The organism is Paraburkholderia sejongensis, from assembly GCF_020880815.1.
GTDB lineage: Bacteria > Pseudomonadota > Gammaproteobacteria > Burkholderiales > Burkholderiaceae > Paraburkholderia > Paraburkholderia sejongensis.
Genome location: NZ_JAJITD010000024.1, coordinates 1 through 90895 on the forward strand (window position 1 = coordinate 1; position 90895 = coordinate 90895).

General features: G+C 64.6%; 88 protein-coding genes and 1 tRNA gene. 36 read left to right on the top strand and 53 right to left on the bottom strand.

Annotated features, from left to right (window positions below; genetic code table 11):
* Positions 1-160: 160 nt before the first annotated feature.
* Positions 161-1276, bottom strand: a complete 1116-nt coding sequence (locus tag LJ656_RS31340; protein WP_230513347.1) for an AI-2E family transporter — start codon at positions 1274-1276, stop codon at positions 161-163.
* A gap of 271 nt (positions 1277-1547) precedes the next feature.
* Here LJ656_RS31340 and LJ656_RS31345 point away from each other — a divergent pair, with 271 nt between their 5' ends.
* The 4 genes from LJ656_RS31345 (at position 1548) to LJ656_RS31360 (ending at position 5442) form a co-directional block, all read left to right on the top strand.
* On the top strand, positions 1548-2762 hold the full coding sequence (locus LJ656_RS31345; RefSeq protein ID WP_230513348.1) for a DUF2863 family protein: 1215 nt from the start codon (positions 1548-1550) through the stop codon (positions 2760-2762).
* A 214-nt stretch (positions 2763-2976) separates the two neighbouring features.
* The gene (locus LJ656_RS31350; protein WP_230513349.1) at positions 2977-3858 is read left to right on the top strand and encodes a response regulator transcription factor; all 882 of its coding nucleotides are present in this window, start codon (positions 2977-2979) and stop codon (positions 3856-3858) included.
* A gap of 111 nt (positions 3859-3969) precedes the next feature.
* On the top strand, positions 3970-4644 hold the full coding sequence (locus LJ656_RS31355) for an energy-coupling factor ABC transporter permease (RefSeq protein ID WP_230513418.1): 675 nt from the start codon (positions 3970-3972) through the stop codon (positions 4642-4644).
* Between the two features lie 174 nt (positions 4645-4818).
* Entirely contained in the window at positions 4819-5442 is a 624-nt protein-coding gene (locus LJ656_RS31360) for a BspC domain-containing protein (RefSeq protein ID WP_230513350.1), read from the top strand.
* A 114-nt stretch (positions 5443-5556) separates the two neighbouring features.
* Here LJ656_RS31360 and LJ656_RS31365 read toward each other — a convergent pair whose 3' ends face one another.
* Complete coding sequence (locus LJ656_RS31365) at positions 5557-6723, bottom strand: M14 family metallopeptidase (RefSeq protein ID WP_230513351.1); 1167 nt, start codon at positions 6721-6723, stop codon at positions 5557-5559.
* A gap of 65 nt (positions 6724-6788) precedes the next feature.
* On the bottom strand, positions 6789-7571 hold the full coding sequence (gene yaaA / locus LJ656_RS31370; protein WP_230513352.1) for a peroxide stress protein YaaA: 783 nt from the start codon (positions 7569-7571) through the stop codon (positions 6789-6791).
* Between the two features lie 62 nt (positions 7572-7633).
* Between yaaA and LJ656_RS31375 the strand changes: the two genes are divergently transcribed.
* Positions 7634-8143: a putative toxin-antitoxin system toxin component, PIN family gene (locus LJ656_RS31375; RefSeq protein WP_230513353.1), complete on the top strand. Its 510-nt coding sequence runs from the start codon at positions 7634-7636 to the stop codon at positions 8141-8143.
* A 197-nt stretch (positions 8144-8340) separates the two neighbouring features.
* Positions 8341-9513: a pyridoxal phosphate-dependent aminotransferase gene (locus tag LJ656_RS31380; protein WP_230513354.1), complete on the top strand. Its 1173-nt coding sequence runs from the start codon at positions 8341-8343 to the stop codon at positions 9511-9513.
* Positions 9514-9622: 109 nt separating this feature from the next.
* On the opposite strand, the gene LJ656_RS31385 is transcribed toward LJ656_RS31380, so the two are convergent.
* The gene (locus LJ656_RS31385; protein WP_230513355.1) at positions 9623-10273 is read right to left on the bottom strand and encodes a glutathione S-transferase family protein; all 651 of its coding nucleotides are present in this window, start codon (positions 10271-10273) and stop codon (positions 9623-9625) included.
* 125 nt (positions 10274-10398) lie between these two features.
* Here LJ656_RS31385 and LJ656_RS31390 point away from each other — a divergent pair, with 125 nt between their 5' ends.
* The 6 genes from LJ656_RS31390 (at position 10399) to LJ656_RS31415 (ending at position 16724) form a co-directional block, all read left to right on the top strand.
* Positions 10399-11955 (top strand): 3-hydroxyacyl-CoA dehydrogenase, encoded by a 1557-nt coding sequence (locus tag LJ656_RS31390; RefSeq protein ID WP_230513356.1) that lies wholly within the window; start codon positions 10399-10401, stop codon positions 11953-11955.
* Complete coding sequence (locus tag LJ656_RS31395) at positions 11952-12740, top strand: oxepin-CoA hydrolase, alternative type (RefSeq protein ID WP_230513357.1); 789 nt, start codon at positions 11952-11954, stop codon at positions 12738-12740. Before LJ656_RS31390 ends, LJ656_RS31395 begins: the two co-directional genes overlap by 4 nt.
* A 21-nt stretch (positions 12741-12761) precedes the next feature.
* Positions 12762-13478: a histidine phosphatase family protein gene (locus LJ656_RS31400; protein ID WP_230513358.1), complete on the top strand. Its 717-nt coding sequence runs from the start codon at positions 12762-12764 to the stop codon at positions 13476-13478.
* 20 nt (positions 13479-13498) lie between these two features.
* Positions 13499-14605, top strand: a complete 1107-nt coding sequence (locus tag LJ656_RS31405; RefSeq protein ID WP_230513359.1) for a phosphotransferase — start codon at positions 13499-13501, stop codon at positions 14603-14605.
* Between the two features lie 25 nt (positions 14606-14630).
* Positions 14631-15890: an acyl-CoA dehydrogenase family protein gene (locus tag LJ656_RS31410; RefSeq protein WP_230513360.1), complete on the top strand. Its 1260-nt coding sequence runs from the start codon at positions 14631-14633 to the stop codon at positions 15888-15890.
* A 132-nt stretch (positions 15891-16022) separates the two neighbouring features.
* The gene (locus LJ656_RS31415) at positions 16023-16724 is read left to right on the top strand and encodes a glutathione binding-like protein (protein WP_230513361.1); all 702 of its coding nucleotides are present in this window, start codon (positions 16023-16025) and stop codon (positions 16722-16724) included.
* Between the two features lie 121 nt (positions 16725-16845).
* Here LJ656_RS31415 and LJ656_RS31420 read toward each other — a convergent pair whose 3' ends face one another.
* The 26 genes from LJ656_RS31420 to pnp all read right to left on the bottom strand — a co-directional run bounded on the left by LJ656_RS31420 (position 16846) and on the right by pnp (position 41995).
* On the bottom strand, positions 16846-17322 hold the full coding sequence (locus LJ656_RS31420; protein ID WP_230513362.1) for a MaoC family dehydratase: 477 nt from the start codon (positions 17320-17322) through the stop codon (positions 16846-16848).
* Positions 17319-17777 carry a MaoC family dehydratase gene (locus LJ656_RS31425; protein WP_230513363.1) on the bottom strand — a complete coding sequence of 153 codons (459 nt, stop codon included), beginning with the start codon at positions 17775-17777 and terminating at the stop codon, positions 17319-17321. The genes LJ656_RS31420 and LJ656_RS31425 overlap by 4 nt, the downstream gene beginning before the upstream one ends.
* Before the next feature lie 33 nt (positions 17778-17810).
* Positions 17811-18941 (bottom strand): acyl-CoA dehydrogenase family protein, encoded by a 1131-nt coding sequence (locus LJ656_RS31430; protein ID WP_230513364.1) that lies wholly within the window; start codon positions 18939-18941, stop codon positions 17811-17813.
* Between the two features lie 10 nt (positions 18942-18951).
* The gene (locus LJ656_RS31435; RefSeq protein ID WP_230513365.1) at positions 18952-20148 is read right to left on the bottom strand and encodes an acyl-CoA dehydrogenase family protein; all 1197 of its coding nucleotides are present in this window, start codon (positions 20146-20148) and stop codon (positions 18952-18954) included.
* A gap of 47 nt (positions 20149-20195) precedes the next feature.
* Positions 20196-20621, bottom strand: coding sequence for a DUF1178 family protein (locus LJ656_RS31440; protein ID WP_230513366.1), 426 nt, complete (start codon positions 20619-20621; stop codon positions 20196-20198).
* A gap of 294 nt (positions 20622-20915) precedes the next feature.
* The gene (locus tag LJ656_RS31445; RefSeq protein WP_230513367.1) at positions 20916-21506 is read right to left on the bottom strand and encodes an NUDIX domain-containing protein; all 591 of its coding nucleotides are present in this window, start codon (positions 21504-21506) and stop codon (positions 20916-20918) included.
* A 43-nt stretch (positions 21507-21549) separates the two neighbouring features.
* A complete protein-coding gene (locus tag LJ656_RS31450) occupies positions 21550-21846 on the bottom strand; it encodes a DUF2818 family protein (RefSeq protein WP_075296503.1) in 297 nt (98 codons plus the stop codon).
* A complete protein-coding gene (gene nuoN, locus LJ656_RS31455) occupies positions 21846-23318 on the bottom strand; it encodes an NADH-quinone oxidoreductase subunit NuoN (protein WP_230513368.1) in 1473 nt (490 codons plus the stop codon). The genes LJ656_RS31450 and nuoN overlap by 1 nt, the downstream gene beginning before the upstream one ends.
* 24 nt (positions 23319-23342) lie before the next feature.
* Entirely contained in the window at positions 23343-24833 is a 1491-nt protein-coding gene (locus tag LJ656_RS31460) for an NADH-quinone oxidoreductase subunit M (protein WP_230513369.1), read from the bottom strand.
* A gap of 14 nt (positions 24834-24847) precedes the next feature.
* Entirely contained in the window at positions 24848-26914 is a 2067-nt protein-coding gene (gene nuoL / locus LJ656_RS31465) for an NADH-quinone oxidoreductase subunit L (protein ID WP_230513370.1), read from the bottom strand.
* 17 nt (positions 26915-26931) lie between these two features.
* Entirely contained in the window at positions 26932-27237 is a 306-nt protein-coding gene (nuoK, locus tag LJ656_RS31470; RefSeq protein ID WP_007588140.1) for an NADH-quinone oxidoreductase subunit NuoK, read from the bottom strand.
* A gap of 20 nt (positions 27238-27257) precedes the next feature.
* Positions 27258-27950, bottom strand: coding sequence for an NADH-quinone oxidoreductase subunit J (locus LJ656_RS31475; RefSeq protein ID WP_230513371.1), 693 nt, complete (start codon positions 27948-27950; stop codon positions 27258-27260).
* Positions 27951-28143: 193 nt separating this feature from the next.
* Complete coding sequence (gene nuoI / locus LJ656_RS31480) at positions 28144-28632, bottom strand: NADH-quinone oxidoreductase subunit NuoI (protein WP_075296493.1); 489 nt, start codon at positions 28630-28632, stop codon at positions 28144-28146.
* 15 nt (positions 28633-28647) lie between these two features.
* On the bottom strand, positions 28648-29712 hold the full coding sequence (gene nuoH, locus LJ656_RS31485; protein WP_230513372.1) for an NADH-quinone oxidoreductase subunit NuoH: 1065 nt from the start codon (positions 29710-29712) through the stop codon (positions 28648-28650).
* Positions 29713-32046, bottom strand: coding sequence for an NADH-quinone oxidoreductase subunit NuoG (gene nuoG / locus LJ656_RS31490; protein WP_230513373.1), 2334 nt, complete (start codon positions 32044-32046; stop codon positions 29713-29715).
* Between the two features lie 129 nt (positions 32047-32175).
* Complete coding sequence (gene nuoF, locus LJ656_RS31495) at positions 32176-33504, bottom strand: NADH-quinone oxidoreductase subunit NuoF (RefSeq protein ID WP_230513374.1); 1329 nt, start codon at positions 33502-33504, stop codon at positions 32176-32178.
* Positions 33501-33986: an NADH-quinone oxidoreductase subunit NuoE gene (gene nuoE / locus LJ656_RS31500; RefSeq protein ID WP_075296483.1), complete on the bottom strand. Its 486-nt coding sequence runs from the start codon at positions 33984-33986 to the stop codon at positions 33501-33503. Before nuoE ends, nuoF begins: the two co-directional genes overlap by 4 nt.
* A 133-nt stretch (positions 33987-34119) precedes the next feature.
* On the bottom strand, positions 34120-35373 hold the full coding sequence (locus tag LJ656_RS31505; protein WP_230513375.1) for an NADH-quinone oxidoreductase subunit D: 1254 nt from the start codon (positions 35371-35373) through the stop codon (positions 34120-34122).
* A gap of 9 nt (positions 35374-35382) precedes the next feature.
* On the bottom strand, positions 35383-35985 hold the full coding sequence (locus tag LJ656_RS31510) for an NADH-quinone oxidoreductase subunit C (RefSeq protein WP_075296477.1): 603 nt from the start codon (positions 35983-35985) through the stop codon (positions 35383-35385).
* A 21-nt stretch (positions 35986-36006) separates the two neighbouring features.
* Positions 36007-36486 (bottom strand): NuoB/complex I 20 kDa subunit family protein, encoded by a 480-nt coding sequence (locus LJ656_RS31515; RefSeq protein ID WP_006052903.1) that lies wholly within the window; start codon positions 36484-36486, stop codon positions 36007-36009.
* Between the two features lie 62 nt (positions 36487-36548).
* Positions 36549-36908: an NADH-quinone oxidoreductase subunit A gene (locus tag LJ656_RS31520; RefSeq protein WP_230513376.1), complete on the bottom strand. Its 360-nt coding sequence runs from the start codon at positions 36906-36908 to the stop codon at positions 36549-36551.
* A 157-nt stretch (positions 36909-37065) separates the two neighbouring features.
* A tRNA-Leu gene (locus LJ656_RS31525) sits at positions 37066-37150 on the bottom strand.
* Between the two features lie 112 nt (positions 37151-37262).
* Positions 37263-37661 carry a preprotein translocase subunit SecG gene (secG, locus tag LJ656_RS31530; RefSeq protein ID WP_230513377.1) on the bottom strand — a complete coding sequence of 133 codons (399 nt, stop codon included), beginning with the start codon at positions 37659-37661 and terminating at the stop codon, positions 37263-37265.
* An 82-nt stretch (positions 37662-37743) separates the two neighbouring features.
* Complete coding sequence (gene tpiA, locus LJ656_RS31535) at positions 37744-38514, bottom strand: triose-phosphate isomerase (protein WP_230513378.1); 771 nt, start codon at positions 38512-38514, stop codon at positions 37744-37746.
* Between the two features lie 174 nt (positions 38515-38688).
* Positions 38689-39705 (bottom strand): NAD(P)H-quinone oxidoreductase, encoded by a 1017-nt coding sequence (locus tag LJ656_RS31540; RefSeq protein ID WP_230513379.1) that lies wholly within the window; start codon positions 39703-39705, stop codon positions 38689-38691.
* A 154-nt stretch (positions 39706-39859) separates the two neighbouring features.
* A complete protein-coding gene (gene pnp / locus LJ656_RS31545; protein ID WP_230513380.1) occupies positions 39860-41995 on the bottom strand; it encodes a polyribonucleotide nucleotidyltransferase in 2136 nt (711 codons plus the stop codon).
* Positions 41996-42128: 133 nt separating this feature from the next.
* Here pnp and LJ656_RS31550 point away from each other — a divergent pair, with 133 nt between their 5' ends.
* A complete protein-coding gene (locus LJ656_RS31550; RefSeq protein ID WP_230513381.1) occupies positions 42129-42314 on the top strand; it encodes a hypothetical protein in 186 nt (61 codons plus the stop codon).
* Positions 42315-42343: 29 nt separating this feature from the next.
* On the opposite strand, the gene rpsO is transcribed toward LJ656_RS31550, so the two are convergent.
* A complete protein-coding gene (rpsO, locus tag LJ656_RS31555) occupies positions 42344-42616 on the bottom strand; it encodes a 30S ribosomal protein S15 (RefSeq protein WP_075296464.1) in 273 nt (90 codons plus the stop codon).
* A gap of 200 nt (positions 42617-42816) precedes the next feature.
* A complete protein-coding gene (locus LJ656_RS31560) occupies positions 42817-44148 on the bottom strand; it encodes a branched-chain amino acid ABC transporter substrate-binding protein (protein WP_230513382.1) in 1332 nt (443 codons plus the stop codon).
* 223 nt (positions 44149-44371) lie between these two features.
* On the opposite strand from LJ656_RS31560, the gene LJ656_RS31565 reads away from it, so the two are divergent.
* The 3 genes from LJ656_RS31565 (at position 44372) to LJ656_RS31575 (ending at position 47457) form a co-directional block, all read left to right on the top strand.
* The gene (locus tag LJ656_RS31565; RefSeq protein ID WP_230513383.1) at positions 44372-44923 is read left to right on the top strand and encodes a hypothetical protein; all 552 of its coding nucleotides are present in this window, start codon (positions 44372-44374) and stop codon (positions 44921-44923) included.
* 232 nt (positions 44924-45155) lie between these two features.
* Positions 45156-45791 (top strand): carbonic anhydrase, encoded by a 636-nt coding sequence (locus tag LJ656_RS31570; protein WP_230513384.1) that lies wholly within the window; start codon positions 45156-45158, stop codon positions 45789-45791.
* A 103-nt stretch (positions 45792-45894) separates the two neighbouring features.
* A complete protein-coding gene (locus tag LJ656_RS31575) occupies positions 45895-47457 on the top strand; it encodes a SulP family inorganic anion transporter (protein WP_230513385.1) in 1563 nt (520 codons plus the stop codon).
* Between the two features lie 119 nt (positions 47458-47576).
* Here the strand turns inward: LJ656_RS31575 and LJ656_RS31580 are convergent, their stop codons facing one another.
* From LJ656_RS31580 to LJ656_RS31605, 6 genes are all read right to left on the bottom strand, one after another.
* Positions 47577-49124 (bottom strand): 2-isopropylmalate synthase, encoded by a 1548-nt coding sequence (locus LJ656_RS31580; RefSeq protein ID WP_230513386.1) that lies wholly within the window; start codon positions 49122-49124, stop codon positions 47577-47579.
* 409 nt (positions 49125-49533) lie between these two features.
* Positions 49534-50406, bottom strand: coding sequence for a CDP-diacylglycerol--serine O-phosphatidyltransferase (gene pssA / locus LJ656_RS31585; protein ID WP_230513387.1), 873 nt, complete (start codon positions 50404-50406; stop codon positions 49534-49536).
* A 24-nt stretch (positions 50407-50430) separates the two neighbouring features.
* Positions 50431-51069, bottom strand: a complete 639-nt coding sequence (locus tag LJ656_RS31590) for a phosphatidylserine decarboxylase (protein WP_169499343.1) — start codon at positions 51067-51069, stop codon at positions 50431-50433.
* A gap of 133 nt (positions 51070-51202) precedes the next feature.
* Complete coding sequence (gene ilvC, locus LJ656_RS31595; RefSeq protein WP_075296448.1) at positions 51203-52219, bottom strand: ketol-acid reductoisomerase; 1017 nt, start codon at positions 52217-52219, stop codon at positions 51203-51205.
* 108 nt (positions 52220-52327) lie between these two features.
* Positions 52328-52819 carry an acetolactate synthase small subunit gene (ilvN, locus tag LJ656_RS31600; protein WP_025602412.1) on the bottom strand — a complete coding sequence of 164 codons (492 nt, stop codon included), beginning with the start codon at positions 52817-52819 and terminating at the stop codon, positions 52328-52330.
* Between the two features lie 123 nt (positions 52820-52942).
* Positions 52943-54706 (bottom strand): acetolactate synthase 3 catalytic subunit, encoded by a 1764-nt coding sequence (locus tag LJ656_RS31605; protein ID WP_230513388.1) that lies wholly within the window; start codon positions 54704-54706, stop codon positions 52943-52945.
* Between the two features lie 359 nt (positions 54707-55065).
* On the opposite strand from LJ656_RS31605, the gene LJ656_RS31610 reads away from it, so the two are divergent.
* The 11 genes from LJ656_RS31610 (at position 55066) to LJ656_RS31660 (ending at position 65522) form a co-directional block, all read left to right on the top strand.
* Positions 55066-55629, top strand: a complete 564-nt coding sequence (locus LJ656_RS31610) for an RNA polymerase sigma factor (RefSeq protein WP_230513389.1) — start codon at positions 55066-55068, stop codon at positions 55627-55629.
* Positions 55626-56057 carry a DUF3619 family protein gene (locus tag LJ656_RS31615; RefSeq protein ID WP_230513390.1) on the top strand — a complete coding sequence of 144 codons (432 nt, stop codon included), beginning with the start codon at positions 55626-55628 and terminating at the stop codon, positions 56055-56057. The genes LJ656_RS31610 and LJ656_RS31615 overlap by 4 nt, the downstream gene beginning before the upstream one ends.
* 16 nt (positions 56058-56073) lie before the next feature.
* Positions 56074-56841 (top strand): DUF3106 domain-containing protein, encoded by a 768-nt coding sequence (locus LJ656_RS31620; RefSeq protein WP_230513391.1) that lies wholly within the window; start codon positions 56074-56076, stop codon positions 56839-56841.
* Between the two features lie 9 nt (positions 56842-56850).
* Positions 56851-57375, top strand: coding sequence for an RDD family protein (locus tag LJ656_RS31625; protein ID WP_230513392.1), 525 nt, complete (start codon positions 56851-56853; stop codon positions 57373-57375).
* A gap of 786 nt (positions 57376-58161) precedes the next feature.
* Positions 58162-59103 (top strand): UDP-2,3-diacylglucosamine diphosphatase, encoded by a 942-nt coding sequence (locus tag LJ656_RS31630; protein ID WP_230513393.1) that lies wholly within the window; start codon positions 58162-58164, stop codon positions 59101-59103.
* A 60-nt stretch (positions 59104-59163) separates the two neighbouring features.
* Complete coding sequence (locus LJ656_RS31635; protein ID WP_230513419.1) at positions 59164-60195, top strand: glycosyltransferase family 4 protein; 1032 nt, start codon at positions 59164-59166, stop codon at positions 60193-60195.
* Between the two features lie 24 nt (positions 60196-60219).
* Positions 60220-60801, top strand: a complete 582-nt coding sequence (locus LJ656_RS31640; RefSeq protein ID WP_230513394.1) for a diacylglycerol kinase — start codon at positions 60220-60222, stop codon at positions 60799-60801.
* Between the two features lie 309 nt (positions 60802-61110).
* Positions 61111-61836 carry a TetR/AcrR family transcriptional regulator gene (locus LJ656_RS31645; RefSeq protein WP_075296420.1) on the top strand — a complete coding sequence of 242 codons (726 nt, stop codon included), beginning with the start codon at positions 61111-61113 and terminating at the stop codon, positions 61834-61836.
* A gap of 3 nt (positions 61837-61839) precedes the next feature.
* The gene (locus LJ656_RS31650) at positions 61840-62427 is read left to right on the top strand and encodes an LOG family protein (RefSeq protein ID WP_230513395.1); all 588 of its coding nucleotides are present in this window, start codon (positions 61840-61842) and stop codon (positions 62425-62427) included.
* Positions 62428-62499: 72 nt separating this feature from the next.
* A complete protein-coding gene (locus LJ656_RS31655; protein WP_230513396.1) occupies positions 62500-63246 on the top strand; it encodes an SDR family oxidoreductase in 747 nt (248 codons plus the stop codon).
* A 293-nt stretch (positions 63247-63539) separates the two neighbouring features.
* Positions 63540-65522: an ArnT family glycosyltransferase gene (locus tag LJ656_RS31660; RefSeq protein WP_230513397.1), complete on the top strand. Its 1983-nt coding sequence runs from the start codon at positions 63540-63542 to the stop codon at positions 65520-65522.
* Between the two features lie 95 nt (positions 65523-65617).
* On the opposite strand, the gene LJ656_RS31665 is transcribed toward LJ656_RS31660, so the two are convergent.
* From LJ656_RS31665 to LJ656_RS31735, 15 genes are all read right to left on the bottom strand, one after another.
* Positions 65618-66262 (bottom strand): DUF924 family protein, encoded by a 645-nt coding sequence (locus LJ656_RS31665; RefSeq protein WP_230513398.1) that lies wholly within the window; start codon positions 66260-66262, stop codon positions 65618-65620.
* Positions 66255-66668, bottom strand: coding sequence for a group II truncated hemoglobin (locus tag LJ656_RS31670; protein ID WP_230513399.1), 414 nt, complete (start codon positions 66666-66668; stop codon positions 66255-66257). The genes LJ656_RS31665 and LJ656_RS31670 overlap by 8 nt, the downstream gene beginning before the upstream one ends.
* An 87-nt stretch (positions 66669-66755) precedes the next feature.
* Positions 66756-69245, bottom strand: a complete 2490-nt coding sequence (locus tag LJ656_RS31675; protein ID WP_230513420.1) for an ABC transporter permease — start codon at positions 69243-69245, stop codon at positions 66756-66758.
* 122 nt (positions 69246-69367) lie between these two features.
* On the bottom strand, positions 69368-69979 hold the full coding sequence (locus LJ656_RS31680) for a DUF4126 domain-containing protein (RefSeq protein ID WP_230513400.1): 612 nt from the start codon (positions 69977-69979) through the stop codon (positions 69368-69370).
* A 236-nt stretch (positions 69980-70215) separates the two neighbouring features.
* On the bottom strand, positions 70216-70536 hold the full coding sequence (gene sugE / locus LJ656_RS31685; RefSeq protein WP_230513401.1) for a quaternary ammonium compound efflux SMR transporter SugE: 321 nt from the start codon (positions 70534-70536) through the stop codon (positions 70216-70218).
* Between the two features lie 135 nt (positions 70537-70671).
* Positions 70672-71370: a two-component system response regulator KdpE gene (gene kdpE, locus LJ656_RS31690; protein ID WP_230513402.1), complete on the bottom strand. Its 699-nt coding sequence runs from the start codon at positions 71368-71370 to the stop codon at positions 70672-70674.
* The gene (locus tag LJ656_RS31695; RefSeq protein ID WP_230513403.1) at positions 71363-74236 is read right to left on the bottom strand and encodes a DUF4118 domain-containing protein; all 2874 of its coding nucleotides are present in this window, start codon (positions 74234-74236) and stop codon (positions 71363-71365) included. The genes kdpE and LJ656_RS31695 overlap by 8 nt, the downstream gene beginning before the upstream one ends.
* A gap of 136 nt (positions 74237-74372) precedes the next feature.
* Positions 74373-74951, bottom strand: coding sequence for a potassium-transporting ATPase subunit KdpC (kdpC, locus tag LJ656_RS31700; RefSeq protein ID WP_230513404.1), 579 nt, complete (start codon positions 74949-74951; stop codon positions 74373-74375).
* A 59-nt stretch (positions 74952-75010) separates the two neighbouring features.
* Positions 75011-77134 carry a potassium-transporting ATPase subunit KdpB gene (kdpB, locus tag LJ656_RS31705; RefSeq protein WP_230513405.1) on the bottom strand — a complete coding sequence of 708 codons (2124 nt, stop codon included), beginning with the start codon at positions 77132-77134 and terminating at the stop codon, positions 75011-75013.
* Between the two features lie 122 nt (positions 77135-77256).
* Positions 77257-79062, bottom strand: coding sequence for a potassium-transporting ATPase subunit KdpA (kdpA, locus tag LJ656_RS31710; RefSeq protein WP_230513406.1), 1806 nt, complete (start codon positions 79060-79062; stop codon positions 77257-77259).
* Complete coding sequence (kdpF, locus tag LJ656_RS31715; protein ID WP_027197179.1) at positions 79059-79151, bottom strand: K(+)-transporting ATPase subunit F; 93 nt, start codon at positions 79149-79151, stop codon at positions 79059-79061. Before kdpF ends, kdpA begins: the two co-directional genes overlap by 4 nt.
* Positions 79151-79261, bottom strand: a complete 111-nt coding sequence (locus LJ656_RS31720) for a potassium ABC transporter ATPase (RefSeq protein WP_230513407.1) — start codon at positions 79259-79261, stop codon at positions 79151-79153. The genes kdpF and LJ656_RS31720 overlap by 1 nt, the downstream gene beginning before the upstream one ends.
* A 215-nt stretch (positions 79262-79476) precedes the next feature.
* A complete protein-coding gene (locus LJ656_RS31725) occupies positions 79477-80451 on the bottom strand; it encodes a quinone oxidoreductase family protein (protein WP_230513421.1) in 975 nt (324 codons plus the stop codon).
* A 109-nt stretch (positions 80452-80560) separates the two neighbouring features.
* Positions 80561-80950 carry a methylglyoxal synthase gene (locus LJ656_RS31730; RefSeq protein ID WP_230513408.1) on the bottom strand — a complete coding sequence of 130 codons (390 nt, stop codon included), beginning with the start codon at positions 80948-80950 and terminating at the stop codon, positions 80561-80563.
* 70 nt (positions 80951-81020) lie between these two features.
* Positions 81021-81800: an SDR family oxidoreductase gene (locus LJ656_RS31735; protein ID WP_230513409.1), complete on the bottom strand. Its 780-nt coding sequence runs from the start codon at positions 81798-81800 to the stop codon at positions 81021-81023.
* A 325-nt stretch (positions 81801-82125) separates the two neighbouring features.
* Here LJ656_RS31735 and upp point away from each other — a divergent pair, with 325 nt between their 5' ends.
* The 9 genes from upp to rng all read left to right on the top strand — a co-directional run bounded on the left by upp (position 82126) and on the right by rng (position 90650).
* Positions 82126-82779 (top strand): uracil phosphoribosyltransferase, encoded by a 654-nt coding sequence (gene upp / locus LJ656_RS31740; protein WP_230513410.1) that lies wholly within the window; start codon positions 82126-82128, stop codon positions 82777-82779.
* Between the two features lie 555 nt (positions 82780-83334).
* Positions 83335-84063: a YebC/PmpR family DNA-binding transcriptional regulator gene (locus LJ656_RS31745; protein WP_230513411.1), complete on the top strand. Its 729-nt coding sequence runs from the start codon at positions 83335-83337 to the stop codon at positions 84061-84063.
* 139 nt (positions 84064-84202) lie between these two features.
* On the top strand, positions 84203-85480 hold the full coding sequence (gene purD / locus LJ656_RS31750; RefSeq protein WP_230513412.1) for a phosphoribosylamine--glycine ligase: 1278 nt from the start codon (positions 84203-84205) through the stop codon (positions 85478-85480).
* A 300-nt stretch (positions 85481-85780) separates the two neighbouring features.
* Positions 85781-86704, top strand: coding sequence for an oxygen-dependent coproporphyrinogen oxidase (gene hemF / locus LJ656_RS31755; RefSeq protein WP_230513413.1), 924 nt, complete (start codon positions 85781-85783; stop codon positions 86702-86704).
* 89 nt (positions 86705-86793) lie between these two features.
* Entirely contained in the window at positions 86794-87486 is a 693-nt protein-coding gene (locus LJ656_RS31760) for a nicotinate-nucleotide adenylyltransferase (protein ID WP_230513422.1), read from the top strand.
* Positions 87487-87490: 4 nt separating this feature from the next.
* Positions 87491-87946, top strand: a complete 456-nt coding sequence (rsfS, locus tag LJ656_RS31765) for a ribosome silencing factor (RefSeq protein WP_230513414.1) — start codon at positions 87491-87493, stop codon at positions 87944-87946.
* A gap of 19 nt (positions 87947-87965) precedes the next feature.
* Entirely contained in the window at positions 87966-88436 is a 471-nt protein-coding gene (gene rlmH / locus LJ656_RS31770; RefSeq protein ID WP_230513415.1) for a 23S rRNA (pseudouridine(1915)-N(3))-methyltransferase RlmH, read from the top strand.
* Positions 88437-88541: 105 nt separating this feature from the next.
* A complete protein-coding gene (locus LJ656_RS31775) occupies positions 88542-89171 on the top strand; it encodes a Maf family protein (RefSeq protein WP_230513416.1) in 630 nt (209 codons plus the stop codon).
* A 9-nt stretch (positions 89172-89180) separates the two neighbouring features.
* Positions 89181-90650 carry a ribonuclease G gene (gene rng / locus LJ656_RS31780; RefSeq protein ID WP_230513417.1) on the top strand — a complete coding sequence of 490 codons (1470 nt, stop codon included), beginning with the start codon at positions 89181-89183 and terminating at the stop codon, positions 90648-90650.
* Positions 90651-90895 lie beyond the last annotated feature (245 nt).

Sequence of the window (90895 nt, forward strand, 5' to 3'; positions counted from 1 at the left end):
TCGTCAACAGGTTTTTATCAACTTCCTGACCTGCCCACGTCGCTGAAGCCCGCACCACTTAAGGCTCTCCCGCTTCCCCGTGCCCCGGCGTCCGGAGCACGAAAGAGCGAGATTCTAGTCGCTCACACTCAAAGTTGCAAGTGCCGCCACGGGGTTTTCCTCAGGGTGCCTTCCGGACCCGACCCGCATCGTCCGCAGCCGGTTCTTTCGCCTGCGGTGGCAGTTTTTGAGTAGCCGACGCACCGATAGTCCAGTCGTGCAGCACGGTATAAGCGACCGCCAGCAGAGTCGGACCGATGAATACGCCAAGAAAGCCAAAGGCCAGCGCGCCGCCAAGAATGCCCAACATCACCAGGATCAGCGGCATATCGCTATTTTTGCCGATCAGGATCGGCTTGATAACGTTGTCAGCCATGCTGACGACCAGCACACCCCAGATGACCAGAAAGACTGCCCATCCCGTCTCGCCACCCTGGTACAGCCAGATGGCCGCAGGCAACCAGACGATGACAGGGCCACCTGGCACCACGGACAGAAAAAACGTTGCCAGCCCGAGCAACGCAGGTGCCGGCACGCCCGCAATCCAGCAGCCGAACCCGGCCAGAACCGCCTGAACCAGCGCGGTACCAAGAATTCCGTATACGACGCCCTTGACCGTGCTACCCGCGAGCGCGAGCAGGTAATCGGCGCGCTCTCCCGCGATACGCCGCATGCCCGCGTTGAGCCAGGTCGCCGCGCCCTCGCCGCCGCTATAAAAGAAAAACGCCAGCACGATACTCAACGCGAGCAGACCTAGCCCATGCGTGACTGCAAGCGCGGCAGCCAGAATCCACTTCCCGGCGGGCGCCGCCAGCGTGCGCAATTGCGCAATCAGTTCCGAATTGCTGCTGGTCACACGCTCCCAGAACGCCTCGATACTCGATCCGACCAGCGGAATCCGTTGCACCCACGACGGCAGATCGGGCAATCCCGATTCGAAGAGTCTCTGCACTAGCGCCACGATGTCATGAACATGCGTGCCGAATGCAAAACCCGCATAGACGAACGGCCCCAGCACGACGACCAGAATGATCAGCACGATCAAGGTCGCGGCCAGCTTGCGGCGCCCGCCGACCGCGGTGGTCAGCCGCCGGTACAGCCCCCAGGAGCTGTAACTGAGGATGGCGCCCCACAGCAGCGCGGTCGTAAACGGCGCCAGCACCAGTAACGAACCACCCACGAGCACAATCAGCGCGAATACCGCCGCAAGCCGTTCAATCAGTTGGTCCGATTTCACGATGAATCTCCTATTGCGCCAGACGGTGGCAATCAATTGACATACGCCTGTCAGGCGCCGTTGGACGCCGCCAGTATAGAAGCGAGTCGGGCGTCCGGGGATGTCTTATACCATCCGGCCAGGGCGCTGTGCGTCGTGAGACATTGGGCGAGCGGCACATCGATTTCTGAGATGAAAGCGCGGCCAGCGGGCCGAGATTGTCGATCAAACCGTATAGCGTCCCGGAAAAGACTAGAATATAAGGTTCCGTGCCCCCAATTTTTCCGGATTTATGCGCTCGCGAATCGCTAAACGACTCCCTCCCGACGCCGACAAGCTCGTCGGTCTCTCGCTCGCGCTTTTCGCGTCGGGCAGCCGCACCGAAGATCGCTTCTGGGAAGCGAAGCTCGATGCGCTGCTGGACAAAATCGTGCGCAACGCCAACCAGACCACGCTGGACGCCGCGCTCGACCATCTTCAGCAAAATCATCCCGATGCCTATGGCGCGCTTGCCGACATGGCGGAAACGCATAGCGAATCGTTCTTGATCGAACACGAAGGCGTAGCTTACGAGGCACTGCTGATCGCCGCGCCGGTGCTTGCCTGGACCCGCTACGTGATTCCGTCCGGTCCGCTCAAGGCCGATGCCGCAGACGCGTTGCGCGCCCATTTGCACGCGCACGTGCTCGCCGCCAACACCCGCGTTGCGATGGCGCCGTTTCTCTACAGCATCGACCAGTTGCCTCGACATCATGTCGAAACGTGGCGGATCACTCAGCAACTGGCGCAGGCGGCGGTCGCTGGCGGCAACGCGAAACTCAATTTCGGCGAACTGCCGGAGACCTCGCCGATTCTGGCCGATCCGCGCTTCCTGCTGGCGGTGGTTGCCGCGCCCATCGGCGCCGCGACCTTCCGCTGGCAAGAGGAAGAGCACGGCAGCCGGATAGAGCGCGGCCAGTGCCTCGAGCAGTGGGCCACGCAAGGCGGCGCGAATCTGTCGGTGGTGCTGCCGGGCTGCGAATTCGAATGCTTGCTACCAGACGCGTACTATTCCGCTTGTCGCGATGCCGACGAAAGTGTGCGCCCTCACACGGTGCGTACCGCCGTGCGTTATCTGTTCGACACAATTGGCGCCGCTCCGCAGGACCTGCGCGCGGTAGTCGCAGGCTTCGGCGAACGGCGCATCGACGAGTACCGTGTCGGCTTCACGCGCCGCGGCAGCAACGACGTGATTTACGGCGTCGTTTGGCCGCTCTACGGCCGTGAAAACGGCGAGCCCGGTATCGATGAAGAGCCGCAGGAAGTCACCGGTTCGGACGACCCGCTCGAGGAGATCGTGGCACTGCTCAAGGAGACCGGAATCACTGAAGTCCGGCGCCACGCGGGCCGCTTCGAGCCGGAATACTGCGACGACTGCGGCGTGCCGCTGTACGCCGATCCGCTCGGTGAAATCGTCCACGCGGAGATGCCGGAAGACGCCGAGCCCGCACAACCGCATTTCCATTGAGTTGCGCCTCCCGCATCTCGCCTTATCGCAAAAGAGCCCCGCCGATGCGGGGCTTTTTTATTGTTAAAACCACGCATCCTATGCCTTTTGGCCAGCCGTCAAATCGAAAGGAATTTGTCATCATAGGGACGGTGACGCATCGCCGTGGATGAATCAGTGTTCACGGTCACCCCGGTGCGTCGCGCAATTTCGCCGACCCCACTGGGAGACACGCATGCGCTTCTCGATTCTCAATTCAAACGCAGAACGACGTGATGGACTCAAGGCCTTGCTACGCCAAATCGACAGAGTGGCGCGCTTTTCTGAAGCCGACGATTGGCGCCAACTCGTCCGCCCCTTCAAGCGTTACTGGCCCGACCTCGTAGTGATCGACTGGGAGGACTGGATGACGGTGGCCGATGTCCGCAAGCTGCTCAGCTACCACCCCGGTTTGCGAGTCAGCGTGCTGACCGACGGAACCCTGCCCGAACTCGTCCGCTCGTTGATGGACGAAGGCGTGCTCGGCGTCGTCCCGCGCGATACCGATCCCTGTCTGATCGTGCGCGCGCTCGAAATGGTCGTGCTCGGGGGACACTATGTGCCGCCCGGCGCATTGGCGCTCGATCCTCCGTTACCACCCGATACCGCGATCCGTCCATTCGATGTCTACAATCTCCCGCCGCGTCGCAACAAGCTCACGAGCGTGCTGTCGCCGCGCCAGGAGCAGATCATGCGCTGCGTGCACATGGGCAGCACCAACAAGATGATCGCGCGCACGCTCGGAATTGCCGAAGGCACGGTCAAGATCCACCTGACGAGCATCTTCCAGCAACTCGGCGCGCCCAATCGCGCCGCCGCGGTCGCGCTCTACAACGGCTGGCTGACGAACCATCTGCAGGTGCTGCGCAACAGCAGTGACGACAGCGCGCGGCCGGTCAGACGCGGAGAGCCGGGCCCCGTTCCGCTGCGGCATCCCAAACGCATGCAGTTCGAATATCCGTTGCCCGCCAGCGACACCAGCACCACGCTGCCGATGGCCGCCGAGCCGCCTACGCCCTATGGCGACGCACCTGCGCCAACCCGCAAACGGAAGTCGGTGCCGCCCGGTTCCACCTGACGTCAGCCGTCATCAGCGTCTAGGTTCCAGGCGCTGATCCGCGCAGTGTGAGCGGCGCCTGGCATGGAATCCGCTCACACCTTTTGTCGTCCAACGAGTAATATGAGACTCATGGGTTTCCTCTACACACCGCTTCCGTTCTGGGCCGCTGTCGGTGGCTGGATTGTCACTGCGATGGTGGTCGCGCTCGCGCTGTGGAAAAACCCTTTCAAAAGACTTCAGGACAGCACGCTTCAGCATGTCTGGCTCGCGATCATCGTCGCGGTATCGGTGCTGTGGGCGAGCAACGCCTGGCTCGACGACGGCACCGTGATGCATCTGCTCGGCGCTACCCTTGTCGTCACGCTGTTCGACTGGGGACTTGCGCTGCTCGCCATGGCGATCGTCACCGGCCTTGCGGCCGTCGTGTTCGACGCGCCGTGGCAAGGCATCGCGATCACGTTCCTCGTGTACGGCGCGTTGCCAGTCGGCATCTCTACGCTGCTCCAGCGCATCTGCATCGCGTGGCTGCCGCGTAATCTGTTCATGTTTATATTCGGCCAAGGCTTCGTGTCACCGGCCATCGCCGTCACGCTGACCGCCGCAGCGGCGCTCGGCATCCATATCGCGCTATCCGACGGCTCCATGACCGTGGTGCCGGCCGGCTACGCGCTCAGCGTGCTGCTGCTCGCCACCGGCGAAGCATGGTTCACCGGCATGGCAACGGCGCTGATCGCCGTCTACCGTCCCGCGTGGGTCACCACATACGACGTGCGGCGCTATCGCCTGGGCGGCCCGCGCACCTGAAATGTCAGACTTCGGTGCGACCCGACGCGTAATGTGATAATCACCGCGTGTCCGTGCGGCGCTCACAAGGCCGCCCCCAGGACAGGACAAAAAAATTGCGGCAAGATTGAACTCAACCCCTGCGCGAGGCATCTTAATTGCCTCCTTCTCTCCCATTCGCATCTAAAGAACTAGATGGATCGCACCAACGTACCGCGCCGACTGCTGCGGATGGTCGGCCGGTTGGCAGCCTGCGCAGCGAGCCTCTCGCTGCTTTGCACTGCTCCCGCATTCGCCGATCAGCTCGAGCAGCACAACGACCTCGTCAACAGATTCATTAACGGAATGCACGCGGATCCGCTCGTCGCGGACTGCGCCGCGCACGGCAATTTCGTCGCGAGCACATCGACCGCGTTCGACCACGTCGAGTTTCCGCCCAGTTCGTTCGACAGCGCGCACTCGTCGGTCACGCCGTGGAACGATTCGTTCGACGAAGGCAAGCAGCGCGTCAAGGTGGATAGCATCGTTACCGTGGAGGGCGTCGGCGTGCGTCAGAACAACTCGGGAGAACCGGCCGATCTGAAATTTCGCTGCGGCTACGTCGGCTCACAGATGCTCGCCTTCAGCTGGAACGACCCGGTGCCGCCGAACCGCGCGCATAGCGAATCGCGCAGCGCCTCGAGCAAGCACAAGGGCAGCAAGGGCAAACATGCGGTGAGCGGCAAATCCGCGAAGAAGTCGACGACCAAATCGTCGAAGGCGAGCTCCGGCAAGTCGTCGAGCAAGTCCGGCAGCAGCGCGGCGAAGAAGAGTCATTGACGTCCGGGCGCCGCCCGGCTCCGCACGATTGGCCAGTCACTCAGCCCAATGAAAACGAAGCACCACAGTTTCCTGTGTGTGCCTCGTTCTTTTTTGTGCATCAATCCCGCCCGATCAGGCAAACGTCTCCACGTGTCGCAAAATGGCCTGCAGCATCGCGGCGCCCAGCGACGCACTGCGCTCGCCGTTCCAGCCTACCCGCTCGTCGGGCAGGTTCGCGTTGTCCTTGAACGGCATTTCCAGCGTCAGCGACAGACAGCCGAATTCGTTGCCGATGTACTTCGACGCGAGCTTCAACGCGTCTTCGCGATACTTGCTCGCCGCGTAGCCGTACTTGTCCTGAAAATCGGGGCTCGCCTGCTTGAACGCCTCGATGAACGCCTTCTGCTCGCGGCCCTGCTGCTCGGTAAAGCCCGGCAGCATTTCCGAACCCGCGACGAACACATAAGGCAACGCCTCGTCGCCGTGGATATCGAAGAACAGGTCGCAGCCGGTCGCGTGGATCGCGTCGCGCACCACCAGCACCTCGGGACTGCGCGCGGCGTCCGGCTCCATCCATTCACGATTCAGATTGGCGCCGGCCGCATTGGTGCGCAGATTGCCGTGCACGCTGCCGTCCGGATTCATGTTCGGCACGATGTAGAACACCGCGTGATCGTAGAGCTTGCGCGCGACCGGATCGCCCGCCCAATCGCCCCAGCCGACGAGCCGCTTCACCAGCCCTTCGATAAACCATTCGGCCATCGTCTCGCCGGGGTGCTGGCGCGCGATCAGCCAGATCTTCTTTTTCGGCGCCGCGTTGGCAGCGTCGTCCGCGAGCGGCGTGGCCAGCGTCAACAGCGAAACCGGCCGTCCTTCGACCGTCTTGCCGAGTTCGCTCAACGACGCATGCGGCATCTGCTGCACCGCGCCGAGAAACTGCGCGTGACGCTCTTCGCTGTAGGGCTCGAAATACGCGTAGTAGATGCTGTCGAACTCCGGCGTATGGTCGATCGTCAGCACGTTGCCGTCGTACGAGGTCGGCACGCGAAACCAGTTCACGCGGTCGTAACTCGCGACCGCCCGATAGTCGCGCCAGCCTTCGGCAAACGCGCAGGCCGCCGCATTCTCGAAGCTCATCACGCAACGCTCGCCGGCCGCGCCGGCCAGCCGGAAATAGAACCACTGCGCGAACTCGGCATGGCTGTCGGGCCGCACCCGCAAGCGGATATTGCCGGCGTCCTCGCAGGACAGCACGTCGATCGCGCCGGCATCGAAATTACTCGTAATCGATATGGTCATGAAATCCTTCCCTGTCCGGGTTGCCAGCGGCTGCCCGCTCGCCGCTCGAGAGCGTGGCGGCACGCTTATTCGGCGATGCGACGACGAAATACGTAAGTGGAATCGTTCGAGGCCTCGGCGCTGAATGCGTAGCCCTCCGTATCGAAGTCCTTCAGTTGCTCGGGACGATCGAGCCGGTTTGCCACCGCGAAGCGCGCCATCAGACCACGCGCGCGCTTGGCATGGAAGCTGATGATCTTGTAGCGGCCGCCCTTCCAGTCCTCGAACACCGGTGTGACGACCGGCGCGTCGAGCAGCTTCGGCTTGACCGACTTGAAGTACTCGCCCGACGCGCAATTGACGAGCACGCGCGAGCCCCGCGTATTCTTCTGCAGCTGCGCGTTCAACGCCTGGGTAATGCGCTCGCCCCAGAACGCGTACAGATCCTTGCCGCGCGGATTGGCGAAACGCGTCCCCATTTCGAGCCGGTACGGTTGCAGCAGATCGAGCGGACGCAGCAGACCATACAGACCCGACAGCACGCGCACATGGTTCTGCGCATAGTCGAGATCGGCCGACGACAACGTCTTCGCGTCGAAGCCCTCGTACACGTCGCCGTTGAACGCGAGCACCGCCTGCTTGGCGTTGTGCGTGCCGAATTGCGGCGACCAGTCCGCGTAGCGCTGGAAATTGAGGTGGGCGAGCTGATCGGAAATGCCCATCAGCGATGCAATCTGTCGCGGCGACAGACGGCGCAGATCGCCGATCAGTTCGGCGGCGTCATCGACGAAATCGGGGATGGTGTGTTTTTTGACGTGCGGCGGGGTTTCGTAGTCGAGCGATTTGGCCGGCGACAGAACGATTATCATAGAGGCTTGCATGCAGGCACGCCGTGCCTGGTGGTCAAAGACTGAAAGCCCGATTGTAACGAATGCCCGGTTCCCACGTCTCAAGCGGCGCGTTGCGCGTCGTGCTCGATTCCAATGTGTGGATCGATATTCTCGTATTCGACGACCCGCATACGCGGCCGATCGCGAGCGCGCTCGAAAGCGGCGCGCTGACCGCGCTGATCGACGCGCGCTGCCTCGCCGAACTGACCTACGTGCTCGACTATCCGCAATTCGCGCATCGCAACGTCGACAAGGCCGCCGCGCTCGCGATCGTCGCGCGGCTCGCGCAGATGGTCGAAACGCCCGCCCCCGCCGCGGACACCGGAAACGCGCGGCCGCTGCCCCAATGCAAGGATCGCGACGACCAGAAATTTCTCGAACTCGCGCATATGGCGCAAGCCGACTGGCTGGTGTCGAAAGATCGCGCGGTACTGAAGCTCGCGAAGCGGATCGCGCGCGATTTCGGCTTTCAGATCGCGCAGCCGGCGCCGTTCGTCGCCGCTGCGAGCCTCGCGCAGAACGCCGGCAGCGAGCCCGTCACGGTGTCATGAATGCGGCCCGCGGTATGCCGCTGTGAATCCGCTCGCCAAGGCCGGCCGATTCCGCACCGGCCGCCGCGCCACCCGGCGTAAAACCCGCGGCGCGCACAGTGCATCGCGATTCCCTACAATCAGGCTTCGCGCTCCGCCACGAACGAGCTTCGCTTTCGACAAACCGGTCAACCCATCGCCCTGCTAACAACCACGCCATGAACGCACCGCACGACACGCCCACGAGCCCCTCGTTTCCATCGCGCCTGCCGAACGTCGGCACGACGATTTTCACCGTGATGAGCGCGCTCGCCGCGGAAAAAGGCGCGGTCAACCTCGGCCAGGGCTTTCCCGACTTTGCGTGCGATCCGAAGATCGTCGACGCGGTCGCGCACGCGATGCGCGACGGCCACAACCAGTATCCGCCGATGGCCGGCGTGCTGCCGCTGCGCCAGGCGATCTCGGACAAGATCGCGAATCTGTACGGACGCCGTTACGACGCCAATAGCGAAATCACCGTGACCGCCGGCGCGACCCAGGCGCTGCTGACCGCGATTCTGTGCGCCGTGCATCCGGGCGACGAAGTGATCGTGATCGAACCGACTTACGACAGCTATCTGCCGTCGATCGAACTGGCCGGCGGCAAGCCCGTATTCGTCACGCTGGAGGCGCCCGATTACGCGATTCCGTTCGACCGCCTCGCCGCCGCGATCACGCCGAAAACGCGGCTGATCATGATCAACACGCCGCACAATCCGACCGGCACGGTCTGGCGCGCGCAAGACATGCGCAAGCTCGAAGAGATCGTGCGCGGCACCAACGTGCTGATCCTGTCCGACGAGGTGTACGAGCACATGGTCTACGACGGCGCGCCGCATGAAAGCGTCGCGCGCTATCCGGAGCTCGCGCAGCGCAGCTTCGTGGTGTCGAGCTTCGGCAAGACCTATCACGTGACGGGCTGGAAGGTCGGCTACGTCGCCGCGCCGGCCGCGCTCACCGCCGAGTTCCGCAAGGTCCATCAGTTCAACGTCTTCACCGTCAATACGCCGATGCAGATCGGTCTGGCCGACTATATGAAAGACCCGGCGCCCTATCTGGAGCTGCCGGCGTTCTATCAGAAGAAGCGCGATTTCTTCCGCGCCGGTCTCGCCGATTCGCGCTTCAAACTGCTGCCGTGCACCGGCACGTATTTCCAGTGCGTCGACTATTCGGCGATCAGCGATCTGCCCGAAGCCGAGTTCGCGCGGTGGCTGACCGGCGAGATCGGCGTCGCGGCGATTCCGGTCTCGGCGTTCTATCACGAGGCGCACGAATCCGGCGTGGTGCGCTTCTGTTTCGCGAAACAGGAAAGCACGCTGGCCACCGCGCTCGAACGACTCGGGCGACTCTAAGAGGCCCCGCGCGATGTCACGAACGAAACACCGTTCCTTGCCATCGCGCGTTGCGGCATCGGTGCGCGCCGCCTGCCGGGGCGCGCGGCACCGGGCCCGCATTAGCACATCACGACGCCCGTGCCGACGCCGCGATATAGGCCTTGCGCTCGTCGGTCACGCGCTGCGCGGCCGGCCGCGCATTGACCGTCTTCACATAGCTCTTCCAGTCGATCCCCGCCTCGAGCAGAAAATCGCGACCGTAAATGGTCCGCGTCGCCATTCCAACCAGCGGCAGGCTCACGAAACCCGCCGCGTCCGCCACGCCGAACTGCTCGCCGCACAAATACGGCGCAAACTTCGCGATCCGCTTGAAGCCGGCGATGTGATGCGTCAACAGCCTCTCCACTCGCCTCCTGGTCGCGTCGCTGACGGTGCCGCCGAAAAATGCTTCGTTGTACAGATTGCGCGCGGTCAGTTCGAGATGCACATCGACGAAGAAAATCATTTCGCGCTCTTTTGCGGCGAGCCACGGATCGGCCGAGAAAATCCGCTTGTCGGGAAAGCGCGCGGCCAGATATTCGACGATACATTGCGACTCGCACAGATCGCCGTGCTCGGTCTGCAGATAAGGCACCTTGCCGAGCGGCGAATGCTCGAGCAGTGCCGGCTCCTGACTCGGCATCACCAGCACTTCTTCGAACGGGATGTCATGCTCGAGCAGCACGAGCTTGACCTTGCTGTAGTAGTTCGAGAGCGCGAAACCGCACAGCTTGATCATCCGGTGTCTCCTTTTCACGTTGTTCGACACCGCGCGTCGAACTCGACGCGGCGGCATTCGAGCAAATCATCCAGTAAATTGCACGATCGTGCTATTCTAAAAAAACCATGGAGTCGAGCATCACAATGAACTCTCGCAATTTCAGCATCGAGACCATCGGCATTGTCGGCACCGGCGCAATGGGCCGCGGCATCGCGCAGATCGCGGCGCTCGCGGGCCTGCGTGTGCGGCTGTACGACACCAACCCGAGTGCCGTCGGCGCCGCGCGCGACTACCTCGCGGAGACTTTCGCCAAATTGACCGCCAAAGGCAAGCTCGAGCAGTCGCGCTCGCTTGCCGCGCTCGCGAATGTCAGCGGCGTGCAGAACGTCAGCGAGCTGGTCGGCTGCGACCTGATCATCGAAGCGATCGTCGAGCGGCTCGACGTCAAGCAGGCCCTCTTTCGCGAACTCGAAACCGTTGTCAGCGGTCGCTGCATCCTCGCGTCGAACACGTCGTCGCTGTCGATTACCGCCATTGCCGCGGGCTGCACCGATCCGTCGCGAGTAGTCGGTTATCACTTCTTCAATCCCGTACCGCTGATGAAGGTCGTCGAAGTGATCGACGGGCTGCGCAGCGACCCCGCGGCCGGCGACGCGCTGATGGATCTCGCGCGCCGCATGGGTCACACGCCGGTGCGGGCGAAGGACATGCCGGGCTTCATCGTCAATCACGCGGGCCGCGGGATGAATACCGAGGGCCTGCGGATCGCGGGCGAAGGCGTCGCGAGCTTCGCGGACATCGACCGCATCATGCGCGAGCAGGCCGGCTTCCGGCTCGGGCCGTTCGAGCTGCTGGACCTGACCGCGCTCGACGTGTCGCATCCGGTGATGGAGTCGATCTATCATCAGTTCTACGAAGAGCCGCGCTACACGCCGTCGCCGATCACCGGCACGCGGCTGATGGGCGGCCTGCTCGGCCGCAAGAGCGGCGAAGGTTTTTATCGCTATGTGGACGGCAAACAGCAGGTGCCCGCCGAAGCGCCGGCGCCGCGCGCTTTGCCGGGCAGCGTGTGGGTCAGCAGGCGCTATCCGCAGGCGTATGACGCGGTCGTGCAACTGGTCGGCAAAGCCGGCGTAAAACTCGACGACGGTGCAACGCCCGCAGTTGATTCGTTGATCGTCGTCACGCCGTTCGGCCACGATGCGACCACCGCCTCAATCGACGAAGCCCTCGATGCGAGCCGCGTGGTCGCCGTCGATGCGCTGTTCCCGCTCGTCGGCGCGCAGCGCCGCACGCTGATGACCACCCCCGCCACCACCCGCGCCGCGCGCGATCAAGCGCATGCGCTGTTCGCCGCCGACGGCGTTCCGGTCACCGTGATCCGCGACTCGACCGGCTTCGTCGCGCAACGCGTGGTCGCGACCATCGTCAACATCGGCTGCGATATCGCGCAAAAGCAGATCGCCACGCCGGACGACATCGACCTCGCGGTCACGCTCGGCCTCGGCTACCCGCGCGGGCCGCTCGCGCTCGGCGATGCGCTCGGCGCCGGCACGATCCTGACCATCCTGCGCAACATGTGCAGCGTGCTCGGCGAGCCGCGCTATCGGCCGTCGCCGTGGCTCGCGCGGCGCGCGCAACTCGGTTTGTCGCTGACGCAGCGCGACGCGGCGGACACGCAAGCGGAGATCCAGCAATGAGCGCCGAACTACTCGCCTCGCGGCCCGTCGGCAGCGAATCCACGCTGGTGCTGACACTCTCGAACCCCGGCGCGCGCAACGCGCTGCATCCGGACATGTACGCGGCGGGTATCGAGGCGTTCGACACCGTCGAGCGCGATCCGTCGATCCGCGCGGTCGTGATCACCGGCGCCGACAACTTCTTCTGTGCGGGCGGCAATCTGAACCGGCTGCTCGAAAACCGCGCGAAAGAACCGTCCGTGCAAGCGGACAGCATCGACATGCTCGGCGAGTGGATCTCGGCGCTGCGGCTGTCGTCGAAGCCGGTGATCGCCGCGGTCGAAGGCGCGGCGGCCGGCGCCGGTTTCTCGCTCGCGCTCGCCTGCGATCTGATCGTCGCCGCCGATACCGCGAAGTTCGCGATGTCGTACGCGCGTGTCGGTTTGACGCCCGACGGCGGCGGCTCGTGGTTCCTTGCTCAGGCGCTGCCGCGGCAGCTGGCCACCGAAGTGCTGATCGAAGGCAAACCGATCGGCGCCGCGCGTCTGCACGAACTCGGCGTGGTCAACCGGCTCGCGAAAGCCGGCGCCGCGCTCGACGGCGCGCTCGCGTGGGCCGACGAACTCGGCGCGATTTCGCCCAATTCGGTAGCCCGCATCAAAGGCCTGATCGCCGCGGCCGGCACGCAGCCGCTCGCCGATCATCTGGTCGCGGAACGCGATAACTTCGTCGCGTCGCTGCATCACCGCGACGGTCTCGAAGGCATCAGCGCGTTCCTCGAAAAACGCGCGCCGATCTACAAATAAACGAGGAGCGAGCCGCCCGACATGCCCGACTACCAACTGCCGAAACGTCGTCGCATCTTCCTGATGCGTCACGGCGACGTCACCTACTTCGACGACTCCGGCCGCGCGATCGATCCGGAAACCGTGCCGCTGAACGCGAACGGCCGCGACCAGGCCAGCGCCGCGGGCCGTGTGTTCGCCGAGCAGCAGGTGCGCTTCGATCGCGTGATCGTCAGCGGCTTGCCGCGCACGGTCGAGACCGCGCGCCGCGTGCTCGCCGAAACCGGCCAGCAGATCGAGCTCGAGATCGAACCCGCGTGGCAGGAAATTCGCGGCGGCCGGCTCGGCAGCATTCCACCGAGCGATATCGAGGCGGCGTTCCTCGGCGTGTTCGACGGCATCGTGCCGGAAAGCACCCGCTTTCTCGACGGTGAGACGATCGGCGAGCTGTTCGATCGCGTATTGCCGGCGGTCGCGGCGCTGCGCGAGGACACCTCGTGGGACACCGTGCTGCTGGTGCTGCACGGAGGGGTGAACCGCGCGATCCTGTCGCACGCGCTGACGGCGGGCGGCCGCACGTTCTTCGGCCACCTGTCGCAAGCGACCGGCTGCATCAATGCGCTCGACGTCGGCGCCGCGCCGCGCGACTGGGTGCTGCGCATGCTCAACCATTCACCGCCGTCGCCGCTGCATCGCGACGTTCGCAACACCACGATGGAAATGCTCTACGCACAATTTATTCGATACCAGCGTAGTTGACACCAAACTGGAGGAGACACATGGCGCAGGCCACGCAGACCGGCGAACCGAGCCGTCAACAAGACTATTCGGCGTTCGAGGGCACCCGCCCGGTCAACGAACGGCAACGCTTCGACCTCGACGCACTCGCCGCATGGCTGACCCGGCACGTCGACGGTTTCGCCGGGCCGCTCACGCTCGAGCAATTCGCGGGCGGACAATCGAATCCCACTTTCAAGCTGATCACGCCGTCGCGCTCCTACGTGATGCGCGCGAAGCCCGGCCCCGCCGCGAAGCTGCTGCCGTCCGCGCATGCGATCGAGCGCGAATACCGCGTGATGGACGCGCTCGCAGCCACGGACGTGCCGGTCGCGCGGATGCTCGCGCTGTGCGACGACGAAAGCGTGATCGGCCGCGCGTTCTACGTGATGGAATTCGTCGAGGGCCGCGTACTGTGGGATCAGTCGCTGCCCGGCATGAGCCCGCACGAACGCGCGGCGATCTACGACGAGATGAATCGCGTGATCGCGGCTCTGCACAGCGTCGACGTGCAAGCGGCCGCCCTCGCCGACTACGGCAAGCCGGGCAATTACTTCGCGCGCCAGATCGGCCGCTGGAGCAAGCAGTATCTGGCGTCCGAGACCGAACCGATCGACGCGATGCACCGCTTGATCGACTGGTTGCCGCAGCATATGCCGGCGGAAACCGGCGAGCGGGCCTCGATCGTGCACGGCGACTACCGGCTCGACAATCTGATCTTCGCGCGCGACGAACCGCGGGTGCTCGCGGTGCTCGACTGGGAACTGTCCACGCTCGGCGATCCGCGCGCCGATTTCGCGTATCACTGCATGGCATGGCACGTCGACCCGGCGCAGTTTCGCGGCATCGCCGGGCTCGACTGGGCAGCGCTTGGTATTCCTGATGAAGCGCAGTATGTCGAGCGCTATTGCAAGCGCACCGGCTTCGAGATTCACGGCGACTGGAATTTCTACCTGGCGTACAACATGTTCCGCATCGCCGCGATTTTGCAGGGGATCATGAAGCGCGTCGTCGACGGCACCGCGTCGAGCGCGCAGGCACTCGACGCCGGCCGGCGCGCGAAGCCGATGGCCGAACTGGCCTGGCGCTACGCGCAGAAAGTTCGCTAAACACCCGTTATCCGCGAGGACCCAGATGAATTTCGATTACACCCCGAAGGTTCAGGCGTTGCGCGAAAAACTGCTCGCCTTCTTCGACGCGCACATCTATCCGAACGAGCAGGCGTTCTATGCCGAAATCGCGCGCAACCGCCAGAACGGCAATGCGTGGCTGCCGACCGAACTGGTCGAGCAACTCAAACAGAAAGCACGCGACGCCGGCCTGTGGAATCTGTTCCTGCCGCAATCGGAACGCGGCGCCGGCCTGACGAACCTCGAATACGCGCCGCTGTGCGAGATCATGGGCCGCGTGCCCTGGGCGCCGGAGGTGTTCAACTGCAACGCGCCCGACACCGGCAACATGGAGACGATCGAACGTTACGGCAGCGAAGAGAACAAGCGCGAATGGCTCGAACCGCTGCTGCAAGGGCAGATTCGCTCTGCATTCCTGATGACGGAGCCGGAGGTGGCGTCCTCGGATGCGACCAATATCCAGACGCGCATCGTGCGCGATGGCGATCATTACGTGATCAACGGCCACAAGTGGTGGTCGTCGGGCGCCGGCGATCCGCGCTGCAAGGTCTATATCGTGATGGGCAAAACCGATCCCCAGGCGCCGCGCCATCAACAGCAGTCGATGATCCTCGTGCCCGCCGACGCGGCCGGCATCACCGTGCATCGTCCGCTCACGGTGTTCGGCTACGACGACGCGCCGCACGGCCATATGGAAATCACGCTCGAGAACGTGCGCGTGCCGGCCGGCAACATGCTGCTCGGCGAAGGCCGCGGCTTCGAGATCGCGCAGGGCCGTCTCGGGCCTGGCCGCATTCACCATTGCATGCGGCTGATCGGGCTCGCCGAGCGCGCGCTCGAACTGATGGCGAAGCGCTCGTTGCAACGCGTCGCGTTCGGCAAACCGGTCGCATCGCATGGCGTCACGCAGGAGCGTCTCGCGCAAGCGCGCTGCATGATCGAGCAGGCGCGGCTGCTGACGCTGAAGACCGCGTACATGATGGACACCGTCGGCAATAAGGGCGCGCGCGGCGAGATCGCGATGATCAAGGTGGTCGCGCCGAATATGGCCTGCCAGGTGATCGACTGGGCGATTCAGGCGCACGGCGGTGGCGGCGTCAGCGACGACTTCCCGCTCGCCTATGCGTACGCGTCGGCACGCTCGCTGCGTTTCGCCGACGGTCCGGATGAAGTGCATCGCAATGCGATCGCGAAGCTCGAACTCGCGCGTTACATGGATGCGGGCGCCGCGGCTCGGGTGGACATGCCGGTCACACGCGTTTGATTGGGGTTTCAGCGCGCGCGTTCTGCGCGCTGCGCCCCTCTGCCGCGCTCAGCAGCATCGCGCGATCTATGCTCTAATTTTCGACAACAGCGGCGCCCTCCTTGCGGCGCCGCTTTCACGAAAGGAGCCAGGATGATCGACGTCTATAGCTGGGCGACCCCGAACGGCCACAAGGTTCACATCATGCTCGAGGAAACGGGCCTGTCCTACACCGCGCACGGCGTGAATATCGGCGCCGGCGACCAGTTCAAGCCCGAATTTCTCGCCATCAGTCCGAACAACAAGATCCCCGCGATCGTCGACCCGGACGGGCCGAAAGGCGCCGACGGCCGGCCGTTCGCGTTGTTCGAATCGGGTGCCATCCTGATTTATCTCGCCGAAAAAACCGGCAAGTTCCTGCCGGCCGATCCGGCCGCCCGCTATGCGGTATTGCAGTGGCTGATGTTCCAGATGGGCGGCCTCGGTCCGATGCTCGGACAAACACATCACTTCCGCGTCTATGCGCCCGAGCAGATCGAATACGCGGTCAACCGCTATACGAACGAAGCGCGGCGCCTATATGGCGTGATGGATACGCAACTCGGCAAGACGCGCTATCTCGCCGGCGACGACTACACGATCGCGGACATTGCCGCGTTTCCGTGGACCCGTTCGTGGCAGAACCAGGGGATCGAGCTCGATGCGCTGCCGAACGTGAAGCGCTGGCATGAAGAAATCGCCGCGCGGCCGGCCGTGGTGCGCGGCGTCGATGTACTCGCGTCAGCGCGCGTACCGCTCATGGACGACAAAGCGAAAGAGATGCTGTTCGGCGCGACACAGTACGCGAAACACTGATTCCCCGCACTCGCGCTGGTATGGGCGAGAGCGAGACGTTTCAAAACAAAGCGCGAGCGGCATTTGCCCGCTCGCGCTTTTTGTTGGCCGCGCGTCCGCTGCAATCAGCGCAATCGGCGCGCTAGAAATAGTGCCGCGTAACAAACTCCGCCACGCACACCGGCCGCTCGCCGCCCTGCCGCTCGACGGTCACGTTCCATACGACCTGTACGCCGCCGTTGTCCACATCGGTCACGGATTCGACCGCGAATTTCGCGCGCAGCAGCGAGCCGACCAGAACCGGCGACATGAAGCGCACGCGATTGAGCCCGTAGTTGACGCCCATGCGCTGCTGGAGCGTCACCGTTTTGCCGAGCAACGCCGGAATCAACGACAGCGTCAGGAAACCATGCGCGACCGGACCGCCGAATGGCGACTCACGCCGCGCCCGCTCCGCGTCGATGTGAATCCATTGATGGTCGCCGGTGGCGTCGGCGAACCGGTTGACCTGGTCCTGGTCGACCGTCACCCATTCGCTGCTGAGCGGCCCCGCGCCGATCAATGCGCGCAGAGCGTCTGCATCGCCGAACCTCGCGGCCTGCGCCGCGCTCGCCGTCATACCGCGGCTCCCGGCTTGCGCAGCCCGAACATGCCTTTCGTGAGCACGGTGATCACCAGTTCGCCATGCTGATTAATGCCCTCCCAACGCGTCGACACGATCCCGCGATCGGGCTTGCTCTCCGACACGCGCTTGTCGAGCGTGACGGTCATCATCGTGATCGTGTCGCCGACGCGCACCGGCTTGAGCCAACGGATTTCGTCGATACCGGGCGAGCCCATCGACGTCGAGCCGGCGAACAGGTTGCGCACCAGCATCCCCATCATCACCGAACAGGTGTGCCAGCCGCTCGCCACCAGACCGCGGAACGGCGATTCGGCCGCCGCCGCTTCGTCCAGGTGAAACGGCTGCGGGTCGAACTTCTGCGCGAACTCGACGATCTCGTCGCGCGTGAACGTGTGCTTACCGACTTCGCGGCTCGCACCGACCTCCAGGTCCTCGAAACTGATTCCCATCGTCCAGCTCCTTTATGCGGTTGTGCGCTCCACTCAGCCTTCGATGCTAGCGAAGCCGGGCAGCGACGCGAAGCGCGCGAGATGATGATCGACATCGCCGAGCGTGGTTTCGATGATCGCGAGGCGCTTGAACAGATGCGCGGCCGCGACCTCGTTCGTGACGCCCATGCCGCCGTGCAACTGCACAGCCTGCTGACCGACGAAACGCGCGGCCTGCCCGACCCGCACTTTCGCCGCGGAAATCGCCCGACGACGCTCGTCGGGGTTCTCGCTCGCGTAGCGCATTGCGGCCAGATACGTGACCGAACGTGCCTGTTCCGCGTGGATCAGCATTTCGACCATCCGATGCTGCAACGCCTGGAAACGCGCAATGGGCTGGCCGAATTGCTGGCGCGTCTTCGTGTAGTCGACGGTTGCGAGGTTCAGCGCGTCGAGCGCGCCGATCGCCTCGGCGCACAGCAACAGCGTGCCGTAGTCGGCGATCTGTTCGAGCGCCGCCGCGCCCGCGTGCCGGCCACCCAGCCGGCGTGCCGGGGTGCCGCTGAACTCGAGCGTGGCGGCGCGCTGACCGTCGATCGTCCGGTACTCGGTCACCTTGACGCCCGCGGCGTCGCGCGCGACGACATACAGCGCAATCTCGCCGTCCACGCGCGCCGGCACGATCCAATAGTCCGCCTGCGCGCCATGCAGCACGACCGACTTGGTCCCGCTCAGCGTCGCCTCGCCGTCCTGCGAGCCGCTCGCGCTGGTCGCCACGTCGAACAGATCGTAGCGCGCGTGCGGCTCGTGAAACGCGACCGCGAGCCTGCACTCGCCCTGCGCCGCGCGTTCGAGCAACGCGCCATCTGCGCCATCGCCGGTGCCGGCAACCCGGATCGCTTCGATACCGACCGCGGTCGCCCAGTACGGCTCGACGACGAGCGCGCGACCGAGTTCCTGCATCACTACCAGCATGTCGATCGGGCCGCCGTTGAAACCGCCGTGCGCCTCCGGCACCGGCAACGCGGTCAGACCCAGTTCGGTGAACGCGGCCCAGTGCGTAGCCGACACGCCCGCTTCCGAGCGCACGATCGCCTGACGTGCGTCGAAGCCGTAATTCTTCTCGAGATAGCGGCGCAGCGCGTCGGCAAACTGCTGTTGTTCGTCGTTGAAAGTGAAGTCCATGCGCCGCTCCTCAAAGTCCGAGAATCATCTGCGCGATGATGTTCTTTTGAATTTCGTTCGAGCCGCCGTAAATCGACGTCTTGCGGAAGTTGAAGTAGTACGCGGCCAGCGGCGCGGCATCGTCGTCGCCGGCGCGGCTGTGCTCGTGCTCACCTTCGAGGAACGGGACGTCGAACGGCGCGGCCAGCGGTCCGACTGCTTCGAACATCAGTTCGGTCAGCCCTTGCTGCACCTCGGTACCTTTGATCTTGAGCATCGATGCTTCCGGCCCAGGTCCGCGCCCGCCCGCCTCGTTGGCGACCACGCGCTGCACGGTGACTTCGAGCGCCATCAGCTCGATTTCGAGATTCGCGACCTTCGCGGCGAACACCGGATCGTGCAGCAACGGCTTGCCGTTCTTTTTCTGATTCAACGCAAGGCGCTTCAGGAACGCCAGTTCGCGCTTCGACGCGCCGACGCGCGCGATCCCCGTGCGTTCGTGCCCGAGCAGGTACTTCGCGTAAGTCCAGCCGCGATTTTCCTCGCCGACCAGATTCTCGACCGGTACCTTCACGTCCTCGAAAAACACTTCGTTGACCTCATGGTCTTCGTCGAGCGTGATGATGGGCCGCACGGTGATGCCGGGGGTTTTCATGTCGATCAGCAGGAACGAGATGCCCTCCTGCTTTTTGGCGCCGCTGTCGGTGCGAACGAGACAGAACATCATGTCGGCATACTGGCCGAGCGTCGTCCAGGTCTTCTGGCCGTTGACCACGTAATGATCGCCGACGCGCTCGGCGCGCGTGCGCAGCGACGCGAGGTCGGAACCCGAACCCGGCTCCGAATAGCCCTGACACCACCAGTCGGTGCCGTCGAGAATACGCGGCAGGTAGTGACGCTTTTGCGCATCGCTGCCGTATTTCATCAACACCGGCGCGACCATCGACACACCGAACGGCAGCACGGACGGCGCGCCGATACGCGCGCACTCCTCTTCCCAGATATGCCGCTGCGTCGCATCCCAGCCCGGGCCGCCATACTCGCGCGGCCACGCGACCGCGGACCAGCCTCGCGTGCCGAGCAGCTTGTGCCAGCTGGCGAAATCTTCGCGGGAAAGACGTTTGTGATTGAGAACCTTGTCGCTCAGCTCGCGAGGCAGATTCGCTTCGAGCCAGGCGCGGATGTCGGCGCGGAACGCGTCTTCGGCGGGGGAATACTCCAGATTCATACGTAGTGTCTCCTGGCCGCCACCAACCGGCGCCCGGACCCACTACGTTATTGCAGCGGTTCCTTCAGGGCAGCCGGGACCGGCAGCGGCATCACTTCGATGCCTTCCTCGACCAAGGCGCGCGCATCTTCCGGTGTCGTGACACCGCGAATATTGCGCGCGGGCGCTTCGTTGTAGTGAATGCGCCGCGCTTCCTCGGCGAAGCGGTCGCCCACGTTCTCGGTCTTTTCCAGTACCTCGCGCAGCGCGCGCATCATCTGCGCCTGCATTTCCCGCACGCCGGCCGGCGCCTTCGGCTCGGCCACACCCGACAGATTCAGGCGCGGCGCCGACGGCAACCGGCTCACTTCGCTCGCACCGCAGATCGGACATTGGACGAGCTTGCGGGACTGCTGCGATTCGAAGTCATCAGTCGAAGCGAACCAGCCTTCGAACCGATGGTCATGCGGACACTGTAAATCGAGGACCTTCATGTGGAATCAGGGCTTGCGTGCCAGTTTAGCGCAAAATGAAAATTTGTGAACGATCGTTCGTAAAATTTATGATCGACGCGCCAGCGCCAGTTGGAGCAAAGAAAAGATGGCGTGGGTGCGCGATTTTAACGCTTTGTGCAAGCGACTGCCGAAGGCGCGAGAGAGTCCGCGAGCGGACCCGCGGTCGCATCCGTTTGCTTTCCACGATGACAAAGCCCCTGCCGGTCATCCACCGGCAGGGGCTTGTTGTACAACTGTGACGATCGGCTATCGGGTTCTCGACCCGCGACGCAACTATGCGATCTCCGGCGCCGCGGTCGGCCACGTCCCCGCGAGCACCTTCTCGAGCCAGAACGTGCCGATGATCGTCTTTACGTCGGTGATCTTGCCGGTACGAACCCACTCGGACACCTCTTCCACGCTAGCCGTGAAGAGTTCGAGAAACTCGCCCTCGTCGAGCTTGCGCTCGCCCGCGGTCAAGCCGCGCGCAAGATAGATGTCGATGAATTCAGTCGAATACGAAATGATCGGGTGGATACGCGTCAGGTACACGTACTCGCGCGCGGTATAGCCAGTTTCCTCGCGCAATTCGCGCACCGCGCAGGCGAGCGCCCCTTCGTCCGGATCGAGCTTGCCGGCCGGATACTCGACCATCACCTTGCCCATCGGATAGCGATACTGGCTCTCGAGCAGCACACGACCGTCGTCGAACAGCGGAATGACCATCACGGCACCCGGATGCTGAACGTATTCGCGGGTCGCCTGCTTGCCGTCCGGCAAGCGAACCGTATCGAACTTGACCGTCATGAACGGCCCTTGGTGGACCGTCTTGCTGTCGATGCAAGTCTCGGTTAGCGCGGCGTCGTGATTGGGAAGCTCAGCCATATGCGGACCTCTGAACAGCGTGGCACGCGACGGCGGGACGCCGTCAGCGGCGTTTGACGAGATATTGGAAGGTAAAGCCTGGGAAAGCGAACACAACGAACAAGGCAAACGTGATCGCGTAGAACTGCCAGCCCTGCTCGAAGCGGTTGCCAGCGCGTGCTTCGAGCAGAAAGCCCAGCGCGCCGACGACGAAATACAGCACGATCAGTTCGGCGATCCGGAGCCACGCGCTTTTTTTCGCCGCCTTCAACGGCACGGCGGCGAACAGGCGCTGATTCAGGAACGGTACGTTGGCGCCGACCAGCGCCAACAGCACGATAAACCAGCCCGCAGCGGACATCAGAGCAGCAGCGTGTGCTGGATCGCCGTCAGACAGGCGCGCAGCAGCGGATCCGGCACGATACCGAGCACCAGTACTGCCACACCGTTGAATGCGAGCAACGCGCGCGTGCCCGTGTCGGCGGTGATCTGCGACTTGTCCTGCGGTTCGTCGAAGTACATCAGCTTGACGATACGCAGATAGTAGAACGCACCAAACAGCGACGTGATCACGGCCAGCACGGTGAGCCAGGTCAGACCGGCGTTCATCGTTGCCTGCAGCACCGCGAGCTTCGCGTAGAACCCGACTGCCGGCGGAATGCCCGCGAGCGAGAACATCATGATCATCATCACGAACGCGAACACCGGGCTGCGCTGATTGAGACCTTTGAAGTCCTCCAGCGTGTCGGCTTCGAAATCGCGCCGTGCGAGCAGCATGATGACGCCGAACGTGCCGAGCGTCGTGATCAGGTAGACGATGCTGTAGAACATCGCCGAACCGTACGCGCTCGCAGCACCGGTGGTCTTCTGGTCGACCACGCCGGCGAGCAGGCCGAGCAGCACGAAGCCCATGTTCGAAATCGCCGAGTACGCGAGCATCCGCTTGACGTTGCGCTGCACGATACCGGTGATATTGCCGACGATCAGCGACAGCGCCGCCAGAATCACCAGCATCTGTTGCCATTCGACCGCGAGCGGCAGCAGACCCATCACGAGGAAGCGCAGACCCCATGCGAACGCCGCGACCTTCGGACCTCCGCCGACGATCAGCGTCATTGCCGTCGGTGCACCCTGGTACACATCAGGCACCCACATATGGAACGGCACCGCGCCCATCTTGAACGCCACGCCGGCCACGATGAAGATCACGCCGAACAGCAGCACGGTCGGATCGTAGTGGCTCGTGCTGATCGCCTTGAACACTTCGTTCAGGTCGAGCGAGCCGGTCGCGCCGTACAGCATCGAGATGCCGTACAGCAGGAAACCCGAAGCCAGCGCGCCGAGCACGTAGTACTTCATCGCCGCTTCGTTCGACGACGGCACTTCGCGGCGCAGCGCGATCACCGCGTACAGTGACAGCGACATCAGTTCCAGACCGAGGTACAGCGTCAGGAAGTTGTTGCCCGAGATCATCACGATCTGGCCGAGCAGCGAGAACATGCCGAGCAGGAAGAAGTCGCCGCGGAACAGGCCACGGTCCTCCAGGTAGCGGCGCGAATACACGATCGACACCGCGTAGCCGAGCGACACCACCGCCTTCATCACGTTGGCGAACGGATCGACCACGTACATGTGGTCGAAGAAGTAATGCACTTGCGGGTCGAACGCGTTCATCGCGAACCAGATCCCGGCGACGAGCGTCGAGAAGAACGCGATGAAATACGTAGTACGACGACCGGCCTGGCCGACGAAGGTGTCGTTGAGCCACGCGATCACAACGGCGAACATCACCAGTGCGTCGGGCAACAGAGCAGTCATAGGGGCGTTTTGCATGGTTTTAAATTCCTCCGCTCGTCGTTACTGAGCCAACGGCAGCTTCGATTGAGCAACGTGAGAGAGGAGGTTTTCCACGGATACGTGCATCACATCGGTAAAGGGCTTCGGATACAGGCCCATGAACAGCGTCAGTGCGGCGAGCACTGCCAGCATGAAAAATTCGCGGCGGTTGATGTCGACGAGGCTCTTCACGTGGTCGTTCGCGACCGGGCCGAAGTACACCCGCTTGTACATCCACAGCGTGTACGCCGCGCCGAGAATCAGCGTGACGGCCGCGCCACCGGCGATCCAGAAGTTGTACTGGACAGCGGCGAGAATCACCATGAATTCGCCGACGAAACCCGAGGTGCCCGGCAAGCCGCAGTTGGCCATCGAGAACAGCATCGCGAAAGCCGCGAACTTCGGCATCATGTTGACGACGCCGCCGTAATCGGCGATCTGGCGCGAGTGCATACGGTCGTACAACACGCCGATGCTCAGGAACATCGCGCCCGACACGAAGCCGTGCGAGATCATCTGCACGATCGCGCCTTCCACGCCCAGCTGGTTGAAGATGAAGAAGCCGAGCGTCACGAAACCCATGTGCGCGATCGACGAATACGCGACCAGCTTCTTCATGTCCGACTGCACCATCGCGACCAGACCGATGTAGATCACCGCGATCAGCGACAGCGTAATCACGACCGGTGCGAGGAAATGGCTTGCGTCCGGCACGATCGGCAGCGAGAAGCGCAGGAAACCGTACGCGCCCAGCTTCAGCATGATCGCGGCCAGCACGACGGAGCCGCCGGTCGGTGCTTCAACGTGCGCGTCGGGCAACCACGTGTGCACCGGCCACATCGGCACCTTCACCGCGAAGGCCATGAAGAATGCAATAAACAGTAGTACCTGCGGCGTCATCGCGATCTGCGCGTGCTGCCACGTGGCGAGGTCGAACGAACCCGTTTCGTTGTACAGGTAAAGCAGCGCGACCAGCATCAGCAGCGAGCCCATCAGCGTGTACAGGAAGAACTTGAACGCCGCGTACACGCGGTTCGCCCCACCCCACACGCCGATGATGATGTACATCGGAATCAGCGTCGCTTCGAAGAACACGTAGAACAGCATGCCGTCGGCCGCGCTGAACACGCCGACCATGATGCCCGACAGGATCAGGAACGCCGCGAGGTACTGGCCGACGTTTTTCGTGATCACTTCCCACGCGGCGATCACGACGATCACCGTGATCAACGCGGTCAGCACGACGAACCACATCGAGATGCCGTCCACGCCGAGGTGGTACGCGATATGGAAGCGTTGGATCCAGCTCGCCTGCTCGACGAACTGCAGGTCGGCGGTGCTCGAATCGAAACCGGTGATCAACGGCAGCGTGACGATAAAGCTCAGGACCGAGCCGATCAACGCGATCCAGCGCGCCGGCGCCGGGTTCTGGTCGTTGCCGATCGCGAGGACCAGCAAACCAAAAAGGATCGGCAACCAGATCGCGATACTGAGAATCGGATAAGCGTGCATTAGTGTCCCTCGCCTTATTTGCCGCCGAGCGTTACAAACAGGGTCAGGAGCCCCAGCATGCCAATGATCATGGCGAACGCGTAGTGGTAGATGTAGCCGGATTGCAGGAAGCGGATCACGCTCGCGAACCAGCCGATAAAGCGTGCGCTACCGTTGACGATACCGTCGATCACGACGACGTCGCCTTCCTTCCACAGACCTCGGCCAATCGCCACCGCGCCCCGTGCAAACACGACTTCGTTGATCTTGTCCATGTAGTACTTGTTATCGAGCAACGTGTAGATCGGGCCGAATGCGCGCTTGATGACAGCCGGCAGATCCGGACGGACCAGGTACAGGAACCACGCGACCACCACGCCGGCGAGCGCGAGCCAGACCGGCAGACCCGACACCGAGTGCAGGCCCATCGACGCCCAGCCGCGGAACTCTTCCGCCATCTCATGCAGAGCCGGATGGTTTTCGCTGATGTAGATAACCTTGTCGAACGCGACGCCGTGCTGGAAGAAGTCGCCGAACAGCATCGGGCCGACCCCGATCGCGCCGATCACGATCGACGGGATCGCCAGCAGAACCAGCGGCACCCAAACGACCCACGGCGTTTCGTGCGGCTCGTGCGCGTGGTCGTCATGACCGTGGCCATGTGCGTCGTGACCGTGCGCGTCATGCGCATGCGCCGCGGCTTCCGCGCCCATCGGCGATTCCGGATGCTTCGGATCGCGGAAGCGCTCCTTGCCGTGGAACACCATGAAGTACATACGGAACGAGTACAGCGCGGTTACGAACACGCTGGCGACCACCGCGAAATATGCGAAACCCGAACCCGGCAGATGCGACAGCTTCACCGCGTCGATGATCGAGTCCTTCGAATAGAAGCCCGAGAAGAACGGCGTGCCGATCAGTGCGAGCGAACCGATCAGCGACGTGATCCACGTGATCGGCATGTACTTGCGCAGGCCGCCCATGTTGCGCATGTCCTGATCGTGGTGCATGCCGATGATCACCGAACCTGCGCCGAGGAACAGCAGCGCCTTGAAGAACGCGTGCGTCATCAGGTGGAACACGGCGACCGAGTATGCCGATGCGCCCAGCGCGACCGTCATGTATCCGAGCTGCGACAGCGTCGAGTACGCGACCACGCGCTTGATGTCGTTCTGGACGATGCCGAGGAAACCCATGAACAGCGCGGTAATTGCGCCGATCACCATCACGAACGACAGCGCCGTGTCCGACAGTTCGAACAGCGGCGACATACGCGTGACCATGAAGATACCGGCCGTCACCATGGTTGCCGCGTGAATCAGCGCGGAAATCGGCGTCGGGCCTTCCATCGAATCGGGCAGCCACACGTGCAGCGGGAACTGCGCCGACTTACCCATCGCGCCGATGAACAGGCAGATGCAGGCGACCGTCAGCAGGCCCCAGTCGGTACCCGGGAAACTCAGCGCCGCGAGTTCGGTACGCTTCGCGAAGACGTCGCCGTAGTTCATCGAACCGGCGAATGCGAACAGCAGGCCGATGCCCAGCAGGAAGCCGAAGTCACCGACGCGGTTCACGATGAACGCCTTCATGTTCGCGTAGATCGCGCTCTCACGCTTGAAGTAGAAGCCGATCAGCAGGTACGACACGAGACCCACTGCTTCCCAGCCGAAGAACAGCTGCAGGAAGTTGTTGCTCATCACGAGCATCAACATCGAGAACGTGAACAGCGAGATGTACGAGAAGAACCGCTGGTAGCCGTCGTCGTCGGCCATGTAGCCGATTGTGTAGATGTGCACCATCAGCGATACGAAGGTCACCACGCACATCATCATCGCGGTCAGCGAGTCGACCAGGAAGCCGACTTCGAGCTGCGTCTTGCCGATCGACATCCATTGATAAACGGTCGCATTGAAGCTCGCGCCGTCCATCACCTGGAAGAACACGATCGCGGACAGGATGAACGAAACCGCAACGCCGAGGATCGTGACCGAATGCGCACCCGCGCGCCCTATCGCTTTTCCGAACAGCCCTGCAACCAGAGAACCGGCAAGCGGTGCCAGCGGAATTGCCAACAGCAGGTTTTCATTAAGTATCGTGGACATAACCGCTTTTCCTGAAATTAACCTTTGAGCTGATCGAGATCCTCGACATTGATCGTGTCGAGGCTACGGAACAGGGTCACCAGAATTGCGAGACCAATCGCTGCTTCGGCTGCCGCAACCGTCAGCACGAAGAAGACGAAGATCTGGCCGTGCACGTCGCCCAGGTAGTGCGAGAACGCGACGAAATTGGTGTTCACCGCGAGCAGCATCAGTTCGATCGCCATCAGGATGATGATGACGTTGCGGCGGTTCAGGAAAATGCCGACGATGCTGATCGCAAACAGGATCGCGCCGAGGACGAGGTAATGGGCAAGGCTCAACATGATTTCTATCTCCTGTCCGCTCAGCTGTTCTTGGCAGGTGCCGAGTCGGCTGCCGCTGCTGCCGCCGCAGCTGCGGCTTCTTCCGCTGCGATGGTGGCCGCGGTTTTCTCCGACGGCATCTTCACGACACGCACGCGGTCCTGCGCGCGCACCTTGACCTGCTCGCTGACGTTCTGCCGCTTGCTGTCCTTCTTGTGGCTGGTGGTCAGCGCGATCGCGGCGATGATCGCGACCAGCAGAATCAGGCCGGCGATTTCGAACGCGAAGATGTATTCCGTGTAGATGATCTTGCCGATCAGGCGCGTGTTCGACCAGTCGCCCATGCCGGCAGCGGCCGCGGCCGTGTCGTGCAACGCGGTGGTGGTCGCGCCGTAGCCGTGCCACAGGATCAGCGCGGTTTCGATCACGATGATCGCGCCCACCGCGGTAGCCATCGGCACGAAGCGTTTGAAGTCTTTACGCAGCACGTCGAGATTGATGTCCAGCATCATCACGACGAACAGGAACAGCACCATCACCGCGCCGACGTAGACCAGCACCAGCAGGATCGCGAGGAACTCGGCCTCCAGCAGCATCCAGATCGCCGCTGCGTTGAAGAACGCCAGCACCAGAAACAGTGCGGACGACACCGGGTTGCGCGAGGTGATCACCTTCAGCCCCGAGACAACCAGGAGCAGTGCGAAGATGTAGAACAGTACGGTCGTGAATTCCATGATTACCGGTTCATCGTTAGGCCATCGTCAGGCATTGTTCTTTGGCACGCGTGATGAGCAGAAGCGGACAAACCGCCAGAACCGCCACACAGGTGCGCCGTGCCGCGATCCATTCGGACCGCGGCGCTCGGCCCGACAGCAGGCCGTGTTACTGCTTTTACTGCCGCTAATACTGCATCAACGGAACAGCGCTTCAACGATACGGTGCGTCGGCTGCCTTGTTGGCGGCGATCTGCGCTTCGTAGCGATCGCCGACGGCCAGCAGCATGTCCTTCGTGAAGTAGAGGTCGCCGCGCTTCTCGCCGTGGTACTCGAGAATGTGCGTCTCGACGATCGAGTCGACCGGGCAGCTCTCTTCGCAGAAACCGCAGAAGATGCACTTGGTCAGGTCGATGTCGTAACGCGTCGTGCGACGGGTGTTGTCCGCGCGGGTTTCCGATTCGATCGTGATCGCGAGCGCAGGGCACACCGCTTCGCACAGCTTGCATGCGATGCAGCGTTCCTCGCCGTTTTCATAACGGCGCAGCGCGTGCAGACCGCGGAAACGCGGCGAGATCGGGGTCTTTTCTTCGGGGAACTGCACGGTGACCTTGCGCTGGAACGTGTAACGTCCGGTCAACGCGAGACCCTTCAGCAGTTCCGTGAGGAAGAAGGTCTTGAAGAAGTTTTGGATTGCGGTCATAGGTTCATCCGCCCTTTATTTCCAGATGTTCAACGGCGACATGATCCAGAAGCCGACCACCACGAGCCACACCACGCAGACCGGAATGAAGACCTTCCAGCCCAGACGCATGATCTGGTCATAGCGGTAGCGCGGGAACGTGGCGCGTGCCCAGATGAACACCGACAACAGGAAGAAGACCTTGGCGACGAGCCAGACGATGCCCGGGATGAATTCGAGGAACCCGAACGGTGCGCTCCAGCCGCCAAGGAACAGCGTTGCTGCCAATGCCGAGATGACGATCATGTTGATGTACTCGGCGAGGAAGAACAGCGCGAACGCCATACCCGAGTAATCGATCATGTGACCCGCGACGATTTCCGACTCCCCTTCCACCACGTCGAACGGGTGGCGGTTCGTTTCGGCGATGCCCGAGATGAAGTAGACGACGAACATCGGCAGCAGCGGCAGCCAGTTCCACGACAGGAAGTTCAGGCCGTGCGACGCGAAGAAGCCCTGCTCCTGCGAACCGACGATACCCGACAGATTCAGCGTACCGGCCGTCATCAGCACGACGACGAGCGCGAAGCCCATCGAGATTTCATACGAGACCATCTGCGCCGCCGCGCGCATTGCGCCGAGGAACGCGTACTTCGAGTTCGACGCCCAGCCGGCCAGAATCACGCCGTACACGCCGATCGACGAAATCGCCATCGCGTACAGCAGACCCGCGTTAATGTCGCCGAGCACCGCACCTGCCTGGAACGGAATCACTGCCCACACCGCGAAGGCCGGCACCACCACCATCACCGGTGCAACCAGGTACACCCAGCGGCTCGCTTGCGCCGGCTGGATCACTTCCTTGAGCAACAGTTTCAGCACGTCGGCGATCGGCTGCAGCAGACCGCCGGGGCCGACGCGGTTCGGGCCGAGACGCACGTGCATCCAGCCGATCAGCTTACGCTCCCACAAAATCAGGTAAGCGACGCACAGCAGGATCACGACGGCCACCACCACGATGCGCACGAGCGCCCACACCGTGGGCCATGCCACACCGAGAAGCTGGGCGCCGCCCGAGTTGATCGTATCGAACAAGCTCATTTACGCCTTCTCCACCACCAGTTCACCGAACAGGCTGCCCAGCGCTGCACCGGCAGGCGTAGCCGCCGATACGCGGACGACCGTCTCCGCAAGATTCGCATCGCGCACGGCCGGCAACTGCACCGCTTGCTCGCCCTGACGAACGCGTACTGCGTCGCCCTCTTTCAAACCCAGTTTGTCGAACAGCGCGGCCGGCAGACCGACCGCATTCGCGCTACGGGCCGCCGCGGTCAGATGCAGCGACTCCGCGCGACGCACGAGCGCGTCGGCGTGATAGATCGGCACGTTTGCAATACGCTCGAACTTGCCTTCGGCCGCCTTCGCAAGCTTGCCGCGCGATACCGCGACGCCGGTGCGGTTCGACAGACGCGAGCTCAGTTCGCCGTCGCCCAGCGCAGCGGTGCGCACTTCTTCGACCGTGTCGTATTCGAAGCCCGGCACGCCGAGCAGGCTACCCAGCACGCGCAGCACCTTCCACGCCGGACGCGTGTCGCCAAGCGGGCGCACGACGCCGTTAAAGGTCTGCACCGTGCCTTCGGCGTTGACGAACGTGCCGCCGGTTTCGGTGAACGGCGCGATCGGCAGCAGCACGTCCGCGTATTCAGCACCGGTCTGGAACGGGGACATCACGACGACCATCTCGGCCTGCTTCAGCGCGGCGAGCGCCTGCGCCGGATTGGCCGTATCGAATTCCGGCTCGAGGTTCAGCAGCAGATAACCCTTGCGCGGTTGCTCGAACACTTCGAGTGCGTTCAGGCCGCCTTCGCCCGGCAGCGCGTTCACGAGGTGCGCGCCGACCGTGTTGGCCGCTTCGGTGAGGAAGCCCAGGGTCGCGCCGGTTGCCTCGGCAATCCATTGAGCCGCGGCGTGAATCGCCGCGAAGTCCGGATGACGGACTGCTTCGTTGCCGAGCAGCACGAGGCGGCTTGCGCCCGTGGTAAGCGAGTTCGCGACCTGCTTGTGTGCGTCGGTCGGCTGCGTGCCGGCGAACGCTTCCGGCAGCGCGGCGCCCTTCGCCTCGCCCACTGCGCCGGCGATGCCCGCGAGCGCGTCGAGCCATGCCGACGGCGCCGCGACCAAACGCTGCGCTTGCGGGATCATCGCGTCGTCGTTGGTTGCCTGGATCAGAGTGAGCTTCGAACCACCACGAGCCGCCAGACGCAGACGCGCGGCGAACAGCGGATGATCGCGGCGCAGATCCGTACCGATCACGAGCGCCGCATCGATATTCGACAGTTCGGCGATCGCGGTGCCGAGCCACGGCGCACCGTTGACGGGCGCCGAGAAGTCAGCCTGACGCAGACGGAAGTCCACGTTCGGCGTGCCGACCGCTTGCGCGATCTGCTTGAGCAGGAACAGTTCTTCGACCGTGCTATGCGCGCTCGACAGTGCCGCCAGCGCGTTCGCGCCATGGTCGCCCTTGATACCCTTCAGACCCTTGACCACGTAATCGAGCGCGGTCTGCCAGTCGGTTTCGACCCACTGGCCGCCCTGCTTGAGCATCGGCCTGGTCAGACGCTCGGGGCTGTTCAGGCCTTCGTACGAGAAGCGGTCCTTGTCCGAAATCCAGCACTCGTTGATCGCTTCGTTTTCGAACGGCAGAACCCGCATCACGCGATTGTTCTTCACCTGCACGACGAGGTTCGCGCCGACGGAATCGTGTGGGCTCACCGACTTGCGGCGCGACAGTTCCCACGTGCGTGCGCTATAGCGGAACGGCTTGCTGGTGAGCGCACCGACCGGGCAGAGGTCGATCATGTTGCCCGACAGTTCGGAGTCGACCGTCTTGCCGACGAACGAGGTGATTTCCGAATGCTCGCCGCGGCCCAGCATGCCGAGTTCCATCACGCCGGCGATTTCCTGGCCGAAGCGGACGCAACGCGTGCAGTGGATGCAGCGCGACATTTCTTCCATCGAGATCAGCGGGCCGACGTTCTTGTGGAACACCACGCGCTTTTCTTCGCTATAGCGCGATGACGACTTGCCGTAACCGACCGCCAGATCCTGCAGCTGACATTCGCCGCCCTGGTCGCAGATCGGGCAATCGAGCGGGTGGTTGATCAGCAGGAATTCCATCACGGCTTGCTGGCCCTTCACCGCCTTTTCCGACTTGGTGCGCACGATCATGCCGGCCGACACCGGCGTCGCGCATGCGGGCACCGCCTTCGGCATTTTCTCGACATCGACCAGACACATCCGGCAGTTGGCCGCAATCGACAGCTTCTTGTGATAGCAGAAGTGAGGAATGTAGGTGTCGACCTTATGCGCAGCCTGGATCACCATGCTGCCCTCAGGCACCTCGACTTTCTTGCCGTCTATTTCCAGTTCAACCATGATGGTCAATCTTCCTTAACCTGTTACCGCTCAATCGTTCGCCTGTTCATCGCCTGCTTTCGGGCGATGAATCCTGCGGTTGAGGTGTTCGTCCGGGAGTTATCCGCCGGCCAACCGTATCGACCCGACTCAGGCCGCCACGGTTTCCGATGCCGCCGCCGTGCCGGCATGACCGCCGACGAGGCAATGCTTGTGGGCGACGTGGTATTCGAATTCGTCCCAGTAGTGCTTGAGCATGCCGCGAACCGGCATGGCCGCCGCATCGCCGAGCGCGCAGATCGTGCGGCCCATGATGTTTTCGGCGACCGAATTCAGCAGATCCAGGTCTTCCTGGCGGCCGAGCCCGTGCTCGATACGATGCACGACGCGATACAGCCAGCCGGTGCCTTCACGGCACGGCGTGCACTGACCGCACGATTCCTCGTAGTAGAAGTACGACAGGCGCAACAGCGAGCGCACCATGCAGCGCGTCTCGTCCATCACGATCACCGCGCCGGAGCCGAGCATCGAGCCCGCCTTCGCGATCGAGTCGTAATCCATGTCGGTCTGCATCATCATGTCGCCCGGAATCACCGGTGCCGACGAACCGCCGGGAATCACGGCCTTGATCTTCTTGCCGCCGCGCATGCCGCCGGCGAGTTCCATCAGCGTCGCGAACGGCGTGCCGAGCGGAATTTCGTAATTGCCCGGACGCTCGACGTCGCCCGACACCGAGAAAATCTTCGTGCCGCCGTTGTTCGGCTTGCCGATCTCGAGGTAATTCTGCGGACCGATCGCGAGCAGGAACGGCACCGCCGCGAACGTTTCGGTGTTGTTGATCGTGGTCGGCTTGCCGTACACGCCGAAGCTCGCCGGGAACGGCGGCTTGAAGCGCGGCTGGCCCTTCTTGCCCTCGATCGACTCGAGCAGCGCGGTTTCTTCGCCGCAGATGTAGGCGCCGTAACCGTGATGCGCATGCAACTGGAACGAGAAGCCCGAGCCCATGATGTTGGCGCCGAGGAACCCCGCGCGACGAGCTTCTTCTAACGCTTCTTCGAAGCGTTTATAGACTTCCCAGATTTCGCCGTGAATATAGTTGTAGCCGACCGTGATGCCCATCGCATATGCGCCGATCGCCATGCCTTCGATCAGCGCATGCGGATTGAAACGCAGGATGTCGCGGTCCTTGAACGTGCCCGGTTCGCCTTCGTCCGAATTGCAGACGAGGTATTTCTGGCCCGGGAACTGACGCGGCATGAAGCTCCACTTCAGACCGGTCGGGAAGCCCGCGCCGCCACGACCGCGCAGACCCGACGCCTTGACGTCGGCGATCACCTGCTCGGGCGGAATCTTTTCTTCCAGAATGCGGCGCAGCTGGGCGTAACCGCCGCGCGCCACATAATCTTCGAGATGCCAGTTGTCGCCGTTCAGGCCGGCGAGAATCAGCGGTTTGATGTGACGATCGTGTAAAGCCGTCATTTCGAAAGTTCCTCGAGCAGCTGGTCGATCTTCTCGCGGCTCATGAAGCTGCACATGCGATGGTTGTTCACCAGCATCACCGGCGCGTCGCCGCACGAACCCATGCACTCGCCCTCTTTCAGGGAGAACTTGCCATCGGGCGTGGTCTCGCCGAAGTCGATGCCGAGCTTCTGCTTCAGGTATTCAGCGGCGCTTTCCGAGCCGCCGTCCGGGCCGAGTTGGCACGGCAGGTTCGTGCAAAGCGTGATCTTGTATTTGCCGACCGGCGAGGTCTCGTACATCGTGTAGAAAGTCGCCACTTCCTGCACGGCGACGGCCGGCATGCCGAGATAATCCGCGACGAACTGCATGAGTTCGGGCGACAGCCAGCCATGCTCTTCCTGAGCGGTGGCCAACGCCGACATCACGGCGGACTGTTTCTGATCGGCGGGGTACTTCGCGATCGCACGATCGATTTCTTTCAGGCCTTCAGCTGAGATCATTTTCAGACACGACTCTTTCAATTCCTACCGAACGAAAACCTGTCGCTCACGTCATACTGCGACAGACCCGGCGTTCCTTTGCTCGACGCGCGTGGCGGTGCGATGACCGCGGATGCGCGTCGCTGAATACGTCCTAGCGGTCCACTTCGCCGAACACGATGTCCTGCGTGCCGATGATCGTCACGGCGTCGGCGATCATGTGACCGCGAGCCATTTCGTCGAGCGCGGACAGGTGCGCGTAACCCGGCGCGCGGATCTTCAGGCGATACGGCTTATTGGCGCCGTCCGAGATCAGATAGATGCCGAACTCTCCCTTCGGATGTTCGACCGCGGCGTACGCCTCGCCTTCGGGCACGTGGAAACCTTCGGTGAACAGCTTGAAGTGATGGATCAGATCTTCCATGTTCGACTTCATGCCGACACGCGACGGCGGCGCAACCTTGTGATTGTCGGTCATCACAGGGCCCGGATTCTTGCGCAGCCACTCAATGCACTGTTTCGCGATGCGCGTGGATTGACGCATTTCTTCGACCCGCACCAGATAGCGGTCGTAGCAGTCGCCATTCACGCCGACCGGGATGTCGAAATCGAGCTTATCGTAGACTTCGTACGGCTGCTTTTTGCGCAGATCCCACTCGATGCCCGAGCCACGCAGCATCGCACCGCTCATACCGAGTTGCAGCGCGCGCTCCGGGCTGACCACGCCGATACCGACCAAACGCTGTTTCCAGATCCGGTTGTCGGTCAGCAGCGTTTCGTATTCGTCGACGCACTTCGGGAAGCGCGTGAAGAAGTCGTCGATGAAGTCGAGCAGCGAACCCTGGCGGTTCTCGTTCATTTTCGACAATGCCTTCGCATTGCGGATCTTCGACGCCTTGTATTGCGGCATTGCGTCAGGCAGATCGCGATAGACGCCGCCCGGGCGGTAGTAAGCCGCGTGCATGCGGGCACCGGACACCGCCTCATACACGTCCATCAGATCTTCGCGCTCACGGAACGCGTACAGGAACACCGCCATCGCGCCGACGTCGAGCGCGTGCGCGCCGATCCACATCAGGTGGTTCAGCACTCGCGTGACTTCGTCGAACAGCACGCGAATGTATTGCGCGCGCACCGGCACGTCGATGCCGAGCAACTTCTCGATCGCCAGCACATAGCCGTGCTCATTGACCATCATCGACACGTAGTCGAGACGGTCCATGTACGGCACCGACTGGATGAACGTCTTGCTTTCGGCGAGCTTTTCAGTCGCGCGATGCAGCAGACCGATATGCGGATCGGCGCGCTGGATCACTTCGCCGTCGAGTTCGAGCACGAGACGCAACACACCGTGCGCTGCCGGGTGCTGCGGGCCGAAGTTGAGCGTGTAGTTCTTGATCTCTGCCATGACGTTCTCTTAGTGTTTCAGACCGCCATAGCGATCCTCACGGATCACGCGCGGTGTGATTTCCCGCGGCTCGATCGTCACCGGCTGATAGACGACGCGCTTCTCTTCCGGGTCGTAACGCATTTCGACGTAGCCGGAAACAGGGAAGTCCTTGCGGAACGGGTGACCGATGAAACCGTAGTCGGTCAGGATGCGGCGCAGGTCCGGGTGACCTTCGAAGACGATGCCGTACAGGTCGAACGCTTCGCGTTCATACCAGTTGACCGAATTCCAGATTTCGACGGCGGACGGCAGGATCGGCATGTCGTCGTCCGGCGCGAACACGCGCAGACGCAAGCGCCAGTTGTTCTGCACCGACAGCAGATGCAGCACGGCCGCGAAACGCGGGCCGTCGTAAGCGCCGTCGGCATAAGTTTGATAATCGACGCCGCACAGATCGACGCACTGCTCGAAACCGAGCGAGCGGTCGTCGCGCAGACGCTTTGCCACGTTGAGGTAATCGCCTGCCTTGACGACGATCGTCAATTCACCGATCGACTCGGTCACGCTCGACAGGAGGCCGCCAAAGGCCGCCTCGAGGTTCGCTTTCAGGGTCTCGAGTTTGCTTGCCATATTGTGGGGAAGGCGTTGGCCTTATTGACGGGCGATGGTATTGGTGCGGCGAATCTTCGCCTGCAGCTGGATCACGCCGTACACCAGCGCTTCGGCCGTGGGCGGACAGCCCGGCACATAGACGTCGACCGGAACGATCCGGTCACAGCCGCGCACCACCGAATACGAGTAGTGGTAATAGCCGCCGCCGTTCGCGCACGAGCCCATCGAAATCACCCAGCGCGGCTCAGCCATCTGGTCGTAGACCTTGCGCAGAGCGGGCGCCATCTTGTTGCACAGCGTGCCGGCGACGATCATCACGTCCGACTGACGCGGACTCGGACGAAACACCACGCCGAAGCGGTCGAGGTCATAACGGGCGGCACCCGCATGCATCATCTCGACAGCGCAGCACGCAAGACCGAACGTCATCGGCCACAGCGAGCCGGTGCGCGTCCAGTTGATCAGTTTGTCGGCCGTCGTGGTGACAAACCCTTCTTTCAAGACCCCTTCGATACTCATTTGCTTTCCACTCCAGACGGGGTGACAAGCCTCGCCACCCACGTAAACCGGCGATTAATTCATCATTCCCAATCGAGGCCGCCTTTTTTCCAGATGTAGGCGAAGCCAAGCAGGAACTCGAGCAGGAAAATCATCATTGCCGTGAAACCAGCCCAGCCGATGTCGCGCAGGGCCACACCCCACGGGAACAGAAACGCCGTTTCAAGGTCGAAAATAATGAAGAGAATGGCGACGAGGTAGTAGCGCACATCGAACTTCATGCGCGCATCTTCGAAAGCTTCGAAGCCGCACTCGTACGGTGCGTTTTTCTCGGTGTCAGGCTTATTGGGACCGAGGATCTTGCCGATACTGACCAGTGCTACGCCTAAACCGGTGCCCACAATAAGGAACAGCAAAACGGGGAAATAGGCTGCGAGGTTCAAGACAATCCTCAATCGGTTGGTTCTGAGTGCCGTCAGGAGCATAGCACCCCTGACGCGAAATCACTTCCGAAGCACACACAACGCAAACACCAAACCGTGCGCCAGAAGTGAAAATGCCAGCCGAAGCGAAGCAAACGGCTGGCATTTAGATAACATTTGGTGCCGACGGCGAGACTCGAACTCGCACAGCTTTCGCCACTACCCCCTCAAGATAGCGTGTCTACCAATTTCACCACGTCGGCACTATATGCAATCCGGGAAAACAACTTGTAAAACCCGCGAATCGCTTCAAGACTTGAATTGTAACTTGTTTAAGCAGATTGTTCAACGCACAAGAGCACGCCGAACGAAAATTTATTTCGGCACGCCAGTCGCCGGAACCGACGCAGGCGAAGCCGGCGCTGCAGGCGATGCGGCCGCCGGAGCCGAGCCCGCTGCCGGAGCGGAAACCGGCGAAGCGGCGACGACCGGTGCCGTCGCAGCCACGCCCAGCACGCCTGCAGAGGGCTTCGCGTGATACGCGCCTAGGTAGGTGAGCGCCAACGTGGTTATAAAGAACACCGCTGCGAGGACCGCCGTGGTACGCGACAGGAAGTTCGCCGAACCGGTCGCACCGAACAGACTGCCCGATGCGCCACTGCCGAAAGCCGCACCCATGTCGGCGCCTTTGCCGTGCTGCAGCAAGACGAGTCCGATGACCCCCAGCGCCGACAACAACTGAACGACGATAATCAATGTTTTGAAATACAGCATTACACTCACCTGAGTCTTTATTTAAGTGCGCCGCACACGGTGTGTTGCGCGAAATGGAGTCATCTTCGCCGAGGCGCCCTACTTAACCGGCGACGCTTGCGGCCGCCTTGCAGATTGCCAGGAAATCCCGATCTTTCAACGACGCGCCGCCGATCAGGCCACCGTCGATATCGGGCTGACGGAACAGTTCTTCTGCATTGTCCGGCTTCACGCTACCGCCATACAGCAGGGGCACGTCAGCAGCGCCCTTCGCAGCGAGACGCGCACGCAGGAATGCATGCACCGCCTGCGCCTGTTCCGACGTCGCGCTCTTGCCGGTCCCGATCGCCCACACCGGCTCATAAGCGACGACGAGACGCGCCGCTTCTTCGGCCGACAACTTCTCGAGCACTTCGTCCAGTTGCGCACCAACGACCTGCTCGGTCGAACCGGCTTCACGCTCTTCGAGCGTCTCACCGACACAGACGATCGGCGTCAGACCCGCCTCGAGCGCACGCTGCGTTTTGACCGCAACCAGCTCGGCGCTTTCGCGGTGATACGCGCGACGCTCCGAATGTCCGACGATTGCAAACATGGCGCCGAAATCGCTCACCATCGGCGCGGCCACTTCGCCGGTATAGGCGCCGTGCGTGAACGCGGAAACGTCCTGCACGCCCCACACGACCGGGCTGCCTTCCAGCAACGACTGCGTCTGCGCGAGATACAGGCTCGGTACGCAAACACCGACGCGCACCGCCGCCGGCAATTCGCCCGCACCTTGCGCGATCGCCCGCAACAGCGTGGCGTTTGCGGCGAGACGCCCATGCATCTTCCAGTTACCGACTACCAGTTTGGCTCGTTGTTGTTTCGACATCGTCTCGTGTTGTCCTGTCTTGCATGCCCTGCCGGCGGACTGTACTCGCGGCCTTTGCCCGGCTTCTGCGTAGCTTCTGCCTGCTTGCGCGAACAGCCCGCCCGTCGGACGTGTCCGGCGTGCGCAAAACACACCATTTTACTGTGCGGGGTGGATCGGGTCAAACCGATGGTGTCAAGCGTCCTGCCCCCACGTGAGCACGATCTTGCCGACGTGGGTGCTGCTTTCCATCAGCGCATGCGCTTCGGCCGCCTGCGCGGCGGGAAACACCCGATGCACGACCGGCTTGATGCGGCCCGCCTCGAGATGCGGCCACACGCGCTCCTTCAGTTGCGCGGCGATTTGCGCCTTGAACTCAATCGGCCGCGGACGCAGCGTCGAACCGGTCAGCGTCAGACGACGGCGCAGCACCTCGTTCAGATTCAGTTCGGCCTTCGCGCCGCCGAGCAACGCGATCAGCACGATGCGACCGCCATCGGCCAGCGCCGACAGTTCCCGCGGCACGTAGCTGCCCGCGACCATGTCGAGGACCACGTCGACACCGCGATCGTTGGTAAGCGACTTGATCACTTCGACGAAGTCTTCGGTCTTGTAGTTGATCGCACGTTCGGCGCCGAGTGCCTCGCACGCGCGGCACTTGTCGTCCGAGCCGGCGGTGGCGAACACGCGAAAACCGAGCGCATGCGCAATCTGGATCGCCGTGACGCCAATGCCGCTCGAGCCGCCCTGCACGAGCAGCGTTTCGTTCGGTCCGCCCTCGCCGCGGCCGAGCTGCGCGCGATCGAACACGTTGCTCCAGACGGTGAAGAACGTCTCCGGCAGCGACGCCGCCTCGACGTCCGACAGACCGGACGGCACCGGCAGACATTGCAGCAGCGGCGCGCTCGCATATTCCGCGTAGCCACCGCCCGCGAGCAGCGCGCACACGCGATCGCCGATCTTCAGACCAAACGGGTTGTTCTTCTCGTCGATCGTTCCGCCGACGATCTCGCCCGCCACTTCCAGCCCCGGCAGATCCGACGCGCCCGCCGGCGGCGCATAACCGCCCTTGCGCTGGAACACATCCGGCCGGTTGATGCCGGCCGCCGCCACCTTGATCAGCACTTCGCCCGCCTTGGGCTGCGGCATCGGCCGCTCCGCCAGCTTCAGGACTTCCGGCGCACCGAATTCGGTGATTTCGATCGCTTTCATCTGCGTCAACTCCAAGAGTGGATTGCGTTGCCTACCCTAGACCCGCGATACCGGCCAGCCGCGTCGCGCGTTCATTCAAATCCGCAACGCAATCCATCCTGCATGAAAAACGGCCGGCGCGCATAACGCGACCGGCCGTTTGTCCGTTACCGCATTACTGCGGGTTCGGTTCGCCTTGCGGCGCGTCGTTCAGCAATGCCTTCGCCGACAGACGCACACGGCCCTTCTCATCCGTCTGGATGACCTTGACCTTCACCTGCTGACCATCCTTCAGATAGTCGTTGATGTCCTTGATGCGCTCGTTGGCGATCTCGGAGATGTGCAGCAGACCGTCCTTGCCCGGCAGGATGTTCACGATCGCGCCGAAATCGAGCAGCTTGAGCACGGTGCCTTCGTACACCTGACCCACTTCGACTTCCATCGTGATCGCTTCGATACGACGCTTCGCTTCGGCCATGCCTTCGCTGTTCGTGCTGGCGATCGTGACGACGCCGTCGTCCGAGATGTCGATCGTCGTGCCGGTTTCTTCGGTCAGCGCGCGGATCACCGAACCGCCCTTGCCGATCACGTCGCGGATCTTTTCCGGGTTGATCTTGATCGTGATCATGCGCGGTGCGAACTCCGACAGTTGCGTGTTCGCGCCCGACACCGCCGAGCTCATCTTGCCCAGGATGTGCATGCGGCCTTCCTTCGCCTGCGCGAGCGCGACCTGCATGATTTCCTTGGTGATGCCCTGGATCTTGATGTCCATCTGCAGCGCGGTCACGCCCTGCTCGGTACCCGCGACCTTGAAGTCCATGTCGCCGAGGTGATCTTCGTCGCCGAGGATGTCGGTCAGCACCGCGAAGCGGTTGCCTTCGAGGATCAGGCCCATTGCGATGCCGGCAACGTGCGCCTTCATCGGCACGCCGGCGTCCATCAGCGCGAGGCAGCCGCCGCACACCGAAGCCATCGACGAAGAACCGTTCGACTCGGTGATTTCCGACACCACGCGAATCGAGTAGCCGAATTCGTCGGCGCTCGGCAGGCATGCGACCAGCGCGCGCTTGGCGAGACGGCCGTGACCGATTTCACGGCGCTTCGGCGAACCGACGCGGCCGGTTTCGCCGGTCGCGAACGGGGGCATGTTGTAGTGGAGCATGAAGCGCTCGCGGTATTCGCCTTCGAGTGCGTCGATGTTTTGTTCGTCGCCCTTCGTGCCGAGCGTCGCGACCACCAGTGCCTGGGTCTCGCCGCGCGTGAACAGCGCCGAGCCGTGGGTACGCGGCAGCACGCCGGTGCGGATTTCGATCGGGCGCACGGTGCGCGTATCGCGGCCGTCGATACGCGGTTCGCCGTTCAGGATCTGGGTACGGACGATCTTCGCTTCGATGTCGAACAGCACGTTGCCGACGGTCGCCTTGTCGGCGGCCGCGGTGCCGGCTGCCGCCGCGTCTGCCTCGAGCTTCGCCGAGGTCGCTGCGTAGACTTCCTTCAGCTTGGTCGAACGCGCCTGCTTGTCGCGGATCTGGTAAGCCGCGAGCAGATCGGCTTGCGCGAGTTCCGTCACGCGCGCGATCAGCGCTTCGTTCTTCGCTGCCGGCTGCCAGTCCCACTCGGGCTTGCCGCCTTCGCGGACCAGTTCGTGGATTGTGTCGATCGCGGTTTGCATCTGCTCATGACCGAACACGACCGCGCCGAGCATCACTTCTTCGCTCAGCTGCTGCGCTTCCGATTCGACCATCAGCACCGCGCGCTCCGTACCGGCCACCACGAGGTCGAGCGCCGATTCCTTCATCTGCGCACGGGTCGGGTTCAGCACGTACTCGTTGTTGATGTAGGCCACGCGAGCCGCGCCGACCGGGCCGTTGAACGGCAGACCGGAGATCGCGAGCGCCGCCGACGCGCCGATCAGCGCGGGGATGTCGGCCGGAATTTCCGGATTCAGCGACAGCACGTGGATCACGACCTGGACTTCGTTGTAGAAGCCTTCCGGGAACAGCGGGCGCAGCGGACGGTCGATCAGGCGCGAGATCAGCGTCTCGCCTTCCGACGGACGGCCTTCGCGGCGGAAGAAGCCGCCCGGGATCTTGCCGGCGGCGTAGGTCTTTTCGAGGTAATCGACGGTCAGCGGGAAGAAGTCCTGACCCGGCTTGGCGGTCTTCGCGCCGACCACGGTCGCGAGCACCACGGTGTCTTCGACGTCGACGATCACCGCACCGCTCGCCTGGCGAGCGACTTCACCGGTTTCGAGGCGGACGTTATGCTGCCCCCACTTAAATTCTTTGACGATCTTGTTGAACATAGTCATTGCTTTTCCTCATCGTAATGCCGCGCGGACCGGAAGCGGCGCGGCAACGCCGGGACCGGCGCCGCATGGGAAGAGTCGTGTTATGCCATTCCAGAGAGCCACGCGCCGAACCGACTGCGCGCGAACCGCTGGAATGACACAAAACTCCGCCCTGAAGCCCGGCCATGTTTCTGTCACTGCTGTACTGCGTGTTCTGCTATGGGTACTGCCTTGCCTGGATACGCCGCGCAAACCGGCCTGCACCGCGTATCGCAGGCGCGGCGCGCATCACATGAAGCGCGCCGCGCAAAAACAAAATGCCTGTATCAGCGATAACTGACACAGGCATCTTGCTGAACGACTGGCCGATTACTTACGCAGACCCAGCTTCTCGATCAGGCTGCGGTAGCGATCCGCGTCCTTGCCCTTCAGGTAGTCGAGCAGCTTGCGGCGGCGGCTCACCATGCGCAGCAGACCGCGGCGGCTGTGGTGATCCTTCGTATGCTCCTTGAAGTGAGCGGTCAGTTCGTTGATGCGGGTCGTGAGCAGCGCGACCTGAACTTCGGGGGAGCCGGTGTCGTTGGCTGCGCGTGCGAATTGCGCGACGACTTCGGATTTCTTGCTGGCGTCAACTGCGGACATGTCGATTTCCTTAATAACTGAACAGGCGGTCACGGAAGAAAGGCCGTGCCGTGGAATACCCGTGCTTTTTCACATTTACTACTGCTTCGTTGCTTCCCGTTGCCGGCCGGGTTTTCGACTTATGCGAGACCTTGCCCGATAACGGGACGCGTATTGTAGCACAGGCGCTTTACGCCGCGAACCCACGGCCGGCGCCTGCGTTACGGCCGCCGCATCCGGCATACGGTCGGTAGCACCGTGCGCTCGGCCGGCAGCGCAAGCACCGTACGGAAGCCATAGCCGGAGCCTTCGTTGTCGAAGCGCACACCCGGCGTGCCCGCCTTGTCCATCTCCATCACATACAGGGGTTGGATCAGTTGATGGTCGTCCGCGCGCATCCACGATGCGTGAAAGCCGTTGTCGAAGCGGATGCCTTCGAGCGCCTTTGCGACCGCGGTCGGATCGGCGCTGCCCGCGCGGTTCATCGCGGCGGCTAGCGTTTCGATCATCAGCGGCATGCGCAGCACCGGGTAGTCGTCCTGAGCGGCCGGGAAGCGCGCGCGGAAGGCCGCGTACCACGCGTCGGAGGCCGCGCCGCCGGCGTTCGGATGCCAGTCGGCGACCGCAATCACGTGACCGACGCCCGCGTCGCCGAGCGCGGCGGGCGCGCCGAGGCTGTTGCCGTAGAACGTGTAGAACTTGATGTCGAGGCCCTGTTCGCGCGCCGCCTTCACCAGCAGCGTCAGGTCGTTGCCCCAGTTGCCGGTAATCACCGCGTCGGCGCCGCTCGCGCGAATCTTCGCGATATAGGGCGCGAAGTCCTTCACACGGCCGATCGGATGAAACTCGTCGCCGACTACCGTGATGTCCGGGCGCTTCGTGCCGAGCGTCGAACGCGCAAGGCTGCTGACGTCGTGGCCGAAACTGTAGTCCTGGTTCAGCAGATAGACCTTCTTCACCGCCTTGTCGCGCTGGATCACGTCGGCCAGCGCGACCATCCGCATGCCCGCGTGCGCGTCGAAACGGAAATGCCAGAAGCTGCAGCTCGCGTTAGTCAGCGCGGGATCGTCGGCGGAATAGTTCAGGAACAGTTCGCGGTTGTCCGGCTCGCGGCTGTTCTGCTTGTCGATCGCGCCGAGCAGCGCGGCCGCGACCGCCGAGCCGTTGCCCTGCAGGATGTAGCCGATATGGCGGTCGGCGGCCGCGCGCAGCTGCGTCAACGCCTCCTCGGTGCTGCCTTTGCTGTCGAACACGACGAGCTCGAGCGGGTGCGCGCCGTCCGCGAGCTTCACGCCGCCGTGCGCATTGACCTGCTCGACGCCGAAGCGCAGATTGCGCTCGACCGCCGCGCCCGCGTTCGCGAACGGCCCGGACATCCCTTCGATCAGCGCGAGGCGGATCGGCGTGCCGGCCGGTTTGCCGGCGGCCGGCGCCGATGCGGTCGCCGTCGGCGCGGCCGTGGCCGCGCTCGCCACCTGAGCGGCGCCTGCCGCCAGCGCCATCGAAATCGCGCTCAACGCAAGCGCTGCCGTCCGTTGCCACATCGCCATCATGGGTCCCGCCTGAATCTTTCGAAGCGCGGATCATAGGACGCCGCACCGGGAATAGGCAAGCCGGCGGCGCCGTCGCCGTTGCCGTTCCCGTTGCGAGGGGCGCTCATGCGCGCGCCGCGTTCCCAGCGCCTCGGTATCGCGCCCGGTTCTTTTGCCGTAACGCATGTCAGAATATTGCGGCTCGACATAACAACCGCTACTCGAACGCCCATCGGAGGAATCCATGCCGAACCGCCCTCGCCGCACGGCGGCCTCTGTCGCAACGCCCACCGGCGCCCGGCTGCGCCGCGCCGCGCTGGTCGGCCTGAGCGTGCTCGCGCTCGCCGGCTGCGCGCAGCCCTGGCAGCAATACAACCAGGGCGCGGACGCGTCGACGGTCGTCGCGCGCCTCGGTCCGCCGCGCGAAGTCTACGATCTGCCCGACGGCGGCAAGCGCCTGATGTGGCCGACCCAGCCGATGGGCGAAACCACCACCGCCGCCGACATCGACGCGGCCGGCAAGATCGTCACCGTGCGCCAGGTGCTGCAGCCCAGCGAGTTCTACCGCGCCGAGATCGGCAAATGGACGCGCAGCGACGTGCTGGTCAATTTCGGCCGGCCGGTCGAGACCTCGTACTTCCCGCTGATGAAGCGCGAGGTCTGGACCTATCGCTATCTCGAAGACAACGTCTGGTACATGCTGTACAGCTTCTACTTCGACGACCAGGGGATCCTGCGGACCACGCAGAAAACACCCGACCCGCTGCACGATCCGGATCGGCGCAGTCTGTTCTGAGTGACGCTAGCTCTTCGTCCGCGTAGGAAAAAAATTTAACAAAGCCGCCTTTCACAGGCGGCTTTTTTATTTTTTTAACATTCACGCGAATTTTTATATGACTCTCGTCAATTATTTTCTGGTAGAAAGCTGGTTGTAATTTATCAGTCGACCGCGGTCCACCCCGCGCCTGCATGGTCACAGTCGTGCTCGCAAACCGCATCGACGTGTCTTTCTAACGGGAGTCGCTCCGATGAACCGTCCCAAACAACTGCTGGTCGCCAACGTCGCGTGGGCACATGAAACTGCCACGCGCGACCCGGGCTTTTTTCGCGATCTGGAACGTGGGCAGAATCCGCACGTGCTGTGGATCGGCTGCTCGGACAGCCGGGTGCCCGCCGAAACGATCACCCATTGCGAGCCCGGCGACCTGTTCCTTCATCGCAACATCGCCAATCTGTTCGACCCCGCCGACGACAACTCCGCCAGCGTCCTCGAATACGCGGTGCGGGTGCTCAAGGTCGGCCACGTGATCGTCTGCGGCCACTATGGCTGCGGCGGCGTGCGCGCGGCGCTGCTGCCGCCGAACCCCGAGTTGCCGCACGTGAACCGGCGCATCAGGCCGCTGTGCGCGCTCGCGCAAGCGCATCACGCGGAGCTGGCCGGCGAGACCGTCGAATCGAAGCGCGTGGACCGGCTCGCCGAGCTGAACGTGCTCGAACAGGTGCGCCAGCTGCGCGCGCACCCGCTGGTGCGCGAAGCCGATCCCGCGCCGCTCGTGCACGGGTGGGTCTTCAAACTCGACGACGGGCGCCTGAAGGTGCTGACCTCCGGCTACGCCGCCGACGACGCGATGACCTGTACCACCACCGCCCACAGCGCGGGCTAGCGCGCCGCCGCGCATCGCCCATTCCTGTTCCGTTCGACCCGCGGCGAGCGCCGACAGCGCGATCGTTCGTCGTCCGCCGCCCTACCTCCGGTTCTTCGACACCATGAACACTGAACGCTTTTTCTCCACGCTCCAGCGCGATCTGCTGGCCGGCACGGTGGTTTTTCTCGTCGCGTTGCCGTTATGTCTCGGCATCGCCCACGCGTCGGGCGTCGATCCGTTCGCGGGACTCGTGTCCGGCATCATCGGCGGGCTGGTGGTGGCCGCGCTGAGCGGCTCGCGTCTGAGCGTGAGCGGGCCGGCCGCCGGCCTCGTCGTGATTGTCGTCGACGGCATCGCGCGGCTCGGCAGCTTTTCCGCGTTTCTGCTCGCCGTGCTGCTGTCCGGCGCGCTGCAGTTCGGGTTCGGCATGCTGAAGGCCGGCCGGCTTGCAGGCTATGTGCCGTCGCCGGTCATCAAGGGGATGCTGGCGGCGATCGGCGTGCTGCTGATCGTCAAGCAGTTCCCGGCCGCGCTCGGTCTCGGCGACGCCGATGCGGTCGCGCACTCGGCGGCCGCGGTGGCCGTGCCATTCGGTTCAATCTCGCTGATCGCGATCCTGATCGCGCTGCTGTCGCTCGCGATTCTCGCCGGTTGGGAAACCCGCGCACTGCGCCGCTTCGTGCTGGTGCGGCTGATACCGTCGCCGCTCGCGGTGGTGCTGCTCGGCATCGGCGCGACGCTGGCGCTGAAGCTCGTCGCGCCGTCGTTCGCGCTGCCCGCCGAAGGTCTGGTCGCGCTGCCGTCGCTCGGCTCGCTGGCCGCGTTGCAGTCCGCGCTCGAATTCGCGGACTTCGGCCCACGCTTCGCGCAGCTCGCCAATCCCGACATCTGGCGCGTCGCGATCACGCTGGCGATCGTCGCGAGCCTCGAGACGCTGCTGAGCCTCGAAGCGGTCCAGCAGATCGATCCCGAGCGCCGTCACGCGCCGCCCGATCGCGAGCTCAAGGCGCAGGGCGTCGGCAATCTGATCGCGGGCGTGCTCGGCGGCTTGCCGATCACGTCGGTGATCGTGCGCAGTTCCGCCAACGTGTACGCGGGCGGCAAGAGCCGGCTGTCGGCGATCGTCCACGGCGTGCTGTTGCTCGTCAGCGTGTTCGCGCTCACCGAAGTGATCAACCTGATCCCGCTCGCCTGCCTCGCCGCGATCCTGATCTTCACCGGCTTCAAACTCGCGAAGCCGTCTCTGTTCATCGCGGTCGCGCGGCAAGGTTTCGCGCCGTTCGCACCGTTCATCGTGACGCTGGTCGGCGTGCTCGCCACCGATCTGCTGATCGGCATCGCGCTCGGCATCCTGTGCAGCGTGCTGCTCGCGCTGTACGCGAACCTGCGCGGCCCGATCGTGCTTGCGCAGCACGGCGATCACTATCTGCTGTCGTTCCGCAAGGACGTGTCGTTTCTCGGCAAGGTGTCGTTCAAGCGCTATCTGCAGCAGATTCCCGACGGCGCGACGGTGATCGTCGATGCGACCCGCGCCGATTTCGTCGATCACGACGTGCGCGAGCTGCTCGACGATTTCGTCGACGCGGCGCCGCGCCGTGGGATTGCCGTCGAGGTTCGCTATCAGCCGCGCGCGCAGGCGAACGCGCAGCGCGGCTGGTGGCTGCGCAGGACCGCATCGGAATAATCGCCGTCAGTAGCAACAAAAAAGCCCCGCGTCAGAGCACTGGCGCGGGGCTTTTTTATCGAGCTGGAAACGTCAGCCGACGCGCTGCTCGCGCGCCGCGTTGCGTCATTACACGGGCATCACTCCGAACGCTGCGGATTGAGTTTGCCCGCATTCGAATACAGCTTGTTGAGCGCGGAGAAATACGCCTTTGCCGAGGCCGCGACGATATCCGGATCGGTGCCGACGCCATTGACGATGCGCCCGCTCTTCGACAGCCGCACGGTCACCTCGCCCTGCGCCTGGGTGCCGGTCGTGATCGCGTTCACCGAGTACAGCAGCAGCTCTGAGCCGCTGCCCACTTCCGTTTCGATCGCGTTGAGCGTCGCGTCGACCGGGCCGTTGCCGCGCGCCTCGCCGGTAATCTCCTTGCCTTCGACCGAGAACACCACCTTCGCGTGCGGCTGCTCGCCGGTCTCCGAATGCTGCGCCATCGACAGGAACTTGTAGTGCTCCTTTTCATGCGCTTCCGCCGATTCCTCGTTGACGATCGCGATGATGTCTTCGTCGAAGATCTCGGCCTTGCGGTCGGCCAGCTCCTTGAAGCGCGCGAACGCGGCGTTCAGTTCGGCTTCGCTGTCGAGCGCGATGCCCAGTTCCTGCAGCCGCTGCTTGAACGCGTTGCGGCCCGACAGCTTGCCGAGCACGATCTTGTTCGCGGTCCAGCCCACGTCTTCGGCGCGCATGATTTCGTAGGTGTCGCGCGCCTTCAGCACGCCGTCCTGGTGGATGCCCGACGCGTGCGCGAACGCGTTCGCGCCGACCACCGCCTTGTTCGGCTGCACGACGAAACCGGTGATCTGCGATACGAGCTTCGAGGCCGGCACGATCTGCGTGGTGTCGAGGCCGATGTCGAGGCCGAAATAGTCCTTGCGGGTCTTCACCGCCATCACGATTTCTTCGAGCGAGGTATTGCCCGCGCGCTCGCCGAGCCCGTTGATCGTGCATTCGACCTGGCGCGCGCCGCCGATCTGCACGCCCGCGAGCGAGTTCGCGACCGCCATGCCGAGGTCGTTATGGCAGTGCACCGAGAACACCGCCTTGTGCGAGTTCGGGATGCGCTCGCGCAGCGTCTTGACGAGCTGGCCGTACAGTTCCGGCACGCCGTAACCGACCGTGTCCGCGATGTTGATGGTGGTCGCGCCCTCGGCGATCACCGCCTCCAGCACGCGGCACAGGAAATCCATGTCCGAGCGGCTGCCGTCTTCCGGAGAAAATTCGACGTCGTCGGTGAACTTGCGCGCGAACCGCACCGCGAGCTTCGCCTGCTCGAACACCTGATCCGGCGTCATGCGCAGCTTCTTCTCCATATGCAGCGGCGACGTCGCGATGAACGTGTGAATGCGGAACTGGTCGGCCGGCTTGAGCGCGTCGGCGGCGCGCTGGATGTCCTTGTCGTTCGCGCGGGCGAGCGAGCAGATCCTGCTGTCCTTGACGAGGCCCGCGATCGTCTGGATCGCGTCGAAGTCGCCGTTCGAGCTTGCGGCGAAACCGGCCTCGATCACGTCGACTTTCATCCGCTCGAGCTGCTTCGCGATGCGAATCTTTTCTTCCTTCGTCATCGATGCGCCGGGCGACTGCTCGCCGTCACGCAAGGTGGTGTCGAAAATGATGAGTTTGTCGGACATGTCGGGCTCCTCGGGGTCGTTCGGATAGGGGGACGAATATTGGTATTCGAAGATTGGCGCGGCTGCAGGCGCGGCCGCAGACGCCGCTGCTGGCGACGCAGCGCGAGCGCGACGAGCGCGGCCGGAGCGGCCGGCGGACAGCAGCGCAAAAGCGGGAACGATGCATGATGGCGCGGCGCAGCGAACGCCCCGGCAGTCAGGCTCGTTCGACCACGCGGACGCACTTGATCCGACGACTATAGCGAGATTCCAGTGGCCATGCAATGCGCGTCCGGGCTCTCTGAAAACGCCGTGCGACGCCCATCCGCGGCACCCGAAATCCGCCCTCCAGCAATGAAAAACGGCAGCCCGAAGGCTGCCGTTTTGGGTGCTACGCGAGCAAGCGCCGCTCAAGCGGTGACCGCAAACCTCAGCGGTCGTGCGACATCGAACGCGCCGGGTTGGCTTTGCCGCGCACCGCCTGATACGCCCAGAACACATAGCCGGACAGGCCGTACAGCACGAACAGGCCGAACAGCATCAGCGGCGGATCGGACGACACCAGCACGAACGCGACCACCACCAGCAGGATCACGCCGAACGGCACCCGGTGCCGCACGTCGAGCGCCTTGCCGCTGTAGAACGGCGCGTTCGACACCATCGTCACGCCCGCATAGATGGTCAGCACGAACGCGACCCACGGCAGCCAGACGAGCTTGAGCGGCACGCGGTTGTCGGTGGCGAGCCACACGAAGCCGGCGATCAGCGCGGCGGCGGCCGGGCTCGGCATCCCTTGGAAGAACCGCTTGTCGACTACGCCGATGTTGGTGTTGAAACGCGCGAGCCGCAGCGCCGCGCCCGCGCAGTAGACGAACGCCGCGAGCCAGCCCCAGCGCCCGAGGTCCTTCAGGATCCACTCGTACATCACGAGCGCGGGCGCGACGCCGAACGACACCATGTCCGACAGGCTGTCGAACTGTTCGCCGAACGCGCTTTGCGTATGCGTCATTCGCGCGACGCGGCCGTCCATGCCGTCGAGCACCATCGCAACGAAAATTGCAATCGCCGCGATCTCGAAGCGCACGTTCATCGCCTGCACGACGGCGAAAAATCCGCAGAACAACGCCGCGGTGGTGAACGCGTTCGGCAGCAGATAGATGCCGCGCTTTCTGAGGAACTGCTGGCGCTGCGCGCGCCGGCTTTCGGCGACCGGCGAGTCCGTCACCACCGGCGGCTTGTTGCGGCGAAACGGCCGCGGCAGCGGACCGCTGCTGCGGGGGCGACGCGGTTTGAATGCGGCCATTCGGACAACCTCCTGTATGCCGCTTTACAGCTCGGCGAGGATCGTCGACGACGCCGACACCTTCTCGCCGATCGACACACGCGGACGGCTGCCGACCGGCAGATACACGTCGACGCGCGAACCGAAGCGGATGAAGCCATAGCGCTGGCCGCGAGTGAGCGGCTCGCCCGCACGCACATAGCACAGAATGCGCCGCGCGATCAGACCGGCGATCTGCACCGACGTCACCGTCTGGCCGCCGGCCATCTCGATCACCACCGCATTGCGCTCGTTTTCGGTCGAAGCTTTATCCACCGCCGCGTTCAGATACGCGCCCGGGAAGTACTCGACCTTCGAGATCGCGCCGTCGACCGGCGAGCGTTGCGAGTGCACGTTGAACACGTTCATGAACACGCTGATCTTCAGCGCTTCGCGATTCGCATACGGATCGTGGGCGGTTTCGACCGCGACGATGCGGCCGTCGGCCGGGCACAGCACCGCGTTGGCCTGGGTCGGAATCGGCCGGGCCGGGTCGCGGAAGAATTGCACGACGAAGATCAGGAGGAGCCAGAAAATCCACGCAATGCCGAACCCCGCGAACGCGTGAACCAGTAAGGCAACGACAGCCGCGATGGCGATGAACGGCCAGCCTTCTCGCGCGATGATCGGATGAGGGTAATTCATGGATTGGCTTCTGTGTTTTTGTAAAACCGTAGGATAGCAAAAGCCGCCCAGGGTTCAGCACCCTTGGACGGCTTTTTGACTCATCCGGCCGCCATGCGAACGCACGGCGCCGGATTTCGCGACGTGAATACGCTTAGTTCTTCGACTGGTCGACCAGCTTGTTCTTCGCGATCCACGGCATCATCGCGCGCAGCTTCGAACCGACCTGTTCGATCTGGTGCTCGGCCGTCAGGCGACGGCGCGATTGCAGCGTCGGTGCGCCAGCCTTATTTTCGAGGATGAAGCTCTTCGCGTACTCGCCGGTCTGGATGTCGGTCAGCACGGCCTTCATCGCCTTCTTCGTTTCAGCCGTCACGATGCGCGGACCCGTCACGTACTCGCCGTACTCGGCGTTGTTCGAGATCGAGTAGTTCATGTTCGCGATGCCGCCTTCGTAGATCAGGTCGACGATCAGCTTCAGTTCGTGCAGGCACTCGAAGTACGCCATTTCCGGCGCGTAGCCAGCTTCGACCAGCGTTTCGAAACCCGCCTTGATCAGGTCGACGGTACCGCCGCACAGAACAGCCTGTTCGCCGAACAGGTCGGTTTCGGTTTCTTCGCGGAAGTTCGTTTCGATGATGCCGGCACGGCCGCCGCCGTTTGCCGCTGCGTACGACAGAGCGATGTCACGCGCCGCGCCCGACTTGTCTTGCGCAACCGCGATCAGGTGCGGCACGCCGCCACCTTGCGAGTAGGTGCCGCGAACCGTGTGGCCCGGTGCCTTCGGAGCGATCATGATCACGTCCAGATCCGCGCGCGGGATCACCTGGCCGTAGTGAACGTTGAAGCCGTGCGCGAACGCGAGGGCTGCGCCCTGCTTGATGTTCGCGTGCACTTCCTTCGCGTACACGTCGGCGATCTGCTCGTCCGGCAGCAGCATCATGACGACGTCAGCGCCCTTGACCGCTTCCGCGACTTCCTTGACCTGCAGACCGGCGTTCTCAGCCTTGCTCCACGATGCGCCGCCCTTGCGCAGACCGACCGTGATGTTCACGCCGCTTTCCTTCAGGTTCAGCGCGTGCGCATGGCCTTGCGAGCCATAGCCGATGATGGTGACCTGCTTGCCCTTGATGAGGGAGAGATCGGCGTCCTTGTCGTAGAAAACTTTCATGTCGGTTCCTTGGCTAAATTCGATGATTCAGAGAAATTCAGGTACTGCGAATGTGGTACTACGGCCGGGCTGCCTGATGCCGTGCCGCCCGGCTGTGCGATCGTGACGTCAAACCTTCAGAATACGCTCGCCGCGACCGATGCCCGAGCTGCCCGTGCGGACCGTTTCGAGAATCGCCGTGGAGTCGAGCCCCTCGATGAAGGCGTCGAGCTTGTCGCTCGCCCCCGTCAGTTCGATCGTGTAGGTCTTTTCGGTGACGTCGATGATGCGGCCGCGGAAAATATCCGACATCCGCTTCATTTCCTCACGTTCCTTGCCGACCGCCCTCACCTTGATCAGCATCAGCTCGCGTTCGATGTGGGCGCCCTCGGTAAGGTCGACCACTTTCACCACCTCGATCAGGCGGTTCAGATGCTTCGTGATCTGTTCGATCACGTCGTCCGAGCCAATGGAGACGATGGTCATGCGCGACAGCGAACGGTCTTCGGTCGGAGCCACCGTCAAGGTTTCAATGTTGTAGCCGCGTGCCGAAAACAGACCCACCACGCGCGAGAGCGCGCCCGGTTCGTTTTCCAGCAGCACAGAAATGATGTGTCTCATGTTTCGCTTCTTCCAGATGTTGTGTCGATGTCTGCGAGCGGCGGGCGCCGCTTCGTCCGCCCCCGCCTTTCGTGAAGGCGTGCATGACGAAGCCGGCGCCGGGGTTACCCCGGCGCGCCGTCGTTATAGATCTTCCGAACCCAGCAGCATCTCGGTGATGCCCTTGCCGGCCTGGACCATCGGCCAGACGTTTTCGGTCGGATCGGTCTGGAAGTCGAGAAACACGCAGCGATCTTTCAGGCGCAGCGCTTCCTTCAGCGCCGGCTCGACGTCGGCGGTGCGCTCGATGCGCATGCCGACATGGCCGTACGCTTCGGCGAGCTTCACGAAGTCGGGCAGCGCATCCATATAGGAATGCGAATAACGCTTGCTGTATTCGATCTGCTGCCACTGGCGCACCATGCCCAGATAGCGGTTGTTCAGCGACAGAATCTTGATCGGCAGATCGTACTGCTTGCAGGTCGACAGCTCCTGAATGCACATCTGGATCGAGCCTTCGCCGGTGATGCACAGCACGTCGTCGTCCGGGTGAGCCATCTTCGCGCCCATCGCCGCCGGCAGGCCGAAGCCCATCGTGCCGAGGCCGCCGGAGTTGATCCAGCGACGCGGCTTGTTGAAGCGATAGAACTGCGCGGCCCACATCTGGTGCTGGCCGACGTCGGAGCAGACGAACGCGTTGCCGTCGGTCAGCTCCCACGCCTTTTCCACCACGTACTGCGGCTTGATGATGTCGCTCTTGCGGTCGAACTTCAGGCAGTCTTTCGAGCGCCAGCCTTCGATGTCCTTCCACCAGTCGGCGAGCGCCGCGGTGTCCGGGCCATGCTCGGCCGTCTGCAACTGCTCGATCAGCTCCTTCAGCACTTCCTTCACGTCGCCGACGATCGGAATGTCGACCTTCACGCGCTTGGAAATCGAGGAAGGATCGATGTCGATATGGATGATCTTGCGCGGCCGCGACGCGAAATGGTTCGGATCGCCGATCACCCGGTCGTCGAAGCGCGCACCGATCGCGATCAGCACGTCGCAGTGCTGCATCGCCATGTTGGCTTCGTAGGTGCCGTGCATGCCGAGCATGCCGAGGAATTTCTTGTCGCTCGCGCGATAGCCGCCCAGCCCCATCAGCGTGTTGGTGACCGGGTAGCCGAGCAGATCGGCGAACTGGTTCAGCTCACGCGACGCATCCGCGAGGATGATGCCGCCGCCGGTATAGATGTACGGGCGCTTGGCCGACAGCAGCAGCGACACCGCCTTGCGGATCTGACCGGAATGGCCCTTGGTGACAGGGTTATACGAGCGCAGCGACACGCTCTTGACCGGTTCGTACTGGCACGGCGCCTTCGACACGTCCTTCGGAATGTCGATCAGCACCGGGCCGGGACGGCCGGTACGGGCGATATAGAAAGCTTTCTTGACGGTGGCGGCGAGATCGCGCACGTCCTTCACGAGGAAGTTGTGCTTCACGCAGGGACGCGTGATGCCGACCGTGTCGCATTCCTGGAAAGCGTCCTGACCGATCGCGGCCGTCGGCACCTGGCCGCTGATCACGACCATCGGAATCGAATCCATGTACGCGGTCGCGATGCCGGTCACCGCATTGGTGACGCCGGGGCCGGAGGTGACGAGACACACGCCCACCTTGCCGGTGGAACGCGCATAGGCATCGGCAGCATGCACGGCGGCCTGTTCGTGGCGCACCAGCACGTGCTGGAATTTGTCCTGCTTATACAGCTCGTCGTAAATGTAGAGTACCGAGCCGCCGGGATAGCCCCAGATGAACTCGACGTCTTCGTCGGCCAGTGCTTTCATGAGCACGGTGGCGCCGATAGAGTCTGCTTCGTGTGGGGGGGTCGTATCCGACGTGGAGAATTCCGCGCTGGGCATATTCATTGTTTGACCTTTCGAATTTTCGGCAAAAAATTGATCGGGTGCTCTCTGCCGGGCTCGTGACTCGGGTTCAAGCGGCGCGTCCAGTTGACAGGTGGGCTTCTTGGGCCGCACCTCAATTGAGACAACTCACTTATGTTGCGAACCAGCGACAATAGCGGGAGACGCGCGCGCGGTCAAGCAAATATTGCCTCGTTCTTGCGCAGCGCAATACGAAAACGGGCGCAACTGCCGCAGTCGTCAGGCAAACGCAAGCCAGGACATGTTTCGCCCCCCACCGCGCAAAAGTTTGTTAGCATCCGCGAGTTTTACGACATTTTTCGACCGATTACGCGCACGCTTGCTGCGCCGACCCCCAACGGATGGCATCAGACAAGGAACTCGCCGATTTTCTGGCGGGCGTCGAAAGGCGCGCGTTCAAGCAGACGGTATTCGCCGTGCGGGACGACGACGCGTCGCTCGACATCGTGCAGGACGCGATGATCAAGCTCGCCGAGAAATACGGCGACCGGCCGGCCGCGGAATTGCCACTGCTGTTTCAGCGTATTTTGCAGAATGCGATGCACGACTATTTCCGTCGTGCGAAAGTACGCAACACGTGGGTCACGCTGTTCTCGTCGCTGGGCAACGCGGACGACGACGAATTCGACCCATTGGAGACCTTCGAGGCCGAGGCCGGCTCGGCCGGCGCCGAGAGCAACGAACGGAAGCTGGAGCGCGAACAGGTGCTGCAGTCGATCGACGACGAAATCCAGAAATTACCGGCACGTCAACGGGAGGCGTTTCTGATGCGTTATTGGGAGGATATGGATGTCGCCGAGACTGCCGCCGCAATGGGCTGCTCCGAGGGCAGCGTGAAAACGCACTGCTCGCGGGCCACCCACACGCTGGCGCAAGCGCTCAAGGCGAAAGGAATTACGCTATGAGCTCCGTCGAAAACCGAGAACTCGAGTTCGCCCGCCAGGTGCGTCGCGCGCTCGATGAAAATACCGCCAATCTGCCCCCCGCCACCGTCGATAAGCTCGCCGCGGCGCGCCGTGCCGCGCTCGCGCGCAAGAAGCCCGAGCCGGTCAGCGCGCCGGTGTTCGTGCCGACTTTCGCCGGCCTGCCGGGCGGCTTCGGCAGCGCCCCGCAAGGCGGCGCCGAGCCGCGCCGGCGCTCGCTGCTGCGCCGCTTCGCGCTCGCGTGGCCGCTGGCCGCGCTGGTTGCGGGCCTGATCGGCATTGCGTACTGGGAAGATCACCAGCGCACCGCCGAACTCGCCGATATCGATGCCGCGATGCTGAGCGACGACCTGCCGCTCAATGCCTACCTTGACCACGGCTTCAACGCGTATCTTTCACGCGCCCACTGAGCGGGAGATTGTTCGGGTGAGCTACAAGCGCGGCCTGGCCGTTGTATTCGGATGCACGATTGCGGCCCTGGTGTCGTTTGCCGCGACGTACCCGCGCTTTCACCCGAGCCCCGCCGTCGCGCCGGGCCATGCGACCGGCGCCAACCTGGCCGCACCCGCCGCCGCTCCCGCACTGTCCGTCGACTTGCCCGGCCTACCCGGCAGCAATAGCCCGCTCGCATGGACGCGGCTGTCGGCGGCCGAGCACGTCGCGCTGGCGCCGTTCGAAGCCCAGTGGGATTCGTTCAGCGACGAGCGCAAACGCAAATGGATCAAGATCGCGTCCCGCTACGCGAAGATGTCGCCCGACGCGCAAAAGCGTCTGCACGAGCGGATGAGCGAGTGGGTCGGCATGACGCCCGACCAGCGGCGCGTTGCGCGCGAGAACTATCAGGTGTCGAAGGAATTGCCGCGCGAAGCACGCCAGAACGCGTGGAAGGCATATCAGCAGTTGTCCGAAGAACAGAAGGAACGGCTCGCCGCGAGCGAGCGCAAGCGCCGGCCTAGCGTCGTCAGCGCGCCGCCGCTCGGGCGCAACGAGATCAAGGGCATCGATCGCATCGTCACCGCGCGCGAGCACGGCGCGAGTGGTGTGGCGGCGGCCAGCGCCGCGGCGGCTGCATCGGCTCCTGGGGCGGCGGCCTTGCCGTCACCGCCCGCGATTCCCGCCGCCGGCAGTTTCGTGCCGGCCACGCCGGTGCCGGTATCGCCGGCCGAGGCGCCGGCCATTTTCAACGGTTCCTGATCCCACCTCGTGTCGCGACCGCTCGCCACCCCGCCTTTGTCCGCTTCCGCGCCTGACGCGAGCGTGCCCACGGTGCGGCGGCGGCTCGCCGCATTGCTGTACGAAGCGGTAATTCTGTTTGGCGTGGTGTTTCTCGCCGGCTATCTGTTCAGCACGCTCACGCAGCAGCGCAACGGTCTCACGCATCATAATTTGCTGGCCGGCTGGATCGGGCTCGTGGTCGGCGTGTATTTCGTGTGGTTCTGGACCCACGGCGGCCAGACGCTGCCGATGAAGACCTGGCGGTTGCGGGTGGTGGGCGCCGATGGCGCCGGGCTTTCGGTTGGGCGGGCGGTTGGGCGGTATCTGCTCGCGTGGTTATGGTTTTTGCCGCCGTTGGCGTTGCATCCGGTGTTGGGGTTGCGCTTGCCACAGACGCTTTTGATTTTTTGTTTGTGGTTTTTGCTTTGGGCCGGTGTTGGAAGGTTTGATTCGCAGCGGCGGTTTTTGCATGACCGGCTTGCGGGGACGCGGGTCGTCATGGTTTTGCGCTGAGCGCGTTGGGCTTTTTTTCTTTGTTGGTCACTGTTTTGGGTGGATGGCGGTGGTCTGGCGGTGCTCGTGCGGTGTTGGCCTTTCCTTGCTTTCTTGTCGGTCTATTAGCTCTGCCCCTGTGCGGGGCGGCACCTACTTTCTTTGCGGCTGCAAAGAAAGTAGGCAAAGAAAGCAGCTTCAACCCGCTAGCTCTTAAGCGGTAACCGTAGCGGGCCACCGGTAGTGGTGCATGTGGAATCTGTGTCCCCGCACATTCGGCGGCAGTGACAAAGCCATCATTCTTCCGGCGGCGCTACGCGCGCCGAAGCCCCGCTCAAAAACCGCCCGCCGTTTTCACGCCCCTGCCCGAGGCGCCGCCGGGGGCCCCACTGCGCGGGCCTCCGGATTGTTTCCCCGGCAGACCCGTCCGCGACGCACGCAGTGCGGAGTGGGAGCCGATGACGGCTTTGTCACTAGCGCGGCGTGTGCGAAAGCACGGATTCCAGATGCACCACTGCCCTCTCCAGGCCGGGGGAGCCGATTAAGAGCTAGCGGTGTGAAGCTGCTTTCTTTGCCTACTTTCTTTGCAGCCGCAAAGAAAGTAGGTGCCGCCCCGCACAGGGGCAGAGCCAATAGACCGACAAGAAAGCAAGGAAAGGCCAACACCATAAGAGCACAGCCCAAAAAACCCCGCCCTGCATCAAGAGCCCCCAACCCGCCCCCAGTAATAAGAACTTCTCATGACTGTCACGCCGCAGTAACCCGCGCCCTGCCCAATACAGGACATCGCTACTCGCCGCGTGAGCCATGGACCCCAAATCGTCCGCGACGTCCCTGTTCCGTCAGACCGGCCCGAGCGTCGACTCCGTCGCGTTCCGCCCCGCCCCCGGTTCCGCCCACCACGGTCTGCCGCTGCCGATTACTCCACCGCCCGACAGCGACACCGGCCACTCCCACGACAGCCACGCCGACCCGCACCGCTATCGCACGATCTGGCTCTCCGACATCCATCTCGGCTCGAGCGGCTGCCAGGCCAACTATCTGCTCGATTTCCTCCGCCACAACGAATCGGAATACCTGTACCTCGTCGGCGACATCATCGACGGCTGGCAGCTGAAAAAAGGCTGGTACTGGCCGCAAGCGCACAACGACGTCGTGCAGAAAGTGCTGCGCAAAGCGCGCAAAGGCACGCAAGTGATCTACGTGCCCGGCAATCACGACGAAGCCGCCCGCCAGTTCTGCGACCTCGCGTTCGGTGACATCCACGTGCGCGGCGAAGCGTTTCACACCACCCTCGCCGGCAAGCGTCTGTGGATCGTCCACGGCGATCTGTTCGACGGGGTGATTCAGCACGCGAAATGGCTCGCCTATCTCGGCGATACCCTCTACACGATGATCCTCGTGCTGAACCGCTGGTTCAACCGGATCCGCAGCCGACTCGGCTTTCCGTACTGGTCGCTGTCGCAGTATCTGAAGCACCAGGTGAAGAACGCGGTCAATTTCATCTCGTCGTTCGAGCGCGTGATGACCGACGAAGCGCGCCGCCGCGGCTGCGACGGCGTCGTCTGCGGACACATTCACAAAGCCGAGATGCGCGAGATCGACGGCGTGCTCTATTGCAACGACGGCGATTGGGTCGAAAGTCTGTCGGCCCTCGTCGAGACCTGCGACGGCGAACTCAAGGTGATCTACTGGACCGCGCTGCGCGCGCCGCAGGAAAGCACGCACAAAGTCCGCGCCACCGCCTGACCGCATTCTGCCCACCGCTTCCCCTCCACCTCCACAGGGCCCGCAGCGATGAACAAAGCGATGAAGATCATGATCGTCACCGACGCATGGGAGCCGCAGGTCAACGGCGTCGTGCGCACGCTCAAGAACACCCGGCGCGAACTGCTCGCGCTCGGCCATCAGGTCGAGCTGCTGACGCCGCTCGAATTCCGAACGGTGCCCTGCCCGACCTACCCGGAGATCCGTCTGTCGCTGCTGCCGCGCCGCAAGCTGCGCGAACGCATCGGCCAGTTCGCGCCCGACGCGCTGCATATCGCGACCGAGGGCCCGCTCGGCATGGCCGCGCGCGCGTATGCGTTGCGGCACAAGCTGCCGTTCACGACCGCCTATCACACGCGCTTTCCCGAGTACGTGCAGGCGCGGTTCCGGATTCCGCTCGCGGCCACCTACCGGTTTCTGCACTGGTTCCACAAGCCGTCGCTCGCGGTGATGGCGCCGACGCCGGTCGTCAAACAGGATCTCGAGAAATTCGGCTTCACCAACGTCGTGCTGTGGACGCGCGGCGTCGATCTGGAGATCTTCCGGCCGATGGACTCGAAGGTGCTCAACACCGCGCGGCCGATCTTCCTGTACGTGGGGCGCGTCGCGGTCGAGAAAAATGTCGAGGCCTTTCTGCAGCTCGATCTGCCCGGTTCGAAGTGGGTCGCCGGCGAAGGTCCGGCGCTCGCCGAACTCAAATCGCGCTATCCGCAGGTCAACTATCTCGGCGTGCTGTCGCAGGCGGAACTCGCGAAGGTCTACGCGGCCGCCGACGTGTTCGTGTTCCCGAGCCGCACCGACACGTTCGGGCTGGTGCTGCTCGAAGCGCTCGCATGCGGCACGCCGGTGGCCGCCTACCCGGTCACCGGGCCGATCGACGTGCTCGGCAACGGCGGCGCCGGCGCGATGCACGACGACCTGCGCGAAGCCTGTCTCGCGGCGCTGAAGATCGACCGGCGCGATGCGCGCGCGTGGGCCGAGCGCTTTTCGTGGGCGGCGGCGTCCGCGCAGTTCGCCGCGCATCTGAAGCCGCGTCGCCGCGAAACCTATCGCGAGGAGAGCGCCGCCGCCTGAGCGGCGACGCGCGCGAAGCCCCTGATGCGAAGCAGCCAATCCAGCAGTCAACGCGCGGCGAGCGCTGAGTTGCAGACGGTCGATGCCGCTGCCAATACCGCAAGCGTCGAACCGTTCGACGACGTGCGCGAACCGGACCTGCCCGGGCAGGCGGCCGTCGAAGTCCCCCACGAACCCCTCAGCCCCGACGATCCACTCGCGCCGCTGCCCTTCAATCCGTACAAAGGCAATCGCGGCCTCACGCGCGCATGGCACGCGATGAAAAATTCGCTGGCCGGTTTTCGCGTGGCGATTCGCGAGGAGAGCGCGTTTCGCCAGGAGCTGACGCTCGCCGCGCTCCTGATTCCGGCCGGCCTGCTCGTGCCGGTCGAGCCGGTGTCGCGCGTGCTGCTGCTCGGCTCGGTGCTGCTGGTGCTGATCGTCGAGCTGCTCAATTCGAGCGTCGAAGCGGCGATCGACCGCATCTCGCTCGAACGTCACGAGCTGTCGCGCCGCGCGAAGGATCTCGGCAGCGCGGCGGTGATGGTCGCGCTTGGCATGTGCGTGATGACGTGGGCGGTGATCGTCGGACCGCTGCTCGTGCGCTGGCTGCGCGAGTGGTTCTGAACGTCGCCGCGGATCGGTCCGCCGCGCATCGCACGCAACCCGCGCAGCTCCATCATGCCGCGCGTCGTCCCGGCAAACGAAAATCCGCGTCCGCGGTTGGGCATTAGAACGCTCGGTTTATAATCGTCCGACAGTCTCACGGAACTGCGCGGGTCCGCTTCCATACCGCCCGCGCACTCTGCTCTTTCGAGGGGCCCGCCGCACCGCGATGGGTTCGTGAGCGCTGAACATACCAACCGTATCCGGGTGGACCACGCAGCCGCGGCATGCCGCCACGCGCCCAGCCCGGCATAACCAGGGCCGGACGACATGGAAGCCAAACCTCCCCGCCGCACGCGCGAACGGATTCTCGAACTCTCGTTGAAGCTGTTCAACGAAATCGGCGAGCCGAACGTCACGACGACGACCATCGCCGAGGAAATGGAAATCAGTCCAGGCAACCTGTACTACCACTTCCGCAACAAAGACGACATCATCAACAGCATCTTCAGCCAGTTCGAGCAGGAGATCGAAAAGCGTCTGCGTTTCCCCGACGACCATCGCGCGACGATTGACGAAATGTGGTCGTATCTGCAGTACATGGTCGACTTCACCTGGCGCTACCGCTTCCTGTACCGCGACCTGAACGATCTGCTCGCGCGCAACCGCACGCTCGAGACGCACTTCAAGCAGATCATCAGCCACAAGGTGCGCTTCGCGAGCCAGTTCTGCGAGCAGCTGGTCGCGGACGGCGAAATGGTCGCGACGCCGCAGGAACTGCAGGTGATCGCAACCAACGTCGGCGTGATCGGCACCTACTGGCTGTCGTACCAGTTCGTGATGAACCCGCGCAAATACAACGAGCAGGAAGCGATCCGCGCGGAACTGCATCAGGTGAGCGTGCAGATCGTGTCGCTGATGGCGCCGTATCTGCGCGGCCGCTCGCGGCAAATCTTCGACGACCTCGTCTCGGGCAAGCTGCCCAAGCGCGAGTTTTACGACTACCTGCCGCCCCGGGAAGGCGCCGCGCCGCGCAACGAATCGAAGGATGTTTAAACAATGAAGGCTGTGTGTGTGTATTGCGGCTCCGCGATGGGAGCCAAACCGCTGTACGCGGAAGCGGCGCGCGCGTTCGGCCGCGCGCTGGTCGAAGCGGATCTCGCGTTGATCTACGGCGGCGGCAAGGTGGGCCTGATGGGCGTGATCGCCGATACCGTGATGGCCGAGGGCGGCCGCGCGATCGGCGTGATTCCCGAGCTGCTGGTCGACAAGGAAGTCGGCCATAACGGGCTGACCGAGCTGCACGTGGTGCCCGACATGCATCACCGCAAGAAGATGATGGCCGAGCTGTCGGACGCGTTCGTCGCGATGCCAGGCGGCGCGGGCACGCTCGAGGAACTGTTCGAGGTCTTCACATGGGCGCAGCTCGGCTATCACGGCAAACCGGTCGCACTGCTGAATACCGGCCACTTCTACGAGCCGCTGCTCCGTCTGCTGCAACACACGATCGACGAAGGCTTCATGCGCAAGACCTATCTCGACATGCTGCAGATCGAAGCCGATCCGGTCGCGCTGATCGGCAAGCTGCAACGCTACCAGCCGCCCGTCAGCGACAAATGGGCAGTCGTGCAGAGCGACGCGATCTGAAGCCGCGCCGGCCGCCGGCCCGATGGTGACGCGCGGCCGGCGAGCAAATTTCCCCCGAACGATGAGGTTGCGATGACGAAAGCGGTTCTGATCACCGGCGGCAGCCGCGGCATCGGCCGCGCTACCGCGCGTCTGCTCGGCGAGCGCGGCTGGTGCGTCGGCGTGAACTACGTGCGCGATCTGGCGGCCGCGCAGCAGAGCGTCGCCGAAGTCGAGCGCGCGGGCGGCCGCGCGCTGCCGATCGCCGGCGACGTCGCGAACGAAGCCGACGTGATCGCGATGTTCGATATGTTGCAGCAGCACTTCGGCCGCATCGATGCGCTCGTCAACAACGCCGGCATCGTCGCGCCGTCGAGCCAGCTCGCCGAGATGGATTTCGCGCGCCTGAAACGGATGTTCGACGTCAACGTGCTCGGCGCCTATCTGTGCGCGCGCGAAGCGGCACGGCGCATGTCGACGCAGCGCGGCGGCGCGGGCGGCGCGATCGTCAATGTTTCGTCGGCGGCGGCGCGCCTCGGCTCGCCGAACGAATACGTCGACTATGCGGGCTCGAAAGGCGCGATCGACACGATGACGCTCGGTCTCGCGAAGGAACTCGGCCCGCAGCGCGTGCGCGTGAACGCGGTGCGTCCCGGCCTGATCGATACCGAAATCCATGCGAGCGGCGGCAAGCCCGAGCGGGCCGCCCAACTGGGCGCGACCACGCCGCTCGGCCGCCCCGGCAGCGCCGACGAAGTCGCCGAGGCGATCGTCTGGCTGCTGAGCGACGCGGCCTCGTATGTGACCGGCGCGGTGATCGACGTCGCCGGCGGCCGCTGAGCGGCGCCGCCACCGCATACCCCACGCGCGGCCCACAGCGGCCGCGCCTCCCTTTTCCCGCGTCGTTCTTCCCGTCGTTTTTCCGCTTCCCCGCGCGGTTTTCCCACCCGATTTGCATCGCTCTGATGCGCACCCCACACAGCCGCAGATGAATCTGCCGTGTCCGCTCCGCACCTGTAATCTTCGGTAATAATCCGGCGCTACAATCGCCGGGTGCGCCCGCATGTGCCGGCGACATGGACAAAACACCACTGCGCGGCCGATGCCGCCGCGCACGCAGATCAGAGACTTCCATGCAAGAAAAGCAGCCCGCGAGCTGGCACTCGGACCATGCGATCGCGGTAGCCCCGACGTCGGTCACGTCGGGTACGTCGGGTAGGTCGAACCCCGCCGGCAGCGCCCCGACGGCGCCTCTCGCCGACACCGCCAATACCGGCGGCAGCGGCGCCTGGAGCGGCCGTCACGCGCGCCGCCTGCAACGCTGGCGCTCGCTCGCGGCGAGCGAACCGCTGTTGCGGCTGCTCGCCGTGGCCATCCTGTGCGCGTGGCTGTTGCCCGGCATTCTCGGCCACGATCCGTGGAAGCAGGACGAGACCTACACATTCGGCATCATCCAGCACATGCTCGATACCGGCGATCTGGTGGTGCCGACCAATGCGGGCCAGCCGTTCGTCGAAAAGCCGCCGATCTACGACTGGGTCGCCACCGGCCTCGCGTGGATGCTCGGCCGCTACCTGCCGCTGCACGACGCCGCGCGTCTGGCGAGCGCGCTGTTCGCCGGCCTGACGGTCTACTACACCGCGCGCGTGGCTCGCCGCGCGCTCGGCGCAGCGAGCTGGTTCGACCTGCGCGTGATCGGCACGCTCGCGCTCTATGGCGGCACGCTGGTCGTCGTCAAGCACGTGCACGACATGATGACCGACGTCGCGCTGATGGCCGGCGCCGCGCTGGGCTTCTGCGGACTGTTCGAACTGGTGCTCGCGCATCTGCGCGACGACCCGCGCGCCGCGCGTTATCGCGCGGCGGCGGCGAGCCCGTCGGCCCCGCCGCTGTCCGCGCGCGAGCGGCGTCACGCGTTGCTCAGCGGGGCGGCGATGTTCGGCGCGGGCGTCGGCGTGTCGCTGCTCGCCAAGGGCCTGTTCGTGCCGCTCGTGTTCGGCGCGACCACCTGCGCGGTGCTGGTGCTCTACCCCGCCTGCCGCAGCCGCAGCTTCGCGCGGGCGCTCGGCGTCGCCGCGCTGGTCTGCGCGCCGTTCGCGCTGATCTGGCCGCTCTGCTTCTATCTGCGTTCCGAAGCGCTCTTCAAGGTCTGGCTGTGGGATAACAACGTCGGCCGTTTCTTCGGTTTTTCGGTGGCCGAGCTCGGCTCCGAAAACGAGAGCCGTCTGTTCGTGCTGCGCACCGTGCTCAGCGTCGGCTTTCCGGTCGTGCCGCTGGCGCTGGCCGCGCTCGCGGGCGGCGCGTGGCGGCACTGGCGCGAGCCCGGCGTCGCGTTGCCGGTGCTGTTCGCCGGGATCGGCTTCGCGGTGCTGCAAAGTTCGGCGACGGTGCGCGAGTTGTACATCCTGCCGTTCATCGCGCCGCTCGCGCTGCTCGCGATGCGCGGCGTCGAGCGCTTGCCGGCGCGCCTGCATGCCGGCTGGGACATGGTCAGCCGGGTGCTGTTCGGCAGCGCGGCCGCGCTCGTGTGGATCGTCTGGTCGACCATGACAAGCCCGGCCGGCACGCATGCGTCGCTGCATCGGCTCGGCCGCTGGCTGCCGCTCGATTGGGTACTGCCGAACCAGCCGGTGATGATCGCCGGCGCGCTGCTGCTCACGATCGGCTGGCTGTGGCTGCTGCCGTCGTTCAAGTACGCGGGCAAATGGCGCGGCGCGCTCAGCTGGTGCGCCGGCGCCGTGCTCGTGTGGGGGCTGGTCAGCACGTTGCTGCTGCCGTGGCTGGACTACGCGAAGAGCTACCGTTCGGTGTTCCAGGCGCTCGGCGCGAAGATGGATATCGAATGGAACGACGGCGACTGCATGGCCAGCGTCGATCTGGGCGAATCCGAGGCGCCGATGCTCTACTACTTCACCGGCATCGAGCATCAGCCGAGCAGCGACCCACGCACCACCGCGTGCACGTGGCTGATTCAGGAAAGTCGCCGCGACAAGGTCAGCACACCGCCCGGCGACTGGCGTCTGTTCTGGTCCGGTGCGCGGCCCGGCGATACGGGCGAGCTGTTGCGCGTGTTCGTGCGTACGCCGGCCGCAGGCACGGAGCGCGACGACGATTGATCAGGAGGACGGGGACGTTGCGCGGGTGGCGCGGATAGGTTAATTCGACGACCCTCGCCCAGCGCAAAGCTCAAGCGCCGCTCCCGTCGCCAACCTTAGAACGACGATCCCGGCTCGCGCAGAAACGCCTTTTCCTCGTCGCTCGACGCGCGCCCGAGCAGCACATTGCGATGCGGAAAGCGGCCGAATCGCTCGATGATCTCCGCGTGCCGCACCGCATAGCGGTAGTAAGACCCGGCACCGGGCTCCGCGTCCAGTTGCTTGAAGAGCCGCAGCGATTCGCGCTGACTCGCCGGCGTTTCGTCGTGTTCGAACGGCAGATAAACGAACGCGCGCTGATGCGGGCCCGGCAGCAGCCGGTCGGCGCCGCTCGCGACCATCCGTTGCGCGACTTCGAGCGCCTTGCGATCGGCGGCGAACGCGCGCGCGCTATTGCGATGGCAGTTGCGCGAGAACTGGTCGAGCACGAGCACCAGCGCGAGCGCGCCGAGCGGGCTCGCCTGCCAGGCATCGAGCGCGCCGGCGTTGACCGCGTCGATCAGGTCTGCGAAGCGCTCGCGCAGCATCGTGTCGAGCGCGTCGTCGCGGGAGAACCAGAGCTTGCGCGAGGTGCCGTATTCCGGCGTGCCGGGTGCGCCGAACCAGCAGTCGAGCACTTCGCGGGCGCGCGCAGGCAGTGCGGCGTAGTCGGCCTCGCAGGTGTAGGCGGCGCCGGACGCGCAAGCCGCTTCGTCAGCCATTGCGATTGCGCATCCAGTCCGCGGTCTCGAAGAACGAGCCGAGCAGCCGTTCGCGCAGCGGCTCGGCCAGACCGATGTCTTCCATCGCCCACGCCATGCAGCGCAGCCACTGATCGCGCTCGCTCGACGCGATCGCGAACGGCATATGCCGCGCGCGCAAACGCGGGTGGCCGAAACGGCTGATGTAATGATCGGGGCCGCCGAGCCAGCCGCACAGGAACCAGAACAGCTTGTCGCGCGAGCCTTCGAGCGAGTCCGGATGCAGCGCGCGAATCCCCGCGAAATCCGCCTCCAGATCCATCAGGTCGTAAAACCGGTCGACCAGTTCGCGCACCCGCGCCTCGCCGCCCACCAGTTCGAAGGCGGTCGGCTTCGCCACCGCGGCTTCGTCGTTCAAATCGCTCATACCCTGCTCATCAACCAGATAAAAAACTCACGGCGCGCCGCGCGAACGCGCCAACGCGCAAACACCCACGCATCACCCACGCAGCACTCACGCATCGCGCAGCGACTGCAACGCCGGCCGCGCCAACACATGCCGCAGACTCAACCAGCCGCCGACGCCCGCGCACGCGACGCCCGCGGCAATCCCCGCCGGCAGCAGCCACGGATCGAAGTCCAGATAGAACTCGAACACCCGCGTGGCCAGCACCGACCCGACGATCTGCGCGCCGACCGCCGCCATCAGCCCGGCCAGCGCGCCGACCGCGACGAACTCGGCCACCTGCACCGCGCGCACCTGCCGGTGCGACGCACCGAGCGCGCGCAGCAGCGCGGATTCTCGCATACGCTCGTCGCGCGTGCCGGCGAGCGCCGCGTACAGCACCAGCACGCCGGCCGCGAGCGTGAACGCGAACAGGAACTGCACCGCGCCGATCACCTGCTGCAACACCCGCTGCACCTGCGCGAGGATCGGGCCGGTATCGATCGCGGTGAGGTTCGGATAGGCGCCGACGAGGCCGTCGATGGTCGCCTGACGGTCCGCCGGCAGATGGAAGCTGGTGATGAAAGTGGCCGGAAAATCCCGCAGCGCGGCGGGCGGCATCAGCACGAAGAAGTTGACCTTGAACGAACCCCAGTCGAGCTTGCGCACACTGGTGACCGGTGCTTCGACCGTCAGGCCGGTCACGTCGAAGCGCAGCACGTCGCCGGGCTTCACGTTGATCAGCTTGGCGAGGCCCTGTTCGATCGAGATTTGCGGCCTGGTCGTGTCGCCGAACCACTCGCCCGCGACGATCCGGTTGTCGTCGGGCAACTGCGTCGTGTACGACAGGTTGAACTCGCGATCGACCAGCCGGCGCGCGTCGTCGCCCTTGAACGAATCGGGATTGACCGGCTTGCCGTTGATCGCGATGAGCCGCCCGCGCACCATCGGCGACAGCGCGACGTCGGCGATCCCATGCGCGTCCAGATAGTGGCTGACCGGGTCGCGCTGATCGGGCTGGATATCGATGATGAACTGGTTCGGCGCATCGGGCGGGGTCGATTTACGCCAGCCCTGCACGAGGTCGTTGCGGGTCATCGCGATCAGCAGCAGGCACATCAGGCCGATGCCGAGCGCGGTGATTTGCAGCGCGCTCGCACTGCTGCGCCGCTCCAGCGACGCCAGCGCATAACGCCAGCCGATCCCCGCATTCACGCGCTCGCTGCGCACCAGCCGCGCCGCGACCCACAGCGCGAGACGCGCGACGATCGCGAACACCAGTAGCCCGCCCGCGAAGCCGCCCGCGACGATCCCGCCGAGCTTCAGCTCGCCCGCCGCGAGAATCAAGAGCCCGGCGAACAGCACGATCCCGAGCGCGTACGCGGCCCACGCGGTGCGCCCCGCCTCGCCCCATTCGCGGCGCAGCACCCGCACCGGCGGCACGCGCGTGAGCGGCAACAGCGGCGGCAGCGCGAAGCCGAGCAGCAGCACGAGGCCGGCGGCGATACCTTCGAGCGCGGGCCACAGCGTCGGCTGCGGCAGCACCACGTCGATCAGGCCGCCGAGCCAGCTCAGCAGCGCGAGATGGCCGAGATAGCCGAGCGCGACGCCGAGCGCCCCGCCGATCAAACCCAGCCCGACGAATTCGAGGGTGAAAAGCGCGCGCAGCGCGGCCTGGCTCACGCCGAGACAACGCATCGCCGCGCAGCTGTCCAGATGCCGGCGCATATAGCGATGCGCGGCCATCGCGATCGCGACCGCGGCGAGCAGCGCGGTCAGCAGCGACACCAGCGTGAGGAAGTGGCCGGCGCGATCGAGCGTCTGGCGCACCTGCGGCTGGCCGTCCTGCAGCGACTCCAGCGCGACGCCGCGCATCTTGCCGCCGTCGACGTGCTGATGCGCGAACTGCGCGAACTGGGCGACCGCATCGTCCGCGCCGGCGACCAGCAGGCGATAGGTGACGCGGCTGCCGTAGGTGATCAGGCCGGTCGATTGGACATCGTCGGCGCGCAGCATCAGGCGCGGCGAGAAGTTGACGAACGAGAAGCCGCGATCGAGTTCGCGCGTAATCAGCGCGCCGATCGTGAAGTTGCGGCTGCCGACCTTCACCGTGTCGCCGACCTTCAGCTTCAGCGCGTCGAGCAGTTGCTGATCGACCCACACGGTGCCGGGCGCCGGAATCGCGCTGGCCGGATGCTCGGGCGCGCCGCTCGCCGGCGCGATGCGCAGCGCGCCGCGCAGCGGATAGCCGGGCGACACCGCCTTGACGGCGGCCAGCCGCGACACCGGCTGCGCGCCGGTCGAATTGATCATGCTGGGAAAGATCGCGGTGGTCGCGGTATGCAAACCGAGCCGCCGCGCCTCGGCCGCGAAAAGTGGATCGACCGGATGATCGGCCCGCACGATGAAGTCGGCGGCGATCATGCGCCGCGCATCGCGCTCGAGTCCCTGATGCAGCCGGTCGGCCAGAAAGCCGACGCTCGATAACGCCGCGACGGCCAGCACCAGCGCCAGCAGCAGCATCGTCAGTTCACCCGCGCGCCAGTCGCGCGCGCTCATCCGGATCGCCTGACGCAGCAGATCCGCGCCGCCGAGCCGGCGCGCCGCCGGCCGCGTCGCTGCCGCCGTTTTCGCTCCAGCTCCCTCGTCAGCGCGCGCGATAGAACCTCGTTTTACTTCGCTCAATCGTGCCTGCTCCTCGCAAATCGCGACACCATGTGCGTGGCCATGCCGCGAAAACCGCCCTGCACGCCACGCCACAATCGTGGCAACAGCCACGCCGCGAGCAGCAGAAAGCCTACCATCAGCACGAGAAACAGAAGCGGCACGAACAGCGCGAGCAGCACGCCGCCTAACACGAGCCCATCCTCGGCGGTCGACGTCACCACGTTCGACACCGGCTCCGGCGACAGATTGATCAGCGCGCGGGTGCCGGCCTTGGCCAGATGCGCGGTGCCGGCGAGCGTGCCGCCGGCGAGCGCGGCGACCGTCAGCAGCGCCGGATCGCCGTGACCGAGCGCGCCGGCGGCGAGCACGGCGCCGGCCGGAATGCGGATGAAGGTATGGATCGCGTCCCACAGCGAATCGAACGCGGGGATTTTGTCGGCGAGAAATTCGGCGAGCGTCAGCACGGCCGCCGCGCCGATCACCCACGGCGACGACAGCGCGGACAGCGTATTGGGAAGATGGATCAGGCCGAGACGTTCGAACACGCCGGCCAGCAGCACCGTCAGATAGAGGCGCAGACCGCTGCCCCAGGACAGGCCAGCAGCGAGCGAAAGGGATTCAAGCATGGTCGCCTCCATGCGCTTGATGCGTGCCGGATACCGACGCGGGGGACGGGGAAAAATTCTCTCGCCGAACTCGTCGGAAGCGCCAGCCGGCCGCGTCAACCACGCCGCGGACAATGTCAGGTCTGTTTCTGTCTCATTATAGCCACGTTAATTCGCAGAACGTAGAGCGTCGCAGCGGCGCTGTGGCGTGCGCGACGAAGGCTGTCGCGTCGACCGTGACGACGGCGAGTCCCGCGTCAGTGACCGGACGACAGCTTCAGCCCGATCAGGCCGATCACGATCAGCGCCGCGCTGGCCACGCGCGCGAGCGTCAACGCCTCGCCCATCATCACGACGCCGAACACGAACGCGCCGACCGCGCCGATCCCGGTCCAGACCGCATAGGCGGTGCCGAGCGGCAACTGACGCATCGCGATCGCGAGCAGCACGAAACTGCCGAGCGCGGTCACGACGGTGAACACCGACGGCCAGAAACGGGTGAAACCTTCGGAGGTTTTGAGACCGGCCGCCCACGCGACTTCGAGCAAACCGGCGATCAGCAGAAGAAACCAGGACATCGGGACAGCTCCATAAAGAATGGGGCCGTCCCCGATGATCGATGCGAGCGTAAGGTCGTCCTTACGTCGGCGAGAATTATAGCGGAGCGGAACTGGCGCGCCCGGCGGGGCTTACGGCGGGACTTACACGGCGACTTACGCCGCGCCGACCAGCCGGTAACCGACCCCCGTCTCGGTGACGATATGCTCCGGCTGCGCCGGATCGCGTTCCAGCTTGCCGCGCAGATGACCCATATAGATGCGCAGATAGTGATTGCTCTCGACATGCGACGGCCCCCACACGTCGCGCAGCAGTTGCCGGTGCGTGAGCACGCGGCCGGCGTGGCGCACCAGCGTCGCGAGCAGCCGGTATTCGATCGGCGTCAGATGGATCGGCGCGCCGTCGCGCGTGACCTTGCGCAGCGCCAGATCGACGGTCACCGCGCCGAAGCTCACCTGCGGCGACTCGTTCGCGCCGCCGTGATTGCGCCGGCGCAGATGCGCGCGAATCCGCGCGAGCAGTTCGGATACGCCGAACGGCTTGGTCAGGTAGTCGTCGGCGCCGGCATCGAGCGCGGCGACCTTCTCGCTTTCCTGGGTACGCGCCGACAGCACGATCACCGGCAGCTCGCTCCAGCCGCGCAGCTCGCGAATCACTTCGAGGCCGTCGGTATCGGGCAGCCCGAGATCGACGATCACCAGATCGGGCTTGCGCGTCGCCGCTTCGACGAGCCCCTGCTTGCCGGTTTCGGCGTCGTGCACGGCGATCCCCTCGCCTTCGAGCGCGGCGCGCACGAAGCGGCGAATCTGTTTTTCGTCTTCGATCAGAACGACGGTGATGTTCGGGTCACTCATGGGCGGGTCGGGTCAGCGGATGGAGATCGGCGGCGGCGGTGTCGCCCGCGTTGCGCTCTTCGTCTTCGTTTTCGTTGTCGTCTTCCAGCACGTCGGGCGCGTCGGGCGGTGTGCTGACCGGCAGCGTGAACCAGAAGCGCGCGCCTTCGACGCCACCGTCGGGGCCGAGCCTGTTCAGCGCGCCGATTGTACCGCCGTGCGCATCGACGATCGCGCGGCAGATCGCGAGCCCGAGACCGATGCCCGGTTTCGCCGACTCTTTCTCGCCCCGCGTGAATTTCTCGAACACGCGCGCTTCCATGCCGGCGGGCAATCCCGGGCCGTGGTCGTCGATCGTCACGCGCACGAACGACGCGCCGTCGGCGTCGATCTGCTGCGCGCCGATCTCGAGCGGTGTGCCGGCCGCGGTGTACTTCGCGGCGTTCTCGAACAGGTTCGAGAACAGCCGCTCCATCAACACCGCGTCCAGATGCAGCAGCGGCAGCTCGGCGGGCAGCGTGACCCGCACCGGATGTCCCGCCAGCACCCGCTTGCACGCGCGCAGCGCGGCGCCGACGGTTTCCTCCAGCAGCGTCCACTGCTGGTTCAGTTGCAGACGGCCGGCCTGCAGCCGCGCCATGTCGAGCAGATTGGTGACGATGTCGGTCATCCGCAGCGCCTCTTCGTGGATCGCTTCGACGAGTTCGTCGCTGCGCCCGGCATCGGCGGCATCGGCATCGGTTGCCTGGTTGCGCTGGTGCGTCTGCGCCAGCATCGACGAAAATCCGACGATCGTCGTCAGCGGCGTGCGCAAATCGTGCGAGATCGCCGACAGCAGCGAATTGCGCAGCCGCTCGGACTCCATATTGACGAGCGCATCGCGGGCGATATCGACGTAATGCACGCGTTCGAGCGCCAGCGCGATCTGCGCGGCGAACGCATCGAGCATGCGGCGCTGCTCGGGCACCGCCAGCTCGTGCTCGTCGCGCACCACCACGCCGAGCACGCCGCGCGTGCGCATCGGCGCCTTCAGCGGCAGGTACAGCGCGGCGGCGGCCGGCAACGTGTCGGTGCCGTGACCGGCCGGCTTCTGCTGATCGTAGACCCACTGACCGACATCGAGATCGAGCTGCTCGCCGTCGAGCGTGATCGCCGCGTCGGGATTCTCGATCTTCTGTCTGATCTGATCGGCGCTGTCCGGCAGCAGAATCGCGACGCGCGCGCCGAACACCTCGCTCACGTGGCGGCTGCCGATCCCGACGATCTGCTCGGTGGTCAACGCGGCGGCCAGCTCGCGCGCCATCTCGTACATCGCGCCGGTACGCTGCTCGCGGCGCCGCGCGACGCTCGCCTCGCGGCGCAGGCTCGAAGTCAGATGGCTGATCACCAGCGAGGTCAGCAGCATGCCGAAGAACGTCAGTAAGTACTGCGTATCGGAGACCGACAACGACATCCGCGGCGGCACGAAAAAGAAATCGAACGCGGCGACGCTCGCGAACGACAGCACCACCCCCGGCCCGCGCCCGAGCTTCACCGCGGTGAAGATCACGCCGAGCAGATACAGCATCACGAGGTTGGTCAGATCGATACGGTCGATCAACGTGCTCGACAGCAGCGTGATCGCGGTGCCGATCGCCAGCGCGAGCGCATACGCGCGCGGCGGCGAGCGGCGCTCGCGGGCCGCGCTCAACGACTCGCGCCACGCGTTCGCGGTCGTGTTCAGCAAACGCCGCTGCGCGCCGCCGTCGCGTTCGGACGACGCGCGGACCAGCGTCAGCTCGAGATCGCCGCTCTTCTGCGCGATGCGCTCGGCGAACGGCCGGCGCAACCAGCGGCTCACGCCGGTGCGCGACGACGCGCCCGCGACCAGCTTCGACACGTTGCGCGCCTGCGCGTAGCCGATCAATGCGTCGAGCGCATCGGTGGCGGCCAGCGTCGCGGTCTCGGCGCCGAGTTCGGCCGCGAGCTTCAGCGCGTTCAGCGTGCGCTCGCGGCGCGCATCGGGCAGCCGCTGCAACGCCGGCGTCTCGACATAGACCGCGAGCCAGTCGGCTCTCAGGCTCGCCGCGAGCCGCGCGGCCGCGCGCACCAGCGCGGGCGCCTCCGGCCCGGGACCGACGCACACCAGCACGCGTTCGCGCGCCTGCCACACGCGCTGGATCGAACGGTCGGCGCGGTACTCGCGCATCTGCGCGTCGACGCGGTCGGCGGTGCGGCGCAGCGCCAGTTCGCGCAGCGCGATCAGATTGCCCTTGCGAAAGAAGTTGCGCACCGCGCGCTCGGCTTGCTGGGCCATGTACACCTTGCCGTCGCGCATCCTGTCGAGCAGTTCTTCGGCGGGCAGATCGACGAGCGTGACTTCGTCCGCGTGATCGAACACGCGATCGGGCACGGTCTCCCATACGCGGATCCCGGTGATCTGGCCGACCACGTCGTTCAGGCTTTCGAGGTGCTGCACGTTGACCGTCGTATAGACGTCGATGCCCGCGTCGAGCAGTTCATAGACGTCCTGCCAGCGCTTCAGATGGCGCGCGCCCTGCACGTTCGAATGCGCGAGTTCGTCGACGAGGATCAGTTGCGGCTTGCGCGCGAGCGCGGCATCGAGGTCGAACTCGCCGAGCTGGCGGCCGCGGTACTCGATCTTAACGAGCGGCAGCACCTCGAGCCCCGCGAGCAGCGCGGCGGTTTCGCCGCGGCCATGCGTTTCGGCGATGCCGACCAGCACGTCGACACCTTCTTCGAGGCGGCGGCGCGCGGCCTGCAACATCGCATAGGTCTTGCCGACACCGGCCGACGCGCCGAAGAAAATCTTCAGCCGGCCGCGCTGGCGCTTTTCTTCATCGCGCTGCAGCTTGTCGAGCAGTTCGTCTGGATCGGGGCGGTTCATGCCGGGGGTCGATTGATTCTCGTGGTGATGCGAGCGGCGCTCGCCTGCATGGTGGCACGGGCCGCGCCGGCCCGCAAATAGCGACGCGGCGCCGCGTGGGCGCCGCTGTACCGCCATGAACCGCGGCGTTCGCCGCTCACCCGCGCTTCATCTCATCCAGCGCGAGATTGAGCATCAGCACGTTCACGCGCGGCTCGCCGAGCACGCCGAACTGGCGCCCCGTCGTATAGCGCTCGACCAGCGCCTCTACGTCGTTCGGCGCGAGCTTGCGCGCATTGGCGACGCGCTGCACCTGATACGCGGCCGCCGCCGGGCTGATCTCCGGATCGAGCCCGCTGCCCGACGAGGTGACCAGATCGACCGGCACCGGCTTCGACATATCGGTGCCGGCCGCCTTCAGCGCGGCAAGCCGGCCCTTGATCTCATCGAGCAGCGCCGGATTGTTAGGCCCGAGATTGGAGCCGCCCGAAGCTTGCGGGTTATACGGCATCGGGCTGGTCGCCGACAGCCGGCCCCAGAAGTACTGCGGCGCATCGAACTGCTGGCCGATCAGCTGCGAGCCGACCACCTTGCCGTCGCGCTCGATCAGACTGCCGTTGGCCTGCCGGTGAAACACCGCCTGGCCGAACGCGGTCATCACCGCGGGATACGCGAGTCCGGTGATGGCGGTCAGCACCGCGAAGATCACCAGCAACGGACGGAACAGATTTTTCATGATGGGTCTCTTTCCCTTTTCAGCACTTCGTCATTTCTTCGCTGCGTGGCTGTGCGCGTTCACACCCAGCCGAACGCGGCCAGCACCATATCGATCAGCTTGATGCCGATGAACGGCACGATGATCCCGCCGAGCCCATACACCAGCAAATTGCGGCGCAGCAGGATCGCCGCGCCCAGCGCGCGATAACGCACGCCCTTGAGCGCGAGCGGAATCAGCAGCACGATGATCAGCGCGTTGAAAATCACCGCCGACATGATCGCGGAGGTCGGCGTCGCCAGATGCATCACGTTCAGCGCGTTCAACGCCGGATAGGTCGATGCGAACGCGGCCGGAATGATCGCGAAGTACTTGGCGACGTCGTTGGCGATCGAGAAGGTGGTCAGCGAGCCGCGCGTCATCAGCATCTGCTTGCCGATCTCGACGATCTCGATGAGCTTGGTCGGGTTCGAATCGAGATCGACCATGTTGCCCGCTTCCTTCGCGGCCTGGGTGCCGGTGTTCATCGCCACCGCGACGTCGGCCTGCGCGAGCGCGGGCGCGTCGTTGGTGCCGTCGCCGGTCATCGCGACGAGGCGCCCTTCGGCCTGGTGCGCGCGGATCGTCGCGAGCTTGGTTTCCGGGGTCGCTTCGGCGAGGAAGTCGTCGACCCCCGCTTCGGCGGCGATCGCCGCCGCGGTCAGGCGGTTGTCGCCGGTCACCATCACGGTCTTGATACCCATCTTGCGCAGTTCCGCGAAGCGTTCCTTGATGCCGCCCTTCACGACGTCCTTCAGTTCGATCACGCCGAGTACGCGCGCGCCCTGCTCGCCCTTCTCGGCGACCACCAGCGGGGTGCTGCCGCGGCGCGCGACCTCGGCGACCGCGTTGCTGACTTCGTTCGGGAAGCGCCCGCCGTTGACTTCGACGTAGTGCTTGACCGCATCGGCCGCGCCCTTGCGGATCTCGCGGCCGTGCGTGCCGGCCGGGGTTCCCGGCGGCGCGAGGTCGACGCCGCTCATGCGCGTCTGCGCGGTGAACGCGAGAAACACCGCATGCAGCGACGCCATATCGCGCTGACGGATATTGAAGCGCTGCTTGGCGAGCACCACGATGCTGCGGCCTTCCGGCGTTTCGTCGGCCAGCGACGACAGTTGCGCGGCATCGGCCAGCGCCTCTTCGCTGATGCCCGGCGCCGGCAGGAACTGCGATGCCTGACGATTGCCGAGCGTGATCGTGCCGGTCTTGTCGAGCAGCAGCACGTCGACGTCGCCGGCCGCTTCGACCGCGCGGCCGGAAGTGGCGATCACGTTGGCCTGCATCATGCGGCTCATGCCGGCCACGCCGATCGCCGACAGCAGCCCGCCGATCGTGGTCGGAATCAGGCACACCAGCAGCGCGGCGAGCGCGGTGATCGTCACGACGTGGCCCGCCGAATTGGCCAGGTGAGCGGCTTCAACTGAGAACATCGAGAACGGCAGCAGCGTCGCGGTCGCGAGCAGCATCACGATCGTCAGCGCGACCAGCAGGATGGTCAGCGCGATTTCGTTCGGCGTCTTCGCGCGCTTCGCGCCTTCGACCATCGCGATCATCCGGTCGAGGAACGCCTCGCCCGGATTGGCGGTCACCCGCACGACGATCCAGTCCGACAGCACCCGCGTGCCGCCCGTCACCGACGAAAAGTCGCCGCCCGACTCGCGGATCACCGGTGCCGATTCGCCGGTGATCGCCGACTCGTCGACCGACGCGACGCCGTCGATCACTTCGCCGTCGGCCGGGATCACGTCGCCGGTCTCGACCAGCACGACGTCGTCGCGGCGCAGATCGGACGCGGTCATGATGCGGATCGGCGATTTCGGATGCGGCTCGTTGAGCTTCTTGGCCATCACGTCTTTCTTCGCACTACGCAGCGACGCGGCCTGCGCCTTTGAGCGGCCCTCGGCGAGCGCCTCCGCGAAGTTCGCGAACAGCACCGTGAACCACAGCCACAGCGTGACCGCGAGAATGAATCCGGCGGGCGCCTCGGCCTGGCCGCCGAGCGCGGCGATCCACAAGACGGTGGTCAGAATGCTGCCCACGTACACGCAGAACATCACCGGGTTGCGGAACTGGGTGCGCGGCGTGAGCTTCCTGAAAGAGTCCACGATCGCCGGGCGCACGAGCGCCGGGTCGAACATGGACCGTGTAGCGTTATGTTCAGTCATTGAATCCTCGAATATCGCCAGGCGCGCGCCGCGCGGATGCCGGCGGCGTTTCCGCTCGGTGCGGCTGCTTGCAGGCGCGCGCTGTATGAGCTGTTCTCAGTCGCTGGTTGGCAACGGCGGCGTCAGTGCGCGCCCATCATCATCAGATGCTCGACGCCGGGGCCGAGCGCGAGCGCCGGCACATAAGTGAGCGCGCCGACCAGCAGCACCGTGCCGAGCAGCAGCACGACGAACAGCGGTCCATGCGTGGGCAGCGTGCCGCCGGTGACGCCGATGCGCTTTTTCGCGGCCAGCGAGCCGGCGATCGCCAGCACCGGCACGATCGTGCCGAAGCGCCCGAACCACATCGCGATCGCGGTGAGCCAGTTGTAGAACGGCGTGTTCACCGACAGCCCCGCAAATGCGCTGCCGTTGTTGTTGGCGGCCGAACTGAACGCGTAGAGGATTTCGGAGAAGCCATGCGCGTCGGGGTTCGCAATACCGGCGCGACCCGCGTCGGTGAGCACCGCGAACGACGTGCCGACCAGCACCAGCAGCGGCGTCAGCAGCACGACGATCGACACCATCTTCATCTCATACGCTTCGATCTTCTTGCCGACATACTCAGGAGTGCGGCCGATCATCAAGCCGGCCACGAACACCGCCAGCAGCGCGAACACCAGCATCCCGTACAGCCCCGAACCGACGCCGCCGAAGATCACTTCGCCGAGCTGCATCAGCAGCATCGGCAACAGGCCGCCGAGCGGCGTCAGCGAGTCGTGCGTATTGGCGACCGCGCCGCAGGAAGCCGCGGTGGTCGCCACCGTGAAGATGCCCGACTGCGCGATGCCGAAGCGGGTTTCCTTGCCTTCCGCATTGCCGCCGGACTGCAACGCATTGGCCGACTGGTCGACGTTGAGCGCGGTAAAGGCCGGATTGCCGCCCTGCTCCGCGGCGATCTCGCCGAACACGCACACGCCGAACGCGATCGTCATCGCCGCGAGCACCGCGACGCCCTGACGGCGGTCGCCGATCATGCGGCCGAACAGCAGCGCGAGCGCCGCCGGAATGATCAGGATCGCGAACATCTGCAGCATGTTCGAAAACGGCGTCGGGTTCTCGAACGGATGCGCAGAGTTGCCGTTGAAAAAGCCGCCGCCGTTGGTGCCGAGCATCTTGATCGCTTCCTGCGACGCGACCGGGCCCATTGCGATGGTCTGCGTCTTCACCGGGGTATCGACCGTGACCGGGTTGCCCTTTGCATCCTTCAGCGGATTGCCTTGCGCGTCGAGCTTCGGCGCCGCGTAGGTCGTGGTCTGCAACGTCGGCACGTCCTGATAGGCCTTGAAGTTCTGGATCACGCCCTGGCTCATCAGCAGCGCGGCGACGATCGCCGCCATCGGAATCAGCACGTACAGCGTGACGCGCGTGAGGTCGACCCAGAAGTTGCCGATGGTCTGCGCGCTATGCCGCGCGAAGCCGCGAATCAGCGCGATCACGACGACGATGCCGGTCGCCGCCGACAAAAAGTTCTGCACGGTCAGGCCGAGCATCTGGGTCAGATAGCTGACCGTTTGCTCGGGCGTGTAGTCCTGCCAGTTGGTATTGGCGACGAAGCTGACCGCGGTGTTGAACGCGCTGTCCACCGACATCGCGCCGAACTGCTGCGGATTGCCAGGCAACCAGCCCTGCACGCGCAGCAGCACGTAGAGGAACAGCACGCCGAGCACGTTGAACGCGACGGTCGCGATCGCATAGTGCTTCCAGCCCATCTCCTCGCTCGGATCGACGCCGGCGACGCGGTACAGCAGCCGCTCGAGCGGCGCGCCGATGCGCACCACCCGCGAGCTGCCGTCGATCACCGCGCCGAGATAGCGCGCAACCGGCACCGCGGCGGCCAGCAGCACGACGATAAACAGCCCTGCCTGCAGGACATTGTTCGCGTTCATTCAATGTCCTCCGCGCGCAGCAGCGCATACACGAGATAAACGAACAGCAGCGCGGTGCACGCACCGGCGAGCCACAGCATCCAGGTCATTAGCGCGCTCCTTGCCCACGGCGCAACTGCATCAGCTTCTCGCAGCCGCCAATCAGTCCAATGGTCAGCACGGCAAATAGCACGAGCCCCCCGACATACAGCACATCCATTGTTGTTCTCCATTCACGGATTCTGGATGGGTAGAACGGTATGCCGATCAGCGTAAAGGGCTGGTCAAAGATGCAGGGGCGGACGTAAAAATCGCGTAAATGGAGTGGACCGGGCCGCTAAAAAGAAAGGGCCGCGCCATCTTGCGATGGGGCGGCCCTTCAGTGCTGCGGGTCGGCAACCGGCCGGTTGGCCCGGCGGGTATGCGTGGATGGGTTTATGGCAACAGAATCGTCGAACCCGTAGTACGACGCGCTTCGAGATCCGCATGCGCCTGACCGACATCCGACAGCGCATAACGCTGATTGATGCTGGCGTTCACCTTGCCCGACGCGAGCACGTCGAACAGTTCGGCCGACATCGCCTCGTAGTCGGTGCGCCTGGCCATATACGTAAACAACGTCGGCCGCGTGAAGAAAAGCGAGCCGCGGCCGGCGAATTCCGACGAGTCGATCGGCGGCAGCGGACCCGACGCATTGCCGAAGCTGACGAACAGACCCAGCGGCGCCAGACAGTCGAGCGACTTCTCGAAGGTGTCCTTACCGATCGAATCGTAGACGACCGGCACGCCCGCGCCGTTGGTGATCTCGCGCACGCGCTTCGTGAAGTTCTCGCGCGTGTAGACGATCGGGTGATCACAGCCGTGGGCTTTCGCGACCTCGGCTTTTGCGTCGGAGCTGACCGTGCCGATCACGGTCGCGCCGAGCGCCTTTGCCCACTGGCACACCAGCAAACCGACGCCGCCCGCCGCGGCCTGGATCAGGATCGTGTCGCCCGGCTGCACGCGATACGTGCGGCGCAGCAGATATTGCGCGGTCAACCCCTGCAACATCACCGACGCGGCCTGCTCGTCGCTGACCGCATCGGGCAGTTTGACGACCTGCGCGGCCGGCAGCACACGCTCCTGCGCATACGCGCCGGGCGGCCGGCCGACATACGCGACCCGGTCGCCGACTTGCAGACCTTCGACGCCCGCGCCGAGCGCAATCACCTCGCCGGCCGCCTCCATGCCCAGGCCGCCGGGCAGCGGCAACGGATACAGGCCGGTGCGGAAATACACGTCGATGTAATTGAGGCCGACCGCCGTCTGACGGATGCGGATCTCGCCCGCGCCGGGTTCGCCCACTTCGACGTCGACCCACTTCATCACTTCGGGGCCGCCGGTTTTCTCGAAACGGATTGCCTTGACCATCATGTCTCCTTGATTTGTCGGAATGTCGTTGTGAATGCCGGGACGGATGCGGGTTGCCGGCGCGGCGCCGCGCGACGCCATGCGACCGCGCGCGGCCGCGGGGGTACGTTCAGGCTGCTCCGCTCATGCGCAGCGTCAGCACGTCGAGCACCATGCGCGCGGTCGAGATATTGGTCGCGCACGGGATGTTGTGCACGTCGCACGCGCGCACCAGCGCGTTGATGTCCGGCTCGTGCGGCTGCGGCGTCATCGGATCGCGCAGGAAGATCACCATGTCGACCCGCCCTTCCGCGAGTTGCGCGCCGATCTGCAGGTCGCCGCCGTGCGGGCCGGACAGCATGCGCTCGACGTTCAGTCCATGCGCGTCGCTGATGCGCCCGCCGGTGGTGCCGGTCGCGACGATGTCGCAACGCCTGAGCGTGTCGACGTACTCGCCGGCCAGTTTGACGATGTCGTCCTTCTTGTGATCGTGCGCGATCAGCGCAATGCGGGTGGTCATGACGTAAGACTCCTCAAACCGTTGTGATTGTCGTTGTTGTGGTGCGTCGGGGCGATTCAGCGCGGCCGGCTCAGAACGTGCCCGGAAACGCGCCGCCGTCGATCAGCCAGTTCTGCCCGGTGATGTAGCCGGCATGCGTGCTGCACAGGAACGCGCACGCGCGACCGAACTCGTCGCGATTGCCGAAGCGGCCGGCCGGGATCGTTTTCATGCGCTGCTGGCGCGCTTCTTCGACGGAGATGTTGTAGGTCTTCGCCTGCGCCTCGAACGTGACGGCGATGCGGTCGGTGTCGAACAGGCCCGGCAGCAGGTTGTTGATCGTCACGCCGGTCGGCGCGACCTTGCGCGCGAGGCCCGCGACGAAGCCGGTCAGCCCCGAGCGCGCGCCGTTCGACAGACCCAGCACGTCGATCGGCGCCTTCACCGCCGAACTCGTGATGTTGACGATCCGGCCGAAGCCGCGCGCGCTCATCGAGTCGATGGTCTGACGAATCAGCTCGATCGGCGTCAGCATGTTCGCTTCGAGCGCGCGGATCCAGTCGTCGTGCGTGAAGTTGCGGAAGTCGCCCGGCGGCGGGCCGCCCGCGTTGTTGACCAGAATGTCCGGCTGCGGACAGGCGGCGAGTGCCGCGGCGCGCCCTTCGGGCGTGGTGATGTCGCACGCGACCGTCTTTACTTCGACGCCGCTTTGCTGGCGGATCTCGGCGGCGGTCGCCTCGAGCGTCTCGGCGGTGCGCGCGACGATCGTCAGATTGACGCCCTCGGCGGCGAGCGCTTCCGCGCAGCCGCGCCCGAGACCCTTGCTCGCCGCGCAGACCAGCGCGGTACGTCCTGCGATTCCCATGTCCATCGTGTGTGTCCTCGTGTCCTTGTGTTTTCGTCTCGGAGTGTCTCAGTCCCAGCGCCGGTGTTAGCGCCGGCGCGCGGGCGCGGGGAAGTTTCCCCAGATTCTAGAAGAATCGGTGCCGGACTGTGCCCGGCCGCCTGAATCGCGAAACGCCGGCGCACCCGCCCCGACTGCAATCTCCGGTATCGCCCGGCGCCACTCTTTCGGTAAACTTGCGGCGTGGCGCGCGCCACGGGGTGACGCCGGCGGCCCAATCGCCCACGGCACGAACCGCAAACAGCCACGCGCGCCGAACCGATCCACCTTGCCGCCGCGCGCGGGCCCCGCCATGACCACCCAGGACAGCCGCTTTCCCAATCTTTTCATCCTCGATCACCCGCTGATCCAGCACAAGCTGTCGCATATGCGCGACCGGGACACCTCGACGCGCACGTTCCGCGAACTGCTGCGCGAGATCACGCTGCTGATGGGCTACGAGATCACCCGCAACCTGCCGATGACCACCCGCCGCATCACCACGCCGCTGGTCGAGATCGACGCGCCGGTGATCGCCGGCAAGAAGCTCGCGATCGTGCCGGTGCTGCGCGCGGGCATCGGCATGTCCGACGGGCTGCTCGAACTGGTGCCGTCGGCGCGGGTCGGCCACATCGGCGTGTACCGCGCGGACGATCACCGCCCGGTCGAATACCTGGTGCGGCTGCCGGACCTCGAAGACCGCGTGTTCATCCTGTGCGATCCGATGGTCGCGACCGGCTACTCGGCGGTGCACGCGGTCGATGTTCTGAAGCGCCGCAACGTCGCCGCCGAAAACATCATGTTCCTCGCGCTGGTCGCCGCGCCGGAAGGCGTGCAGGTGTTTCAGGACGCGCACCCGGACGTCAAGCTGTTCGTCGCGTCGCTCGATTCGCATCTGAACGAGCATGCGTATATCGTGCCCGGCCTCGGCGACGCGGGCGACCGGCTGTTCGGCACCAAGAACTGAGAGCGGCCCGCGGCCGGCCCGTCGCGACGACGCGCGGCGCCGGCCCGGCGCGCCGCGCGCACGCCACATCCCCTCTGCCGCACCGGCCCGGCGTGATAAAATTCGCATCCGCTCGACCAGCCGACCCGCACGCTCACGCGCGCCATCGCCGGCACATCGACTGGCGTAATGTGCGCCGATGTGCGCTGGCGCGGCGCCTCGCCCCGGCACCCGCACCCGGTGCCTGTTCGACCGGCGCCCTGTTTGCCGCCGGCAAGCCGTCCCGCCCCAACCGCGCTGCCGCTACCCGCGGCCCCGCTTCACCGGCGGTGATGCCGCAGGCGGCGCCAACGCAAACGGACGGCAACGAGGCGCAAGACAAGGGAACGGCCGGCACCGCGGCCAGGCCAGAGCGGGCCGGCCCCGGCAGGCAGAGCGCCGACGGGCTCGGGGCAAGGCCCCGCCGGCAGTCTTTCAGCAGACGGTTTCACATCGAGGCGCGCGAGTCGCGCCCGACATCGCAACGACAATTGCACTATGCGTGCGCCCCGCTGGCGCGCGCGACGGAGAAAAGGTATGGCGGGTCATTCGAAATGGGCCAACATCAAGCATAAGAAAGCAGCGGCCGATGCCAAGCGCGGCAAGATCTGGACGCGGCTCATCAAGGAAATCCAGGTCGCGGCGCGGATGGGCGGCGGCGAAATCGACTCGAACCCGCGTCTGCGGCTCGCGGTCGACAAGGCGTACGACGCCAACATGCCGAAGGACAACATCAACCGTGCGATCCAGCGCGGCGTCGGCGGCGCGGACGGCGCAAACTACGAAGAGATCCGCTACGAAGGCTACGGCATCGGCGGCGCGGCGGTGATCGTCGACACAATGACCGATAACCGCACCCGCACGGTCGCGGAAGTGCGCCACGCGTTCTCGAAGAACGGCGGCAACATGGGCACCGACGGCTCGGTGTCGTTCATGTTCGATCACGTCGGCCAGTTCCTGTTCGCGCCCGGCACCGCCGAAGACGCGCTGATGGAAGCCGCGCTCGAAGCCGGCGCCGACGACGTCGTCACGAACGAGGACGGCAGCATCGAAGTGCTGTGCCCGCCGAACGATTTCTCGAAGGTCAAGGCCGCGCTGGAAGCTGCTGGCTTCAAGGCCGAACTGGCCGAAGTCACGATGAAGCCGCAGAACGAAGTCGAGTTCACCGGCGACGACGCGGTCAAGATGCAGAAGCTGCTCGACGCGCTGGAAAACCTGGACGATGTCCAAGACGTGTACACGAACGCGTCGATCGCCGACGCATGACGGCGCGCCGGCCTCGCGTGACGCATAGCGCGCCGCGCGCCGCCGGCTGTGGGCCTCGCCGGCCCGCGCCACGCAGGTTTTATTGCACGGCTGGGCGTTTCGCTCAGCCGTTTATAGTTTTCAAGTCTCGGGGATTCACATGAAGTTACTCGTCGTCGGTTCCGGCGGTCGCGAACATGCGCTCGCATGGAAGCTCGCGCAATCGCCGCGGGTCCAGCTCGTCTACGTCGCGCCGGGCAACGGCGGCACCGCTCAGGATGAGCGTCTGCGCAATCTCGACATCACCGAGCCGGCCGCGCTCGCCGATTTCGTCGAGAAAGAGCAGATCGCCTTCACGCTGGTCGGGCCGGAAGGGCCGCTCGCCGCGGGCATCGTCAACCTGTTCCGCGCGCGCGGTCTGAAGATCTTCGGACCGAGCAAGGAAGCCGCGCAGCTCGAAAGCTCGAAGGACTTCGCGAAGGCGTTCATGAAGCGCCACGCCATTCCGACCGCCGAATACGAAACCTTCGCCGACGTCGCCGCCGCGCACGCGTATCTGGACGCCAAGGGTGCGCCGATCGTGATCAAGGCCGACGGCCTCGCCGCCGGCAAGGGCGTGGTGGTCGCGCAGACGCTGGAAGAAGCGCACGCGGCGGTCGACATGATGCTGTCGGACAACAAGCTCGGCGATGCCGGCGCGCGCGTCGTGATCGAGGAATTCCTCGCCGGCGAGGAAGCGAGCTTCATCGTGATGGTCGACGGCAAGCACGTGCTCGCGCTCGCATCGAGCCAGGATCACAAGCGTCTGCTCGACGGCGACCAGGGTCCGAACACCGGCGGCATGGGCGCCTACTCGCCCGCGCCGATCGTTACGCCGCAGTTGCACGCGCGCGTGATGCGCGAAATCATCCTGCCGACCGTGCGCGGGATGGAAAAGGAAGGCATCCGCTACACCGGCTTCCTGTACGCCGGTCTGATGATCGACGCGCAAGGCAACCCGAAGACGCTCGAATTCAACTGCCGGATGGGCGACCCCGAAACGCAGCCGATCATGGCGCGTCTGAAGGGCGACTTCTCGAAGGTCGTCGAACAGGCGATCGCCGGCACGCTGGATACGGTCGAACTCGAATGGGACCGCCGTACCGCGCTCGGCGTCGTGCTGGCCGCGTACAACTATCCGGATACCCCGCGCAAGGGCGACCGCATCAACGGCATCCCCGCCGAGACCGCGGATTCGGTCACGTTCCACGCCGGCACCACGCTCGCCGACGGCAAGCTGACCACCTCGGGCGGCCGCGTGCTGTGCGTGGTCGGTCTGGCGGACTCGGTGCGCACCGCGCAGGCCGCCGCGTACGAAACGATCAACCAGATCGCCTTCGACGGCATGCAGTACCGCCGCGACATCGGCTTCCGCGCGCTGAACCGCAACAAGCAGTAAGCGCGTTTGTCTTCGCGATTGTCTCCGCGTTTGCCTGCGCGCCGGTTGTCCCCGCCGGCGCGCGTGGGCGGCCGGCAGCGGCGGCGCCGGCGCTACACTGGGGTGTTGCGCGCTCGGCGCGGCGGGCGGGGCAGCGCGGATCATGCAGGCTCGGCCAAGCGCCGCCCGCAGCGGCCCCGGCGCCCCGCCCGCCTCACCAGAACGACCGGCCCGCGTGGGCCTCTCCAGTCCCGCACGCGGCCAGCGCCTGATTCGAAGAACCCGCGGCACGCCGAGCGTGCCGCCTCAGCACCCGCATTCATGAGCAATTCGAGCTACGACGCACAGATCGTGCGCAGTTGGCTGCAAGGCCTGCAAACGCAAATCGCCGACACCCTCGGCGCGTTCGACGGCATGCCGTTCGCAACCGACGCGTGGCAACGCGCCCCGGGCGAGAAGCTGCGGGGCGGCGGCGTCACGCGGATTCTCGAAGGCGGCCAGTTTTTCGAGCGCGCGGGCATCGGTTTCTCGGACGTCGCCGGCGACGCGCTGCCGGGCTCGGCCAGCGCCGCGCGCCCGCACCTGGCCGGACGCGGGTTCGAGGCGATGGGCGTGTCGCTGGTGCTGCATCCGCGCAATCCGCACTGCCCGACCGTGCATATGAACGTGCGGATGCTGATCGCGACCAAGGCGGGCGAAGAGCCGGTGTTCTGGTTCGGCGGCGGAATGGATCTGACGCCCTATTACGGCTACGAGGAAGACGCACGGCATTTCCACGAGGTCTGCCGCGACGCGCTCGCGCCTTACGGCGCGGACCTGTACCCGCGCTTCAAGCGCTGGTGCGACGAATACTTCTTCCTGAAACACCGCAACGAACCGCGCGGCATCGGCGGAATTTTCTTCGACGATTTCGCGGAGCTTGGTTTCGAGCAATCGTTCGCTATGCTCAAGAGCGTCGGCGACAGTTTCCTGAAAGCGTATCTGCCGATCATCGAACGGCGCCGCGACACGCCGTATGGCGACGCCGAGCGCGCGTTCCAGGGCTACCGGCGCGGCCGCTACGTCGAGTTCAATCTGGTCTTCGACCGTGGCACACTGTTTGGACTGCAAAGCGGCGGACGCACCGAATCGATCCTGATGTCGATGCCGCCCGTGGTGAACTGGCGCTACGACTGGCAGCCCGAGCCGGGTACGCCGGAAGCGCGTTTGTATAGCGATTTTCTCGTGCCGCGCGAGTGGGTGTGACGCACCGGCGCTTTACCGGCCCGCCTGACAGCTCGCCGACGGTCACGACAAAGGATCCGCATCTGAAGCCGAACGTTCACCCTGTCGCCCTGCCTCGCCGGATCGGTCTGCTGGGCGGCACCTTCGATCCGATCCACGACGGCCACCTCGCGCTCGCGCGGCGTTTCGCGCAGGTGCTGCGGCTGACCGAACTGGTGCTGCTGCCGGCCGGCCAGCCGTGGCAGAAAGCGGGCGTGTCGCCGGCCGAACACCGGCTCGCGATGACCCGCGCGGCGGCCGCCGCGCTGACGCTGCCGGGTGCGAGCGTGCGCGTGGCGACCGACGAAATCGAGCACGACGGCCCGACCTACACGGTCGACACGCTCGAGCGCTGGCGCGAGCGCGAAGGCGACGACGCATCGATCACCCTATTGATCGGCGCGGATCAACTGGTGCACCTCGACACATGGCGCGACTGGCGGCGCCTGTTCGAGCTCGCGCATATCGGCGTGGCCACGCGGCCCGGTTTCGACCTTGGGTCGATCCCTCCCGCGGTCGCCGAAGAAATCGCCGCGCGGCGCGCGAGCGCCGAAGTATTGCAGGCAACCCGCTGCGGCCATCTGCTGATCGACACGACTCTCGCGTTCAACGTGTCGGCCACCGAAATTCGCGCGCATCTGCGCGAGCAGGTCGAACGCCGCCTCGCCCACGCGGGCGGCGAGGCGCAGCAGGATCAGGCCGCGAGTCACGTCCCCGCCGCGGTGTGGGACTATATTCTTCAACATCATCTGTACCACCGGTAACTCCATGGATATTCGCAAACTGCAGCGCGTGATCGTCGACGCTCTCGAAGACGTCAAGGCGCAAGACATCAAGGTGTTCAACACCTCCCATCTGACCTCGCTGTTCGATCGCGTGATCGTCGCGAGCGGTACCTCGAACCGGCAAACCAAGGCGCTCGCGTCGAGCGTGCGCGAAGGCGTAAAAGAAGCCGGCGGCGAGATCATCAGCACCGAAGGCGAGGACATCGGCGAATGGGTGCTGGTCGATTGCGGCGACGCGATCGTTCACATCCTGCAACCGGCGCTGCGCCAGTACTACAACCTCGAAGAAATCTGGGGCGACAAGCCGGTGCGGCTCAAGCTGTCGACGCCGAATCCGTTCGGCGGCGCGCGCGCGAGCGAAGGCGACGACGAGGAAGACGACGAAGAGCAAGCGCCGGCCGCCAAGCCCGCGCGCAAGAGCGCCGCGCGTCGCAAGTAAGCGCGCGACGACTCTCGCGATGAAACTGCATATCCTCGCGGTCGGCCACAAGATGCCCGACTGGATCGCCACCGGCTTCGACGAGTACGCGAAGCGCATGCCGCCCGAGCTGCGCATCGAGTTGCGCGAGCTCAAGCCCGAGCAACGCTCGTCGGGGCGGTCGGCCGACAGCGTGATGGCCGCCGAGCGCCAGAGGATCGAAGCCGCGTTACCAAAGAACGCGCGCATCGTCGCGCTCGACGAGCGCGGCAAGGACTGGACCACGATGCAGCTCGCGGGCGCGCTGCCGAACTGGCAGCAGGACGGCCGCGACGTGGCCTTCCTGATCGGCGGCGCGGACGGACTCGACCCCGAGCTGAAAGCGCGCGCCGACATGCTGCTGCGGGTCTCCAGTCTCACGCTGCCGCACGCGATGGTGCGGGTGCTGCTCGCCGAGCAGCTGTATCGCGCGTGGACCATTACGCAAAACCATCCGTATCACCGCGCGTGAGCGTTCGGGGCTCGCGATCTGCGCGCACGCGCAACGCCCTTCCCTCCCATTCATCCACGCTCACCGCGCTCACGCCATCCGCTCGCGTTCCAACGAGATCCATTCATGTCCACGTCTTCCGCTTCGCTGCATCCGTTCGTCTACCTCGCCTCGCAAAGTCCGCGCCGCCAGGAGCTGCTGCAACAGCTCGGCGTGCGCTTCGAACTGCTGTTGCCGCGCCCCGATGAAGATGCCGAAGCGCTCGAAGCCGAGCTGCCCGGCGAGACCGCGCACGCTTACGTGCAACGCGTGTGCATTGCGAAAGCGCACGCGGCGCGCGCGCGGCTCGTGGACGGCGGCCATCCGGCGCGGCCGATTCTGGTCGCCGACACGACTGTCACGATCGACGACGCGATTCTCGGCAAGCCCGTCGATGCCGACGACGCGGTCGCGATGCTTACGCGCCTCGCCGGCCGCACGCACGAAGTGCTGACCGCGGTCGCGGTGATCGATGCCGGCGGCGCGTTGCTGCCCAGCGCGCTGTCGGTATCGACGGTGCGTTTTGCTGCAGTGCACGCAGACGCATTGCGTCGCTATGCGGCGAGCGGCGAGCCCCTTGGCAAGGCCGGTGCTTATGGCGTGCAAGGGCGCGCGGCGGAGTTTATCGAGCATATCGACGGGTCCTATTCGGGTATCATGGGTTTGCCGCTTTTTGAAACCGCTGCCCTCCTGCGTGCAGCGCGCATCGACTTCTAAAACAACACCATGAATGAAGAAATCCTGATTAATGTCACGCCGCAGGAAACGCGCGTCGCGCTCGTTCAACAGGGCGCCGTCCAGGAACTTCATGTCGAACGAACGCTGTCGCGCGGGCGCGTCGGCAATGTCTATCTGGGCAAGGTTGTGCGTGTGCTGCCGGGCATGCAATCCGCGTTCATCGACATCGGCCTCGAACGCGCCGCGTTTCTCCACGTCGCCGACATCTGGCATCCGCGCATCGCCGGCGAAGCGCCGCATCAAACACCGCATCAGCCGATCGAAAAAATCGTCTTCGAAGGACAGACGCTGATGGTGCAGGTCGTCAAAGACCCGATCGGCACCAAGGGTGCACGCCTGTCGACTCAAGTCAGCATTGCCGGACGCACGCTCGTGTATCTGCCGCAGGAGCCGCATATCGGCATCTCGCAGAAGATCGAAAGCGAGGCCGAACGCGAAGCGGTGCGCGCGCGGCTGACCGCCGTGCTTCCCGCCGATGAAAAAGGCGGCTATATCGTGCGCACGATCGCCGAGGATGCGAGCAGCGAAGAACTCGCCGCCGATGTCGCGTATCTGCGCAAGACGTGGGCGACGATTCTGTCGCAAGCGCAGCGCATGCCGCCCACGAGTCTGCTGTACCAGGATCTGAATCTCGCGCAGCGGGTGCTGCGCGATTTCGTCAACGACGACTCGTCGCGTATCCAGGTCGACTCGCGCGAGACGCATCAGATGCTCGCCGACTTCGCGGCGGAGTTCACACCAGCGGTGTCGTCGAAGCTGCATCACTACACCGGCGAGCGGCCGCTATTCGATCTGTACAACATCGAGGCCGAAATTCAGCGCGCGCTGTCGCGCCGCGTCGAGCTGAAGTCGGGCGGCTATCTGGTGATCGACCAGACCGAGGCGATGACGACGATCGACGTGAACACCGGCGGCTACGTCGGCGCGCGCAATTTCGACGATACGATCTTCAAGACCAACCTCGAAGCCGCGCACACGATCGCGCGGCAACTGCGGCTGCGCAATCTGGGCGGTGTGATCATCATCGACTTCATCGATATGGAGAACGCCGAGCATCGCGATCAGGTGCTGGGGGAATTGAAGAAGGCGTTGTCGCGCGATCGGACGCGAGTGACCGTGAATGGCTTCTCGCAGCTCGGGCTAGTTGAAATGACGCGCAAGCGCACGCGGGAATCGCTCGCGCATGTGTTGTGCGAGCCTTGTCCGGTTTGCCAGGGTAAAGGGCAAGTGAAGACCGCGCGGACTGTTTGCTATGACGTACTGCGCGAGATTCTGCGCGAGTCGCGGCAGTTCAATCCGCGCGAGTTTCGCGTGGTCGCTTCACAACAGGTGATCGATCTGTTTCTCGAGGAAGAGTCGCAGCATCTGGCGATGCTGATCGATTTCATCGGCAAGCCGGTGTCGTTGCAGGTGGAGTCGAATTTGAGTCAGGAACAATATGACATTGTGTTGATGTAGCGCACGGCGGGTTGCTTGGGTTCGTGTGGGGCGGGTGGATAAGACCCATAACGCCAGGCACAGGAAAGCCGACTTGTGAGGGTCGGCTTTTTTTATTCAACCGAATCGGGATCGAGGACCTATCCGCATTTTTGTGTGCGAGGCGGTTAGCGGAGTTACCCGCGTGCATTGGTGAAGCGCTCGCCAAACAGAATGGCAAACTGGTTCATGGCGGATGACCAGTCAAATGCGGCGCGTACAGACTT

Bases quoted from the DNA above. Each gene is read 5' to 3' on its own strand.
- LJ656_RS31345 (WP_230513348.1), top strand. From the start codon at position 1,548: ATGCGCTCGCGAATCGCTAAACGACTCCCTCCCGACGCCGACAAGCTC.
- LJ656_RS31350 (WP_230513349.1), top strand. From the start codon at position 2,977: ATGCGCTTCTCGATTCTCAATTCAAACGCAGAACGACGTGATGGACTC.
- LJ656_RS31355 (WP_230513418.1), top strand. From the start codon at position 3,970: ATGGGTTTCCTCTACACACCGCTTCCGTTCTGGGCCGCTGTCGGTGGC.
- LJ656_RS31360 (WP_230513350.1), top strand. From the start codon at position 4,819: ATGGATCGCACCAACGTACCGCGCCGACTGCTGCGGATGGTCGGCCGG.
- LJ656_RS31365 (WP_230513351.1), bottom strand. From the start codon at position 6,723: ATGACCATATCGATTACGAGTAATTTCGATGCCGGCGCGATCGACGTG.
- yaaA (WP_230513352.1), bottom strand. From the start codon at position 7,571: ATGATAATCGTTCTGTCGCCGGCCAAATCGCTCGACTACGAAACCCCG.
- LJ656_RS31375 (WP_230513353.1), top strand. From the start codon at position 7,634: ATGCCCGGTTCCCACGTCTCAAGCGGCGCGTTGCGCGTCGTGCTCGAT.
- LJ656_RS31380 (WP_230513354.1), top strand. From the start codon at position 8,341: ATGAACGCACCGCACGACACGCCCACGAGCCCCTCGTTTCCATCGCGC.
- LJ656_RS31385 (WP_230513355.1), bottom strand. From the start codon at position 10,273: ATGATCAAGCTGTGCGGTTTCGCGCTCTCGAACTACTACAGCAAGGTC.
- LJ656_RS31390 (WP_230513356.1), top strand. From the start codon at position 10,399: ATGAACTCTCGCAATTTCAGCATCGAGACCATCGGCATTGTCGGCACC.
- LJ656_RS31395 (WP_230513357.1), top strand. From the start codon at position 11,952: ATGAGCGCCGAACTACTCGCCTCGCGGCCCGTCGGCAGCGAATCCACG.
- LJ656_RS31400 (WP_230513358.1), top strand. From the start codon at position 12,762: ATGCCCGACTACCAACTGCCGAAACGTCGTCGCATCTTCCTGATGCGT.
- LJ656_RS31405 (WP_230513359.1), top strand. From the start codon at position 13,499: ATGGCGCAGGCCACGCAGACCGGCGAACCGAGCCGTCAACAAGACTAT.
- LJ656_RS31410 (WP_230513360.1), top strand. From the start codon at position 14,631: ATGAATTTCGATTACACCCCGAAGGTTCAGGCGTTGCGCGAAAAACTG.
- LJ656_RS31415 (WP_230513361.1), top strand. From the start codon at position 16,023: ATGATCGACGTCTATAGCTGGGCGACCCCGAACGGCCACAAGGTTCAC.
- LJ656_RS31420 (WP_230513362.1), bottom strand. From the start codon at position 17,322: ATGACGGCGAGCGCGGCGCAGGCCGCGAGGTTCGGCGATGCAGACGCT.
- LJ656_RS31425 (WP_230513363.1), bottom strand. From the start codon at position 17,777: ATGGGAATCAGTTTCGAGGACCTGGAGGTCGGTGCGAGCCGCGAAGTC.
- LJ656_RS31430 (WP_230513364.1), bottom strand. From the start codon at position 18,941: ATGGACTTCACTTTCAACGACGAACAACAGCAGTTTGCCGACGCGCTG.
- LJ656_RS31435 (WP_230513365.1), bottom strand. From the start codon at position 20,148: ATGAATCTGGAGTATTCCCCCGCCGAAGACGCGTTCCGCGCCGACATC.
- LJ656_RS31440 (WP_230513366.1), bottom strand. From the start codon at position 20,621: ATGAAGGTCCTCGATTTACAGTGTCCGCATGACCATCGGTTCGAAGGC.
- LJ656_RS31445 (WP_230513367.1), bottom strand. From the start codon at position 21,506: ATGGCTGAGCTTCCCAATCACGACGCCGCGCTAACCGAGACTTGCATC.
- LJ656_RS31450 (WP_075296503.1), bottom strand. From the start codon at position 21,846: ATGTCCGCTGCGGGCTGGTTTATCGTGCTGTTGGCGCTGGTCGGCGCC.
- nuoN (WP_230513368.1), bottom strand. From the start codon at position 23,318: ATGCAAAACGCCCCTATGACTGCTCTGTTGCCCGACGCACTGGTGATG.
- LJ656_RS31460 (WP_230513369.1), bottom strand. From the start codon at position 24,833: ATGCACGCTTATCCGATTCTCAGTATCGCGATCTGGTTGCCGATCCTT.
- nuoL (WP_230513370.1), bottom strand. From the start codon at position 26,914: ATGTCCACGATACTTAATGAAAACCTGCTGTTGGCAATTCCGCTGGCA.
- nuoK (WP_007588140.1), bottom strand. From the start codon at position 27,237: ATGTTGAGCCTTGCCCATTACCTCGTCCTCGGCGCGATCCTGTTTGCG.
- LJ656_RS31475 (WP_230513371.1), bottom strand. From the start codon at position 27,950: ATGGAATTCACGACCGTACTGTTCTACATCTTCGCACTGCTCCTGGTT.
- nuoI (WP_075296493.1), bottom strand. From the start codon at position 28,632: ATGACCGCAATCCAAAACTTCTTCAAGACCTTCTTCCTCACGGAACTG.
- nuoH (WP_230513372.1), bottom strand. From the start codon at position 29,712: ATGAGCTTGTTCGATACGATCAACTCGGGCGGCGCCCAGCTTCTCGGT.
- nuoG (WP_230513373.1), bottom strand. From the start codon at position 32,046: ATGGTTGAACTGGAAATAGACGGCAAGAAAGTCGAGGTGCCTGAGGGC.
- nuoF (WP_230513374.1), bottom strand. From the start codon at position 33,504: ATGACGGCTTTACACGATCGTCACATCAAACCGCTGATTCTCGCCGGC.
- nuoE (WP_075296483.1), bottom strand. From the start codon at position 33,986: ATGATCTCAGCTGAAGGCCTGAAAGAAATCGATCGTGCGATCGCGAAG.
- LJ656_RS31505 (WP_230513375.1), bottom strand. From the start codon at position 35,373: ATGGCAGAGATCAAGAACTACACGCTCAACTTCGGCCCGCAGCACCCG.
- LJ656_RS31510 (WP_075296477.1), bottom strand. From the start codon at position 35,985: ATGGCAAGCAAACTCGAGACCCTGAAAGCGAACCTCGAGGCGGCCTTT.
- LJ656_RS31515 (WP_006052903.1), bottom strand. From the start codon at position 36,486: ATGAGTATCGAAGGGGTCTTGAAAGAAGGGTTTGTCACCACGACGGCC.
- secG (WP_230513377.1), bottom strand. From the start codon at position 37,661: ATGCTGTATTTCAAAACATTGATTATCGTCGTTCAGTTGTTGTCGGCG.
- tpiA (WP_230513378.1), bottom strand. From the start codon at position 38,514: ATGTCGAAACAACAACGAGCCAAACTGGTAGTCGGTAACTGGAAGATG.
- LJ656_RS31540 (WP_230513379.1), bottom strand. From the start codon at position 39,705: ATGAAAGCGATCGAAATCACCGAATTCGGTGCGCCGGAAGTCCTGAAG.
- pnp (WP_230513380.1), bottom strand. From the start codon at position 41,995: ATGACTATGTTCAACAAGATCGTCAAAGAATTTAAGTGGGGGCAGCAT.
- LJ656_RS31550 (WP_230513381.1), top strand. From the start codon at position 42,129: ATGACACAAAACTCCGCCCTGAAGCCCGGCCATGTTTCTGTCACTGCT.
- rpsO (WP_075296464.1), bottom strand. From the start codon at position 42,616: ATGTCCGCAGTTGACGCCAGCAAGAAATCCGAAGTCGTCGCGCAATTC.
- LJ656_RS31560 (WP_230513382.1), bottom strand. From the start codon at position 44,148: ATGATGGCGATGTGGCAACGGACGGCAGCGCTTGCGTTGAGCGCGATT.
- LJ656_RS31565 (WP_230513383.1), top strand. From the start codon at position 44,372: ATGCCGAACCGCCCTCGCCGCACGGCGGCCTCTGTCGCAACGCCCACC.
- LJ656_RS31570 (WP_230513384.1), top strand. From the start codon at position 45,156: ATGAACCGTCCCAAACAACTGCTGGTCGCCAACGTCGCGTGGGCACAT.
- LJ656_RS31575 (WP_230513385.1), top strand. From the start codon at position 45,895: ATGAACACTGAACGCTTTTTCTCCACGCTCCAGCGCGATCTGCTGGCC.
- LJ656_RS31580 (WP_230513386.1), bottom strand. From the start codon at position 49,124: ATGTCCGACAAACTCATCATTTTCGACACCACCTTGCGTGACGGCGAG.
- pssA (WP_230513387.1), bottom strand. From the start codon at position 50,406: ATGGCCGCATTCAAACCGCGTCGCCCCCGCAGCAGCGGTCCGCTGCCG.
- LJ656_RS31590 (WP_169499343.1), bottom strand. From the start codon at position 51,069: ATGAATTACCCTCATCCGATCATCGCGCGAGAAGGCTGGCCGTTCATC.
- ilvC (WP_075296448.1), bottom strand. From the start codon at position 52,219: ATGAAAGTTTTCTACGACAAGGACGCCGATCTCTCCCTCATCAAGGGC.
- ilvN (WP_025602412.1), bottom strand. From the start codon at position 52,819: ATGAGACACATCATTTCTGTGCTGCTGGAAAACGAACCGGGCGCGCTC.
- LJ656_RS31605 (WP_230513388.1), bottom strand. From the start codon at position 54,706: ATGAATATGCCCAGCGCGGAATTCTCCACGTCGGATACGACCCCCCCA.
- LJ656_RS31610 (WP_230513389.1), top strand. From the start codon at position 55,066: ATGGCATCAGACAAGGAACTCGCCGATTTTCTGGCGGGCGTCGAAAGG.
- LJ656_RS31615 (WP_230513390.1), top strand. From the start codon at position 55,626: ATGAGCTCCGTCGAAAACCGAGAACTCGAGTTCGCCCGCCAGGTGCGT.
- LJ656_RS31630 (WP_230513393.1), top strand. From the start codon at position 58,162: ATGGACCCCAAATCGTCCGCGACGTCCCTGTTCCGTCAGACCGGCCCG.
- LJ656_RS31635 (WP_230513419.1), top strand. From the start codon at position 59,164: ATGAAGATCATGATCGTCACCGACGCATGGGAGCCGCAGGTCAACGGC.
- LJ656_RS31640 (WP_230513394.1), top strand. From the start codon at position 60,220: ATGCGAAGCAGCCAATCCAGCAGTCAACGCGCGGCGAGCGCTGAGTTG.
- LJ656_RS31645 (WP_075296420.1), top strand. From the start codon at position 61,111: ATGGAAGCCAAACCTCCCCGCCGCACGCGCGAACGGATTCTCGAACTC.
- LJ656_RS31650 (WP_230513395.1), top strand. From the start codon at position 61,840: ATGAAGGCTGTGTGTGTGTATTGCGGCTCCGCGATGGGAGCCAAACCG.
- LJ656_RS31655 (WP_230513396.1), top strand. From the start codon at position 62,500: ATGACGAAAGCGGTTCTGATCACCGGCGGCAGCCGCGGCATCGGCCGC.
- LJ656_RS31660 (WP_230513397.1), top strand. From the start codon at position 63,540: ATGCAAGAAAAGCAGCCCGCGAGCTGGCACTCGGACCATGCGATCGCG.
- LJ656_RS31665 (WP_230513398.1), bottom strand. From the start codon at position 66,262: ATGGCTGACGAAGCGGCTTGCGCGTCCGGCGCCGCCTACACCTGCGAG.
- LJ656_RS31670 (WP_230513399.1), bottom strand. From the start codon at position 66,668: ATGAGCGATTTGAACGACGAAGCCGCGGTGGCGAAGCCGACCGCCTTC.
- LJ656_RS31675 (WP_230513420.1), bottom strand. From the start codon at position 69,245: ATGAGCGCGCGCGACTGGCGCGCGGGTGAACTGACGATGCTGCTGCTG.
- LJ656_RS31680 (WP_230513400.1), bottom strand. From the start codon at position 69,979: ATGCTTGAATCCCTTTCGCTCGCTGCTGGCCTGTCCTGGGGCAGCGGT.
- sugE (WP_230513401.1), bottom strand. From the start codon at position 70,536: ATGTCCTGGTTTCTTCTGCTGATCGCCGGTTTGCTCGAAGTCGCGTGG.
- kdpE (WP_230513402.1), bottom strand. From the start codon at position 71,370: ATGAGTGACCCGAACATCACCGTCGTTCTGATCGAAGACGAAAAACAG.
- LJ656_RS31695 (WP_230513403.1), bottom strand. From the start codon at position 74,236: ATGAACCGCCCCGATCCAGACGAACTGCTCGACAAGCTGCAGCGCGAT.
- kdpC (WP_230513404.1), bottom strand. From the start codon at position 74,951: ATGAAAAATCTGTTCCGTCCGTTGCTGGTGATCTTCGCGGTGCTGACC.
- kdpB (WP_230513405.1), bottom strand. From the start codon at position 77,134: ATGACTGAACATAACGCTACACGGTCCATGTTCGACCCGGCGCTCGTG.
- kdpA (WP_230513406.1), bottom strand. From the start codon at position 79,062: ATGAACGCGAACAATGTCCTGCAGGCAGGGCTGTTTATCGTCGTGCTG.
- kdpF (WP_027197179.1), bottom strand. From the start codon at position 79,151: ATGACCTGGATGCTGTGGCTCGCCGGTGCGTGCACCGCGCTGCTGTTC.
- LJ656_RS31720 (WP_230513407.1), bottom strand. From the start codon at position 79,261: ATGGATGTGCTGTATGTCGGGGGGCTCGTGCTATTTGCCGTGCTGACC.
- LJ656_RS31725 (WP_230513421.1), bottom strand. From the start codon at position 80,451: ATGGTCAAGGCAATCCGTTTCGAGAAAACCGGCGGCCCCGAAGTGATG.
- LJ656_RS31730 (WP_230513408.1), bottom strand. From the start codon at position 80,950: ATGACCACCCGCATTGCGCTGATCGCGCACGATCACAAGAAGGACGAC.
- LJ656_RS31735 (WP_230513409.1), bottom strand. From the start codon at position 81,800: ATGGACATGGGAATCGCAGGACGTACCGCGCTGGTCTGCGCGGCGAGC.
- upp (WP_230513410.1), top strand. From the start codon at position 82,126: ATGACCACCCAGGACAGCCGCTTTCCCAATCTTTTCATCCTCGATCAC.
- LJ656_RS31745 (WP_230513411.1), top strand. From the start codon at position 83,335: ATGGCGGGTCATTCGAAATGGGCCAACATCAAGCATAAGAAAGCAGCG.
- purD (WP_230513412.1), top strand. From the start codon at position 84,203: ATGAAGTTACTCGTCGTCGGTTCCGGCGGTCGCGAACATGCGCTCGCA.
- hemF (WP_230513413.1), top strand. From the start codon at position 85,781: ATGAGCAATTCGAGCTACGACGCACAGATCGTGCGCAGTTGGCTGCAA.
- rsfS (WP_230513414.1), top strand. From the start codon at position 87,491: ATGGATATTCGCAAACTGCAGCGCGTGATCGTCGACGCTCTCGAAGAC.
- rlmH (WP_230513415.1), top strand. From the start codon at position 87,966: ATGAAACTGCATATCCTCGCGGTCGGCCACAAGATGCCCGACTGGATC.
- LJ656_RS31775 (WP_230513416.1), top strand. From the start codon at position 88,542: ATGTCCACGTCTTCCGCTTCGCTGCATCCGTTCGTCTACCTCGCCTCG.
- rng (WP_230513417.1), top strand. From the start codon at position 89,181: ATGAATGAAGAAATCCTGATTAATGTCACGCCGCAGGAAACGCGCGTC.